The 111,615-nt window shown below is 62.7% G+C and carries 108 protein-coding genes, 1 tRNA gene and 3 pseudogenes (1 of these 112 only partly in view); 53 read left to right on the top strand and 59 right to left on the bottom strand.

Features of this window, described 5'->3' with window-relative positions; genetic code table 11:
* The 4 genes from ACX3P0_RS10965 to dut all read right to left on the bottom strand — a co-directional run.
* On the bottom strand, positions 1-740 hold the 5' portion of the coding sequence (locus tag ACX3P0_RS10965) for a proline racemase family protein (RefSeq protein ID WP_459088411.1). Its footprint begins 256 nt before the window's first position; the window shows 740 of its 996 coding nt (coding positions 1-740); the start codon lies at positions 738-740; its stop codon lies beyond the left edge, outside the window.
* On the bottom strand, positions 737-1,540 hold the full coding sequence (locus ACX3P0_RS10960) for an isocitrate lyase/PEP mutase family protein (RefSeq protein WP_459079101.1): 804 nt from the start codon (positions 1,538-1,540) through the stop codon (positions 737-739). Before ACX3P0_RS10960 ends, ACX3P0_RS10965 begins: the two co-directional genes overlap by 4 nt.
* A gap of 102 nt (positions 1,541-1,642) precedes the next feature.
* A complete protein-coding gene (locus ACX3P0_RS10955; RefSeq protein WP_459088409.1) occupies positions 1,643-2,299 on the bottom strand; it encodes an HAD family hydrolase in 657 nt (218 codons plus the stop codon).
* A complete protein-coding gene (gene dut / locus ACX3P0_RS10950; RefSeq protein WP_459088407.1) occupies positions 2,300-2,785 on the bottom strand; it encodes a dUTP diphosphatase in 486 nt (161 codons plus the stop codon).
* Positions 2,786-2,949: 164 nt separating this feature from the next.
* Between dut and ACX3P0_RS10945 the strand changes: the two genes are divergently transcribed.
* Positions 2,950-3,753: a class II glutamine amidotransferase gene (locus tag ACX3P0_RS10945; RefSeq protein WP_459088405.1), complete on the top strand. Its 804-nt coding sequence runs from the start codon at positions 2,950-2,952 to the stop codon at positions 3,751-3,753.
* Between the two features lie 79 nt (positions 3,754-3,832).
* Complete coding sequence (locus tag ACX3P0_RS10940) at positions 3,833-5,419, top strand: peptide chain release factor 3 (RefSeq protein ID WP_459079098.1); 1,587 nt, start codon at positions 3,833-3,835, stop codon at positions 5,417-5,419.
* 7 nt (positions 5,420-5,426) lie between these two features.
* On the opposite strand, the gene ACX3P0_RS10935 is transcribed toward ACX3P0_RS10940, so the two are convergent.
* From ACX3P0_RS10935 to ACX3P0_RS10895, 9 genes are all read right to left on the bottom strand, one after another.
* Positions 5,427-5,738 carry a YkgJ family cysteine cluster protein gene (locus ACX3P0_RS10935; protein WP_459088403.1) on the bottom strand — a complete coding sequence of 104 codons (312 nt, stop codon included), beginning with the start codon at positions 5,736-5,738 and terminating at the stop codon, positions 5,427-5,429.
* A 4-nt stretch (positions 5,739-5,742) separates the two neighbouring features.
* Positions 5,743-5,916, bottom strand: coding sequence for a hypothetical protein (locus ACX3P0_RS10930; protein ID WP_459079096.1), 174 nt, complete (start codon positions 5,914-5,916; stop codon positions 5,743-5,745).
* Between the two features lie 3 nt (positions 5,917-5,919).
* A complete protein-coding gene (locus tag ACX3P0_RS10925; RefSeq protein ID WP_459079095.1) occupies positions 5,920-6,324 on the bottom strand; it encodes a hypothetical protein in 405 nt (134 codons plus the stop codon).
* Complete coding sequence (locus ACX3P0_RS10920; protein WP_459079094.1) at positions 6,324-6,545, bottom strand: hypothetical protein; 222 nt, start codon at positions 6,543-6,545, stop codon at positions 6,324-6,326. The genes ACX3P0_RS10925 and ACX3P0_RS10920 overlap by 1 nt, the downstream gene beginning before the upstream one ends.
* 191 nt (positions 6,546-6,736) lie before the next feature.
* Positions 6,737-6,946 (bottom strand): cold-shock protein, encoded by a 210-nt coding sequence (locus ACX3P0_RS10915; protein WP_459079093.1) that lies wholly within the window; start codon positions 6,944-6,946, stop codon positions 6,737-6,739.
* A 215-nt stretch (positions 6,947-7,161) separates the two neighbouring features.
* The gene (locus ACX3P0_RS10910) at positions 7,162-7,530 is read right to left on the bottom strand and encodes a helix-turn-helix domain-containing protein (protein WP_459079092.1); all 369 of its coding nucleotides are present in this window, start codon (positions 7,528-7,530) and stop codon (positions 7,162-7,164) included.
* Positions 7,527-8,060: a Smr/MutS family protein gene (locus tag ACX3P0_RS10905; RefSeq protein WP_459088401.1), complete on the bottom strand. Its 534-nt coding sequence runs from the start codon at positions 8,058-8,060 to the stop codon at positions 7,527-7,529. The genes ACX3P0_RS10910 and ACX3P0_RS10905 overlap by 4 nt, the downstream gene beginning before the upstream one ends.
* Positions 8,057-9,163: a murein transglycosylase A gene (gene mltA / locus ACX3P0_RS10900; protein WP_459088399.1), complete on the bottom strand. Its 1,107-nt coding sequence runs from the start codon at positions 9,161-9,163 to the stop codon at positions 8,057-8,059. The genes ACX3P0_RS10905 and mltA overlap by 4 nt, the downstream gene beginning before the upstream one ends.
* Before the next feature lie 25 nt (positions 9,164-9,188).
* Positions 9,189-9,896 (bottom strand): Tim44/TimA family putative adaptor protein, encoded by a 708-nt coding sequence (locus ACX3P0_RS10895; RefSeq protein ID WP_459079089.1) that lies wholly within the window; start codon positions 9,894-9,896, stop codon positions 9,189-9,191.
* Positions 9,897-10,054: 158 nt separating this feature from the next.
* Between ACX3P0_RS10895 and ACX3P0_RS10890 the strand changes: the two genes are divergently transcribed.
* Together ACX3P0_RS10890 and secB are read left to right on the top strand one after the other, a co-directional pair.
* Positions 10,055-10,588, top strand: coding sequence for an FxsA family protein (locus tag ACX3P0_RS10890; protein ID WP_459088397.1), 534 nt, complete (start codon positions 10,055-10,057; stop codon positions 10,586-10,588).
* A 117-nt stretch (positions 10,589-10,705) separates the two neighbouring features.
* Positions 10,706-11,203: a protein-export chaperone SecB gene (gene secB, locus ACX3P0_RS10885; RefSeq protein ID WP_459088395.1), complete on the top strand. Its 498-nt coding sequence runs from the start codon at positions 10,706-10,708 to the stop codon at positions 11,201-11,203.
* A gap of 57 nt (positions 11,204-11,260) precedes the next feature.
* On the opposite strand, the gene dnaQ is transcribed toward secB, so the two are convergent.
* The 5 genes from dnaQ to ACX3P0_RS10860 all read right to left on the bottom strand — a co-directional run bounded on the left by dnaQ (position 11,261) and on the right by ACX3P0_RS10860 (position 14,920).
* Positions 11,261-11,962 (bottom strand): DNA polymerase III subunit epsilon, encoded by a 702-nt coding sequence (gene dnaQ, locus ACX3P0_RS10880; RefSeq protein WP_459079086.1) that lies wholly within the window; start codon positions 11,960-11,962, stop codon positions 11,261-11,263.
* 65 nt (positions 11,963-12,027) lie between these two features.
* Positions 12,028-12,633 carry a dephospho-CoA kinase gene (gene coaE, locus ACX3P0_RS10875; protein ID WP_459079085.1) on the bottom strand — a complete coding sequence of 202 codons (606 nt, stop codon included), beginning with the start codon at positions 12,631-12,633 and terminating at the stop codon, positions 12,028-12,030.
* The gene (locus ACX3P0_RS10870) at positions 12,630-13,475 is read right to left on the bottom strand and encodes a shikimate dehydrogenase (RefSeq protein WP_459088393.1); all 846 of its coding nucleotides are present in this window, start codon (positions 13,473-13,475) and stop codon (positions 12,630-12,632) included. The genes coaE and ACX3P0_RS10870 overlap by 4 nt, the downstream gene beginning before the upstream one ends.
* Positions 13,468-14,067, bottom strand: coding sequence for a Maf-like protein (locus ACX3P0_RS10865; protein WP_459088391.1), 600 nt, complete (start codon positions 14,065-14,067; stop codon positions 13,468-13,470). Before ACX3P0_RS10865 ends, ACX3P0_RS10870 begins: the two co-directional genes overlap by 8 nt.
* A 34-nt stretch (positions 14,068-14,101) precedes the next feature.
* Complete coding sequence (locus ACX3P0_RS10860; RefSeq protein WP_459088389.1) at positions 14,102-14,920, bottom strand: pyruvate, water dikinase regulatory protein; 819 nt, start codon at positions 14,918-14,920, stop codon at positions 14,102-14,104.
* Between the two features lie 400 nt (positions 14,921-15,320).
* Between ACX3P0_RS10860 and hemE the strand changes: the two genes are divergently transcribed.
* The 3 genes from hemE (at position 15,321) to rho (ending at position 18,310) form a co-directional block, all read left to right on the top strand.
* On the top strand, positions 15,321-16,352 hold the full coding sequence (gene hemE, locus ACX3P0_RS10855; RefSeq protein WP_459088387.1) for a uroporphyrinogen decarboxylase: 1,032 nt from the start codon (positions 15,321-15,323) through the stop codon (positions 16,350-16,352).
* Positions 16,349-16,885, top strand: coding sequence for a protoporphyrinogen oxidase HemJ (gene hemJ / locus ACX3P0_RS10850; RefSeq protein WP_459088385.1), 537 nt, complete (start codon positions 16,349-16,351; stop codon positions 16,883-16,885). Before hemE ends, hemJ begins: the two co-directional genes overlap by 4 nt.
* Positions 16,886-17,044: 159 nt before the next feature.
* Positions 17,045-18,310 (top strand): transcription termination factor Rho, encoded by a 1,266-nt coding sequence (rho, locus tag ACX3P0_RS10845; RefSeq protein WP_459079079.1) that lies wholly within the window; start codon positions 17,045-17,047, stop codon positions 18,308-18,310.
* A gap of 231 nt (positions 18,311-18,541) precedes the next feature.
* On the opposite strand, the gene ACX3P0_RS10840 is transcribed toward rho, so the two are convergent.
* Positions 18,542-20,554, bottom strand: a complete 2,013-nt coding sequence (locus tag ACX3P0_RS10840) for a thioredoxin domain-containing protein (RefSeq protein ID WP_459088383.1) — start codon at positions 20,552-20,554, stop codon at positions 18,542-18,544.
* Between the two features lie 69 nt (positions 20,555-20,623).
* Between ACX3P0_RS10840 and mnmE the strand changes: the two genes are divergently transcribed.
* The 5 genes from mnmE (at position 20,624) to ACX3P0_RS10815 (ending at position 26,350) form a co-directional block, all read left to right on the top strand.
* A complete protein-coding gene (mnmE, locus tag ACX3P0_RS10835) occupies positions 20,624-21,943 on the top strand; it encodes a tRNA uridine-5-carboxymethylaminomethyl(34) synthesis GTPase MnmE (protein ID WP_459088381.1) in 1,320 nt (439 codons plus the stop codon).
* Positions 21,944-22,095: 152 nt separating this feature from the next.
* Positions 22,096-23,970 (top strand): tRNA uridine-5-carboxymethylaminomethyl(34) synthesis enzyme MnmG, encoded by a 1,875-nt coding sequence (gene mnmG / locus ACX3P0_RS10830; protein WP_459088379.1) that lies wholly within the window; start codon positions 22,096-22,098, stop codon positions 23,968-23,970.
* A complete protein-coding gene (gene rsmG, locus ACX3P0_RS10825) occupies positions 23,967-24,596 on the top strand; it encodes a 16S rRNA (guanine(527)-N(7))-methyltransferase RsmG (protein WP_459088377.1) in 630 nt (209 codons plus the stop codon). The genes mnmG and rsmG overlap by 4 nt, the downstream gene beginning before the upstream one ends.
* A gap of 43 nt (positions 24,597-24,639) precedes the next feature.
* Entirely contained in the window at positions 24,640-25,434 is a 795-nt protein-coding gene (locus ACX3P0_RS10820) for a ParA family protein (RefSeq protein ID WP_459079074.1), read from the top strand.
* Between the two features lie 34 nt (positions 25,435-25,468).
* A complete protein-coding gene (locus ACX3P0_RS10815) occupies positions 25,469-26,350 on the top strand; it encodes a ParB/RepB/Spo0J family partition protein (RefSeq protein WP_459088375.1) in 882 nt (293 codons plus the stop codon).
* 131 nt (positions 26,351-26,481) lie between these two features.
* On the opposite strand, the gene holA is transcribed toward ACX3P0_RS10815, so the two are convergent.
* Positions 26,482-27,528, bottom strand: coding sequence for a DNA polymerase III subunit delta (holA, locus tag ACX3P0_RS10810; protein ID WP_459079072.1), 1,047 nt, complete (start codon positions 27,526-27,528; stop codon positions 26,482-26,484).
* 268 nt (positions 27,529-27,796) lie between these two features.
* On the opposite strand from holA, the gene ACX3P0_RS10805 reads away from it, so the two are divergent.
* From ACX3P0_RS10805 to lpdA, 4 genes are all read left to right on the top strand, one after another.
* Positions 27,797-29,029, top strand: a complete 1,233-nt coding sequence (locus ACX3P0_RS10805) for a thiamine pyrophosphate-dependent enzyme (protein ID WP_459079071.1) — start codon at positions 27,797-27,799, stop codon at positions 29,027-29,029.
* Between the two features lie 2 nt (positions 29,030-29,031).
* Positions 29,032-30,045 carry an alpha-ketoacid dehydrogenase subunit beta gene (locus ACX3P0_RS10800; RefSeq protein ID WP_459079070.1) on the top strand — a complete coding sequence of 338 codons (1,014 nt, stop codon included), beginning with the start codon at positions 29,032-29,034 and terminating at the stop codon, positions 30,043-30,045.
* A complete protein-coding gene (locus ACX3P0_RS10795; protein ID WP_459088373.1) occupies positions 30,046-31,461 on the top strand; it encodes a dihydrolipoamide acetyltransferase family protein in 1,416 nt (471 codons plus the stop codon). It begins immediately after the preceding gene.
* A 226-nt stretch (positions 31,462-31,687) separates the two neighbouring features.
* Positions 31,688-33,085: a dihydrolipoyl dehydrogenase gene (gene lpdA, locus ACX3P0_RS10790; protein WP_459088371.1), complete on the top strand. Its 1,398-nt coding sequence runs from the start codon at positions 31,688-31,690 to the stop codon at positions 33,083-33,085.
* A gap of 282 nt (positions 33,086-33,367) precedes the next feature.
* Here lpdA and ACX3P0_RS10785 read toward each other — a convergent pair whose 3' ends face one another.
* Entirely contained in the window at positions 33,368-34,471 is a 1,104-nt protein-coding gene (locus ACX3P0_RS10785; protein WP_459079235.1) for a saccharopine dehydrogenase family protein, read from the bottom strand.
* Between the two features lie 116 nt (positions 34,472-34,587).
* Here ACX3P0_RS10785 and ACX3P0_RS10780 point away from each other — a divergent pair, with 116 nt between their 5' ends.
* Both ACX3P0_RS10780 and ACX3P0_RS10775 read left to right on the top strand, forming a co-directional pair.
* On the top strand, positions 34,588-35,016 hold the full coding sequence (locus ACX3P0_RS10780; protein WP_459088369.1) for an Lrp/AsnC family transcriptional regulator: 429 nt from the start codon (positions 34,588-34,590) through the stop codon (positions 35,014-35,016).
* 77 nt (positions 35,017-35,093) lie between these two features.
* Positions 35,094-35,882, top strand: a complete 789-nt coding sequence (locus ACX3P0_RS10775; protein WP_459079234.1) for a pyrroline-5-carboxylate reductase family protein — start codon at positions 35,094-35,096, stop codon at positions 35,880-35,882.
* Positions 35,883-35,976: 94 nt separating this feature from the next.
* On the opposite strand, the gene ACX3P0_RS10770 is transcribed toward ACX3P0_RS10775, so the two are convergent.
* Positions 35,977-37,014: a class I SAM-dependent methyltransferase gene (locus ACX3P0_RS10770; protein WP_459088367.1), complete on the bottom strand. Its 1,038-nt coding sequence runs from the start codon at positions 37,012-37,014 to the stop codon at positions 35,977-35,979.
* Between the two features lie 282 nt (positions 37,015-37,296).
* Between ACX3P0_RS10770 and ACX3P0_RS10765 the strand changes: the two genes are divergently transcribed.
* Together ACX3P0_RS10765 and ACX3P0_RS10760 are read left to right on the top strand one after the other, a co-directional pair.
* The gene (locus ACX3P0_RS10765) at positions 37,297-39,288 is read left to right on the top strand and encodes a putative bifunctional diguanylate cyclase/phosphodiesterase (protein ID WP_459088365.1); all 1,992 of its coding nucleotides are present in this window, start codon (positions 37,297-37,299) and stop codon (positions 39,286-39,288) included.
* A gap of 201 nt (positions 39,289-39,489) precedes the next feature.
* Positions 39,490-39,747, top strand: a pseudogene (locus ACX3P0_RS10760) (glycine zipper domain-containing protein); the annotation flags it as partial.
* Positions 39,748-39,934: 187 nt separating this feature from the next.
* On the opposite strand, the gene rpsP reads toward ACX3P0_RS10760, so the two are convergent.
* From rpsP to ffh, 3 genes are read right to left on the bottom strand one after another with little or no spacing between them, the layout of a single operon-like run.
* Complete coding sequence (gene rpsP / locus ACX3P0_RS10755) at positions 39,935-40,339, bottom strand: 30S ribosomal protein S16 (RefSeq protein WP_459079064.1); 405 nt, start codon at positions 40,337-40,339, stop codon at positions 39,935-39,937.
* Between the two features lie 43 nt (positions 40,340-40,382).
* A complete protein-coding gene (locus tag ACX3P0_RS10750) occupies positions 40,383-40,739 on the bottom strand; it encodes a chorismate mutase (RefSeq protein ID WP_459079063.1) in 357 nt (118 codons plus the stop codon).
* Between the two features lie 7 nt (positions 40,740-40,746).
* A complete protein-coding gene (gene ffh, locus ACX3P0_RS10745) occupies positions 40,747-42,330 on the bottom strand; it encodes a signal recognition particle protein (protein WP_459088363.1) in 1,584 nt (527 codons plus the stop codon).
* 423 nt (positions 42,331-42,753) lie between these two features.
* Here ffh and ACX3P0_RS10740 point away from each other — a divergent pair, with 423 nt between their 5' ends.
* The 4 genes from ACX3P0_RS10740 (at position 42,754) to xylA (ending at position 47,076) form a co-directional block, all read left to right on the top strand.
* Entirely contained in the window at positions 42,754-43,452 is a 699-nt protein-coding gene (locus tag ACX3P0_RS10740) for a DUF2270 domain-containing protein (protein ID WP_459088361.1), read from the top strand.
* A 226-nt stretch (positions 43,453-43,678) separates the two neighbouring features.
* Positions 43,679-44,494 (top strand): lytic murein transglycosylase, encoded by an 816-nt coding sequence (locus ACX3P0_RS10735; RefSeq protein ID WP_459088359.1) that lies wholly within the window; start codon positions 43,679-43,681, stop codon positions 44,492-44,494.
* 130 nt (positions 44,495-44,624) lie between these two features.
* The gene (locus ACX3P0_RS10730; RefSeq protein ID WP_459088357.1) at positions 44,625-45,650 is read left to right on the top strand and encodes a LacI family DNA-binding transcriptional regulator; all 1,026 of its coding nucleotides are present in this window, start codon (positions 44,625-44,627) and stop codon (positions 45,648-45,650) included.
* A 100-nt stretch (positions 45,651-45,750) separates the two neighbouring features.
* The gene (gene xylA, locus ACX3P0_RS10725; RefSeq protein ID WP_459088355.1) at positions 45,751-47,076 is read left to right on the top strand and encodes a xylose isomerase; all 1,326 of its coding nucleotides are present in this window, start codon (positions 45,751-45,753) and stop codon (positions 47,074-47,076) included.
* Positions 47,077-47,111: 35 nt separating this feature from the next.
* Here xylA and ACX3P0_RS10720 read toward each other — a convergent pair whose 3' ends face one another.
* On the bottom strand, positions 47,112-48,161 hold the full coding sequence (locus ACX3P0_RS10720; protein ID WP_459088353.1) for a LacI family DNA-binding transcriptional regulator: 1,050 nt from the start codon (positions 48,159-48,161) through the stop codon (positions 47,112-47,114).
* Positions 48,162-48,410: 249 nt separating this feature from the next.
* Here ACX3P0_RS10720 and ACX3P0_RS10715 point away from each other — a divergent pair, with 249 nt between their 5' ends.
* The 5 genes from ACX3P0_RS10715 to ACX3P0_RS10695 all read left to right on the top strand — a co-directional run bounded on the left by ACX3P0_RS10715 (position 48,411) and on the right by ACX3P0_RS10695 (position 54,225).
* Positions 48,411-49,466, top strand: a complete 1,056-nt coding sequence (locus ACX3P0_RS10715) for a sugar phosphate isomerase/epimerase family protein (RefSeq protein ID WP_459088351.1) — start codon at positions 48,411-48,413, stop codon at positions 49,464-49,466.
* A 10-nt stretch (positions 49,467-49,476) separates the two neighbouring features.
* Positions 49,477-50,652, top strand: a complete 1,176-nt coding sequence (locus ACX3P0_RS10710; protein ID WP_459088349.1) for a Gfo/Idh/MocA family protein — start codon at positions 49,477-49,479, stop codon at positions 50,650-50,652.
* Positions 50,649-52,199 (top strand): sugar ABC transporter ATP-binding protein, encoded by a 1,551-nt coding sequence (locus ACX3P0_RS10705; RefSeq protein ID WP_459088347.1) that lies wholly within the window; start codon positions 50,649-50,651, stop codon positions 52,197-52,199. The genes ACX3P0_RS10710 and ACX3P0_RS10705 overlap by 4 nt, the downstream gene beginning before the upstream one ends.
* 10 nt (positions 52,200-52,209) lie before the next feature.
* Entirely contained in the window at positions 52,210-53,214 is a 1,005-nt protein-coding gene (locus ACX3P0_RS10700; RefSeq protein ID WP_459079053.1) for an ABC transporter permease, read from the top strand.
* A gap of 63 nt (positions 53,215-53,277) precedes the next feature.
* Entirely contained in the window at positions 53,278-54,225 is a 948-nt protein-coding gene (locus ACX3P0_RS10695) for a substrate-binding domain-containing protein (RefSeq protein WP_459088345.1), read from the top strand.
* Between the two features lie 91 nt (positions 54,226-54,316).
* Here the strand turns inward: ACX3P0_RS10695 and ACX3P0_RS10690 are convergent, their stop codons facing one another.
* On the bottom strand, positions 54,317-55,540 hold the full coding sequence (locus ACX3P0_RS10690) for an argininosuccinate synthase (protein WP_459088343.1): 1,224 nt from the start codon (positions 55,538-55,540) through the stop codon (positions 54,317-54,319).
* A gap of 198 nt (positions 55,541-55,738) precedes the next feature.
* A complete protein-coding gene (locus ACX3P0_RS10685) occupies positions 55,739-56,617 on the bottom strand; it encodes an aldo/keto reductase family oxidoreductase (protein ID WP_459079050.1) in 879 nt (292 codons plus the stop codon).
* A gap of 94 nt (positions 56,618-56,711) precedes the next feature.
* On the opposite strand from ACX3P0_RS10685, the gene ACX3P0_RS10680 reads away from it, so the two are divergent.
* Positions 56,712-57,620, top strand: coding sequence for a LysR family transcriptional regulator (locus tag ACX3P0_RS10680; RefSeq protein ID WP_459088341.1), 909 nt, complete (start codon positions 56,712-56,714; stop codon positions 57,618-57,620).
* A gap of 115 nt (positions 57,621-57,735) precedes the next feature.
* Here ACX3P0_RS10680 and ACX3P0_RS10675 read toward each other — a convergent pair.
* Positions 57,736-57,867, bottom strand: a pseudogene (locus ACX3P0_RS10675) (sugar-binding protein); the annotation flags it as partial.
* On the opposite strand from ACX3P0_RS10675, the gene ACX3P0_RS10670 reads away from it, so the two are divergent.
* The 4 genes and pseudogenes from ACX3P0_RS10670 to ACX3P0_RS10655 all read left to right on the top strand — a co-directional run bounded on the left by ACX3P0_RS10670 (position 57,866) and on the right by ACX3P0_RS10655 (position 61,293).
* Positions 57,866-58,459 (top strand): sugar phosphate isomerase/epimerase family protein, encoded by a 594-nt coding sequence (locus ACX3P0_RS10670; RefSeq protein ID WP_459088339.1) that lies wholly within the window; start codon positions 57,866-57,868, stop codon positions 58,457-58,459. The pseudogene ACX3P0_RS10675 and the gene ACX3P0_RS10670 overlap by 2 nt on opposite strands.
* Positions 58,456-59,255: pseudogene (locus ACX3P0_RS10665) on the top strand (alpha/beta fold hydrolase). Before ACX3P0_RS10670 ends, ACX3P0_RS10665 begins: the two are co-directional and overlap by 4 nt.
* Positions 59,252-60,169, top strand: a complete 918-nt coding sequence (locus tag ACX3P0_RS10660) for an ROK family protein (RefSeq protein ID WP_459088337.1) — start codon at positions 59,252-59,254, stop codon at positions 60,167-60,169. Before ACX3P0_RS10665 ends, ACX3P0_RS10660 begins: the two are co-directional and overlap by 4 nt.
* 71 nt (positions 60,170-60,240) lie before the next feature.
* The gene (locus tag ACX3P0_RS10655) at positions 60,241-61,293 is read left to right on the top strand and encodes a sensor histidine kinase (RefSeq protein ID WP_459088335.1); all 1,053 of its coding nucleotides are present in this window, start codon (positions 60,241-60,243) and stop codon (positions 61,291-61,293) included.
* Positions 61,294-61,311: 18 nt separating this feature from the next.
* Here the strand turns inward: ACX3P0_RS10655 and ACX3P0_RS10650 are convergent, their stop codons facing one another.
* The 4 genes from ACX3P0_RS10650 to ACX3P0_RS10635 all read right to left on the bottom strand — a co-directional run bounded on the left by ACX3P0_RS10650 (position 61,312) and on the right by ACX3P0_RS10635 (position 63,467).
* Entirely contained in the window at positions 61,312-61,734 is a 423-nt protein-coding gene (locus ACX3P0_RS10650) for a YidB family protein (protein ID WP_459079040.1), read from the bottom strand.
* Positions 61,735-61,966: 232 nt separating this feature from the next.
* The gene (locus ACX3P0_RS10645) at positions 61,967-62,206 is read right to left on the bottom strand and encodes a DUF6074 family protein (RefSeq protein WP_459079039.1); all 240 of its coding nucleotides are present in this window, start codon (positions 62,204-62,206) and stop codon (positions 61,967-61,969) included.
* A 59-nt stretch (positions 62,207-62,265) separates the two neighbouring features.
* Positions 62,266-63,231 carry a hypothetical protein gene (locus ACX3P0_RS10640; RefSeq protein ID WP_459088333.1) on the bottom strand — a complete coding sequence of 322 codons (966 nt, stop codon included), beginning with the start codon at positions 63,229-63,231 and terminating at the stop codon, positions 62,266-62,268.
* Positions 63,228-63,467: a hypothetical protein gene (locus ACX3P0_RS10635; protein ID WP_459088331.1), complete on the bottom strand. Its 240-nt coding sequence runs from the start codon at positions 63,465-63,467 to the stop codon at positions 63,228-63,230. The genes ACX3P0_RS10640 and ACX3P0_RS10635 overlap by 4 nt, the downstream gene beginning before the upstream one ends.
* 743 nt (positions 63,468-64,210) lie before the next feature.
* Between ACX3P0_RS10635 and ACX3P0_RS10630 the strand changes: the two genes are divergently transcribed.
* A complete protein-coding gene (locus tag ACX3P0_RS10630) occupies positions 64,211-65,020 on the top strand; it encodes a hypothetical protein (protein ID WP_459088329.1) in 810 nt (269 codons plus the stop codon).
* Between the two features lie 141 nt (positions 65,021-65,161).
* On the opposite strand, the gene ACX3P0_RS10625 is transcribed toward ACX3P0_RS10630, so the two are convergent.
* The 5 genes from ACX3P0_RS10625 to ACX3P0_RS10605 form a co-directional block, all read right to left on the bottom strand.
* Entirely contained in the window at positions 65,162-65,779 is a 618-nt protein-coding gene (locus tag ACX3P0_RS10625) for a hypothetical protein (RefSeq protein ID WP_459088327.1), read from the bottom strand.
* A 184-nt stretch (positions 65,780-65,963) separates the two neighbouring features.
* Complete coding sequence (locus tag ACX3P0_RS10620; RefSeq protein ID WP_459088325.1) at positions 65,964-67,208, bottom strand: M20 family metallo-hydrolase; 1,245 nt, start codon at positions 67,206-67,208, stop codon at positions 65,964-65,966.
* A gap of 5 nt (positions 67,209-67,213) precedes the next feature.
* Positions 67,214-68,095, bottom strand: coding sequence for an alpha/beta fold hydrolase (locus ACX3P0_RS10615; protein ID WP_459088323.1), 882 nt, complete (start codon positions 68,093-68,095; stop codon positions 67,214-67,216).
* 10 nt (positions 68,096-68,105) lie between these two features.
* A complete protein-coding gene (locus tag ACX3P0_RS10610) occupies positions 68,106-68,888 on the bottom strand; it encodes an SDR family oxidoreductase (protein WP_459088321.1) in 783 nt (260 codons plus the stop codon).
* A 52-nt stretch (positions 68,889-68,940) separates the two neighbouring features.
* Positions 68,941-70,074, bottom strand: a complete 1,134-nt coding sequence (locus tag ACX3P0_RS10605) for a pyridoxal phosphate-dependent aminotransferase (RefSeq protein ID WP_459088319.1) — start codon at positions 70,072-70,074, stop codon at positions 68,941-68,943.
* Positions 70,075-70,322: 248 nt separating this feature from the next.
* Between ACX3P0_RS10605 and ACX3P0_RS10600 the strand changes: the two genes are divergently transcribed.
* Complete coding sequence (locus tag ACX3P0_RS10600) at positions 70,323-71,135, top strand: alpha/beta fold hydrolase (RefSeq protein ID WP_459088317.1); 813 nt, start codon at positions 70,323-70,325, stop codon at positions 71,133-71,135.
* A gap of 10 nt (positions 71,136-71,145) precedes the next feature.
* Here the strand turns inward: ACX3P0_RS10600 and ACX3P0_RS10595 are convergent, their stop codons facing one another.
* The 5 genes from ACX3P0_RS10595 to ACX3P0_RS10575 form a co-directional block, all read right to left on the bottom strand.
* Complete coding sequence (locus ACX3P0_RS10595; protein WP_459088315.1) at positions 71,146-71,868, bottom strand: GntR family transcriptional regulator; 723 nt, start codon at positions 71,866-71,868, stop codon at positions 71,146-71,148.
* Positions 71,869-71,938: 70 nt separating this feature from the next.
* Complete coding sequence (locus tag ACX3P0_RS10590) at positions 71,939-72,691, bottom strand: ABC transporter permease (RefSeq protein ID WP_459088313.1); 753 nt, start codon at positions 72,689-72,691, stop codon at positions 71,939-71,941.
* Positions 72,676-73,425 (bottom strand): ABC transporter permease, encoded by a 750-nt coding sequence (locus ACX3P0_RS10585; RefSeq protein ID WP_459088311.1) that lies wholly within the window; start codon positions 73,423-73,425, stop codon positions 72,676-72,678. Before ACX3P0_RS10585 ends, ACX3P0_RS10590 begins: the two co-directional genes overlap by 16 nt.
* Positions 73,422-74,267 carry an ABC transporter ATP-binding protein gene (locus tag ACX3P0_RS10580; RefSeq protein ID WP_459088309.1) on the bottom strand — a complete coding sequence of 282 codons (846 nt, stop codon included), beginning with the start codon at positions 74,265-74,267 and terminating at the stop codon, positions 73,422-73,424. Before ACX3P0_RS10580 ends, ACX3P0_RS10585 begins: the two co-directional genes overlap by 4 nt.
* A 28-nt stretch (positions 74,268-74,295) precedes the next feature.
* Positions 74,296-75,309 carry an ABC transporter substrate-binding protein gene (locus ACX3P0_RS10575; RefSeq protein WP_459088307.1) on the bottom strand — a complete coding sequence of 338 codons (1,014 nt, stop codon included), beginning with the start codon at positions 75,307-75,309 and terminating at the stop codon, positions 74,296-74,298.
* A 293-nt stretch (positions 75,310-75,602) separates the two neighbouring features.
* On the opposite strand from ACX3P0_RS10575, the gene ACX3P0_RS10570 reads away from it, so the two are divergent.
* Entirely contained in the window at positions 75,603-77,006 is a 1,404-nt protein-coding gene (locus tag ACX3P0_RS10570) for an amidase (protein ID WP_459088305.1), read from the top strand.
* Positions 77,007-77,013: 7 nt separating this feature from the next.
* On the opposite strand, the gene ACX3P0_RS10565 is transcribed toward ACX3P0_RS10570, so the two are convergent.
* The gene (locus tag ACX3P0_RS10565) at positions 77,014-78,153 is read right to left on the bottom strand and encodes an alpha-hydroxy acid oxidase (RefSeq protein ID WP_459088303.1); all 1,140 of its coding nucleotides are present in this window, start codon (positions 78,151-78,153) and stop codon (positions 77,014-77,016) included.
* Between the two features lie 223 nt (positions 78,154-78,376).
* On the opposite strand from ACX3P0_RS10565, the gene ACX3P0_RS10560 reads away from it, so the two are divergent.
* A complete protein-coding gene (locus ACX3P0_RS10560; RefSeq protein WP_459088301.1) occupies positions 78,377-79,876 on the top strand; it encodes an aldehyde dehydrogenase in 1,500 nt (499 codons plus the stop codon).
* A 20-nt stretch (positions 79,877-79,896) separates the two neighbouring features.
* On the top strand, positions 79,897-81,609 hold the full coding sequence (locus tag ACX3P0_RS10555; RefSeq protein WP_459088299.1) for a thiamine pyrophosphate-requiring protein: 1,713 nt from the start codon (positions 79,897-79,899) through the stop codon (positions 81,607-81,609).
* A gap of 397 nt (positions 81,610-82,006) precedes the next feature.
* Here the strand turns inward: ACX3P0_RS10555 and ACX3P0_RS10550 are convergent.
* Positions 82,007-82,081 (bottom strand) — tRNA-Gly (locus ACX3P0_RS10550).
* Between the two features lie 223 nt (positions 82,082-82,304).
* Here ACX3P0_RS10550 and ACX3P0_RS10545 point away from each other — a divergent pair.
* From ACX3P0_RS10545 to ACX3P0_RS10530, 4 genes are all read left to right on the top strand, one after another.
* Complete coding sequence (locus tag ACX3P0_RS10545) at positions 82,305-82,802, top strand: prolyl-tRNA synthetase associated domain-containing protein (RefSeq protein ID WP_459088297.1); 498 nt, start codon at positions 82,305-82,307, stop codon at positions 82,800-82,802.
* Between the two features lie 76 nt (positions 82,803-82,878).
* Complete coding sequence (trxA, locus tag ACX3P0_RS10540) at positions 82,879-83,871, top strand: thioredoxin (protein ID WP_459088295.1); 993 nt, start codon at positions 82,879-82,881, stop codon at positions 83,869-83,871.
* Between the two features lie 129 nt (positions 83,872-84,000).
* Positions 84,001-84,672 carry an LON peptidase substrate-binding domain-containing protein gene (locus ACX3P0_RS10535; RefSeq protein WP_459088293.1) on the top strand — a complete coding sequence of 224 codons (672 nt, stop codon included), beginning with the start codon at positions 84,001-84,003 and terminating at the stop codon, positions 84,670-84,672.
* A gap of 73 nt (positions 84,673-84,745) precedes the next feature.
* Positions 84,746-84,988: a Trm112 family protein gene (locus tag ACX3P0_RS10530; protein ID WP_459088291.1), complete on the top strand. Its 243-nt coding sequence runs from the start codon at positions 84,746-84,748 to the stop codon at positions 84,986-84,988.
* Positions 84,989-85,020: 32 nt separating this feature from the next.
* Here ACX3P0_RS10530 and ACX3P0_RS10525 read toward each other — a convergent pair whose 3' ends face one another.
* The 3 genes from ACX3P0_RS10525 to ACX3P0_RS10515 are packed head-to-tail and all read right to left on the bottom strand — an operon-like array spanning position 85,021 to position 90,858.
* Positions 85,021-88,362: an error-prone DNA polymerase gene (locus tag ACX3P0_RS10525; protein ID WP_459088739.1), complete on the bottom strand. Its 3,342-nt coding sequence runs from the start codon at positions 88,360-88,362 to the stop codon at positions 85,021-85,023.
* Positions 88,363-88,382: 20 nt separating this feature from the next.
* Entirely contained in the window at positions 88,383-89,897 is a 1,515-nt protein-coding gene (locus ACX3P0_RS10520) for a Y-family DNA polymerase (protein ID WP_459082215.1), read from the bottom strand.
* The gene (locus ACX3P0_RS10515) at positions 89,839-90,858 is read right to left on the bottom strand and encodes an ImuA family protein (protein WP_459088289.1); all 1,020 of its coding nucleotides are present in this window, start codon (positions 90,856-90,858) and stop codon (positions 89,839-89,841) included. Before ACX3P0_RS10515 ends, ACX3P0_RS10520 begins: the two co-directional genes overlap by 59 nt.
* A gap of 181 nt (positions 90,859-91,039) precedes the next feature.
* Here ACX3P0_RS10515 and ACX3P0_RS10510 point away from each other — a divergent pair, with 181 nt between their 5' ends.
* Positions 91,040-91,462: a metallopeptidase family protein gene (locus tag ACX3P0_RS10510; protein ID WP_459088287.1), complete on the top strand. Its 423-nt coding sequence runs from the start codon at positions 91,040-91,042 to the stop codon at positions 91,460-91,462.
* A 55-nt stretch (positions 91,463-91,517) separates the two neighbouring features.
* Here the strand turns inward: ACX3P0_RS10510 and ACX3P0_RS10505 are convergent, their stop codons facing one another.
* On the bottom strand, positions 91,518-91,727 hold the full coding sequence (locus ACX3P0_RS10505) for a DUF1737 domain-containing protein (protein ID WP_459082218.1): 210 nt from the start codon (positions 91,725-91,727) through the stop codon (positions 91,518-91,520).
* 31 nt (positions 91,728-91,758) lie between these two features.
* A complete protein-coding gene (locus ACX3P0_RS10500) occupies positions 91,759-92,634 on the bottom strand; it encodes an HpcH/HpaI aldolase/citrate lyase family protein (protein WP_459088285.1) in 876 nt (291 codons plus the stop codon).
* A gap of 114 nt (positions 92,635-92,748) precedes the next feature.
* Between ACX3P0_RS10500 and ACX3P0_RS10495 the strand changes: the two genes are divergently transcribed.
* From ACX3P0_RS10495 to ACX3P0_RS10460, 8 genes are all read left to right on the top strand, one after another.
* On the top strand, positions 92,749-93,918 hold the full coding sequence (locus tag ACX3P0_RS10495) for an NAD(P)/FAD-dependent oxidoreductase (RefSeq protein ID WP_459088283.1): 1,170 nt from the start codon (positions 92,749-92,751) through the stop codon (positions 93,916-93,918).
* Positions 93,919-94,591: 673 nt separating this feature from the next.
* On the top strand, positions 94,592-95,077 hold the full coding sequence (locus ACX3P0_RS10490; protein WP_459082221.1) for a glyoxalase superfamily protein: 486 nt from the start codon (positions 94,592-94,594) through the stop codon (positions 95,075-95,077).
* A 119-nt stretch (positions 95,078-95,196) separates the two neighbouring features.
* Positions 95,197-95,802, top strand: coding sequence for a 3-isopropylmalate dehydratase small subunit (gene leuD, locus ACX3P0_RS10485; protein WP_459082222.1), 606 nt, complete (start codon positions 95,197-95,199; stop codon positions 95,800-95,802).
* A 34-nt stretch (positions 95,803-95,836) separates the two neighbouring features.
* Positions 95,837-96,676 (top strand): hypothetical protein, encoded by an 840-nt coding sequence (locus tag ACX3P0_RS10480; RefSeq protein ID WP_459088281.1) that lies wholly within the window; start codon positions 95,837-95,839, stop codon positions 96,674-96,676.
* A gap of 20 nt (positions 96,677-96,696) precedes the next feature.
* Positions 96,697-97,092, top strand: a complete 396-nt coding sequence (locus ACX3P0_RS10475; RefSeq protein ID WP_459088279.1) for a RidA family protein — start codon at positions 96,697-96,699, stop codon at positions 97,090-97,092.
* On the top strand, positions 97,089-97,439 hold the full coding sequence (locus ACX3P0_RS10470) for a VOC family protein (RefSeq protein WP_459088277.1): 351 nt from the start codon (positions 97,089-97,091) through the stop codon (positions 97,437-97,439). The genes ACX3P0_RS10475 and ACX3P0_RS10470 overlap by 4 nt, the downstream gene beginning before the upstream one ends.
* A gap of 77 nt (positions 97,440-97,516) precedes the next feature.
* On the top strand, positions 97,517-98,620 hold the full coding sequence (gene leuB / locus ACX3P0_RS10465; protein ID WP_459088275.1) for a 3-isopropylmalate dehydrogenase: 1,104 nt from the start codon (positions 97,517-97,519) through the stop codon (positions 98,618-98,620).
* A 107-nt stretch (positions 98,621-98,727) separates the two neighbouring features.
* Positions 98,728-99,615, top strand: a complete 888-nt coding sequence (locus tag ACX3P0_RS10460) for a DMT family transporter (protein ID WP_459088273.1) — start codon at positions 98,728-98,730, stop codon at positions 99,613-99,615.
* Positions 99,616-99,802: 187 nt separating this feature from the next.
* On the opposite strand, the gene ACX3P0_RS10455 is transcribed toward ACX3P0_RS10460, so the two are convergent.
* On the bottom strand, positions 99,803-101,656 hold the full coding sequence (locus tag ACX3P0_RS10455) for a DEAD/DEAH box helicase (RefSeq protein ID WP_459082228.1): 1,854 nt from the start codon (positions 101,654-101,656) through the stop codon (positions 99,803-99,805).
* 436 nt (positions 101,657-102,092) lie between these two features.
* Between ACX3P0_RS10455 and ACX3P0_RS10450 the strand changes: the two genes are divergently transcribed.
* The gene (locus ACX3P0_RS10450) at positions 102,093-103,127 is read left to right on the top strand and encodes an aspartate-semialdehyde dehydrogenase (protein ID WP_459088271.1); all 1,035 of its coding nucleotides are present in this window, start codon (positions 102,093-102,095) and stop codon (positions 103,125-103,127) included.
* Positions 103,128-103,183: 56 nt separating this feature from the next.
* On the opposite strand, the gene ACX3P0_RS10445 is transcribed toward ACX3P0_RS10450, so the two are convergent.
* The 8 genes from ACX3P0_RS10445 to ACX3P0_RS10410 form a co-directional block, all read right to left on the bottom strand.
* The gene (locus ACX3P0_RS10445; protein WP_459088269.1) at positions 103,184-104,425 is read right to left on the bottom strand and encodes an MFS transporter; all 1,242 of its coding nucleotides are present in this window, start codon (positions 104,423-104,425) and stop codon (positions 103,184-103,186) included.
* A 180-nt stretch (positions 104,426-104,605) separates the two neighbouring features.
* Positions 104,606-105,403, bottom strand: coding sequence for an ABC transporter permease subunit (locus ACX3P0_RS10440; protein WP_459088267.1), 798 nt, complete (start codon positions 105,401-105,403; stop codon positions 104,606-104,608).
* Positions 105,387-106,262 (bottom strand): 2-aminoethylphosphonate ABC transporter permease subunit, encoded by an 876-nt coding sequence (locus ACX3P0_RS10435; protein ID WP_459082233.1) that lies wholly within the window; start codon positions 106,260-106,262, stop codon positions 105,387-105,389. Before ACX3P0_RS10435 ends, ACX3P0_RS10440 begins: the two co-directional genes overlap by 17 nt.
* Positions 106,255-107,415 carry an ABC transporter ATP-binding protein gene (locus ACX3P0_RS10430; protein ID WP_459088265.1) on the bottom strand — a complete coding sequence of 387 codons (1,161 nt, stop codon included), beginning with the start codon at positions 107,413-107,415 and terminating at the stop codon, positions 106,255-106,257. The genes ACX3P0_RS10435 and ACX3P0_RS10430 overlap by 8 nt, the downstream gene beginning before the upstream one ends.
* Positions 107,415-108,449, bottom strand: a complete 1,035-nt coding sequence (locus tag ACX3P0_RS10425) for a 2-aminoethylphosphonate ABC transporter substrate-binding protein (RefSeq protein WP_459088263.1) — start codon at positions 108,447-108,449, stop codon at positions 107,415-107,417. The genes ACX3P0_RS10430 and ACX3P0_RS10425 overlap by 1 nt, the downstream gene beginning before the upstream one ends.
* 348 nt (positions 108,450-108,797) lie before the next feature.
* Positions 108,798-109,814, bottom strand: coding sequence for a 2-hydroxyacid dehydrogenase (locus ACX3P0_RS10420; RefSeq protein WP_459088261.1), 1,017 nt, complete (start codon positions 109,812-109,814; stop codon positions 108,798-108,800).
* A 4-nt stretch (positions 109,815-109,818) separates the two neighbouring features.
* Positions 109,819-111,180 carry a (R)-1-hydroxy-2-aminoethylphosphonate ammonia-lyase gene (gene pbfA, locus ACX3P0_RS10415; RefSeq protein ID WP_459088259.1) on the bottom strand — a complete coding sequence of 454 codons (1,362 nt, stop codon included), beginning with the start codon at positions 111,178-111,180 and terminating at the stop codon, positions 109,819-109,821.
* Positions 111,181-111,277: 97 nt separating this feature from the next.
* The coding region (locus ACX3P0_RS10410; protein ID WP_459088257.1) for an aldehyde dehydrogenase family protein at positions 111,278-111,615 on the bottom strand (338 nt) is incomplete at its 5' end.

The raw sequence follows: 111,615 nt of genomic DNA, 5'->3' as shown, positions 1-111,615 counted from the left end.
TCGACCTCGGCATCTGCGAAGACGCAGACATTCTTGGTCGGCTCGTCGGAGAACGCGTCGTTTCCGTCGGTCAGGATGGTGCCGTAGAGAAAGCCGAGGTCGGGATGCGCGAGCGGAAAGCCGGCCTGCAGCGCCTGCGTCAGCGCGGTCGCGGCATCGACGAAATCGCGGGCGCGGCTTTTGCCGAATTCCAGCCCGAACTGCCCGCAATCGGCCAGCGCGTAGAAAGCGCCGCCATAGGCGATGTCGAAGCGGACCGTGCCGATGCCGGGCAGGCCGATTTCCCGGTCGCGGGTAAACAGAAAGGCCGGCACGCTTTCGAACGACACCGCGCCGGCCTTGCCGTCGACGATCTCGACCGAGGCGACGACCAGCCCGCACGGCGCCTCGATGTTGACGACCGTCACCGGCTCTTTTTTCGGGACGATGCCCTGATCGACCGCGTAGCGCCCGAGCGCGATGACGGCATGGCCGCACATGGTGGAATAGCCTTCATTGTGCATGAACAGCACGGCAAGGTCGGAACCCGGCAGATCGGGCTCGACCGGCAGCACGCCATACATATCGTAATGGCCGCGGGGCTCGAACATCAGCATTTTGCGCAGATGGTCGAGACTGTCACGCACATAGGCGCGCTTTTCGAGGATGGTGCCGGCGGGGATCGCCGGATATCCGCTGGTGACGATGCGCACCGGCTCGCCGCCGGTGTGCATGTCGGTCACGGTCAGGACAGACGTCATGCGCCGTCCGTCGAAAACATCTTCTGCAGCCGCGCGAACGCCATGGCGTCGTTGCTGAAGGCGAAGGTGCCTTTCTCCAGCATTTCCTTGGAAGCGCGCTCCAGCATGCCGAAGGTGAAATTGGTCAGCTTCGAACCGAGCGAAATTCGCTTTGCCCCGGCTTGCTCCAGTTCGGCCATCGTGAAACCCGGCACCGCCAGCACATTGACCGGTTTCGAGACCGCCGAACAGATGGCGCGCACGGTCTCAACGTCGGTGATGCCCGGCGCATACAAAACGTCGGCGCCGGCTTTTTCGAAAGCCTGCAGGCGCTTGATCGTATCGTCGAGATCGGGGCGGCCATGAAGGAAATTCTCCGCCCGCGCGGTAAAGACGAAATCGCGTTTCAGCGCCCGCGCGGCCTCGACGGCGGCGGCGACACGCTCGACCGCATGCGAAAAATCGTAGATCGGCTTGCCGTCGTCGCCGGAGAAATCCTCCAGCGAGCAGCCGGCTAGCCCGGCGGCCTCGGCGGCGAAGATGGTTTCGGCGGCGCGTTCGGCGCTGTCGCCCTTGCCGCGTTCGAGATCGGCGGAAACCGGCAGATGAGTGGCGCTGACCAGTTCCTTGCAATGCGCGATCATCGCCTCGAAGCTTATGCCGCCGTCGGGCAGGCCGCGCGAAAAGGCAAAACCCGCGCTGGTGGTGGCGAGCGCCTTGAAGCCGAAGGAAGCCAGAAGCTTTGCCGTGCCGATGTCCCACGGGTTGGGAATAATGAAGGTCGAAGCATGAAGATCGCGAAAAATCGTGCCCTTGTCCATGGAAGCATCACCCTTGTCCGAGCGGAAACAGGAACTGAGCCTACCCCCTCGCTGCGTGGTGGGCAAACAGATGTGATTGGCTCAGAAAGCGCTGCCGGCAGCTTATGCGAGGGGCACGAGCGCCGCCAGTTCGCGCATGTCGTCGAACAGGATGCCGCCGGCGCCGGCCAGTCCTTCACGGTCGGAATGCGGGTCGCCATGGTAGGAGAAAACACGCATGCCCGCCGCGATGCCGGCTTGCGTTCCGGCCACGCTGTCCTCGATGACGATGCAGTCGGCCGGTGCGAACCCCATCGTCTTCGCGGCATGAAGGAACAGATCAGGTGCTGGCTTGCCGTGCGCGACCATGGTGGCGCTGAACAGCACGTCGGAAAAATGCGGCAGCAACCCGGTCTGGCCGAGCGTCAGCAGCATCTTGTCGACACGGGCCGAGGAGGCGACGCAATGGGCGATGCCGGCGGACTGCACCGCTGCAATGAAGGTTTCCACATGGGGGATCGCCTCAACGCCCGCGCCGAACAGTTCGGGCAGCCCACGATACCAGCGCTCGACGAAATCATCGCCGAGATCGGTGCCGGCAGCCTTCAACTCGGCATGGACCGAAGACAGGCTGCGGCCGCAAAACTCTTTTCGCGATTGCTCATAGGTGACGGGATAGCCGGCCTCGGTGATCCATTGCGCGAGCCGCCGGTTGGCAAGCGTTTCGGTGTCGACCAGCACGCCGTCGCAATCGAAGATGACCAGTTTCGGCGCGGCCATTCAGGCGGTTCCCGTTGAGCCGAAACCGCCCGCACCGCGCACCGTCTGGCCGGCAGCATCGCGTTCCTCGACGGTCGCTTGCGTGACCTGCGCGAAGACGATCTGCGCGATGCGCATGCCGCGCGTCACCACGAAATCCTCGTCGCCGAGATTGATCAGCAGCACCTTGACCTCGCCGCGGTAATCGCTGTCGATGGTGCCGGGCGTGTTCAGGCAGGTGATGCCGTGCTTGAAGGCAAGGCCCGAACGCGGCCGGATCTGGCCTTCCATGCCCAGCGGGATCTCCATGGTAAAACCGGTCGGCACCAATGCGCGTTTTCCCGGCAGGATCAGAAGCGGCCTGTCGTCGTCGACGGCGGCGCGCAAATCCATGCCGGCAGCACCAGCACTTTCATAGTCGGGCAATGGCAGGCCCGCGCCATGCGGCAGGCGAACGAAACCGACGGCGGGGCCGACGACGAATGATCTCGGAGATGATGCGGACATGGCGAACCTATCGTGCGGTGGATCGGCACCGTCAATTGCCGGACACCTCTATCAACGGATTTCTTACCCGTTTCGAGGGGGGGGGCCGGGCCGTGGCATTTACTGTTTGTTACCCATGATGAGCGATTGTGGCGGCATCGCAGCCTGCCAGAAAGATCACGACAATGTGCCGATGGGCGGCCTATCTCGGCGAACCGGTGTTTCTGGAAGATATCGTGTCGGCGCCATGCCATTCGCTGGTGGCGCAGAGCCATTGCGCCGAGCAGGCCAAGACATCGACCAATGCCGACGGCTTCGGCCTCGCCTGGTACGGGGAGCGGCCGCAGCCGGGTCTCTACCGCGACATCCTGCCGGCCTGGGCCGACGCCAATCTGAAAAGCCTGTGCGGGCAGATCAAATCGGGCCTGTTCCTCGCCCATGTCCGCGCCTCTACCGGCGGCGCCACCAACCGCGCCAATTGCCATCCTTTCGTCAGCGGGCGCTGGTCGTTCATGCACAACGGCCAGATCCTCGGCTTCGACAGGATAAGGCGGGCGCTGGAGGCGAGCCTGCCGGAAGCGCTCTACGACCAGCTCGAAGGCGGCACCGATTCCGAACTCTTTTTTCTCCTGATGATCGACGAGGGGCTGGCCGTCGATGCGCAGAACGCGGCGGCGCGCGCCACGGCGCGCGTCTTCCAGGCTGCACGCAACGCCGGCATCGAACCGGCGCTGAAGCTGACCGCCGCCTTTTCCGACGGCGAAGCGCTGCATGCCGTGCGCTATGCCAGCTACGGCGAGGCGCCGACGCTTTATACCGGCCCGTTCCGCGACGGCATCGGGCGGGCGCTGGTCTCCGAACCCCTGGACCGCGAGGGCGAACAGTGGCAGGCGATCCCGCCGTCGAGCTTCGTCACCATGACCCGCTCCGGCATCACGGTGCGGCCCTTCGCGCCGGCCGAAGCCGCCCAATTGTCGCTTGCCGGCTGAGCCAGTTCGGGCGCTTTCGTTTCCGTTCGACATGGCGGCGGCAGGCTGGTAAAAGCCGGCGCATCAACGGATTCCCGAAATGACCGAGACGATTAAAGACGCCGTGCCGCGCCGCCGGACCTTCGCGATCATCGCCCACCCCGACGCCGGCAAGACGACGCTGACCGAAAAGCTTTTGCTGTTCGGCGGCGCGATCCAGCTTGCCGGTGAGGTCAAGGCCAAGAAGGACCGCATCCAGACGCGTTCCGACTGGATGAAGATCGAACGCGAGCGCGGCATCTCGGTCGTCACCTCGGTGATGACCTTCGAATATGGCGACAACGTCTTCAACCTGCTCGATACGCCGGGCCACGAGGATTTTGCCGACGATACCTACCGCACCCTATCGGCGGTCGACAGCGCGGTGATGGTCATCGACGCCGCGCGAGGCATCGAGCCACGCACGCTAAAGCTGTTCGAGGTGTGCCGGCTGCGCAATATTCCAATCATCACCTTCGTCAACAAGATGGACCGCGAGGCTCGCGACACATTCGAAATCCTCGACGAGATCGAACAGAAGCTGGCGCTGGATACCGCGCCGATCACATGGCCGATCGGGCAGGGCAAGACTTTTTCCGGCACCTACCATCTGGCCGATAATGCCGTGCGCCGGGGCGATGCCGAAAAAGAGCGCACGCCGGTCAGCGGCCCGGATTCCAACCGCGTCGCCGGCCTTTTGCCGGAAAACCAGCGCGAGGCCTTCATCGAGGAACTGGAGCTGGCGCGCGTTGCATGCCGCCCCTTCGACCTCGAAGCGTTCCGCGAGGGGCACCTGACGCCGGTCTATTTCGGCTCGGCGCTGCGCAATTTCGGCGTGCGCGACCTGATCGAGGCGCTGGGCGCCTACGGGCCGCCGCCGCGCGCGCAGGAAGCCGACATCCGCACGGTCGAGGCGACGGAGGAGAAGATGACCTCCTTCGTGTTCAAGATCCAGGCCAATATGGACCCGAACCACCGCGACCGCATCGCCTTCGTGCGCGTCTGCTCGGGCCGGCTGGAGCGCGGCATGAAGGCCAAGCTGGTGCGCACCGGCAAGCCGATGAGCCTGTCGGCGCCGCAGTTCTTTTTCGCCCGCACCCGCGTCACTGCCGACGAAGCCTATGCCGGCGACGTGGTCGGCATTCCCAACCACGGCACGTTGCGCATCGGCGATACGCTGACCGAGGGCGAGGAACTGCTGTTCCGAGGCGTGCCCAACTTCGCGCCGGAAATCCTGCGCCGCGTGCGCCTTGGCGACGCCATGAAGGCCAAGAAACTGAAGGAAGCGTTGCACCAGATGGCCGAGGAAGGCGTGGTGCAGTTATTTTCGCCGGAGGACGGCTCGCCGGCCATCGTCGGCGTCGTCGGCGCGCTGCAGCTCGACGTGCTGAAGGAGCGGCTCAGCGTCGAATACATGCTGCCGGTGGATTTCGAGATTGCGCGCTTTTCCGTCTGCCGCTGGATTTCGGCCGACGACAAGGCTGAAGTCGACCGCTTCATCGAGGCGCATCGCGGCGATATCGCCCGCGATCTCGACGAGGACCCGGTGTTTCTGGCGCAGCACGCCTTTTCGCTCAACTACGAAGCCGAGCGCTGGAAGGCCATCCGCTTTGCGGACGTAAAAGACTATCAGGTGCGCGACGCTTAGAGCCCGATCACACCGGCAGACCAAAAGCCTTTCGGGCGATCAGGCAGTCGCCGTCACCCGGCATGCAGGCGCGGCAGACGTCGGGACGGATTTCGTAAATCGTGCAGGAAGTGGCCTGGCCGACCTTGCCGGCCAGCGCGGAACAGCGTGTACCTGCGCATCGCATGCCGGTTTCGTTGACAGCCACGAGCTTGGCTGGAATCCGCTCAAGCTGCGCGTCATCTTCCATAGAGAAACGGGGCCACTCGGATGAGTAAGAGCAGCACGCGCCGCAGCTTTGGCAGTCGAATTCCGGGATAAGCGGCAAAGCAGTCGCCAAGGCGTTACTTTTTCTTTCGGCCCCTGGCGGCCGGCTTTACGGTTTCCGCCTCGAACAGATCGGCGTCGCTGCCCGCTGCATCCGCTGTCGATGTCTTTTCATCGATGGCCGGAGCGGGCTTGCCGGCCTTTGCCGGCGGCGTCTTTGACTGATCCTTGGTCGAAAACTTTATCGCCATGGATCAATCCTCATCCGAAAAGCGGGACGACACCGCGCGTGGGTTGCGCAGCCGGCCGATCAGCGCCGCGACGGCGGTGATGTTCATTTCCTCGGGCGACCAGTTTTTCGCGTCCTCGATATGACGTGGGGCAAGCTCGCGATGCGTGCTGCCGCTATAGGCGGCCTCCGCATGCACGGTCACCTGGTGGGTCTTCTTGTCCTCGAGCGCATATTCGATCAGGTAGTTCGGGCATTCCGAGCGGCTGAGCACGCCCAGCCGCACCTGTGCGTCGCCATGAACGCGCCGGCAATGCTCCAGCTTTTCAAGGACGCGTCGAACATATTCGACCGGCTTGGTCAGCCGTTCGACGACATCTGCAATGGTCGAATCGGCGGCGATGCCGTCCTGTACCGCACGTTTAGCCATTAGCGTCGTCCCGTCCGTTTCGGCGCAGCCTTGGTGGCCGCCGCCAGTTCTTCCGCTTCCTTTTCCAGCCGCAACTCCCGCAACCGAGCGGTCTTCACTTCCCGCGCATGGCTGGCCGCTTCCTGCTCCGAAACGATCCGATTAAGCGACATGGCCTGGGTTTGCGTCTTGCTGAACATGGATTCGGCCTGGTCGCGGGATCGCTTGGACGGTTCGCTCACATTCTTGCTCCTGACCTAGAGTGCCCCTGATAGAGCAAAAACCATTGCAGTACCAGAAATCGACCCGGTCGCTTCGGGGCGCCCCTCACGCGGGGCGAAAACTGAAAGAGGCCAGGCCTTCGCCTGACCTCCCGTAAATTCCACGCCGCCGGCGCCAGTACATCCGTGGTCGCCGGCGCGTTGAATTCGTGTCAGCCCGCCTTCAACTGGTCGGCGGACATCTTGCCGGACTTGTTGTCGCGGACCATCTCGTAGCCAAGCTTCTGGCCTTCGGCGAGATCGCGCATTCCGGCGCGCTCGACAGCGGAGATGTGGACGAAGACGTCGGCCGAACCGTCGTCAGGCTGGATGAAACCGAAACCCTTGGTGGCGTTGAACCATTTAACTGTGCCTGTGGCCATAACGAACCCTTTCCATGGCAATACTCGTTCACCGCCGCGCGGATGCGTTGCGGTTTTTCGTCCCGATTTTTGATGGGAAGTTCGTCAGGAGCGCGCTGTACGCGCGCATAACAAAAGTCGTTCAAGCAAATATCGACAAGGCATAGGTAGGCCTGTTCCGGCCTAAAGTCAAATTCCGGTTCGAAGGGCAGCAAACAGGACGGCCGCTGCGCCGGTTATTTTTGCCGCGCAAGCGCTTCGCGAACCGATACGGCAAGCGCGCGCAAATCGGCTTCATCCAGCCGCCCGATCCCTTCGGCCAGCAGATTGGCAAGCTCGGTGGCCGCCGGCGTCAACCCCGACGTGTCGAGGATTACGCGCGGTTGCGACAGCTCGGCCAGCCGCGCCAGTTCTTCCGCGTCATCCCAGATGACGTTGAAATAGCCGATGATCTTCTGGATCAGCGTCCAGCTCGGCGCGCTGCGGCGACCATGCTCCAGCGCCGAAAGATAGGCCGGGCTGACGCCGATGGCGGCCGCCATCGCCTTCTGGCTGACGCCGCGCTCGTGCCGCAAGGCGCGCATCTTCTCGCCGAGCGGGGTCATGGTCTGGTCCGCCGCAGCCGCACGTAAAGCGCGCCCGCGCCGCCGTGCTGGCGCGCCGCGTGGTCGTGGCTGGAAACCAGCATGCGGAAAGCCGGCGTGGAAAGCCATGCCGGCACCGAACGACGCAGCACCCCGTCGCCGCCGGAAGAAGAACCCTTGCCGGTGATGACGAGTACATAGCGGATACCGCCGGCATGCGCGCGCTGCAGAAAGGAAAACAACAGCATATAGGCTTCGTCCTGCGTCAGGCCGTGCAGATCGACCCGGCCCTCGATCGGCAGCCTTCCCTTGGACAGCTTGTCCAGCGTCGGTTCGTCGAGGACATGCGAAACCCGCATGGTCTTGGCCTTGGGCGCGGCGGCAGGGGGAGGAATGATCTTGGCCGGCTCCACCGATGTCACCTTCCCTTCGAGGCTCGGGACGGGAACGGCGACCGCAATCGTCCCCTTCAGGGGCTTGGCCGTTCGCGCCACCAGGCTCCACAAGACCCGGTCTTCCTCTTTCAGCCCGCTTTCGGGAAGCCGCTTCATCGATTCGGTCCCGAAACGAGGCTGCGGGGAATCAGCGCGTAGAAATCCGCCGGATTGCGCACGACACCGGCGATCTCGCCCGCCGCATCGCCTGACCCGGCAAACAGGTCGCCGCGCGTCGGGCCGGTAATGGCCGAGCCGGTGTCCTGCGCGATCATCAGGCGGCGGAACTTTTCGCCGCCGAACGCCGTCAGCGTCGGCGCGTCAATGTAGAACGGCGTGCCGAAGGTGTGCAGCAGGCGGTCGACGGCAACCGAACGGCCCGGCGTCAGCCGCACCTTTGCTGCAGCAATGGGACCAAGCGCTGGATCGTCCACCGCCGCCTCGCGGAAGAAAATATAGGAATGATTTTGCCAGAGAATCTCGTCGATTCGGCCGGGATTGGCCTTGAACCAGGCGCGAATCGACTGCATCGTCACTTTTACGAGCGGAATTTCGCCCATTTCCGCGAGGATTTTGCCCGGACCCGAGAAACGCTGGCCGGATTTTGCGGCATAGGTGACGCAGGTTATGCGGCCATCAGGCATGACAAGCCGGGCGGCGCCTTGCACATGGATGAAGAAGGCGTCGACCTTGTCGGCCAGCCAGGCGATTTCCAGCCCCTTGCCGGCCAGCGCGCCGCGTTCGATCGATTCGCGTCCGAAATATTCTACCGACCCAGCGGGCGTTTCGCGGGCAAAAGCGAGATAGGGGTCCATTCCGTCGGGGCGGTTGGCATCGTCGACATCGACCAGATCGACGGGTCGTGCCAGCAACGGGACGGAGAAAGCGTCGGTGCGGACCGGGGATGCGGCGACTTCTGGCTCGTAAAAGCCGGTGACGAGACCCGCCTCGCCCGCTTCCGGCACGATCAGGGCCGGTGCGAAAAACCGTTCGAAAAAGGCCCTGGCCTCATCTCGATTCGCCAGCGAAACGTTTCGTGCCGCTTCATAGCTGTCAGCGAAAGCGCCAAAATCCACGCCAAGCGAGCCCGAGCGGTAGGGCTTGGTCAGGACATGGATGGCAGAGCGGCGGAATGCCTCGAAGGCGGGCAAATGATCGTCCCGCACCCAGCCGGGCAATGCCTCGAACGGCGTGGGACGGAAAAGCGCAGAGAGCGACATGGAGGCCTCGCTGCCGCCCGAAAAATCAATCTTCTTCTTCGGTCGCGACCAGCTTCCAGTTCGGATCGCGCGAGCGGCTATCGCGGGCGAATGTCCAGACATCCTTGACCTCGGCGACGGTTTCCGGATCGCCGTCGACAACCGTGCCCGCCTGGTCGAGGGTGGCGGAAATAAGCTCGCTGACGATGCGCAGCGTGATGTGCGCCTCGCCGCCCTTCATCTCGGCCGAGACGATGTCGGCCTTGTCGATGCCGACGAAGGACGACTGGATTTTTTCCGACTTCGCTTCGCGTTCGCCGATCGCGGCGACGAAGCCGTCATAGACTTCGCGCGACAAAAGGTTCTTCAGCGTCTTCCGGTCGCCATCGGCATAGGCCATGACGATCATCTCGTAGGCCATCTTGGCGCCGTCGACGAAGGTCTTGGGTTCAAACGTCGGGTCGTTGTCCTTGATGGTGCGCAAGCCCTTGTTGAGATCGGTATCGGGCTTGGCGAATGCGTCGATGGACGCATAGGCATCCACGGGCGGCTCGCCGGGCGCGCGCTTGCGCGGCAGCGAAATGACGTTCTCCGCCGCGCTGGTTGCATCCTTGGCCGTCGTCCGGCTCGCGGTATAGGGATCGAAGGGCGGCCGCTCGCTACCGGTGCGCCGGCCGAGCACGTTGCGCAGCTGGAAGAAGATCACCACTGCCGCGACCAGAAAGAAAATCGTGCCGAAGTCGAAGAATCCCATGTCTTGCGCCATCAATCCCTGTTGCGGCCGGTAACGGCCATCCATGCCAGCGCATGGCGTTCGATCATCAAAGCATATAGAACGTGCCTTGCCATCATTCAAATCAAAGGCAGGCATACCTATCTAGGGTCGGGAGTGCCAGCGGCGATTGCGTGCGCATGGCCCAACACGAACCGATCGGGCAAGAATTGCGTATCTCGACCCTTCCTTTGCTATTTTTAGCGCTTCCTTTCCTGGAAATAGCCGGATTTGTCGTCGTCGGCCGTCAAATCGGCGCGCTGGCGACGGTCGGGCTGGTTCTCGCCTCCACCGTGGCGGGATCGATGCTGCTGCGCCAACAGGGTTTTGGCGTCATGCGCCGCGTGCGCGCCGAAGTGGAGGCCAAGCGCGACCCCAGCCGCCAGCTTGTTCACGGCGCCATCATGGTGCTGGCGTCCGTGCTGCTGATCGTTCCCGGCTTCATCACCGATCTGTTTGCGCTGCTGCTGCTTTTGCCGCCGGTGCGCGATTTTGCCTGGCGCGCGCTGAAAAGCCGTGTCGTCGTTGCCGGCAATTTCGGCATGCCCGGATTCGGGGGCGGTTTTCGCCGCCGTGACGAAAACAAGACCATCGATCTCGACAATGACGACTTTTCCCGCGATGGCGCAAAGCCCGACCCCAACTCGCCATGGCGCCGGCTCAAGGACGAGTGAGCCCCCGGTCGCGGCAAGCCCGGAACAGTGGAAAACCTTGTCTTGTCATGCCGCCCATGGTAGCCAACGCCCGATTTTAATTCGGGCCCAGACGGCCCAGGCAAGAGGATAGGGCATATGGCCGAGAACAACGACGCGCCGGCCGGCGCTGCAACCAACGGAACCGGCGCGCAGCCTTCGCTCAACGTGCTTGCCCAGTATGTGAAGGATCTGTCGTTCGAAAGCCCCGGCGCGCCGAATTCGCTGCGCGGCCGCGACAAGGCTCCCGGCATCGCCATCAACGTCAACGTCAACGCCAACCCGCTGTCGGACAACCAGTTCGACGTCAATCTGACGCTGAACGCCAAGGCCTCCTTCGACAAGGAAGTGCTGTTCAACGTGGAACTGGTCTATGGCGGCGTCTTCTCAGTCAGCGGCTTTCCGCAGGAACACATGCTGCCGATCCTGTTCATCGAATGCCCGCGCCTGTTGTTCCCGTTTGCCCGGCAGATCGTCGCTGAAGCAACGCGCAATGGCGGCTTCCCGCCGCTGATGCTCGACCCGATCGACTTCGCGCAGATGTTCCAGCAGAAGATGGCCGAGGATCAGGCCGCTTCCAAGGTCCAGGTCAGCTAAGACCAACCAGACCCCTGCCCTTCATGCGAAAAACCCGGCCTGGCGCCGGGTTTTCTTTTAACGACTGGCGACTTTGAGCCAGAGCGCCTTTTCGCCCAGCGTCTCGACCATGCCGGCATGGGCCGCACGGTCTTCCTCCGTCAGCCGTGGTGGCAACGGCACTGGCCGCGCGCGAATGGCGACGGTAATTTGGCCTATCTCCCGGCGGTCGGCGGCCGGGGCCATGCTGTCGAGGCCAAGGGCTGCCTGCTTGCCGCCGATCAGCTCGATATAGACCTCGGCCAGCAGTTCCGAATCGAGCAGCGCGCCATGCTTGGTGCGATGCGTGTTGTCGATGCCGTAGCGGCGGCACAGCGCGTCGAGCGAATTCGGTCCCATCGGATGCTTCCGGCGCGCCAGCGCCAGCGTATCGATGACCCGAAGCGGATCGATCACCGGGTGGCCAAGCCGCCCGAACTCGACATTGAGAAAGCCGATATCGAAGCCGGCATTGTGCGCGACCAGCTTGGCCCCGTCGATGAAGCTGAGAAACTCTTCCGCGATTTTGTGAAAGCCAGGCTCGTTGGCCAGGTCGGCGGCGCTGATGCCATGCACGGCCTGCGCGTCCGGGTGAATGGCGCGGCCCTGCGGATTGATGAATTTATGGAAGACGCGGCCGGTCGGGAACCGGTTGACCAGTTCGATCCCGCCCAGTTCGATGACGCGGTCTTCCCGCGAATCGAGGCCGGTGGTTTCCGTGTCGAAAATGATTTCACGCAAATCAGCAAACTCCGCCAAGCGAGGGTTTTGCCCCAAAATGGCGATTCGCGCCATGCGGGGCAAGATCACGAGGCGGGCGGCGCGGCCTTATCCCCCGCGAGTTCGACGACAATCCTTTGCACCGCCGCGCGGGTGGTATCGAAACTTCCGCCCGTATCGATGATGAAATCCGCCTGCCGGCGCTTTTCGGCATCGGGCACCTGCCGCGCCAGGATCGACGCCAGCTTTTCCTCGCTCATGCCCGGCCGTGCCAGCACGCGCTCGCGCTGGGTGTCTGCCGCAGCGCTGACGACCACGACCTTGTCGACACGGTCGCGCCCGCCCGTCTCGAACAGCAGCGGAATGTCGAGAACGACCAGCGGGACATTGGCGGCGCGGTGGCGCGCGACAAAGGCATCGGCATCGGCGCGCACCAGCGGGTGGACGATGGCTTCCAGCCTTTTCAGCGCCGCCTTGTCGCCGAGGACGCGCCCGGCCAGCCTTGAGCGGTCAACCACACCGTCGACAACTGTTCCCGGAAAAGCCGCCTCGACCAGCGGCGCGGCGCGGCCGGCGTAGAGACGATGCACCGCCTCGTCGGAATCGTGCACCGGCACGCCGGCTTCAGCGAACATTTTCGCGGCGGTCGACTTGCCCATGCCGATCGAGCCGGTGAGGCCCAGCACGATCATATCTTCTCGCCTCCAAGATCGGCGACGATCAGCCCGCGCAGTTCCGAAGTCACCTCAGGGCGGACGCCGAACCAGTGCTCGAAACCGGGCACGGCCTGATGCAGCAGCATGCCCAGCCCATCGACCGTTTTCAATCCGCGCTGCCGCGCAGCGGCGAGCATGGGCGTTTCCAGCGGCACATAGACGATGTCGGTAACGATGGCGTGGCCGGGCAGCCGCGCCGGATCGGCCGCAAGCCCCTCATTGCCATGCATGCCCAGCGCCGTCGTGTTGATGAGCAGACCGGCATCCGCCAGCAGCTCGTCGGTCGCTGCCATCTCATGCGCAGAAACGCCGACGCCAAAGCGATGCGCCAGTTCCTGCGCCCGCGAAAGCGTGCGATTGACGATGCGGATGTCTTTCACGCCGCGCTTTTTCAGCGCATGGATCACGGCGCGAGCAGCCCCGCCGGCACCCAGCACCACTGCAGGGCCGTTCTGCGCCCAGCCGGGAGCATATTCATCGAGGTTGGCGGCAAAGCCATGCGCGTCGGTATTGCCGCCGCACAAGATACCGTCTTCAAACCACAGCGTGTTGACCGCGCCGATTTCTTCCGCCGCCTCGTCTCGACGCTCAACCGAGGCGAAAGCCGCTTGCTTGTGCGGGATGGTGACGTTGCCGCCGCGAAAGCCCTGCTCCTGAAGGCCGGACAGGAATCCGGTGAAACTTTCGGGAGCCACGTCGATGGCCTCGTAGCTGCCGTCGATGCCGTATTGCTTGAGCCAGAACCCGTGGATTTTCGGTGAGCGGGAATGGGCGATGGGGTGGCCCGTCACAAATGCCTTCTTCAGGCGTTCAGCCATCGATGGCTCCCAGCTTGCGCAATTCAGCCAATACGGCGAGCAAGGGCAGGCCAACAATGGTGAAATAATCGCCCTCGATCTTCTCGAACAGTTGAATGCCTTCGCCCTCGATCTGGTAGGCGCCGACGCTGCCCAGCGCCTTTTCGCCGACGCGCGCCAGATGGCGGCCGATGAAGGCCGGGTCGAGCTTGCGCATGGTGAGACTGGCAATGCCGACATACCGCCACAGCACTGCGCCGTCGCGCACCAGAACGGCCGCGCTGTTCAACTGATGCGTCTTCCCCGACAGCGCCAGAAGATGTCGGCGCGCGCCTTCCATGTCGGCCGGCTTGTGGAACATTTCGTCGCCCAGCGACAGCGTCTGGTCGCAGCCGAGCACCAGGCCGCCGGTTTTCTTTTCGCTGACATCGACGGCCTTGGCTTCGGCCAGGACCAGCGCGACATCCTCGGGCGAAACCCCGCTATCGTGCAACGGCGCTTCGAGCGCGCGCTCGTCGACGCTGGCGGCAATCGCTTCCACCGCGATGCCGGCATTGACCAGCAGCGCCCTGCGAAACGGGCTTGAAGAAGCGAGGATGATTGTTTCGGTCATGTTCTTTCCCGGTTATCGTCTCGGCTCGATGCGGCTATCGCTTGCCGCGCAAGCCCATGATCGCGGCCGCGGTTTCCTCGATGGAACGGCGGCTGACATCGATCATCGGCCAGCCGTGGCGGGTGCAAATTTTGCGGGCGTAAGCGAGTTCCTCGGTGATTGTCGCCCGGTCGACATATTCGTTCGGCTCATAGCCCGCGGTCGTGCCAAGCGTGCGGCTCTGGCGGACATGAGAGATGCGCTCCGCCGTCGCGATCAGCCCGACGACCAGCGGCGTTTTCGCCTCGATCAGGCTTTCGGGCACCGGCACGCCCAGCACGATCGGAATATTGGCGGTCTTGATGCCACGGTTGGCGAGATAGATGCTGGTTGGCGTTTTCGAGGTGCGCGAAATGCCGATCAGCACGATGTCGGCATCTTCCATGTTGAGCGGCAATTGGCCGTCATCATGTTCCAGGGTGAAGTTGAGTGCATCGATGCGCCGGAAATATTCCGCGTCGAGCACATGCTGCGCGCCGACGCGCCGACCCGCCGGTGCACCGAGATAGGACTGGAACACGCTCAGCACCGGCTCCAGCACCGAGACGCATGGAAGACCCATGGCCGCACAGCGTTCGTCAATGACGCGCGCCAGATTCTGGTCGACCAGCGTATAGAGAATGATGCCGGGTTCTTCCTCGATATCGTCGAACACCTTCATCACCTGCTTTTCCGTGCGGATGAGCGGATAGATGTGCTCGATGGCGCGCGCGTCCTTGTATTGCGCCGAGGCGGCACGGCCTGCCGCCAGCAGCGTTTCGCCGGTGGCGTCGGAAATCAGGTGCAGGTGAAAGAAGCTGTGCGGTTTGTTCACAGGGTCTCTGGATGGGTTGTGGGTTGATGTGGACAAGGTCGGTACCCGGGACGGTTAGGAAAGACCGGACTGTATCAGATGCCCACTTGTCCACAATTCGATGCGGCGAGAGATTCTTCGGCGGCTGGGGACAGTTGTGGGGATCGACAGGACTGGCTCTGCCTTATCCCCATCGGTCTGGCCGGACTGATCTTTTACAACCCTGATTAAAAAGGATAATTCCATGTTTTCCCCGTTGTTCTCAAGCCCCCGAAAAACAACACGCGACAATATGCTGTCTGGCCTTTTTGCCGCCTTTTCTGGACAAGAGCCAACCACCACAACCAACAGACTCTTAGAATCAGAAGACTCTTTTCGATAGAATCTTTAATTATAGATAGATTAGGGAATAGGAGGCTCGATGCCTGCAAACCGGATCGTTCTGGACGTGCTGAAGGGCGAGACGGTGTTTCCGCCGCCGCTCTGGATGATGCGCCAGGCCGGGCGCTATCTGCCGGAATACAGGGAAGCGCGCAAACGCGCGGGTTCCTTTCTCGACCTCTGCTACAATCCCGATTTCGCCGTCGAGGTGACCCTGCAGCCGATCGAGCGCTTCGACTTCGACGCATCGATCCTGTTTTCCGATATTCTGGTCGTGCCGCATGCACTGGGCCGTGATCTGCGTTTCGAGGAAGGACGCGGGCCGATGATGACGCCGATCACGGCCGCTGAAATCGCGGTGCTGGATGGCGAAAAGTTTCACGTGAATCTCGAACCGGTTTACGAAACGGTGCGCCGCTTGCGCCGGAAACTGCCGGACAAGACCACGCTGATCGGCTTTTGCGGCGCACCATGGACCGTCGCGACCTATATGGTCGCCGGGCATGGAACGCCCGACCAGGCGCCGACGCGGTTGTTCGCTTACCGCGAACCGGCGGCGTTTGCCCGCCTGATTTCCATTCTTGCCGACTACTCGGCAGCCTATCTCATTCGCCAGATAGAGGCGGGTGCTGACGCCATCCAAATCTTCGATTCGTGGTCCGGCATACTGGACGAGCCCTCCTTCGAAGCCTTTTGCGTGGGGCCCGTTGCCGAGATCGTGCGGCAGGTGCGCGCCGTCTATCCGGACGTGCCGATCATTGGCTTTCCGAAGGGGGCTGGCGCGCATTATGCGACCTATCGCCAGAAGACGGGCGTTACGGGGCTTGGCATCGACTGGACGATGCCCCTGTCGGCAGCGCGTGAGCTTCAGAAGCAGGGCGCGGTACAAGGCAATCTCGACCCGCTGCGCCTGACGGCTGGAGGTGCGGCGCTGACCGACGGCGTCAGCGCCATCTTGAAGGCGCTGGGCGGTGGACCGTTGATCTTCAATCTGGGGCACGGCATTACGCCGCAAACGCCCGTCGCTCATGTCGAGCAGATGGTGAAAATGGTACGGGGCGCTGCGCGATGACGGTTAACCCTTCCGAAACCAACGGTGCGCACGCGATGAAGCGGGTTATCGTCTCAGGCGTCGTTTTCGTCGTGCTGATCGGCCTGCTTTTCTGGCTGCTGCCGCTGTCGTTCTACCCTTGGGCGAAAGCCATTCATGTCGTCGCCGTCATCGCGTGGATGGCCGGCATGCTCTATCTGCCCCGGCTTTTCGTCTATCACGTCGATGCCGAAACGGGCTCCGTGCAGTCCGAGACGTTCAAGGTCATGGAGCGGCGCCTGTTGCGCGGCATCATCAATCCGGCGATGCTGGCCACCTGGGCGTTCGGCCTCTGGCTGGCCTGGACGGGCTTCGGCTTCCAGGGCGGTTGGCTGCATACGAAGATCGCGCTGGTGGTGGCGATGTCGGCGGTGCATGGCTATCTGTCCGGGGCGGTGCGGAAATTCGCGCAGGATCGGAACACGAAATCGGCCAGGCACTGGCGCATCGTCAACGAAGTCCCTACATTGCTGATGGTCCTCATCGTGATCCTGGTGATCGTGAAGCCTTTCTGAGGTTCTTCGACGCGCAAAAGCCCGCTTGCTCTTTCGCCGATCCGGCGATAAAAGGCGGGTCTTCCTTCCCGCCATGCGCCGCCCTTGTCTGTTTGCGGCCGCGCCGGCACTCATCGCATTCCGCCGATCAATTTCCCCTCGCTCATTCAGAGTCCGTCTATGCAGGAAATGAAACTCACCGAGTTCAAGAACAAGAAGCCGCCGGAGCTGATCGCTTACGCCGAATCGCTCGAGGTCGAGAACGCCAGCGTCATGCGCAAGCAGGAACTGATGTTCGCGATCCTGAAGAAGCTGGCCGCCCAGGATGTCGAGATCATCGGCGACGGCGTCGTCGAGGTGCTGCAGGACGGTTTCGGCTTCCTGCGCTCGGCCAATGCCAACTATCTGCCGGGTCCGGACGATATCTATATCTCGCCGTCGCAGATAAGGCGCTTTTCGCTGAAAACGGGCGATACGGTCGAGGGTCCGATCCGCAGCCCGAAGGAAGGCGAACGCTATTTCGCGCTGCTCAAGGTCAATACGATCAATTTCGACGACCCGGAGAAGATCCGGCACAAGATTCACTTCGACAATCTGACGCCGCTTTATCCGACGCAGCGGCTGAAAATGGAACTGGAGGTTCCGACCTCCAAGGATATTTCACCGCGCGTCATCGACCTGGTCGCGCCGCTCGGCAAGGGCCAGCGCGCGCTGATCGTGGCGCAGCCGCGTACCGGCAAGACGGTTCTGTTGCAGAACATCGCGCATTCGATCACCACCAACCACCCGGAATGCTATCTGATCGTGCTTCTGATCGACGAGCGGCCGGAAGAAGTCACCGACATGCAGCGCTCGGTGAAGGGCGAGGTCGTTTCCTCGACCTTCGACGAACCGGCGGTGCGCCACGTTCAGGTCGCAGAGATGGTCATCGAAAAGGCCAAGCGCCTGGTCGAGCATGGCCGCGACGTCGTCATCCTGCTCGATTCGATCACGCGTCTTGGGCGCGCCTACAACACCGTCGTGCCGTCATCCGGCAAGGTACTGACCGGCGGCGTCGACGCCAACGCCCTGCAGCGCCCCAAGCGCTTCTTTGGCGCGGCGCGCAACATCGAGGAAGGCGGCTCACTGACCATCATCGCCACCGCATTGATCGACACCGGCAGCCGCATGGACGAAGTCATCTTCGAAGAGTTCAAGGGTACCGGCAACTCGGAAATCGTGCTCGACCGCAAGGTCGCGGACAAGCGCATTTATCCGGCCATGGACATCCTCAAGTCGGGTACCCGCAAGGAGGACCTGCTGGTCCAGAAATCCGATCTGCAGAAGATCTTCGTGCTGCGCCGTATCCTCGCCCCGATGGGCACTACCGACGCCATCGAGTTCCTGATCGACAAGCTGAAGCAGACGAAATCCAACGCCGATTTCTTCGATTCGATGAATACCTGATCGGGACGCCTGACTGGAGCGGGGACGCCCGGAGTAATCCGGGCTCAGCCTGCTGACAAACCGTTGGCGAATCCACGCCGTCATCCTCGATCTTGTGCCGCTGTTGACGGCGTGTGAACAGATGCCTTTGTCAATGAACTGCACCCGGATTTATCCGGGCTGGTGCTCTATTATGTGGGCATCGGATTTTGCCAAAAACCGGTGACGTTTTTCGGTTCGATGCTGTGGTCGTCAGTTGCGGCGCAATTTGGCTTCCAGTTCGACCGGGTCCGCTATTGCAGGCAGGCACATCTGACCGGAGCACAAATACGCACCGGCGCGGTCCGTGGGTGGCAAAGCGCCGCCCGGCAGTACGGGTAGATTCGGAGCCGTCCCGATTGGGATGAACACATCGACCCGGCGGGGGTCGGGATTCCGATTCGCAACCGTAACGAGCTGGGGCTCTGTGGGGTTTTCCACCACCACGAGCTTCAACGGTTCGATCACCAGCGCACATGCATTAACGATGCCGGCCTGCCCGTAAGCCTGCTTCGCGGCCCGTCCGGCTGCGTGTTCAGCCACCAGACCGGCGTGCCTCTCCAGTTGCTCATCGCCCGTCAGAGACGATAGAAGCGATAGCGCCTCGATGATCTGGCTTGTTGCCGACGCAATGGCTTCGTCCACATCGCCTCTTATACGCATCGGAACATCGGCGCTATCGGACGCGGTCAGATAGTAGCCTGTCTGTTCGGCGTCGGCATGCCAGCGGTCGAGTTGGCTCAGGAATTGCTGAGCATGGGCAATGTACTGCCGGTTGGTCGTTGCCTCGAAGAGTGCCACGGCAGCACGGATCATGGCGGCGTAGTCGCTCGAAAGGGCGGGAAACAGCTTCTGGCCGCTAAGCATGGAGTGCGGCAGTCTGCCGGCCTCGCTCGCACCCGCGATGGAGGCGAAGGCTGTCTCGGCGGCTGCGATCCAGTCGGTCCAGCCAAGGGCGCGACCAGTCTCGGCAAGGGCCGCTATCATCAACCCGTTCCAGTCCGTCAGCACCTTGTCGTCTCGCGCCGGCCTTACCCGGCCCTCGCGTACGGCCAGCAGCCTTGCCTTGAGGGGCGCCAGTTCGGCCTGGGCGTGTGTGCTCTCGCTGCGTTGCGGGTCGGTCTGGTGGAGGATAGGTTCGCCTTCCCATCCGGCCGGCGCGGAAAGCGTCAGATATTTGAACAGCGCGCTGGAATCGTCTCCCAGCGCGGTGTCGATTCCGCTCCGCGTCCAGGTATAGAAGAGCCCCTCCTCGCCGTCGCTGTCCGCGTCCAGGCTGGAAGCAAAAGCCCCGCCTTCGGCGCGCATTTCTCGAAACAGCCAATCGACGGTCTCTTCGATTCGGATACGGAACAAATCATTGCCGGTCTGGGCGTAGGCCCAGCTGCAAAGCCGGAGAAGCTGGGCATTGTCGTAGAGCATCTTCTCGAAATGCGGGATAAGCCAGGCTGCATCGGTGGAATAGCGGCTGAGGCCACCGCCGATGTGGTCGTAGATGCCGCCGCCAAGCATTTTTTCGAGGCTGACGAGCACGCCATCGCGATGCGCGGGGTTCCCGTGCTTGAGCCAGGAAAGCCACAATGTCTGCATGAACGGGGCGTTGGGGAATTTCGGCGCGCCGCGAAACCCGCCGGCCTGCATGTCGATCATGCCGTAAACGCCTTCGGCAAGGGACGCCAGGGCGCTCGGATCGAGCGTGCCTTTTGGGTGCGTGCCGGCCAGCCGCGCCTCGACATGCCGGATGAGCCCGTCGGCGCTTTCTGCGAGATCAACCTTCTTTTCCTCCCATGCCTTGGCTACGGCCTCCAATATCTGCACGAAACCCGCCCGCCCGTAGCGCGGCTCCGGCGGAAAATAGGTCCCACCCCAGAAAGGCTTGCCTTGCGGCGTCAAAAACATGGTCAGCGGCCAACCGCCCTGCTCTCCCATCGCACTCAGAGCCGCCATATAGATCTGGTCGATGTCGGGCCGCTCCTCGCGATCGACCTTGATATTGATGAAATGCCGGTTCATGACAGCCGCGACCGCCTCGTTCTCGAAGCTTTCATGGGCCATCACATGGCACCAATGGCAGGCGGCATAGCCGATGGAAAGCAGGATTGGGCGATCCAGCGCCTGAGCTTCTGCGAGTGCGGCCGGCGACCACCCGCGCCAATGGACCGGATTGTGGCTATGCTGCCGAAGGTAGGGGCTGGTTTCGGCGGCGAGCAGGTTTTGCGGGGGCATGGGCACGGCGTGTTCAATCTGCGATAGGGCTTTTGTTACCAAGCGTAGAAGGGTTCGGTGAGGCCGGCAATGATATTCACGGATACGATTGTAGCGCTTTCCAGCGGACGGCTGCCGGCGGGTGTCGCGGTGGTCCGTATATCCGGCTCACAAAGCCGATTCGTAGCCGAAACGATTTCCGGCCCGATTCCTCCTCCACGCCAGGCGAGCTATCGGACCTTGAGGAACGGTGACGGTGGGGTGCTTGACCGTGGCCTTGTGCTCTTTTTCCCCGGACCGGGAAGCTTCACTGGCGAAGATAGTGCGGAATTTCACGTTCATGGAAGTCGTGCTGTCGTCGCGGCGCTGCTTGATTGCCTCGTTTCCTTTCCGGGGGTTCGCCATGCCGAACCCGGCGAGTTCACGCGGCGCGCATTTCTTAATGGCAAGCTGGACCTGACCGAGACTGAAGCGTTGGCCGACCTGCTCAACGCTGAAACGGAAGCACAGCGGCGTTTCGCCATGCTCAATGCTTCCGGCGCCCAAAGCGAACTCTATGGCGCATGGCGAAAGCGCCTGATTCATGCCCGCGCCATGGTGGAAGCCGATATCGACTTTGCCGATGAGGAAGATGTGCCGGGCTCGGTTGCGGATTCGGTGTGGAGGGACGTCGACGCGCTGCAGAGCGAGATGGAGACGCATATCGAAGGCTTCCATGCGGCGGAAATCATGCGTGACGGCTATGATGTAGTAATCGTTGGCGCACCGAACGCCGGCAAGTCCAGTCTTCTCAACGCATTGGCGCGCCGGGACGCGGCCATCGTTACGGAGGAAGCGGGCACGACGCGCGATCTGATCGAGGTAGCGCTGGATATAGGCGGGCTGCGTGTTCGGGTGACGGACACGGCAGGTATCCGCGCCGGTGCCGGTTCTGTCGAGGCCATCGGCATCGAGCGGGCACGTGAGCGGGCACATTCGGCCGATCTGGTCCTGGTCCTGCTGGACATTAACGCACCGGTACCGGTTGACCTGGATTTCGGAGGTATTGCGACGTTGAGGATCGGTACCAAATCTGATCTCGTAGCACGACCGGCAGCAGAGCAGTTTGATCTGGCTGTCTCGACAAGAGATGGGCAAGGTCTCGGTGAGCTTCTTGCGAAGATCGGTGCGCGCGCAGCAGAAGCGGTAGGAAGCGCCGGTGACGTCCTGCCGTCACGCGCGCGCCATGTCGAACTGCTTAGGGAGACGGTGTGCTATATGCAGGAAGCGGTTCATTCGACCGACCTCGCGCCGGAACTTCGTTGTGAATCGCTACGGCTTGCAGGCCATACACTGGGCCGGATCGTGGGTACGGTCGACGTTGAAGACCTGCTTGACGTCATATTTTCGCAGTTTTGCATCGGCAAATGATTCACGTGAGACATTGAGCAGGACCTGGCGTGACTCACGTGAAACAACCAGGGGTGAAATGCCGTGGTGGGTGTTTCACGTGAAACTTTTCCCGCCATCGTCTTGACACGGTGCCGTTCCCGATTACACCGCGATAAACCCCGGAGCCCGCCATGCGCGAAAACTACGATGTCATTGTTGTCGGTGGCGGCCACGCTGGATGCGAGGCCGCCAGCGCGGCTGCTCGAGCCGGCGCGCATACGGCGTTGGTTACGTTGCGCTTTGACACGATCGGCGTCATGTCCTGCAACCCGGCTATCGGTGGCCTCGGTAAGGGACATCTCGTGCGTGAGGTCGACGCGATGGACGGGTTGATGGCGCGGGTTGCCGACGCGGCCGGCATCCAGTTTCGTATGCTGAATCGGCGCAAGGGGCCGGCCGTTCGCGGCCCACGGGCGCAGGCGGACCGAAAACTGTATCGCCTGGCCATGCAGGCAGCGATACGCGAGCAATCCCGGCTTGAGGTTGTCGAGGGCGAAGTCCTCGATTTCGAGATCGTGGACGGCAGAATCGGGGCGGTCATTCTCAGTGATGGTCGCCGTCTTACGTGCGGCGCTGTTGTCTTGACCACCGGGACGTTCTTGCGGGGGCTGATTCATATTGGCGAGCGCAAGATCGTGGCTGGGCGCATGAACGAGCAGGCCTCACTCGGGCTGTCGGCGACCATGGCGCGGATAGGGTTTACGCTGGGCAGGCTCAAGACAGGGACGCCGCCTCGCCTCGACGGGCGAACGATCGATTGGGCATCTCTGGCAAGCCAGGCGGCAGACGAAGATCCAGTTCCCTTCTCACTCATGACGGATGCGATCCGGAACCCGCAGATCGATTGCGGAATTACCCGTACTACACCGGCGACCCATGACCTTGTCCGCGCAAATCTCGGGCGGTCGGCCATGTATTCCGGCTCGATCCAGGGTATCGGGCCACGGTATTGTCCTTCGATCGAAGACAAGATCGTCAAGTTCGGCGACCGGGATGGGCATCAGATATTCCTGGAACCGGAGGGGCTGGACGATCGCACCGTCTATCCGAACGGAATTTCCACGTCGCTGCCCGAAGACGTTCAGCTCGACCTGCTCAAGACCATCCCCGGTCTTGAACGGGCCGCCATGCTGCAACCGGGTTATGCCATCGAATACGATCATATCGACCCGCGCGAACTGGAACCGACGTTGGAGGCAAAGCGTGTGGGCGGACTGTTTCTCGCGGGCCAGATCAACGGGACGACGGGCTATGAAGAGGCCGCGGCCCAAGGGCTGGTCGCTGGCCTTAATGCGGCGCGGCTAGCAGCCGATGGCGCGCCTATCATGCTCAGCCGGACGGAGGCGTATATCGGGGTGATGATCGACGATCTGACCAGCCGCGGCATCGCCGAGCCTTACCGGATGTTCACGTCGCGCGCCGAGTTCAGGCTTTCGTTACGGGCCGACAATGCAGACGAGCGTCTCACACCTATGGCTGAAGACCTGGGCATTGTTTCCAACGAGCGAAGCCAACGCTTCAAGCAAGGCCGGGAACGGTTGGATATGGCTCGTAAATTGGCGGTTTCCGTCAGCGTAACCCCAACCGAAGCCGGCAAGCATGGGCTCGAAGTCAACAGGGATGGGGTGCGCCGATCCGCCTATGATCTGTTGAATTATCCCGGAGTCGATGTCGCCTGGCTTGCTCGCCTTGATCCGGCCTTCGCGCAGATTGACAGCAAGACGGCGGAACATTTGGAGACTGAGGCGAAATATGCGGTTTACCTGGACCGGCAGAAGGCTGGTGTCGAACAGATCCGGTTCGAGGAAGGCCGTTTGATTCCTGCCGATTTCGATTTCGGCGGCATATCCGGCCTATCGAACGAGCTGAAGCAAAAGCTGATGGAACGCCTGCCGCGGTCTGTGGCGGATGCGCAGCGTATGGAGGGCATGACTCCGGCCGCGCTCGCCCTTGTCGTTGCGCATGTGGCCAACGCGGAAGCCTCGGCGCGCCGGGGTGCGGCATGAGCGCGCTTCATCGATCCGTTTCCGACATCGCAGGGCCGGTTTCACGTGAAACATTTGAACGGCTCCAAACGTTCGAGCAAATGTTCCAGAAATGGAACAGGAGCATCAATCTGGTGGCCGGATCTACGGCGGCGGACGTGTGGGAGCGCCATATCCTCGACAGTGCCCAGCTTCTTCGGCTGGCGCCGACGGCGAATCGCTGGGTCGATTTGGGCTCCGGCGGCGGGTTTCCGGGCTTGATCCTTGGCTTTCTGCTCGCCGAGCGGCAAGGGGCTGTTGTTCACCTGATTGAGAGCAATCGCAAGAAAGCGTCCTTCCTGCAGACGGTGACGGGCCAGTTCAATCTGCCGGCGCGTGTCCACGCACGGCGTATCGAGCACAGCTATCCTCTTGTTATCGAACCGCAAATCGTCACCGCTCGAGCGCTCGCGCCGCTGCCGTTACTGCTCGGCCTGGCTGCGCCATGGCTGACCGGTGGGGCAATTGCGCTCTTTCACAAAGGCCGGGATTACCGGAGCGAGGTGGAAGAAAGCACTCAACGCTGGTCTTTCGATCTGATAGAACATGCAAGCATGATCGACCCGCAAGGCGCCATTCTCGAAATTCGGAACCTGCGGTCGCTATGATGGGCAGTAGCCTCGCAATGGACGCAAATTCTTCGGCAAAAACATGATCGCACCCCGTATCATCACAGTTGCGAACCAGAAGGGCGGCGTCGGCAAGACCACGACTGCCATCAATCTGGCAACCGCGCTGGCCGCCATCGGCGAGCAGGTGTTGATTATCGACCTCGATCCGCAGGGAAACGCCAGCACCGGTCTCGGCATCGAACGCCGCGATCGCTCCGTATCGTCTTATGATGTGCTGACGGGTGCGCTGGGCATCGAGGAAGCGGCGATGCCGACGGCGGTACCCGGCCTGTCGATCGTGCCCTCGACGCTCGATTTGCTCGGGGTCGAGATGGAATTGTCGACGGCGCCGGATCGCGTCTTGCGCCTGCGCAACGCCATTCGCGCATCCTTCGAGCGCGCCGCTAATTTCACTTATGTGCTGATCGACTGCCCGCCGTCTCTCAATCTGCTGACGCTCAATTCGATGGCCGCCGCCGATTCCGTGCTGGTGCCGCTGCAGTGCGAATTCTTCGCGCTGGAGGGGCTGAGCCAGTTGCTGGAAACGGTCGAGCAGGTTCGGCGCACCATCAACCCCGATTTGACGATCCAGGGCATCGTGCTGACCATGTATGACGGCCGCAACAATCTTGCCAATCAGGTAGTGCAGGATGTGCGCACCCATATGGGTGACAAGGTCTATGAAACGGTGATCCCGCGCAATGTGCGGGTTTCCGAGGCCCCTTCCTATGGCAAGCCGGCAATCCTCTATGACCTCAAATGCACCGGCAGCCAGGCCTATCTGCAACTCGCTTCCGAAGTGATCCGGCGCGAGCGCAGGCTGCGCGCGGCATGAAATCCATTCGGCTACGAAACGATTCGAGCGGGACATGAACGAAGACCCTTCCAGAAAGCGACTCGGCCGCGGCTTGGCGGCATTGATCGGAGAAATCGACCGCCCGGCGGAGCCGGACAGGCAGTCGGCGCCGGCAGACGGGCGCGTGCCGATCGAGTTCCTGTCGCCAAACCCCAAAAACCCACGCCGCCAGTTCGGCGATGCCGATCTGACCGATCTGGCGCAATCCATCCGAGAGCATGGCGTTGTGCAGCCCGTGATAGCCCGGCCCTCGCCGACGCAGGCGGGCCGCTATGAGATCATTGCCGGCGAGCGCCGCTGGCGGGCGGCGCAGCGGGCCGGCCTGACTGACATTCCGGTAATTATCCGCGACGTCAACGATCGCACGGCGCTGGAACTGGCGATTATCGAGAACGTCCAGCGCACGGATCTCAACGCGGTGGAGGAGGCGCTGGGCTACCAGAACCTCATCGACGACCACGGTTACACGCAGGCCGACCTCGGGCAGGTTATCGGCAAGAGCCGCAGCCATGTCGCCAACACGCTACGGCTCCTGAAGCTGCCGGATGTCATCCGTGACATGGTGGTCGATGGTGCTCTGTCGGCCGGGCATGCGCGCACGCTGGTTACGGCCGAAGACCCGGCAGGCCTCGCCAGGCGGATCGTCGAGGGCGGGCTATCTGTGCGGCAGGCCGAGGCATTGGCGCAGCAACCAGCAGGTGCGCCATCGCAGAAGCGGCCAAGTGAACCGACGCATAAGGATGCCGATACGCTGGCGCTGGAGAAGCTTTTATCGGACGCCATCGGCATGAAAGTCGCGATAGCGCACAAGGATGGCGGTGGCGAGGTCCGCGTCACCTACCGTACGCTCGAACAACTGGACGATCTCTGCCGCCGGCTGAAGCAGGAACGATAGGGGCTGCCGTCGCATTTCGGGATGGGTGCGGTTGGGAGCACGTTTTGCCTGCCAATTTTTCATATATTTAGCCGACTAGTTATTTTGCCGCAAGCAGAAGACGGGCTTCGGTCCGTCCGATCAAAGCTGCGTCAGCGGCGTTGTAGCCGGGCACTTTCAACCGCAATGCCGAGCAGCGCCTGCCGAGCCAGCGCCGTGGCCAGGTTCTGGCGCTGGCGGGTCTGGAGCACGGCGTTCTGAAGTCGCGCCAGCGCGCGGGCCAGCGCATCCGCACTCCACCGCTCCACCGCTTTTTCCATCAGCTTGCGCCGGGCAAAGAAAATCGGTGGCTTCTGGGCCGCGACGGCGCCGGCGGCATTCTGCCGGCCGGTATCGACAGCGCCGCGCATAATCTGGATGGCCTGCATCTGGCGCATGGCCGCCGAAAGCACCAGAAAGGCCTGCCCGTTGCCGCTTTGGCAATGCTGGGTGAAGGCCGAGTCGAAATCGCTTATCCTGCCCTCGAGCAGCGCGTCGACGGCATCGTCAAAGGACTGGCCGGAAATGTCCCCGGTCATCGCCCTGACATCGCCCAGCGTAATTTCACGCGCCCCGTGGGCATAGAGCAGAAGCTTTTCAATCTCTCCGCGCGAGGCGAGGCGGTCGCCGCCGAGATTGCGGCGCAGCGCCTGGCGCGCCTCCATGGTTATCGTCATGCCGGCCTTGCCCAGCTCGTCGTCGATAACCGCATCGATGTCCCTGTCCTCGTCGGCGTAGCACGGTAGCGCCATGGCACTTGCCGCTCCTTCGACCACGGCCCGCAACCCGACGCCCTTCTTCAGCTCGCCCGCCTCGATCAGAATGACGGCGTCACGCGGCGGCTCGGCCACCAGCAGCTTGATATCGTCGGCGAGGCGCTTGTGGGCACCCGCATTGCGCAACCAGAGCAGTCGGCGATCCGAAAACATCGACACGGTGCGCGCCTCGTCCAGCAAGCGGCCTTCGTCGCGGTCGATTTCGCCGGCGTCGAGCCGCACGACGGAAAACGGATCGTCGAGCGGCAGGCCGGTCTTGCCGGCAAAGATGCGGGCACGCTCCGCCACCAGCCCGCGATCTGGACCGTAGAGCAACACGATGGAGATGCGCGGGTCCGGGCGCGCCAGCCAGGAATCGACTTCGTACGCTTTCTTCTGTGCCATTTTTTCTCCCTATCACGCTCTGCAGAAAGCGTGAACGGGTTTGCCATGCCGGCGAGCGCGCGCTTGCGCAGCAATCGATCCGCAACGGAGCGTCCGGCATGCCGTTTGTTGCGGGCGGACTGCTACGAAAAACCGGAAATTGCGTGCCGTTACTGCCACAATGGCCCGCGACGGGAGGCAGTACACATAACAGGCACTGACTCCGCTTTGTGCTGGCCTTGCAGCCCGAATATGCAACAATCTGTCTGGTGATAACGGAGTGACAGCCATGGCCGACGCTGGAATTCTGCATTTCCATGTTCCCGAGCCGGAGGTCAGGCCGGGCGGTACGCCGGATTTTTCCAACGTGCCGATCCCCAAAGCCGGATCGGTGCCGCGTCCGGAGATCGATGTCGATCCGCGCGATATCCGCGACCTCGCCTTTTCCATCATCCGCGTGCTCAATCGTTCCGGCGAAGCGGTCGGGCCGTGGGCTGGGCTGCTCACCGACGATGAATTGCTCGAAGGCCTGCGCAACATGATGACGTTGCGGACCTTCGATACGCGCATGCAAATGGCGCAGCGCCAGGGCAAGACCTCGTTTTACATGCAGCATCTGGGCGAGGAGGCGGTCAGCACGGCGTTTCGCAAGGCGCTCTCGCCCGGCGACATGAATTTCCCGACCTACCGGCAGGCCGGCCTGCTCCTCGCCGACGGCTATCCGATGGTCACGATGATGAACCAGATCTACTCCAACGAGAAGGATCCGTTGAAGGGCCGCCAGCTTCCGATCATGTATTCGTCGAAGGAGCACGGTTTCTTTTCGATTTCCGGCAATCTGGCGACCCAATATATACAGGCGGTCGGTTGGGCGATGGCCTCGGCAATCAGCGGCGACACGAAGATAGCGGCAGGCTGGATCGGCGACGGCTCCACCGCGGAGTCTGACTTCCATTCGGCACTCGTGTTCGCGTCCACCTACAAGGCGCCGGTGATCTTGAACGTCGTCAATAACCAGTGGGCGATCTCCACCTTCCAGGGCATCGCGCGTGGCGGGGCCGGCACGTTTGCGGCGCGGGGGCTCGGCTTCGGCATTCCCGCCTTGCGCGTCGACGGCAATGACTATCTCGCGGTTCACGCAGTCGCCAAATGGGCCGCTGAGCGGGCGCGCCGCAATTTCGGCCCGACGCTGATCGAATATGTCACCTACCGTGCCGGCGCGCATTCCAGTTCCGACGACCCGTCCGCCTATCGGCCGAAGACTGAATCCGACGCCTGGCCGCTTGGCGATCCGATCATGCGCCTGAAAAACCATCTGCTTCTGCGCGGTGTCTGGTCCGATGAGCGTCATGCCCAAGCCGAGGCGGAAATTCTCGATACGGTGATCGCCGCGCAAAAGGAAGCCGAGAACCACGGCACGCTGCACTCGGGCGGCAAGCCGTCGACGCGCGACATGTTCGAGGGGCTTTATGCCGAGATGCCGCCGCATCTGCGACGCCAGCGCCAGCAGGCGGGGGTCTGACCATGCCGCGCAAGACCATGATCGAGGCCATCCGCGACGCCATGGACGTGACCATGGAGCGCGACGAGAAAGTCGTTGTGTTCGGCGAAGATGTCGGCTTTTTCGGCGGCGTCTTCCGCTGTACGCAGGGGCTGCAGGCGAAATACGGCAAGAGCCGCTGTTTCGATGCGCCGATCAACGAATCCGGTATCGTCGGCGCTGCCATCGGCATGGCGGCCTACGGGCTGCGCCCTTGCGTGGAAATCCAGTTTGCCGACTACATGTTTCCTGCCTACGACCAGCTTAGCCAGGAAGCGGCTCGGCTGCGCTATCGCTCGAACGGCGATTTCACCTGCCCGATCGTGGTGCGGATGCCGACCGGCGGCGGCATTTTCGGCGGCCAGACCCACAGCCAGAGCCCGGAAGCTTTGTTTACGCACGTCTCCGGTCTGAAAACGGTGGTGCCGTCCAATCCGCATGACGCCAAGGGCATGCTGATCGCGGCGATCGAAGACCCGGATCCGGTCATCTTCCTGGAACCTAAACGGCTCTATAATGGGCCCTTTGACGGACATCATGAGCGCCCGGTAACGGCTTGGTCCAAGCATGAGTTGGGCGAGGTGCCGGACGGGCATTACACCGTACCGCTCGGCAAGGCCGCGATCCGCCGGGCCGGCTCCGCCGTTACCGTGCTGGCCTATGGAACCATGGTCTACGTGGCGCAGGCGGCGGCCGAGGAAACCGGCATCGACGCCGAGATCATCGACCTGCGCACGCTGCTGCCGCTCGATCTCGATGCAATCGTGACGTCGGTGAAAAAGACCGGGCGCTGCGTGGTCGTGCATGAAGCGACATTGACCTCCGGCTTTGGCGCGGAACTGTGCGCGCTGGTGCAGGAGCATTGTTTCTACCATCTGGAAGCGCCTGTCGTGCGGGTTGCCGGCTGGGATACGCCCTATCCGCATGCGCAGGAGTGGGACTATTTTCCGGGGCCGGCCCGCGTTGGCCGAGCGCTTGTCGAGACGATGGAGGCTTAGATGGGCGAACATGTCATCAAGCTGCCGGACGTGGGTGAAGGCGTCGCCGAGGCCGAACTGGTCGAATGGCATGTCAAGATAGGCGACCTGGTGCGCGAGGATGCGTTGCTGGCCGCCGTGATGACCGATAAGGCGACCGTCGAGATTCCTTCCCCGGTCGAAGGCGAGATTCTCTGGCTTGGCGCCGAGATCGGCGACACGGTCGCGGTCGGCTCGCCCATCGTTCGGCTGAAGGTGGCAGGCGAGGGGAATGTCGCGGCGGGTGCGGCAAGTGCAATTCCGGTCGCGCAGGACACCCCCATCCCTGCTGGGGCGAGCCACGGGTCTCGCCCATCCTTCGGACCCCCACAAGGGGGAGGGGAATACGTCACCCCCTCAGACAATCCGGCTGCGACTCCATTTGACATTGCTTCGACAACAAAGCGACCGGCCGCAACAGAATCCCCCTCCTCCTTGTGGGGAGGGGTTAGGGGTGGGGGTAATGGCGATCCCGCCGCGAAATCCGTGGGAAGCTCTCTCCCCTCAGGCGCACCTCGCCCCGAAGGCGAAAAACCGCTTGCGTCGCCCGCCGTGCGGCTGCGTGCCAAGGAAGCCGGCATCGATCTTCGTCAAGTTCCGGGCGGCGGCCCGGCCGGCCGCATAAGCCACGAGGACATCGAGGCTTTTCTGGCGCGCGGACCTCAAGCCTCCAAACCCTCGGGGCTCATGCGCAACGATGCCGTCGAAGAGATAAAGATCGTCGGCCTGCGAAGAAAAATTGCGGAAAAAATGGCGCTGTCGGCGTCGCGCATTCCGCACATCACTTATGTCGAGGAGGTCGATGTCACGGCGCTCGAGGAATTGCGCGCAGTGCTCAACAAGGAGAAGCGCGCGGACCGGGTGAAGCTGACGCTGCTGCCCTTCCTGATGCGGGCGATGGTCAGGGCGATTGCCGAGCAGCCGCAGGTCAATGCGCTGTTCGACGACGAGGCCGGCATCGTGCGCCAATATGGCGGCGTGCATATCGGCATTGCCGCGCAAACGCCGTCCGGCCTGATGGTGCCGGTGGTGCGCCATGCCGAAGTGCGCGACATTTTCGATTGCGGGGCCGAAGTTTCCCGGCTTGCCGAGGCCGCGAAATCGGGCACGGCGACGCGCGAGGAACTTTCCGGCTCGACTATCACCATTACTTCGCTTGGCGCGATGGGCGGCGTGGTGACGACGCCGGTCATCAACCACCCGGAAGTGGCGATCATCGGCGTCAACAAGATGATGGTTCGCCCGGTGTGGGACGGCACGCAGTTCATCCCGCGCAAGATGATGAACCTGTCGTCCAGCTTCGATCACCGGATCATCGACGGCTGGGACGCGGCGGTGTTCATCCAGCGCATCAAGGCGCTGATGGAAACGCCGGCGCTGATTTTCGTGGAGGGGTGAGGATGTTGTTTAACCCTATCTACGGTCGCACTCCGTCGCGCCCCTCTCTGCCCTGCCGGGCATCTCCCCCGCATGGGGGGAGATCACGCGCTTCGGTGTACCTGCTCGACATTGCAGAATTGGCGACAAGATTGCGGCCATCTGATCTCCCCCCTCGAGTGGGAGATGGCCGGCAGGCCAGAGGGGGGCAACGTAGAGCGCCTCGTGCTCCAGGGAGTGACGCACGATGAAAGACATCTCCTGCAAACTGCTCGTCATCGGCGCCGGCCCCGGAGGCTATGTCTGTGCCATTCGTGCCGGCCAGCTTGGTATCAATACGGTGATCGTCGAGGCGGGCAAGCCGGGCGGCACCTGCCTCAATGTCGGCTGCATCCCTTCAAAGGCCTTGATCCATGCGGCGGAAGAGTTCGACAAGGTTTCGCATCTGGCGTCGGGAAACAGCCCGCTTGGGATTTCGACAAGCGCGCCGACACTCGATCTGGCCAAAACCATCGCCTGGAAAGATTCTATCGTTAGTCGGCTTAACGGCGGCGTTGCAAGCCTGCTCAAAAAGGCTGGAGTCAAGACGGTTCCGGGCCGCGCAAGGTTTCGCGACGGCAAGACGGTCGAGGTCGAGACCGAGACCGGCATGCAGATAATTCGCGCGGAGACGGTGGTGATCGCCACCGGGTCGGCCCCGGTCGAATTGCCGTTTTTGCCATTCGGCGGGCCGGTTATCTCATCCACGGACGCTTTGGCCTTGACGGAAGTACCCAAAAGGCTGGCCGTGGTTGGCGGCGGTTATATCGGGCTTGAACTCGGCACCGCCTTGGCCAAACTCGGCTCCAAGGTGACGGTGGTCGAAGCTTTGCCGCGCATTCTCGCGCAATACGACGCCGAACTGACGCGGCCGGTGACAAAGCGGCTTGCAGAACTCGGCATCAAGGTTTTGACCGGCACCAAGGCGAAAGGACTTTCGGCCAAGGGCGATACGCTGCTGGTCGAGGGGGCGGACGGCACGGACCAAAAGATCGGGGCGGACAAGGTGCTCGTCACGGTCGGGCGCAGGCCGGTAACGGACAGTTTCGGCCTCGAGGAAATCGACCTAGCGATGAACGGAAAATTCATCCGCATCGACGACCAGTGCCGCAGCTCGATGCGCGGCGTCTTTGCCATTGGCGATGTCACCGGGGAGCCGATGCTGGCGCACCGGGCCATGGCGCAGGGCGAAATGGTGGCGGAGATCGTCGCCGGCCACAAGCGAAGCTGGGACAAGCGGGCGATTCCCGCCGTTTGCTTCACCGACCCGGAACTCGTCACCGCCGGCCTGTCGCCGGAAGAAGCAAAAAAGCTGGGGCTGGAGGTCAAGGTTGGAAACTTTCCGTTCGCCGCCAATGGCCGCGCCATGACCAGACAGGGCGAGGACGGGTTCGTGCGCGTCGTGGCGCGGGCCGACAACCATCTGGTGCTGGGCATCCAGGCGGTCGGGCAGGGTGTTTCGGAATTGTCGGCCGCCTTCGGCTTGGCGCTGGAAATGGGCGCGCGGCTGGAAGACATCGCCGGAACGATCCACGCGCACCCGACGCAGGGCGAAGGCTTTCAGGAAGCGGCGCTAAAGGCGCTGGGGCATGCGCTGCATATTTGAGGAGCCGATCTCCCGCAGAGATAACGGTGCTGAACACTGTCTCGGCGTCATCCCCGGCGATCGGAGCATAGCTCCGTGAGACCCGGGACCCATGCCGTGACGACAGCCGGGTCAGACGCGAACGTGTCAGCAGCCAACCGCCATCGTCACGGTATGGATCCCGGATAGCCACGCCGTCGCTGACGCTCTGACGCTGGTTTCCGGAATGACGAGGTGGGATGGTTATGCCGCTAGTCGGCGACGGCGCGGTTTTTGACCGCGCCGATGCGTGTCGAGAAAAAATCAGCTGGCCAGCCGTGTCACCGCTTCGTGCTGGGCGTAGGCCTGCCCGAACCGGTTGGCGAGGAAGGCGTCGAGCGAAATGTCTTCCTGGCGCACGAAGCCGGTTGCCGGTAGGCTGCCGTCGGCCAGCATGTCGAGCACGGCGCAGATGCCGGAGGCCGTGGTGATCTGGATGGCGCTGCGGACGGTCTTGCCAGCGCGCTGGCTATAGACCTTGTTGGCGTAGGTTTCCTGCATGAGCCGGCCTTGTCTGCGGCCCGAAACGGTGACGAAGACGATGACCACGTCCTGCGTCGTTGCCGGCAAGGCATTTTCAAAGATGTCCTTGATCAGCTCGCGGCGGTGGCGCAGGCCGAGATCGTTCAAGAGCGCCTTCATGATCGCCGCGTGGCCGGGATAGCGGATGGTGCGGTAGTTCAGCGTGCGCACCTTGCCTTTCAGCGTCTCGGCCAGCGTGCCGAGGCCGCCTGAGGTGTTGAACGCCTCATAGGTGACGCCGTCGAGCGAGAATTCCTCACGCTCTTCCAGCGGCGGCACTTCGACCAGTTCGCCCTCGACGATGGCCTCGCAGGGCTCGCAATATTCGTTGATGACGCCGTCCGTGCTCCAGGTCAGATTGTAGTTCAGCGCGTTCGACGGATATTGCGGTAGCGCGCCGACGCGCATGCGCACGCTTTCCAACGTGTCGAAGCGGCTGGCGAGATCGTTGGCGACTATGGAGATGAAGCCTGGCGCCAGCCCGCACTGCGGAATGAACGCGGTCTTGGCGTCACGCGCCAGTTCCTTGACGCGGCGCGTCGAGGCGACGTCCTCGGTCAGGTCGAGATAGTGCACGCCGGCATTTGCGGCCGCTTCGGCGATGCGCGTGGTCAGGTGATAGGGGGCGGCGCTCATGACGGCGAACTTGCCAGCCAGCGCTTTTTCGAGCGCGCCTTCGGCGGCGATATCCAATTCCAGCGTCGTCACGCCCTTGGGCAGGTCGAGCGCCTCGAGCTGGGCGGCGGCGCGATCGACGATGGTGACGGCGTAGTCGCCCGTTTCCGCCAGCATTGCGGCGATGGTGGAGCCGATCTTGCCTGCTCCGACGATGACGATTTCCTTCATGGTGCCCTCCGAATGGTGCGTTTCGCCCATCGTTGCAGCTTGCCAGACGAATGGAAGCGTGCGATCCGTCGATATAACGCCCTGTTTTAGACATTACGCCGATAAGGATCGTCATAATGCTGACAAATGCCGAACAAGCCCTGCTCGCGCTGTTGCGCGAAAACGCGCGCGCCTCGACGGCCGAACTGGCGCGCCGGCTTGGCGTGTCGCGCACCACCGTGCAAAGCCGCATCGAGCGGCTGGAGGCGCGCGGCGTCATTGCCGGCTACGGCGTGCGGCTGTCGCGCGACTACGAGCAGGGCCTGGTGCGGGCGCATGTGCTTTTGACGGTGACGCCAAAGCTCGCCGACCGGGTGGTTGCGGGCTTGCGGGCGTTGCCGTCGGTCGAGACGCTGCACTCGGTGAGCGGCAATTTCGACATGATCGTCATCGTGGAGTCGCCGTCGATCGGCGATCTCGATGCGTTGATCGACCGCATCGGCGCGATGGAGGGAGTGGAACGCACGCTCTCCTCGATCATTCTCTCGACACGAATCGACCGCTAGCGGCGTGGCGATTCCGGGCGATGCAAATGTCTGTATCAAACCGGGCAAAGCGCCAGCTGTTCAAACGGGAGCAAGACATCATGATCGTTGAGCGGGTCGGAATCATCGGTGGAGCCGGGTGGCTGGGTTCAGCCATTGCTCAATCGCTCGTCGCGTCAGGGACCGTCGACCCGGCAAAACTCACTTGCTCATACCGGTCAACCAGGCCAGCCCGGCCGAGCGACTGGCGCTGGACACGGGACAATGTCGAACTTGTCGCCGGGTCCGACATCATCATCGTTTCGGTCCAGCCGGGCGACTGGCCCTCGCTTTCCTTCCGGGCCCCCGAAAAGCTGGTGATTTCAGTCATGGCCGGTATCAGGATGGCAAGCCTGCGCCAGCGCACCGGCGCAACGCGCCTGGCCCGCGCGCTGCCGAACGCTGCCGCGACGGTCCGGGCCTCCTATACGCCGATCTTCATGCACTCCGACATGGCCGACGATAGCGCAACGGTCTGTTCTCTCTTTGAAGCCTGCGGCAGCGTCGATCTCGTAACCGACGAAGGCCTGATCGACTATTTCACGGGAATGACGGGTTCCGGGCCGGCCTTTCCCGCGCTGCTCGCCGAGGCCATGATTGCCGACGCGCTCGATCGGGGGATCCCTTCCGAGGTGGCGCGCCGGGCAGCCGTCCAGACATTGATCGGGGCCGCACGTATCTTTGAGACGCAGGACGCCACGCCGGCAGAAACCGTCAAGGCCTTCGTTGACTATGGTGGCACGACGGCTGCCGCGATCTCGAAGATGCGAGAACTGGGCTTCGGCCCCGCCGTGCGGGCCGGGCTCGAAGCCGCTTACCTGAAAGCCCGGTCTCTCTCACGCGACTAAAGCACGTCGCGATCTTTCAGATTCGCTTGCCGAGCTTTAGATCTCTGTTTTCTCGCATGTCTCCCGAAACCGATTCCATTTTTCGGTGCGGTGCTCAGTCCCGCTTGGTCAGGACGCCGTAGAGGATGTTTTTGTTCTCTCCGAAAAACACCTTGGCATCGACGGCGTTGCGGTCGACGCTGGCGTTGACGATGTCCCACATCTCGGTTTCGGAGCGCAGCAGCAACTCCCAGTTCATGAAGGTTTCCATATAGCCGTCGACGCCGATATCCTGGGCGAAATTAGCGAAGAGGAAGACCCCGTTCGGCTTCAGCATCCGCATGCAGCACTGGGTAAGTTTTACCGCCACCTTGTGGGAAAGATAGTCGTAGAGGCCCGCCGCGTAGACGAAGTCGAACCGGCTTAGCCCGTAGGCGTCGGTCAGCAGGCCTCGTACCGAACCGTCGATCGCCTCGACCGCCGTTCCGCGAAAGTCCCGGATGATGGAACCGACGCTCTGCGGATCCTGGTCGAGTGCTACCCAGCGCCGGATATTTCCCTGGTGCAAGGCCTCCGACCGGTCGGCCTCCCGAAGATGCCCGGCGGCAATGGTCAGGATTTCCGTTTCCTTGCCACGTGCGGCGGCGATCTCGTCGACATGCCGGGTCAGGATATCGCGCCGTTCCCGCACGGCGACCGATGACGAGACATCCTTCGTGTAGCCGTAGAGGGCCTGGCCGAGCGCGGAGGCGTTCGCGATCTCGGCTGCGACGCTCGCATGCCCGTAGATGAAGTCGAGCAATTGCGCGTCGCCGGAATAGCCCCTGGGCTTCTCGAACGACCACCGCGTAAACGGGTCCTGGAGAAAGAAATCGGATACCGGATGGTCCTGCGCGACCGGTATCAGTTCGCGCCAGGTTTCCGGGTCAATCCTGGCGCGTATCTTGTGGAGTTCCGCAGCGGTCCGCTCGACGATGGCTGCGGGTTCTTTTCCCTGTTCGAACTGCTGCTTCGCGATACCGAGAACAAGTGCAAGCTGATCTCTTGCCCCCGTAAACAGGTTGGGGCTGGAACCGGTTCTCGCGGAAACCGCCTCGGCGGCGATCGCTTCGGGCGTGATAAGACTTTCACCGTCGAGGACGAGTTCGTTCATGTGGTCAGTCCCAAATCATTAGCATTTTAACTAATTTATCGGGAGACGAGAGACTTGACCAGCCGCTTCGTAAATCTATGACGGCTCCGGATTTGGCTTGTGCCAATGGGCCGCCGTCAGTTTATCAAAAATTGACGGAATATCGCGTAACATTCCGTAAGAGGCAGCCGTTACTATCAGCCTGCGGGATTAGGCGATTGCAATGACGGAGCAGTACAGCGATTTCCACAAAGATGCGCAAAAATTCCTCGCTCCGCCGGGCGTAACGGAACGAACCGGCCGATGACCCAAGGATTGACTGCCCTGGTGGACAGAGGTCTTCGCAAGCAGCTGGAGCTGAGCGAAGAGGAGCTTCGTGCGCTCTACCGGCAGGAAGGCGATACTGTTCGAAGAACCGACGCCAGGAAGGGACTGTGGCTCGCGGTCGCGGTCTATCTGCTGTTTGCGGGAACCGATATCCTGCTCATCCCGGACGTCGCCGTCGTCACTGTCGCGGCACGCCTTGTCGTCGCTGTGCTTGTTCTGGCCGCCATCGAAATGCAGGTTCGTGCAGCCGTCCATACGGAATGGCTCGACATAACCTGCGCTGCCGCGATCATTTCAGGCTATGTCGGCTGGCTGATTCCGGCTTTGGCCACGGCGTACACGCAAAACCTATCCTATTACATGATTTTCGGTGCCATCTTCATGATGGGCGCCAATTTGTTTTTCAGCTTTCGCTTCGCCATTTCCATCATATCGTCCAGCACCATCTTCGTCATATTCTTTGTCGCGCTTTCCTTTTTCTCTTCGAGCGTGCCGTACACGGTCACGCTTGGAACCTTTTATCTTTCCTGTTTCATGTTCACGTCCTTCGTGAACTGGAAGCTGAACAAGGAGCGCTACAAGGTGTTCCTGAACGCGCTGGAGGCCAAGGCCCAGCACAGGGAGGCGACGGAGCGCGGGAAGGCGCTGCTGCGGCTGTCGCGAACGGACCCGCTGACCAACCTTCAAAACCGCCGGGCGGTCGATGAAAAGCTGCAGGAATACTGGAGCAACTGGCAGCATGACGGCAAAAGCTTCGTCGCGGTCCTCATCGACGTCGATTTTTTCAAGCGGTTCAACGATTATTACGGGCATCAGGAAGGTGACCGCTGCCTCGTCGTCGTCGCGAATGCGCTTAGCGCCACGATAGCCAGATATGACGGCTCCATCGGCCGCTACGGCGGCGAAGAGTTCATCGTTTTGGCCCATCTGCGGAAAAAGAAAGAGGTCGTCGCACTGGTGGAGGAGATCCGACGGGCGGTAGAGGAACTGACTGTCACGCATGAGCACCGGCGCGACGGCACCGCCATCGTCACGGTAAGCGTCGGCGCGTCCCTGACCCGGCAGGGCGCGGCCGGGAAACTGGAGAAGATCATTCACGAGGCCGACCGCGCGCTCTATCTGGCCAAGGCAAGCGGCAGAAACTGTGCCCGGCTGTTCGATCCTGACGATCCTGAAAGCAGCGATGAAAGCGAAAACATCGCCGCCTTGCTCAAGATCGCGGTCGACCAGCGCCTTGTTTCCCTCGTCTACCAACCGATCCTGGACGTCGCCTCGGGGCGCGTGGAGGCGGCGGAAGCCCTAATGCGCCTGACGACCTTCGACGGGACGGTGGTTCCGCCGAGCCAATTCATTCCCGTGGCCGAGCGGACCGGCGCTATCCTGGAACTGGGCCGCTGGGCGCTTAGAACGGCGTGCCGGGAACTGCTGGCGGACAACGACATCGGCGTCGTCAGCGTCAATGTTTCGCCGATCCAGCTGGCCTCGGCGGGGTTCGCGTCTTCCGTCGCCGCAATCCTCGGCGAAACGGGCGCGTCCGGGAACAGGCTGGCCTTCGAGATCACCGAAGGCATCGAGATGGACATGCGCTCGAACGTCCTTCGCTGCATCGGCGACCTGAAGCTGCTGGGCATCCGGATATGGCTGGATGACTTCGGCACGGGTTTCGCCGGCCTGTCATGGCTTCGCCTGATCGATTTCGACGTGGTGAAGATCGACCGGTCGTTTATCAACGGCAGCAGCGACGCGAAAGGTCGCACGATGCTTCAGGATATTGTCGGCCTGGTCCGCAATCGCGGCCCTCGAATCCTGGCTGAAGGCGTCGAGCGCGAGGATCAGATGGCCCTGATCCGGGAACTGGGCATCGACCAGGCGCAAGGCTACCATATCGGCTGGCCGACCCCGGCGGAGAATTTCCGGATACAGTTGGGCAATCGCCATCCGCCGAAATCCGCCCTGCAATCGGCCTGACGACTGCTCCTGAAGCACCGAAAGATGGGCGGCGGGACACGCTGGAGCGCCCGTAATCGTGGTAAACTCCCGAGTCACCCTGTTAGACAAAGTGCGGGCGGCGAACGTCCCTGCCCTTTATCCGCCTTGTTCGGATCGAATCGTGTTTTCGTGCGTTACTGATGCCATTGAGGGCTGGGACAACATTTTCGGAGAGATACGATGAAAAAGATTCTGGTGATGGTGGCGTTGTTGCTGCCGATTGCTGCCTGTTCCCAGACGGAACGGGGAGCCGCGATTGGTGGCCTCGGCGGAGCGGCCATCGGCAGCGCCGTAGCCGGCGATCCGGTTGAGGGCGCGATCATCGGCGGCGCCATCGGTGCTGTCGGCGGCGCCCTGATCGGCAACGCCAGCGAGCGCGGCCAATGTCGCTACCGCGACCGTCGCGGCCGCGTCTATGTGGATCGCTGCCCGTCCGGTGATCGCTACGAGAGCCGGGATTATGACCGCCGCGATTACAGGCGCCGGCACTACAACAACGGCTATTGATCGCATCGGTCATGGACCATGACGATCCGAAACGCGTAGCCCGCGTTTCGGCCTGACAAAAAAAGCTGCGCGAACCGGATGGCTCGCGCAGCTTTTATTTTTTGCGATGGAAGAAGGCTTACTCGGCGCTGGCTTCCGCTGGGGCTTCCGCCGGAGCGGCCGTTGCAGCGGCAACGGCTGCAGCGGCGTCTTCCTGCGCCTTCTGCAACAGGGCGGCGCGTTCCTGCGCCTTCTTGCCCGGCTCGCCCTTGGTCGGGTTGGAGCGGACTTCGCGCTTGACGATACCGGCTTCGTCGAGGAAGCGCATCACGCGGTCGGTCGGCTGCGCGCCGTGCGAGAGCCAATGCTTGACGCGGTCGGCGTCAACCTTGACGCGGTCGCCGTCCTTGGGCAGCAGCGGGTTCCATGAGCCGATCTGCTCGATGAAACGGCCGTCGCGCGGGCTGCGCGCATCGGCGATGACGACGTGGTAGTAAGGGCGCTTCTTCGAACCCGCACGGGCCAGCCTGATTTTCAGTGACATTCTTTTTCTCCTAAAGCTCTGTTTGTTGGATGACGGCTGGTTGTCAGCCGGTTTCGGACACGCCGTTTGAGGCGGCATTTTTATCACCACCGCTGTTCGAAGCGGCGATCTGCTCGTGGTGGCGGATGACTTCGCGCACGACGAAATTGAGGAATTTTTCCGCAAAATCCGGGTCGAGATGCGCGTCGTCAGCCAGCCGGCGCAGACGGGCGATCTGATCGGCCTCGCGGCTCGGATCGGCGGGCGGCAAGCCATGCGTCGCTTTGAGAACGCCGACCGCCTGGGTGCAGCGAAAGCGCTCGGCCAGCATGTGGATGAGGGCTGCGTCGATATTGTCGATGGAAGCGCGGTAATCCGCGAGGATTTTCCGTGCTTCCGCGATGGCTTTTTCTTCGTTCACAGCACCCTCACTTCTTCTTGCCCGATCCCGGGAATCCGCCGCCCAAGCCGGGAAGCCTCATGCCGCCGGGAAGGCCCGGCAAGCCGCCGGCGCCCATGCCGGGCAGGCCCTTGGGTAGTCCGCCGCCGAGGCCTGCCGCTTCGGCCTGCTTCTGCAGCGCCTCAAGCTGCTTCGGGTCCATCTTCGACAGGTCCGGCATGCCGCCGCCGGGCATCCCGCCCATACCCCCGCCAAGGCCCATCTTGGAGGCCAGCCCGCCCATCATGGACCGCATCATGCCGCCGCCTTTGCCCTTGCCGCCCATGGCCTTCATCATGTCGGCCATGCCGCGATGCATTTTCAAAAGCTTGTTGATCTCGGCCGCATTCGTGCCGGAGCCGGCGGCGATGCGCTTCTTGCGGCTGTGCTTGAGAAGGTCGGGATTAGCGCGCTCGGCCCTGGTCATCGACGAGATGATGGCGATCTGACGGCCGAACATCTTGTCGTCCAGACCGGCAGCGGCCATCTGGTCCTTCATCTTGCCCATGCCGGGCATCATGCCCATGATGCCGCCCATGCCGCCCATCTTCGACATCTGCTGCAATTGCCCGGCAAGGTCGTTGAGGTCGAACTTGCCCGACTGCATCTTTTTCGCCATCGCGGCCGCTTGTTCGGCGTCGATGTTTTCGGCGGCTTTTTCCACGAGCGAAACGATGTCGCCCATGCCAAGGATGCGGTCAGCGATGCGCTTGGGATAAAACTCCTCCAGCGCGTCCATCTTTTCGCCGGTACCGATCAGCTTGATCGGCTTGCCGGTGACGGCGCGCATCGACAGGGCGGCACCGCCGCGGCCGTCGCCGTCCATGCGGGTCAGCACCAGGCCGGTAATGCCGACGCGTTCGTCAAAGCTTTTCGCCAGATTGACGGCGTCCTGACCAGTCAGCGAATCCGCGACCAGCAGGATTTCGTGCGGGGCCGCCATCTTCTTGATGTCGGCCATTTCGAGCATCAGTGGCTCGTCGATATGGGTGCGGCCGGCAGTGTCGAGAATGACGACGTCGTGGCCGCCGAGCCTGGCCGCCTGCACGGCACGCTTTGCGATATCGACCGGTGTCTGGCCGGCGACGATCGGCAGCGTCGCGACGTTCACCTGCTCGCCCAACTGACGCAACTGCTCCTGCGCGGCCGGACGGCGCGTATCGAGCGAGGCCATCAGAACCTTCTTGTTCTGGCGCTCGGTCAGGCGCTTGGCGATCTTGGCGCTGGTGGTGGTCTTGCCGGAGCCCTGCAGGCCGACCATCATGATGACGACCGGGGCGGGCGCGTTGAGATCGATCGGGACGCCTTCGTCGCCGAGCATGGCGATCAGCTCGTCATGGACGATCTTGACGACCATCTGGCCGGGCTTGATCGACTTGACGACGGCCGCGCCCACGGCCTTTTCGCGCACCTTGTCGGTGAACGAGCGCACCACTTCCAGCGCAACGTCGGCTTCCAGCAGCGCGCGGCGCACCTCGCGCAGGGCCGCCGTGACGTCGGCTTCCGACAGCGCGCCACGGCCGGTCAGGCCGTCCAGGATGGAACCAAGGCGTTCCTGGAGGGACTCAAACATCGACTATGCCGCAGCGCTTGAACGCCTCGGTTCCCTTTTGATCCCTGTCGGCCCGTCGGGCCTCCACGCCTCTTGAGCGCTCTTGCAGGCTCTCGAACATGCTTTTTCCTTTTCCCAGGCACCCGGATGATGCCGGAGAGGTAATGCGTCCGCGCCAGGCTTCCAAGTAAACCCTTGGGCAAAAAACCCAAAGCCAAAAGCACCCGGGGGCGCACAGCGCTGCCGGGTGTTGGCCTCCAGGATCGATTTACGGCCTAGCCTCGAAAGGTTTTGGCGTCCCGGTCGGCTTGCTCGGAGAAAAACTCGTCGCGGAATTCGCGCGGTGTAAACAGGAAAAACGCCGAAGAGTCAAGAAAGACGAGCGACGGGGTTCGACAGCGCCCTATATCGTAGCAGACGGAAAGCAGTCAGGGAGGCATGGCGATGGCGGACACCAGCAAAAAGATCCAGCCTTCGCCGCTGCCCGAAAACCATTCGGAGACCGTTACCGCCGCCGTCCATTATTACCGCGCCGAACTGGCGCGCATGGCCGGCTGGCGCGACCGCATCGACCGCACCACCAATTGGGCGATCACCGTGGTCGCGGCCCTTTTGTCGGTTTCGCTGTCGACGGCGTCGGCCCATCACGGCGTGCTGTTGTTCGCCATGCTGCTGGTCTATCTGCTTTTGATGATCGAGGCGCGGCGTTATCGTTTCTTCGACGTCTATCGGTTCCGGGTGCGGCAGATGGAGCGGCATTATTTCGCGCAGCTATTTTCACCGGCGGAAGACTTTTCGGCGAACTGGACGCAAATCCTCGGCCAGAGCCTGCGCCAGCCCAAATTCTTCATTTCCTATGGCGACGCTTTTTCGCGTCGGCTGCGCCGCAACTATATCTGGATGTTCCTGATCCTGCTGCTGGCGTGGATATTGAAGATCTCGACGCCGCGCCTTCAGGAAGAGAATGCCGGCTCCGGTTTGGCCCATTCGCTGCAGGAGGTGCTGGCGAATGCCGGCTTCGGACCCATCCCCGGCTGGTTGATGGTTGCCGGCGTTGTGGTCTTCTTCCTGTGGCTGCTGTTTGCCTCGCTGCGCACGCCCGACGATGCCGGCGAGGGTGATTTCGGCGAAGTGCATGTGTGATGCAGACTCGAGAAAAGGCACCGGTTTTCGGGTCTCTATTGCCGTAATCGTCCCGATGCGAGCCGGAAAAATCGCCTGACCTTGCCCCTTCGCCACAATTATCCCTTGATCGTGAGCGAGTGCGCCGGTCGTCATTGACCGCCGGGTTGCCGAAACGACGGTGACAAGCCGGCGTTTCGCTGGCAAGTTCGCTTCGGGACGTGATTCAGGCAACCAGGAGAAAAACATGGCATTACTTGCCAAGGGAAAGATTGTTGCGGCTGCGATTGCGGCGGTATTCGCGGCGACGGCAGGGGCTGAAGCTGCCGGCAAATGCGGCAAGGATTCGAGTGGCTTTGCCGCATGGGTCGAAGCCTACAAGGCGGACGCCCAGGCGCGCGGCATCGATACCGGTCCAATGGCCGGCGTCAAATATGACCGCGGTGTCATCAAGATCGACCGCAACCAGCATGCCGCCTTCAAGGGCACGGTAGAGCAGTTCCTGGCGCGCCGCGCACCCGCCTCCTACGTCAAGAAGGCCAAGGGCTACATGAAATCGCAAGGCCCGCTGCTGAACAAGATCGAGAAGCGCTACGGCGTTCAACCCGAAGTATTGTTGGCCATCTGGGGCATGGAAACCGGCTTCGGCGCCAATTCCGGCAACAAGGCCGTATTCGGCCCGCTGGCGACGCTGGCCTATGATTGCCGCCGCTCGGCCTTTTTCACCAATGAACTGGATTCGGCCCTCGAGATCGCCCAGAAGGGGTACATCGCCGCCTCCCAGATGAAGGGAGCCGGCTTCGGCGAACTCGGCCAGACGCAGTTCCTGCCGTCCAAATACCTGCAATTCGCGGTCGATTTCGACGGCGACGGCCGCCGCGACCTGATCCACTCGCGCGCCGACGTGCTGGCTTCGACGGCCAATTTCCTGCGCGGCCATGGCTGGAGCGCCGGCGGCGGCTACGGGCCGGGACAGGCCAATTACGGCGTCTGGAACGACTGGAACCGCGCCACGATCTACCAGAAGGCGCTGGCCGAGTTCGCGCGTCGTATCGCCAACTGATAACCGGCTGCCCATTCCGCCCCATCACGCCCGACCGGAATGACCCGGCCGGGCGTTTTTGTTCTCGAAGCAAATCTGCTTTACGTACCTCAAAATTCCCGCTAGGTTCATCCTGGTGGGAGGGTTTCAGGTGCGTCCGACGGTTCACGATGTAGCGGAAGAGGCCGGCGTCAGCCTGGCGACGGTGGACCGCGTGCTCAACAAGCGGCCCGGCGTCAAGGCGGTGACCGTGGCACGGGTCGAGACCGCCGTCGCGAGACTGGGTTTCGTGCGCGACATTTCGGCCGCCAACCTCGCCAAGCAGCGCATCTACCATCTCGCCTTCATCATCCCCGAAGGGCCAAACAGCTTTATGCGCGGGATGGAGCGGGAACTGGAGCAGATCGCGTCGCGTTCGGCGCTGGATCGCACGATCATCGACATCGTCAAGGTTCCGGCTTTCGACGGTGCCGCCCTTGCCGGCGCAATCGAAAAGTTCGACACCGCTACCGTTTCAGGCGTCGCGCTGGTGGCGACGGAATCGCCCGCCGCCGGCGAAGCATTGGCGCGGCTGCGGCAGGCGAACATTCCGGTCGTGACCATGGTTTCCGACATGCCCGCCTCGCGGCGCGACCATTATGTAGGCATCGACAACGTGGCCGCCGGTCGTTCCGCCGCAAGCCTCATCGGGCGTTTTATCGGGCCAAAAACGGGCAAGATCGCGCTCGTCGCTGGCTCGATGCTGGTCCGCGACCATGTCGAGCGCCGCATGGGCTTCGATCAGGTGATACGGGCCGAATTTCCCGGTCTCGAATGCCTGCCGGTGCTGGAGGGGCGCGACGACGCCGACATCACCCGCAAGCTGCTGGGCGATTGTCTGGAACACGAGCCGGGCGTCGTCGGCATCTACAGCATCGGCGCGGGCAATCGCGGCGTCATCGACGTGCTGCAGGGCAAGCCCACCTATCGCGATCTGGTGGTCGTGGCGCACGAACTGACGGACCATTCCCGCAAGGCGCTGCGTGACGGCCTGTTCGACGCCGTCATCAACCAGGATGCGGGCCATGAAATCCGCAGCGCGGTGCGGTTGCTGAAAGCCGCCATCGACGGAAGTAGGATCGTCGAAGGGCAGGAAAACATCCGCATCGAAATTTATCTTCGCGACAACCTGCCATGAGCGATGAAGCTGTGCTAGTTTTGAGGTACGTAAATCTAAATCAACTCGACTTGCCCGCCACGGGCGATCTTTCGACCAGCTTGCTAAGGACTGCACCAGAATGACCACCGGATTTTTCGGCGACATCAAGACCGCCAGTTACGAGGGCCCGGATTCGACCAATCCCCTCGCCTATCGCCACTACAACAAGGACGAGGTCGTCGCCGGCAAGCGCATGGAAGACCATCTGCGTTTCGCCGTCTCCTACTGGCATTCCTTCGCCTGGCCGGGCGGCGATCCGTTCGGCGGCCAGACCTTCGACCGGCCCTGGTTTCCCAAGGCGGGCGGCACCGACACGATGCAACTGGCCAAGCTGAAAGCCGATATCGCCTTCGAGATGTTTGCAGCGCTCGACGCGCCCTATTTCTGCTTCCACGATGCCGACGTGCGGCCGGAGGGCGACAGCTTCTCCGAGAGTGCGGCGCGCCTCGACGAGATCGCCGACTATATCGGCGGCAAGATGGAAACCACAGGCACCAAGCTGCTCTGGGGCACGGCGAATTTGTTTTCCAACCGCCGCTTCATGGCAGGCGCGGCCACCAACCCGGATCCGGACGTGTTCGCCTATTCGGCGGCGACGGTGAAATCCTGCATGGACGTCACCCAGCGCCTCAAGGGTGAGAACTACGTATTGTGGGGCGGTCGCGAAGGCTACGAGACGCTGCTCAACACCGATCTGAAGCGCGAGCGCGCGCAGGCCGGGCGCTTTCTGTCCATGGTGGTCGATTACAAGCACAAAATGGGTTTCAAGGGCGCGATCCTGATCGAGCCGAAGCCGCAGGAGCCGACAAAACACCAGTACGATTATGACGTCGCCACCGTTTACGGCTTCCTCAAGGAGTTCGGGCTGGAGAACGAGGTGAAAGTCAATATCGAGCAGGGTCATGCCATCCTCGCCGGCCATTCCTTCGAACACGAACTGGCGCTGGCCGATGCGCTCGGCATTTTCGGCTCCATCGACATGAACCGTAACGACTATCAGTCCGGCTGGGACACTGACCAGTTCCCCAACAACGTGCCGGAAATGGCGCTGGCCTATTATCAGGTGCTGCAGGCAGGCGGCTTCACCACCGGCGGCACCAATTTCGACGCCAAGCTGCGCCGCCAGTCGCTCGACCCGCAGGACCTGCTGATCGGCCATATCGGTGCGATGGATTGCTGTGCGCGCGGTCTCAAGGCGGCGGCAAAAATGGTCGAGGACAAGGCGCTGTCCGGGCCGCTGACTGAGCGCTATGCCGGCTGGAACTCGGCGGAGGCGAAGGCGATGCTGTCGGGAAAACGCACGCTGGAGGAAATCGCGGGGCGCGTCGTTGCCGAAAAAATCGAGCCGCAGCCGCGTTCCGGCCGGCAGGAATATCTGGAGAACATCGTCAACCGCTACGTCTGAAACGGGTCAGCAGCCGGGAGGAGAAAAAAGGAATGTCACGCAAGGGAGGGTGCGGCGGTGCTGTCGCGCACGATCAGCTCGACCGGCAGAACCTGGCTTTCGCTGTCGCGCGCTCCGGCCGCGTCCCCCTTGCGCTCGCCCTCAATCAGCCTCAGCAGGATCTTGGCCGCCGTCTCGCCGATCGCGGCGCGCGGCTGCCGGATGGTGGTCAGCGACGGGATCAAATGCTCGGACATTTCGAGATCGTCGAACCCGACGACGGACACGTCCGCGGGCGCGTGGATGCCGTGCCGGTTCAGTTCCGACATGAAGCCACAAGCCATGGCGTCGCTGGACAGGAACACCCCCGTCGGTCGCTGCTCCAGCGCCAGCCACTGGCGGGCGGCTACAATTCCGGAAGCCAGCGTGAAATCGCCGTCGAAAAACCAGCGTTCATCGCTCGCAAGCCCGGCACGGGCAAGGGCTGCACGCACGCCCACCGCGCGTTGCTGCGTCAGCACATTGTCGGGTGGCCCCATGACATGGCCGATCCGGCGATGGCCAAGCGAAATCAGATGATCGACCGCAAGCATCGCGCCGTGATGGTTGTCGATGGTGACGCTCGGCTGGTCGTCCACCCACTCGCAGGCGAAGATCACCGGCGGCTGGGCCATGCGGCCACGACCGCTAAACGTGTTTTCCGGCAGGGTGCCGTCCAGCACGATCAGGCCGTCGGCCCGGTTGTTGTGGAGATATTCGGCGATCTGGCGGTCCGCGCCCTTCGGCTCTTGCGTGTCGGCGACGAGCACGTTGAGGCCCGCCGCCGAAGCGACATGGGCGATGGCCGACAGGATCAGCGAGAAGAACGGATTGGACAGATGCGGAACCAGCACGACGATGCCGCCGGTCTGCTGGCGGCGCAGGTTCCGGGCGGCGTGGTTGATGCGGTATCCGGTCTGCGCGACGGCGGCCAGCACCGCGTCGCGCGTCTTGGCCGAAACCAAATCGGGATGCGACAACGTACGGCTGACCGTGGCCGTCGAAACGCCAGCCGCCCGCGCGACATCGCCGATGCGGGGATTGGTCCTGGTGAAGGCGTCGTCCATTTTTGCTCCGAACCGGTGCGTGACCCGCAATGCCTAGCGTTGGGCTTGCGCCTTGTGCGCGATTTTCCCGCGCGGATCAAATCACGGCCAATCGTTTCAAACCGGCCGCTCTTGACTGTGATCGGCGCTTCGGCAATGGTTGGTGTAATCGATTACATCCTATAATTTCAGGGATGACAAGCGCGGGAAGGTCGGCTTTGCCGGCGCGCTGAAACGGAAGAGCGGGTGTCACTCCCGCAGGAGGACCGAATGAAGACGATTAAAGGCCCAGCCATTTTCCTGGCGCAATTCGCGGGAGATGCCGCGCCCTTCAATTCGTTCGATTCGATCTGCGAATGGGCCGCTGGCCTCGGCTACAAGGGCGTGCAGATCCCGACCTGGGATGCGCGGCTGTTCGACCTGAAGAAGGCGTCGGATTCCAAAACCTATTGCGACGAGATCAAGGGCGTTGCCGCCAGCCACGGGCTGGAGATCACCGAACTGTCCACGCATCTTCAGGGCCAGCTGGTCGCGGTGCATCCGGCCTATGACGCCGCCTTTGACGGCTTTGCAGCGCCCGAAGTGCGCGGCAACCCGGCCGCGCGCACCGAATGGGCAAACGATCAGGTCCGGCGCGCGCTTCGCGCTTCAAAGCATTTCGGCCTCAAGGCGCATGCGACGTTTTCCGGCGCGCTGGCCTGGCCCTATATCTATCCGTGGCCGCAGCGCCCGGCGGGTCTGGTCGAAGCCGCCTTCGACGAACTGGCCAAGCGCTGGACGCCGCTGCTCGACTATGCCGACGAGAATGGCGTCGATGTCTGCTACGAGATACATCCCGGCGAAGATCTGCATGACGGGGTCAGCTACGAGATGTTCCTGCAGCGCGTGAACAACCACGCGCGGGCCAATTTGCTCTACGATCCCTCGCACTTCGTTTTGCAGCAGCTCGATTATCTCGACTACATCGACATCTATCACGAGCGCATCAAGGCGTTTCACGTCAAGGACGCCGAGTTCAATCCGACCGGCCGGCAAGGCGTCTATGGCGGCTTCCAGAACTGGGTGGATCGCGCCGGCCGTTTCCGCTCGCTCGGCGACGGGCAGGTCGATTTCGGCTCCATCTTCTCCAAGCTGACGCAATATGGCTACGATAGCTGGGCCGTGCTGGAATGGGAGTGCTGCCTGAAGCATCCGGAAGACGGCGCGGCTGAGGGCGCGCCGTTCATCCAGCATCACATCATCCGCGTCACGGAAAAGGCATTCGACGATTTTGCCGGGGCCGGCACCGACGACGCGGCCAACCGCAAGATGCTTGGCCTGGCATAGGGAGACGGACATGACGATCAAGGGCAGCAGGCAGGAACTACAGGCGGGCCGCATCCGGCTTGGCATGGTCGGCGGCGGGCAGGGCGCTTTCATCGGCGCGGTACATCGCATCGCGGCGCGCCTCGACGACCAGTTCGAGCTGGTGGCCGGCGCACTCTCTTCCGACCCGGCCCGCGCCATGGCTTCGGCTGCGGAAATCGGCATCGCGCCCGACCGTTCCTACGGCTCCTATGAAGAAATGGCCAAGGTGGAAGCTGCAAGGCCCGACGGCATCGAAGCCGTTTCCATCGTCACCCCCAACAATGTTCATGCGCCGGCCGCCCGCGCCTTTCTGGAAGCCGGCATCCACGTCATCTGCGACAAGCCGATGACGACCACCGTCGCCGAGGCGCAAGGACTGGTCGATCTGGTGAAGCAGACCGGCAAGGTCTTCGTTCTGACCCACAATTATACCGGCTACCCGATGATGCGGCAGGCGCGCGCCATGGTCGCAGCCGGCGAACTGGGCGAGCTTCGGCTGGTGCAGGCGGAATACCCGCAGGACTGGCTGACCGAGCGGGCCGAGCTTGCCGGCTCCAAGCAGGCCGAATGGCGCGCCGATCCAAAGCGCTCGGGCGCCGGCGGCTCCATCGGCGATATCGGCACCCACGCCTACAATCTGGCGGCCTTCGTCAGCGGGCTCGAGACGGACGAGCTTCTCGCGCAGCTGACGACCTTCGTGCCGGGAAGGCTGCTCGACGACGACGTGCAGATATTGCTCCGGTACAAGGGCGGCGCGCGCGGCATGCTGTGGGCCAGCCAGGTCGCGGTCGGCCATGAAAACGGGTTGAAGCTGCGCGTCTATGGCAGCAAGGGCGGGCTGGAATGGACGCAGGCCGACCCTAACTATCTGTGGTTCACCCGCTTAGGCGAGCCAAAGCAATTGCTGACCCGCGGCGGGGCCGGTGTGTGGCCGCAGGCCGCGCGCGTCAGCCGCGTGCCGGGCGGCCATCCGGAGGGTTATCTGGAAGGCTTTGCCACGATCTATGCCGAGGCCGCGCGCGCCATTCGCGCCGCAAGCAGCGGGACGGCACTGGACGCCGACGTGCTTTATCCGACCGTGCAGGACGGGCTTGACGGCATGCGCTTCATCGAGGCGGCGGTCGCCTCATCGAAAGCCGGCAATGTGTGGACGAAAGTGGGATGAGCCCTTTGGCCGACCTCGCTCCTCTCAATCCCGGCGTGCCGCTGCTGGAAGCGGTCGGCCTGTCGAAATCCTTCGGCCCGGTCGAGGTGTTGAAGGACGTCAGCCTTGGCGTCAATCCGGGCGAGGTCCATGCCATCATCGGCGAGAACGGGGCCGGCAAATCGACGCTGATGAAGCTTCTGTCCGGGCACCTCCAGCCGACGCGCGGGGAACTGCATATCGGCGGCGAGACCGTGACGCTGACGGGGCCGGTCGACGCCGAACGGCGCGGCATCGTTTTGGTGCATCAGGAAATCCTGCTCGCACCCGATCTGACGGTCGCACAGAATGTTTATCTCGGCCGCGAACTGCACAAGCGGGGCCTCGTCGGGGGCATCGTTGTCGATGACCGCGCCATGAACGCCGGTGCGCACCAGGCCGTGCGCGATCTTGGCGCCGACATCGATCCCGACGTGGTGGTCGGCCGCCTTTCCATCGCGCAGCGCCAGCTCATCCAGATCGCGCGCGTGCTTTTGGTGCCGCATCGCGTCGTGATCTTCGACGAGCCGACCGCCTCGCTGACGCCGGTCGAGACGGACGCCCTGCTCAAGGTTATTTCGGCCATCCGCGCCAAGGGCGTCGGCGTCTTTTATATTTCGCACCGGCTGCCGGAAGTGAAGGAAATCGCCGACAAGGTAACGGTGCTGCGCGACGGAAAGCTGGTCGCCAGCCATCCGGCCAGCGAACTGGAGCCGGTCGACATGGCCCGCCTGATGGTCGGGCGCGACGTGGCAAAACTCTATCCGGACCGCCACACGGAAGCCGTTCGGGAAACGGTGCTGGAAGTCGAGGATTTCTCGGTTCCGGGCTACGCCCAGCATGCGTCATTCAAGCTGCGCAAGGGCGAGATCCTGGGCTTTGCCGGCCTTGTCGGCGCGGGGCGCACCGAACTGATGGAAGGCATCGTTGGCCTCCGGCCCGGTCGTGGCGCGCTGCGCATCAACGGCAAGACGGCTCATTTCCAGAATGTCGACGCCAGCCTGAAGGCCGGTATCGCCTATCTGAGTGAGGATCGGAAGGGCAAGGGCCTGCTCCTGGCCGAGGATTTGCGCATCAACCTGACGCTTGCCTCGCTGGACAGGTTCCAGCGCGGCCTGCAGGTCGACCGCGCCAAGGAACGCGTCGCCCTCGACAAGGCCATCGGCGAGTTCGACATTCGCGCCGGCCGCAAGGACATGCTTGCCGGGCAACTGTCGGGCGGCAACCAGCAGAAGCTGCTGCTGGCCAAGATGATGATGACCGATCCCGGCATCATCATCATCGACGAGCCGACGCGCGGCATCGATATCGGCACCAAGGAACAGATCTACAAATTCATCGCCGAGCTTTCCGCGCAAGGGCGTTCGATCATCGTCGTCTCGTCCGAGATGCCGGAACTGATCGGCATCTGCGACCGCATCGTCGTCATGCGCGGCGGCCGCCTCGTCGGCGAAGTGTCGGGCGAACACATGAACGAAAACGAGATCGTCGTCATGGCGACGGGCGTCAAATCCGGGGAGGCCGCATAGCGGATCGACAATGACCGACCTCGCAGCGAGCAATCAAAAAGTCCGGAAATCGTGGAAGGACATCGACCTGAGGGCGGTCGCGCCCTTCGTCGCGCTGGCTTTGCTTCTGGTGCTTGGCACTTTCGCCAACCCGAATTTCCTGGGCGTCGACAACCTCCTCAACGTCATCACCCGCAGCGCCTTCATCGCCATCATCGCGGTCGGCGCCACCTTCGTGATCGCCGCCGGCGGCCTTGACCTGTCGGTCGGCTCCATGGTGGCGTTCGTTGCCAGCCTGATGATCCTGTTCATGAACAGCGGCGTGATCGCCGACCCGGCCCTCATGCTGGTTGCCGCCATGGGCGTGGCCATCGTTGTCGGCCTGGCTTGCGGGCTTGCCAACGGCCTCGTCACCACGGTCGGGCGCATCGAGCCGTTCATCGCGACGCTCGGCACCATGGGCATCTATCGCGGCCTTACCACCTGGCTGTCGCAGGGCGGCGCGATCACCGTGCGTTCGCCCGAAATCCAGACGCTCTACCGTCCGGCTTATTTCGGCTCGGTGCTGGGCGTTCCGGTGCCGATCATCATCATCGTGGCGGTCGCTCTCATCGGTGCTTTCGTGCTGCATCGGACCCGCTACGGACGCCATGTGCTTGCCGTCGGCTCCAACGAGGACGTGGCGCGCTATTCGGCCATTCCGGTCGACCGCGTGCGTACCGTCACCTACATCATCCAGGGCCTGTGCGTGGCCGTTGCCTGCCTGCTCTACGTGCCCCGCCTCGGCTCCACCTCGGCCACCACCGGCCTGATGTGGGAATTGCAGGCGATCACCGCCGTGGTCGTCGGCGGCACCGCGTTGCGCGGTGGCGTCGGCCGCATCTGGGGCACGGTCTGCGGCGCGTTCATCCTCGAAATCGTCGGCAACATCATGCTGTTGTCGAACTTCGTCAGCGAATATCTGATCGGGGCCATCCAGGGCGCGATCATCATCATTGCGATGCTCGTCCAGCGTTCGCTGGTGCGGAAATCGTGAATGGCCGGATTGTCGGGTCGCCCGGTCGTCGATCAACTGACCTGAAGCTCTTGGGAGGTAACTATGCGTAAGCGAATGTTGGGCTTGGCCGTCGCCATGGCGGCCCTAATGGGCGTGGCTCACGCCGAAGACAAGAAAGTGACGATCGGCGTTTCGATACCTGCGGCCGACCATGGCTGGACCGCCGGCATCGTGTACCACGCAGAGCGCGTGGCCAAGCTTCTGATGGCAGAACATCCGGGGTTGAACGTCATCGTCAAGACCTCAGCGGATGCGGCGTCGCAGGCCAACGCGGTCCAGGATCTGGCCGTGCAGGGCATCGACGCGCTGGTCATCCTGCCGTCCGATCCGGACCCGCTGGTCAACGCCATCAAGGAAGTCAAGGACAAGGGCACCTTCGTGACGCTGGTCGACCGTGCGCCGTCGAACAACGACGATTCCGTGCGTGACCTCTATGTCGCCGGCAACAACACCGCTCTTGGCGCTGTGGCCGGCAAATACATCAAGGACACCACCCCGGATGCCCAGGTCGTCGTCATTCGCGGCCTGCCGATCCCGATCGACCAGCAGCGCCAGGACGGCTTCGACAAGGCGATCGAAGGCTCGGGCGTGAAGGTGCTGGAAAAGCAGTTCGGCAACTGGAACCGCGACGACGCCTTCAAGGTGATGCAGGACTATCTGACGAAATACCCCAAGATCGACGCGGTCTGGTGCCAGGATGACGACATGGCCGTCGGCGTGCTGCAGGCCATCGAGCAGGCGAAGCGCACCGACATCCAGTATGTCATCGCCGGCGCGGGTTCGAAGGACATGATCAAGAAGGTCATGGACGGCGACAAGATGGTTCCCGTCGATGTGCTCTATCCGCCGGCAATGATCGGCACGGCGATGGAACTCACCGCCAGCAACTTCTACGATCAGGTTCCGGTTCGCGGCACCTTCATCCTCGACGCCACGCTGGTGACCAAGGACAATGCGGAAAGCTTCTACTTCCCGGATTCTCCGTTCTGATTCTTTTTCGCCTCAAAAATGAAAAACCCGGCCTCGCGCCGGGTTTTTTTATGTCGATTTGTACCCGCGAGCAGCGCCCGCTGGCCGAAGCCTACTTGCCGCGATTGCGGGCGGCCAGCGTGCGCAGGCGCAGCGCGTTGAGGCGGATGAAGCCTTCTGCGTCCTTCTGGTCGTAGGCGCCACGGTCGTCCTCGAAGGTGACGAGGTCGTTGCGGTAGAGCGATTTTGGCGACTTGCGGCCGGAAACGATGACATTGCCCTTGTAGAGCTTCAGCCGCACCGTGCCCTCGACGTCTTCCTGGCTCTTGTCGATCATCGCCTGCAGCATGACGCGCTCCGGCGAGAACCAGAAGCCGTTATAGATCAGTTCGGCATAGCGCGGCATGAACTCGTCCTTGAGATGCGCGGCACCTCGGTCGAGCGTGATGGATTCGATGCCGCGATGCGCGGCCAGCAGGATGGTGCCGCCCGGCGTCTCATAGACGCCACGGCTCTTCATGCCGACGAAACGGTTCTCGACCAGATCGAGCCGGCCAATGCCGTTGTCGCGGCCAAGGTCGTTGAGCGCCGCCAGCATCGAGGCAGGAGATTTTTTCTTCCCGTTCAACGCGACCGGATCACCTTTGAGAAATTCAACCTCGATCTCGGTGACGACATCGGGCGCGTCCATCGGCGAAACGCTGCGCTGATGCACGAATTCCGGCGGCTCGACCCACGGGTCTTCCAGCACCTTGCCCTCGGAAGAGGAGTGCAGAAGGTTGGCGTCGACCGAGAACGGGGCGTCGCCCTTCTTGTCCTTCGGCACCGGAATCTGGTGCTGTTCGGCAAAGTTCAACAGGTCGGTGCGTGACTTGAACGCCCAGTCGCGCCACGGCGCGATGACCTTGATGTCGGGGTTGAGCGCATAGGCGGCCAGTTCGAAGCGGACCTGGTCGTTGCCCTTGCCGGTCGCGCCATGGGCGACGGCGTCCGCGCCGGTTTCCCGCGCGATGTCGACCAGATGCTTGGAGATCAGCGGGCGCGCAATCGAGGTGCCGAGCAGGTAGCAGCCTTCATAGACGGCGTTGGCGCGGAACATCGGAAAGACGTAGTCCTTCACGAATTCCTCGCGCACATCCATGACGCGGATGTCCTTGATGCCCATCATCTCGGCTTTCTGGCGCGCCGGCTCCAGTTCACCGCCCTGGCCGAGGTCGGCGGTGAAGGTGACGACCTCCGCGCCGAGTTCGGTCTGCAGCCATTTCAGGATGATCGAGGTATCGAGACCGCCCGAATAGGCAAGCACGACCTTCTTGACGTCTTTAAGCTTGGACATTCTTTCCGCCGTTCCGTGATAAAGGTTGGAGGCGAGGTATCACGCCGTTTCCGGGTACGGCAAGAGGATGAGGCGATTAGCCGGTTTTCGAGCGGCTCTTAGAGCCCCCTCTCACAAATTTTCCAAACGGGTTTTATTGGGACCAATCGACATTCGGCGATCGGAGCGTGGTATGTCGATTGGTCCAGGGTCAGAGTGTTAGTCGGCGCTGCTATCGCCAACGCCGTCCAGTTCCTCGATGGCTTCGTCCGGCAGGACCAGTTCGGCCGCAGCAAGGTTCTCCCGCAGATGCCCGACGGAAGACGTTCCGGGGATCAGCAGGATATTCGGCGCGCGGCGGAGCAGCCAGGCCAGCGCAACCTGCATAGGCGTCGCGCCGAGACGCGCGGCGACGCCGGACAAGGTTGAGGACTGGAGCGGGGTGAACCCGCCGAGCGGAAAGAACGGCACATAGGCGATGCCCTCGCGCCCAAGATCATCGATCAGGCCATCGTCGTCCCGATGCGCCAGATTGTACTGGTTCTGCACCTCGACGATTTCGCAGATGCGACGGCCTTCCGCTATCTGGACCGGCGTGGCGTTGCTCAAGCCGATATGGCGCACCAGACCCTGCCGCTGTAGCTCGGCGAGAGCGGAAAGCGGCGCTTCGATCGGCCCTTCGGCGGGGCCGTGCGTGTCGAACATCAGCCGGAGATTGACCACATCCAGCACGTCGAGGCCTAGATTGCGCAGATTTTCGTGTACCGCCTGGGTCAGTTCTTCGGGCGAAAAGGCTGGCAGCCACGATCCGTCCTCGCCCCGCCGCGCGCCGATCTTGGTCACGATAAGCAGATCGTCGGAATAGGGGTGCAGCGCCTCGCGGATCAATTTGTTGGTGACGTGCGGGCCGTAGAAATCGCTGGTGTCGATGTGGTTCACCCCGGATGCCACGGCCTCGCGCAGCACGGCCAGAGCCGCGTCGTGGTCCCTGGGCGGGCCGAAAACGCCCGGCCCCGCGAGTTGCATGGCGCCGTAGCCCAGGCGGTTCACGCTGCGGCCGCCTAAGATAAAGGTGCCGGACTTGTCGATATTGGTCATGGTCGGTCTCCTATCAAGATGAACCCAAGATAGTTGCTGTGCGACCTGTCGATAATTGGGTACAATCCGAACAGCTTGTGCGGAGTACCGAACAATGAAGGGCGATCTGTCCGATCTGAATGCCTTTGTCGCGGTGGCGCACGCCGGCGGCTTTCGCGTGGGAGCGCGGGCCAGCGGCCTGAGCGCTTCGGGTCTGAGCGAGGCCGTGCGTAGGCTCGAAGCGCAGCTTGGTGTCCGGCTCCTCAACCGGACGACGCGCAGCGTCGCTCCCACCGAAGCCGGCAAGGGCCTGCTGGAGCGGCTTAGCCCGGCATTCGCCGAGGTTGAAGCTGCCCTCGACGCCGTGACCGGCTTTCGCGACAGGCCGGCGGGAATGCTCAAGCTGAACGTTCCGGTCAGCGCTGCTCGCCTGGTGCTGCCCGCTATCGTTCCGCAATTCCTCGACGCCTATCCCGACATCCGGCTGGAAGTGATCACCGAGGAAAGCTTCGTCGACGTGCTGGCCGCTGGGTGTGATGCAGGCATCCGTTACGACGAGCGGCTGGAGCAGGACATGATTGCGGTGCCGATCGGACCGCGCGTCCAGCGCTTCGCCGCCGCCGCCTCCCCTTCATACCTTGCCAGCCATGATCGGCCGGAACATCCCCGCGACCTGCTCGACCATGCCTGCCTGCGCAGTCGCTTTTCCGGGCGGGCCGTCACCCCGTGGGAATTCGAGCGCAACGGCAAGACGATAGAAGTCGATCCAACAGGGCCGCTCATCGTGCGGGCAGGTGGAGGGGTCGATCTCGCCGTCGATGCGGCAATCGCGGGAAACGGCATCATTTACTTGTTCGAAGAATGGCTGCGCCCGCATTTGCGGAGCGGCGCCCTCCAGCCCGTCCTCGAACCATGGTGGCCGCGTTTTTCCGGGCCGTTCCTTTACTATCCCGGCCGCCGCCTCGTGCCGGCGCCGCTGCGCGCCTTCATCGATTTCATCAAAGCGCCCGCCAACCGGACCTGACGTCCGCCCGGCTCGGAGACGATTCTACCTTGAGGGGAGCGAGGGCGTTGAACGGTCGCTCCATCCGATATGCTGCATCCCGGCCGAACTTCGGCCGGGATGCAGGGAGTTGCGGTTACTCGGCGATCTTGCCGCAGGTGGTCAGCGCGTCTTCCGGCGTACAGACCTCGGTGCCGGTCTTGATGAACGGCTCAACGGTTTCGCCCTTGGTCAGCTTGTCCAGCGCCATGATGGTTTCGTAGCCCATGGAGGTTCTCTGCGGCGTGAGCCACGCCATGGGAACGCGGCTGGTCACGCTGTGTACCGGAACACGCGACACTGCCGACCAATGGCGGTGGCATCCGGCAAACGCCGATGCCGACGCATGGCGCGACCTTCTCGTGGAGATGGAGAAGGCCGTCGCCATCGCAGAGCGCTTCGATCTGGAACTGGGCATCGAGCCCGAACTGGCCAATGTCGTCTCCAGCGCGCCGGCCGCCGCGCGGCTTTTCAAGGAAATGGCCAGCACGCGCCTGCGCCTCGTGCTCGATCCGGCCAATTTGTTCGAGGTGGCGACGCCGGAAGAAAGGCATAGGCTGGTGGAAGAAGCGGTCGGCCTGCTCGCGCCGCGCATCGCCATGGCCCATGCCAAGGACAGAAGCGCGGATGGCGGCTTTGTGGCGGCCGGCCAGGGCGTGATCGACTTTCCCCATTTCGTCGCTTGCCTGGAAAGTGCTGGCTTCGACGGCCCCCTGATAACCCATGGGCTCACCGAAGCGGACGCGCCTGCGGTGGCCCGCTTCCTGAAGGGCGTATTAGAGCGCCATGCGTCCTCTGCGCCGCGGGAAGGCGGCAGATGACCGCTTTCGACCGGGACGGCGTTCATCTGGCATATCGGAACATCGGCAGCGGCCGGCCGGTGCTTTTCCAGCACGGTCTCGGCGGTGACGATGCACAGGTCGCCGACATTTTCCCGGACGTACCAGTGGTTCACAGGATCACGCTGGAGTGTCGCGGGCAGGGCGGTTCGTCTTTCGGGTCGGCCGAGCAGCTTTCCATCGAGACCTTCACCGACGACCTCGATGCATTGGCGCGGCGGCTGGAATTGGGAGCGGCTGTCGTCGGCGGCATTTCCATGGGAGCGGCGATTGCCCTGCGCATGGCGGTGCGGCGGCCCGAACGGGTGCGCGCGCTGGTCCTGGCACGGCCGGCATGGGTCACGGCTTCGGCTCCTGCCAATATGAAGCCCTACGGCCTGGTCGGCGAACTCCTCCAGACCTGCCCGCCGGATGAGGCGCGCCGCCGGTTCGATGCGAGTGAAATGGCAGCCCGGCTGCGGCAAAGCGCGCCCGACAATCTCGCCAGCCTGCAAGGCTTCTTTTCCCGCGTCGACCGCTGGCCTTTGGCGGATTGCTGAGCGCCATCGCCGCTGACGGCCCCGGTGTTGCCGAAGAGGAACTGCGCGCGATCGAGGTTCCGACGCTGGTGATCGGCCATGGAAGCGACCTGGCTCATCCGCTCGGCCATGCCGAGACGCTGGCCCGCCTGATCCCTAGAGCGGTCCTCCGCGTCATAACGCCGAAGGCCGTCGACCGGAACGCCTACCGGCAGGAATTTCGGGCCTGTCTTGCCGAATTCCTGGATGCCCAGGCATGATGCAAGGTGCAGAAACGGCAACGATCGCCGTGGCGGAAATCGGCGGAACTTCGGTCAAGGTCGGCTTTGCCGATCGTGGCGCGCCGCTTGAGTTTACGCGCACCTGTTCGACTGACGAACTTCGGCACGGCGTGCCGGTTTCCAGGTTGGCGGCCATCTTGCGTACTGCCTCGCTCGAGGCCGGGCTGGCGATAGAGCGCGTGGTGGCGACCGTTCCCGGTTTCATCGGGCGCGATTTCGACACTGTCCTGCACACAGCCAACATTCCGGAGTTGAACGGAACGCATCTTGCTTCGGAACTGGCGGCGGCGCTTGGCGTGCCGGTGCGCCTTGAGCGCGACGTCGTTCTCCAATTGCTCGGCGAAAGCATCGCCGGCGCCGTTCGCGGGGAGAGCGAAGTACTGGGCGTCTATTTCGGCACCGGCATCGGTGCGGCATATCTCGGCCGGGACGGCATTTTCCGCGGCGGCGGATGGGCGCTTGAAATCGGGCATATGCCAGTGCGCCGAATGGACGACCATGGTAATCCGCCCCGGCGCGTCGAAGCCTATGCTTCGGGCGTCACGCTGGTCGATCTCGCTTCCAGGCACGGCGTCGCGGTCAACGATCTGTTTGAGGCGGGCGCCGGCTCGCCGGCGCTCGCCGACGCGCTTGACGACATCTTATGGCAGCAGGCGGTGACGGTCGCCAGCGCCGCAGTATTATTCTCGCCGCAAACCATTCTTCTGGGCGGCGGTGTCGTTGAAATGACGGGATACCCCCGCGATCTGCTCAAGCACCGCATCGTTGGCTGCCTGCCGCACTCCGGATTGATCCATTCGCCGGATATACGCTGGGCCTGCCTCGGCTGGCAGGCGGCCATCCACGGCGCGATTCATCTTGGCTCCGCAGAGCGGCAGCGCTTGGCGGAATGAGGGATTATTCTATATAGTCGGCCGCGCAAAAGCTGATCCCTCGTTGTCGACCTCATGCTGGCGGAACATTCATGGTAATTTCAGAAAACGCCCGCAGCAGCCAGGCGGTGGACGCCGCCGCCCGCCTTGCCGCGATTTTCGATTCGTCCTTCGACGCCATCGTGGGGAAGGATCTGAACAGCGTCATAACGGACTGGAACCGCGCCGCCGAAAGGCTGTTCGGCTACACCGCGCAGGAAGCGGTGGGCAAATCCGTTCTCATGCTCATCCCCGAAAACCGGCACATGGAAGAAACCGACATCATTGACCGCATCAGCCGTGGCGAGCGGGTCGAAACCTTCGAGACGCTGCGGTTGCGCAGGGACGGAACGCTTATTCCCGTTTCGCTGACCATCTCACCGATCAGGAACAGCGATGGCGAGATCGTCGGCGCGTCCAAGATCGCCAGGGATATTTCGCAGGCCAAGGAAAGCGAGCGGCGTATTAAGCTGCTGCTGCGTGAGGTCAATCATCGCGTAAAAAACCAGTTTTCGGTCATTATCTCCATGGTCAGGGAAACGGCGAAGCGGGCGGTCAACCCGCAGGATTTCGAAAGGCAGATACGCGACCGCATCATCGCGCTGTCGCGATCCCACGACCTTCTGGTCACCTCCGACTGGCAGGGCGCCAGCCTGTTCGACCTTGTCGAAGAGCATTTGAAACCGTTCGGCTATGAAGAGCAGATCACGCTTTCCGGCCCGCTTCTCACCCTGTTGCCGAACGCCGTCCAGTATATCGGCATGGCGTTCCATGAACTGGGAACCAACTCGGCCAAGCATGGCGCTCTTTCGCGGGGTGCCGGGCGGATCGCGGTAAGTTGGCAGGTGACGTCAGACGAAGCAGGGCAACGCGAATTGTCGATCATCTGGGAAGAAACGACGCCTTCTGCAACGACGGACACCGGTCGGCACGGCTTTGGCAGCATCGTCCTCCAGCGAGTCGCGCCGGCGGCGGTCAATGGAACCGCCACCCTGGAAAAGAGAGAAGGTAATTTGCGCTGGGTCCTGAAAGCACCCGTCGCGTCAGCGCTTGTTCAGCCCGGCGTAGAGCCGGAAAGCGAGGGCGATCTCCCGCTCCCGCTTTAGATTTCCACACCCGATCAGTCACGCCGGGCGGCCGCCCGGAAAATTGTCCAGCAGCGTATTCAGGTCGCCGGAAGGCATCCGGCCCTCGGGCGTCAGGCCGTCCACCGCGTCCGGCAGATCCTTGGTCAGCCGCTCGACAAGCTCATCGATCGACAATCCTGTCTGCGCGGAAAGTTCTTTCAGCGTATCGGGATCGATCGCCTTTTCGATCTGGTCGCGCTGAACCGACTTGTTCGGCCCGGTGCCAACCCAGCTATCGACGGGATCGCCGGCGCCCGCATTGCGCAGCCGGTCGAGCATGTCGTTCAGGCCGCCAGCCAGACCGCCGCCGTTCGGGTCGGTCGAAGACGCGCCGCTGATGAGTTCGCCAAGTTTGTCGCGGTTCTTGTAGGCCAGTAGCCCGATCAGCGCGACCGCGACATTTTTCAGATTGAGGCTCATGATGCGTTTCCCCTTGTTGCGCAACGAAAAGCCGCAGCCGGCGGAAAAGTTCCGCAATTCCACTTTTTTTCAGAAAGCCGTGGAACCGGTTTCGCTTCCGTCCATTCTCTCTCGCACCCATTCTCGGGGGCGTCTCAGGCAACGGGCCCGCATGTCCATGGATGTGCGGGCCTTCTGCCGAAATGGCAGATGGCCAGCGGGCTTTCCCTGGCGGTGGCGAAGGCGGCGGGGATCAGGCTTCGCGCCGGCTCCGGAACTGCATCTCGGTCTGCACGGCGTCCTGAAGATCGAGGATTTCGGAGCGGATCACCGCGTCGGACAGGCCCGAAGCACGCATGCCAGTGACGATCTCGGCGACCCTTGTCCGCCAGAACTCGCTGGCGGCAGGGCCGTGCACCACCTCCAGATCGTCGACCATCGTCTTGACGAGATGTGTGCGGGAACTCAGCGGAAAAGGAATCAGGTCAGCCATGCCGGCACAGTTGGCCAATCATGGTTTACAGAGGGTGAACACGGAAAAATTCCGGCAGTTCAGTGATCGGCCACCGGGTCTTGCACGACCGTCTTTTCCGGGACGGCCGCTGCTTCGGCTCCGGGTGCCAGCCTGAGGATAGCTGGAATAATACCGCCGATGAACTGCACGGCGCTGAGGATGACGGACAGCAGGAAAGCAAGGGCCAGGACCAGAGGGCTCGTCAGCGCGCGATCCATCCAGGTCGGCGCGATGTTCGCCGGTTTGGCGCCGCCGAAATAGCCGATCTCCAGCGACACCGGACCGGGAGCCGAAACCAGGCCGACATTGAATCCCGGCTTGCCCGGTTCGACCTTGGCGATATGGCCGAAGACCTCGGCCGGCTGCCTTCCTTCCTTGCCTGCGGTCATGATCTCGGCGCTCTCACCGCTCCTGATCTTGCCGGCCTTCAGCACCTCGGTATCTTCCGACCAGAGGGGCTTTTCACGCACCTCGTAGGTTCCCGAAAGGAGCGTCCGCGTCTCGCCGGAAGAAACCTGGTTGCCAACCCGGGCGGTGCCGTTGAAGGAAAGCACGCCGAGTGCTGCCCATTCATCCTTGCCGATGACGATTCGCGTCCGGTCGTCCCATCCTGCCTGGCCGAAAAGCTCGAGCACCAGGACCTGCGGCTGCGGAGCGGATAACTTTACCTGCGCGCCGGGGCTCCAGTTGATGCGCTGCGCGTCGCCGCTGCCCTTCTCATAGCGTCTTTCGTCGCAAGCACCGGTCCCGCGGGGCAGGGTGCGCTCGATGCGCTTGAGCGGCTTGCATATCGTTGCCTGGCCGAGAGGCCAGTCATTGGTCTGTCCGGCAAATTGGATGTCGATGCCGGTGGCCGTCGTCTCCACGATGAAGGTGCGATCGGCGCCGACGCCGGTCAAGATCACGATCATCGCCACGATGGCGATGACGGCCAGCGCGCCTGTCGCGGCGCTGATGGCGGCGACGCCTTTGCGTGAAATCCGCCAGCGCCCGACAGGGTTCAATTGTCGCCCCCGGGCTTGCCACCGGGAAAGAGGACCATACGCTCCTCGCGTCCCATTTCGCCGTTCTTGAACGACAGGGCTACGGCTTCCACCCGCTCCAGGCCGCCGATCTCATCCGGCAGCTCGCAGGCGGTATCAAACGCGTTTCTCGCCGCCGAGGAAACCGGGCTGCAGGCGATTTCGGCAAATTCGGCGTGGGCGGGAAAGCTCAGGAAGGTCTCTTCGGCCCGCGACATGTTCAACAGCAGGCGCAGCGGGGCATACTTCGCGTCGCCCCAGAAAAACGGGGGCGGCCTCGTCCGTCGTTTTGGCGCAATCTCCGCGCAGGAGAACGGCCGAAACCAGCTCTCCCGGTATCGCGCCCACCTTTTCGACGTTCTTGCTGGGATACTGCAGGGGGCTGCTGCCGCCGGACCAGTCATCCGCGACACGATAGGTGTTGAGCGATTCATAGAGACCGTCCGCCGAGACCACCTTCAGGCAGACCGGACTGCCTCTCCACCCGGATGGAATCCGGGCGGCGACGTCGATTTCGCCGCTCTTCGGGGCCTTGGTGCCATAGGCGGTCAGGCCGACGAGCCTTGCGCCGGAAATCTCCGCCGCATCGCGGACAACCTCGTAGAAAGGGTTCGAAACGAGCGCGACTTTACTCGTCGGGTCGGCTAGGGCGATACTCGGTACGAAAAGGGCAAGAGCCATGAGTTTGCGAGACATGTGATGCGCCCAAGATGATACAGCCCAAGACATTGTTCTTCGCCATACTAGCCTACATTCTGGCTGGTTTCACCCCTGCTTCGGCACAGGCGGTGACCGTTCAGAGCGGGGATGAATTCGGCCACGGCTTCATGGTGCGGCAGGGCGGCACCTGCTACGTCCTGCTGCCCAAACACGTGGCGGCGGGGCAAAGGCGCGTTACCGTCTTTTCGGCGGCCCCGTCGTCCACTCCGGCGCGCTGGTCGAGACGCCTTTCTGGGACGGAATGGACCTTGCGATCGGCGTGGTGCGCGGCCCGATCGAGAAGCGCTGCACCGTCGAACTGTCCAGCCTCGACATTTCGGTGCAACCGGAGACTGGCGCACGAACGCAATTGCTGCGCCTGCGCCAGTCCGGCGAGCCGGAACGTATCGAGATGCTGGTGACCGACAGCCAGTATCTCACGCTCGAGGCCGAGATTGCTGACGGCAAAAGCGAATTGTTCAAGGGCACCAGCGGCGCGTTCCTGTTTGCGGACAACAAGCCGCTGGGCATGGTGATCGAGGCTCTGTCGCCGACGAAGGGGCGGTTCATCCGGATCGAGGAGATATACCAGAACGTTGCGCGCCGCGTCAGCCGCCGTGCCGGTTTCTCCATTGCCGATGCCGACATGCCGGCTGCGACGCCGGGCGACGACGATGCCGGCCTTGCCTTTCAGTTCGTCAGCGCGACCCTCCCACCGACCACCCCCGATCTCTCGGAGAGCAACCTGGACGGGCTAGGCAGCTACGTCTTTCAGTTGACCCGCCCCAACCGAATGGCCTTCCAGGTGGCGGGGGACAAGACGGTCTCGCTCTCGCAGGTGAGGTTGCGCGCGGACACGGCAAGCGGCTATGCCGTTCCGCGCGACATCCGCATCGACGTCTCGTCCTCCCCGGACGGCCAACGGACGCGCCCCTTCTACAGCGGCGAGATGCCTTCCGATGGTGTCCTCGTTGCCAAGGCCCAACCCACCCGGGCACGCTGGGTCTTCGTCACCGTCGCATCAGGCTGGGACAGCGGCCGCATCGGGCTCGACGCCATCAGCTTCCACTGAGGCAGACGCCAAACTGTTCCGCCGGCTGCGAAATACCCTAAAGCACGTCGCGATCTTTCAGATTCGCTTGCCGAGCTTCTGGTCTTTGTTTTCTCGCATGTCTTTACCCCGAAACCGGTTCCCACTTTCGGGAGACATGCTCTAATTCGTCACGGGAACCGTGATCGGCGCCGGGGGAACGAAGCCGACGACGCCGGTCAACTCGCCCTGGTCGTTCAAGGTCAGCTGCACCCAATTGTTGCGCCACGGATTGATCGCGACCTCGGTTTCGGAAATCCGGACGAAGCAGCTGTTGTAGTTGGTATGCCTGTAGCAGGATTCCTTGGGGTCGAATTCACCGACTTTCAGGGTGATGAAGCCGCGCTTGTTCTGGTCGACCGTCCCCGAAAGTTCCCCGATGCTGCGGGTGAAATAATCCTGATCCTTGACGCCGGCGCCGTCGATATAAAGGCGCAGGACCGGACGGCTCTGGAAGAAGGCCTTCAAGGCTGCATACTGCACCAGCTTGTTGGGACTGAAGAGGCCGTAGTCGAGCGCCATGCGCTGCAGCTTCGGATCGCCCGATTCCAGCATGACTTCCATTGCCGCCATGGAGCGGCTCGGATCCGGATCATTGAGAAGCGCCTGGTATTCGTTGGCGCTTGCGGTCTTTTCGTTGACCTTCGCCATGATCTCCGCCGGGGTCAATGTCTGCGCGGCTGCGGAAAAGGAAAGCGCCGCGCCCATCAGAAGCGCCGAGAAGACGGTCTTTGCACGCATGCCGATAGCCTCCCATGCATAAAATCGGAATCCCGGGAGAAAGTTGCTCGCTTAGTTGCGGCGGAGCAAGCCGATTTTGATGCGAATGGGCCTTCTCCAGGCGATTGCGAGGAATGGGGTGCCATTCGCCAATTGCTTCATTGCCGGCCCCAATCGGCTTTTCCCCTGGAGGCCATCATGGAGATCACTCGCTGGACAGGGCAACGAGGACTTCTGTCAGCACCTTGGCGCCCTGTTCGACGTGTTCCGGCTCGCTCCATTCGGCCGGATTATGGCTGATGCCTCCGCGGCAGGGAATGAAGATCATGCCTGTCGGGCAGACAGCGTGCAACTGCCTCGCATCATGTCCGGCTGCGGAATAGATTGTCATATGCGGCACATTGGCTGCGGTAGCCGCGGCTTCAATCCTTGCACGGATGGAGCCGGCGAAGGTGATGGAATCGGCCTGGGCAATCTGTTGCAAGTCGATCGTGCACGGTGAACCGCTTTCCGCGACCAGTTTGCGGATCGACCGATCCATCGTTTCGACAACTTCGTTGTCCGGGTGCCTGATGTCGATGGAAAAATAAGCCTCGCTCGGCACCACCGAAGGCGCATTCGGTTCCACCTTCATATGCCCGACGGTGAATTTGAAATTGTCGATGGCCGAAGCAGCTTGATGCATGCGCGCGATCAGGTCGACTGCGCCCAGCAACGCATCCTGCCGCTCTTCCATCGGTTCGGTGCCGGCATGTGCCGCTTTTCCGGTTACCCTGACGCGGTAGCGTCTCGTGCCCTGGATTCCGGACACGACGCCGAGCGGCATTTCCGCTTTCTCAAGCACAGGCCCCTGCTCGATATGCGCTTCAATGAAACAGGCGGGCCTACGCCCCAGCGGCCTGAGCGGGACGTTGACGTCCTGCTTCAGAATTGCTGCGACAGCCTGGGACACACTTGTTCCGCCCGCGTCGCGAAGATCAAGGATCGTCGGCAATTCGGAGGGGAAGCAAAAGGCGGTCGAACCGTTCATGCCGGGGGCGAAGCGGGATCCTTCTTCATTTGTCCAGGCAACCACCTCGATCGAGCGCAGCGGTTTATGCCCGGCCTCGACCATCGTCTCCAGCGCTTCCAGCGCCGCCAATACCCCAAAAGCACCGTCGAATTTTCCGCCCGTCGGCTGGGAATCGATGTGCGAACCCGACATCACCGGATCAAGATCCGGATTCACCCCTTCCAGCCTCAGAAACAGATTGCCGATATCGTCGGTGAAGGGCCGCAGGCCGATCTGGCGTCCCCAGGCTACAAGCTGCGCCCGGGCTCCGACTTCCTGCTCGGATAGCGCCTGGCGGTCGACGCCGCCGTCCTCGCGTGCACCGAAAGCCGCCAACGCTTCAATGCGCTGCCACAGGCGCTTGCCCGATACATGCTCGAAGATCGGCCTTTGGCTCATGACTTTCAGTCCGTACGCATGATCTGGGAGGGGTTTGCGCGTGGATCGCGCGCCTCCCAGCGGTTCGACTGCACGTCATGGAGAAAATCCTCCAGGATACGGTTGAACAGCGCCGGCTCCTCGAGATTGAGGGTGTGGCCGGCCTTGGGCAACACGGCAAGGCCACAACGGGGAATGACCCTTTTCAGGAAAATGCCCGGCTGCAGGCAATGGTCGTCCTCATCTCCCGCCATTACCAGCACGGGCGTGTCGAGACGGCGCAGGCCATCTTCGAGATCGTAAAGCGACGGCCTGTTCATCTGTACACCGCGCATCGTGTTGGCTGCGCCGACCGAGGCGTGCTTGCCGAGCCTTTCTGCAAACAACTGCCAGCCGCGCGGATCCTTGGCCTGAAACTGTACCCGCGATGCACCCTCGGCATAGACCGGCGCAAAGTCGGCGGCGCCCCGCTTTTCGAAATTGCGGGCAACTTCGCTGGACACGTTGCGGAAATAATCTTCATGCGCCTTTTCGGCGCCGTAGCCTGCGCCGGCGGCGGTAACGGAGAGGAGCCGATCAGGATGCCGAAGCGCGGCATGGAGGCAGGCGAACCCTCCCATCGACAAGCCGACGATATGCGCCTTGTCAATTCCCAAGCCGTCCATGACATCGATAATGTCGTCGGCAGCCCGGACCTGCGAATACTTCTCGACGTCCGACGGGATTTCCGAGGGTGGATAGCCTCTTGCCGCAAACGTGACGCAGGTGAAGCGGCGCGCGAAATGGTTCAGTTGCGGCTCCCAACTCCAGTGGCTGCCTCCGAACTCATGGACGAAGACGATCGCCTCGCCCTTGCCTGCCGCCTCGCAATAAAGATTGATACCGTCGGTTGTTCGGATATGGGTCATGGCGCTACCGTCAGATGACCGAGCGGCGGGACGCAATGCCGCCATCGATCGTGATGATCGTCCCCGACGTGTAGGCTGACCGTTCCGATGCCAGGAACAGGAACATGTCGACGATTTCGCGAAGATGGGCCGGACGCTTGAGCGGATAACGCTCCAGCAGTTCGGTATAACGCGTTTCGTCGTTGTACAGCGTCTTGGCACGCAGTTTGAGCATCTTGTAGATACGGCTGGTGTCGACCGGTCCCGGATTGATGCCCACCACCCGAATGTTGTCGTCCAGGCTGCTGCCGCCAAGCGCACGGGTGAAGGCCATCAGGCTGGCGTTGCCGGTTGCGCCGGCAATATAGTCCGGATCGCAGATTTCACCGCCATTGCCGATATTGTTGAGAATGACGCCGCCGCTGCGAGCCTTCATCTTGGGATAGATGATCCGGGTCAGGTCGACATACCCAAAACCTTTGAGGCCCCAGCCTTCGCGCCACGCCTTTGCATCCACCTGCCAGAGGTTGCCGCTGGGAATGGTCCCGGCATTGTTCACCAATATGTCGACATCGCCGGCTTCATCGGCCACTTGCTCGATGGAAGAAGGTGCCGAGAGATCGATCGCCGTGATCGTCACTGGGGCATCCGACGTCGACTGGATTTCCGCCTTCAACGCTTCAAGACGATCCAGCGAACGGGCGACCAGATGCAGGGAGCATCCCTCTTCGGCAAAGCCGCGCGCCAGTTCCTCGCCGATGCCCTGGGATGCGCCGGTTATCAGCACATGCTTGCCTTGTAAGTTCAAATCCATCGTTGTTTCCTATTGCTTGCAGCGTGATTCCCGGCCCGATAGTGCAGGGCGGCTAGAACAAAGCGGTCTGGTCGTTCAGCCCGCGAGCCTTCTCGACCATTTCCGGCAAAAGCTGCGCAAATGATTCCACCCATTCGGCAGGAACGCTGACGCTCACCTTGATGAAACGGTCGCCAAAGGTTGGTGTGTGGTAGGCGCCTTGCCGGATCATGATGTCCTGTGCCTGGTAGGCAGCGACAAGGGCTTCGGGCCTGACGCCGGCCGCCTGGCATTCGATGATGACGAAATTTCCATTTGACGGGTAAACCGGCATGCTGAGGCCGGGTACAAGGTCGACCGCCGCCTTGACCCGAGCCTGGTTGTCGCGTTGCGCCTGCAAGACGGCAGGAAACCATTCCGCGCGCGAGGCAAGGCCGGCCATCGCGGCGCGCTGGGCGAGAATGCTGGAACCCAGATTGTTCGGCGGTGCGCTGGCAAGGCTTTCGATGACGTCCGCGGTCGATACGGCAGCGCCGATGCGCATGCCGGCCATGCCCAGCCATTTGGAGAAGCTGTAGATCGTAAGGGTCTTTTCCGGATAGAACTGGGCAGCCAGATGATGCTCATAGGCAAAGTGGCGATAGGTTGAATCGTGCACGAGATAGGCGCCGGCGGCTTTCGCGATTGCCGCGATCTGCTCGATTTCCTGCCGGGTTGCGACCGTGCCCAGCGGATTGTTGGGATCGACCAGATAGATCATCTTGGTCTTGGGCGTGATCGCTTCCGCCAGCCTTTGGGGCGCTAACCGGTAGCCGTACTCCTCGCCGTAGACAGGTATCTGCTTGACGGTCGCACCCTTTGAGCGTGCGAATGCCATCGGCCAGTTCCAGGTGGGATCGGTGGTGATGAACTCGTCGCCCTCTTCGAGGAAGGTGTGGCAGATGTGGTAAAGCGACGCCACGGCCCCATCCGAAACCAGCGCCGATTGCCCCGTGAGACCAAGATCGTCGACGATACCGGCCCGCAGTTCCTCGAAGCCGGCGGGTGGCGCATAGATGTGAAATTCTTCATCCCGAATCGATTTGTGCATCGCTTCCAGAACCGATGGATGCGGCGACGCGTGGTTGGTGTTCTGACCAAGCCATTTCAGGCCCGGCGTATTCACCAACTTGTCGAAATGACGGTTGCGGATCTCAAATCGCTTCATTCGTGAACCTCCTGACCGCCATTCTGGCAGCCCCCAAGCCATCGACCTTGATGACGCTTTCGATTATACGACTTGTGTTATAAAAAATACAATAATGACTTTACTGCATAACGTAAGTTCCGCAACCCCTTGCATGCCCCAGCGAAGGCGCAAAGAATGAAAAACTGGCCGGAACAGCCGCGTCGCGCGGTTTGGAGGTGTGGGTAAAGATGGTGGATAGGTCTCGCCCTGCGGGGCATGAGGAAGCCGTGCTTTCCATTGACGGACGACAGATTGCATACACCGTTCACGGCAGGCGTTCGGCGGCGCTTGTGTTTATCCATGGATGGTGCGGGAACCAGTCGTTCTGGCGCTATCAGACCGAGGCGCTTGAAGCAGGCAGGATGCTTGTGACGATCGACCTCGCAGGATCGGGAATGTCGTCGGCATCGTCTGGGCCGACCCGTGAGTCGACCTCGATAGACGGGCTGGGCTCGGACGTGGTCAAGGTGGCGGATCATCTCGGGCTCGAGGACATCGTCCTCGTCGGCCACTCCATGGGCGGGCCTGTCGCGCTGGAGGCCGCCCGGATACTTGGTCCGCGTTGCCGCCTGGTTGTCGGTGTGGAGACGTTCACGGATCCCTATTTCTATGCAAGGCGACCTGCCGACGAGGTTGATCGCCGGTGCGCAGAAATCGCCATGAATTACGAGGCTTTCATAGGCTCGATGATCGACCGGATCACGGACGCCGATCTATCCCCGGAAACACGGCTGTGGATTTTCCGCGAAATGACCAGGGGCGGCCTCCGGCCGGCGCTCGTCTCCCTGCGGGCGCTGCTTGAGTGGGATATCGAACGATGCTGGCCGATGGTGGAATGTCCATGCGAGGCGATCAACTCCGGCTCGCTGGCTGGCGGCGCGACTGTTCGCGGTCTCACCGGGCTACGGATCGCGCTTATCGAAAATTGCGGCCATTTTCCCATGATCGAGCGCCCTGCAGAGTTCAACCGCTGCCTGCTCGATATCCTGACCCGACACGGGTTGAGGCCGGGTCAGGTCGAAAACCGCGAGACGGACTAAAAACGTGCCGTCAGTTCCGTGTGGCGACTTGCGGCAAGGAAGCGATGAAATCCGTCATATCGTCGCCAAGCAGAAGGACATGTTTGCTTGCCGCGATCTGCGCGCCGTCGGAATCAGCGGCCTCGATCGCGCATAGAATGGCCTCGTGTTCACTGATCGTCGCATGCATGCGGCCCGGCTGCGACGTCACATGCCTGCGATAGGGGGCCACTCGCCGACGAAGCGCCTGCGTTTGCGACGCAAGGAAATTGGTCTGCGAAGCCTCGTAGAGAAGGTCGTGGAAGGCACTGTTTATGTCGTAGAAGATCGCCGGGTCCTGCTGTTGGAGCGACTCGATCAATTGATTATGGATAGCGCGCAATTGGCTTTTCTGCGCAAGGGTCGCCCGGCGCGCCGCGTGTTTTGCACAAAGGCCTTCAAGCGCCGACATGATCTCGAACATTTCTATAAGCGTCGAAATGGAAAGGATCGCTACCGTTACGCCTTGCCGTCCCCGCACCTCGACCAGGCCGGTTGCGCTGAGCGACTTCAGGGCTTCCCGCACAGGCGTACGCGACATGCCGAACTTGGCGCCGAGTTCCACTTCGTCCAGCCGGTCGCCGGGAGCGAGCGTTCCATCGACGATCATGCCTTCGAGCGTGGCGCGAAGTTCCTCGGCAAGCGTACGCGAATGCCCCTTGTTGTCGTTCTCATCCGAACCGGCAGCATATCTGACGCTTCTTTGAGCTTTCATCTGGTTCATAGATCCGCCTTCGGTCTTAACGGCACAAGGATATCGAAAGGAATGTCCGCCGCTTCAGACATTACCGCCACCAGACCAGTTTACCGTCGACGGCAACCAACACAGAATAAAGGATCATGCTTCCAATGGCGGCGACAAAGACTGCGGACCAAACATCCACATACTCCATCAAAGCCGTAGATCGATAGATGATTTGTCCAAGCCCCGAATAAGCGCCGACCATTTCCGTCACGATGACGGCGATTGTGCTCCTTGTCATGCCGATACGCAAACCCGTCACCAGGGAGGGAAGGGCCGAAGGCAGGCGAAGCTTCCACAAAATGCTTATCGGACCGGCGCCGAAACTACGCATCAGGTTAACCGCTTCCTGGTCGCCGCGTTTGAGGCCAGACAGGCAATTATAGATAACCGGAAAGCTCACCGACAGGGCCGCCATGGCAATCTTCGAGTTGGGTCCCAACCCGAACCAGATAAGGGCGAGCGGTATGAAGGCAACCGGAGGCACGCAATTGATGAGCACGATCACAGGCATCGACAGGCGCTCTATCCTGGGGGCAAGCGCCATCGCCAGTGCAATCAGGATACCGATCGCCGAACCGAGCAGGAAGCCGATGCCGACCTCCGAAAAGGTGAGCAGCGACGACTGATAGAACATGTCGAAACGGGTCACCGCGTTGACGACGATGTCGAAGGGCCTTGGGAGAATATAGGCGGGAAGTTCGAAAATCGCGATCAGCGCTTCCCAAACTCCGGCAACTACCAGGAATGAGACCAGCGGCATCAAAAGCCGCTCGAGGATCAGTTTGTACGCCACCACACCACCCTCTGTTCAATGTAATAGATGGCCCCATAGAGAGATGCGCCGAGGAAACCCGAAACCAGGATGAGCATCCATATCCGCACCACCTGCTCGAAAAACAAAGCTTGCAGCAACATGACCCCAAGGCCGACGGTGTCGCCGAACCACTCGCCGACGATGGCTCCAGCCAGGCTTAGCGATACACCGACCCGCAACCCGACCATAATGCTCGGCAATGCCGTCGGCAGGGCCAACTTCAGGAACATCTCGAATTTCGATGCGCCGAAGCTGCGCAAGAGATCGACCTTGGCCACGTCGCAGGCTTGAAGCCCGCGCAACGTGCTGAGGGTTACCGGAAAGAAGGTCAGATAGAAGGAGATGACGACCTTGGCCATGATCGAGTTGCCAAACCACATGACCACGATCGCGCCAAAAGCGATGACGGGGATCGTCTGCGAAACGACAAAGATCGGCAGCACGATACGTTCGATCACGCGGATGTAATTGAAGGCTATGCCGCACAGGATACCCACGAGCGCGCCGGAGGAGAAACCGGCGATCGTTTCAATGAACGTGCGCCATACACCCGCCCCCAGGTCGCCGGAAACCGACCAGCCGTCCTGGGCTACTGCGGCCAGTGAAGGCAGATATCGTGGCGATATGTGAAACAGTCGTACGCTGACCTCCCAAAGGATGGCCGCCCCAACGATGCCGAGCAGAAAATTGTATCGTCCCAGTGCGCCGTTCATTTTGACCCCGCAGCACCGAAGGTCTTCATGCTCTCTTCCTCGACGCTGGCGAGCAGCCGACGCTTGATGGCCATGAATTCAGGCGTCGTGACGATGTTGCTGTCACGCGGCCGGGAAAGAGGGATCTCCTCGTTCGACTTGATCGTTCCCGGACGCGTGCTCATGACGATGACGCGATCGCCAAGGAAGATGGCCTCATCGATATCGTGCGTGATGAACAACACGGTCCGCTTGTGCCGCATCCAGATGTCGAGAAGCCATTTCTGCATCATCATCCGGGTAAGCGCATCGAGCGCACCGAATGGCTCGTCCAGGAGAATGAGGTCGCGCTCGAACAGGAATGTCCGCATCAACGCCACGCGCTGACGCATGCCGCCCGACAATTCATGGGGGAATTTCTGCTGGAAACCCTCCAGGCCGAATTCCGCGAACATCGGCTCGGCGCGCTTGCGGGCCTCGCGTCGCGACATGCCTTCGATTTCGAGAGCGAGTGTCGCGTTGTCGAGCACGGTCCGCCAGGGAAACAGCAGATCGCGCTGGGGCATGAACGAAATCTTACCGAGAAGATTTCCGTCTTTCTGCTGTTCTCCATTCAGAACGATGGAACTGCCGGCATCTGGCACCACCAGCCCGGCTATGATGTTGAAGAGTGTCGATTTCCCGCAACCCGAAGGCCCGATAAGGGTAACGAACTCTCCCTTCTGGATCGTCAGGTTGAAGTCCTGGACCGCGATGGTCCCGGCACCCTTGCCCGGAAAGCGTTTGTTGACATCGGAGAGGCGCAACAAACCGTGCTCGGCACCCGTTGTCGGCATATTGACATGCTTGTTCGCGGAGACCATGCGCCCCTCCAATGTTGGTCAGAACCTGTTATTGCTTTACGAGCTTGTCTTCTGCCGGAACCTTGTCCCAGAAGCTTGTATCGAAGGCAGCCTTGAGGTCGACGGGCCCCTTGAGGGCTCCGAATTTGACAAGGTTGTCCTGCACGGTCGCGATGTTTTCCATGTCCATCGCGCCGATACCGATCTCGCCGCCCTTGCGCGCGACCATCAGTTTTTCAAGCTCGTCGAGCATGAGTTCCTGATGATGACGATCAAGCGCCGAGCCGTTCTTCATGACGATATCGATGGTCTCAGGCTTGTTTTCGACCGCGTATTTCCAGCCTTTGAGCGTAGCGTTGAGAAATGCCTGCACGATTTCGGGCTTTTCCTTGATCACCTTCTCGGACGTTGCAATCGCGTCCTGCTGAGAGATGACGCCTGAATCAAGCGGATAGAACAGCTTGATGTTATTGACGCCCTGCGCACGAAGGATGTTGAGTTCGTTGAAGGTGGTAACGGTGGTCACGTCATACTGCTTGTCGATGAAAGGCTGCATCGAAAAGGGCTGAGAGATGATGTCCACGTCGGACTTGTCGATGCCTTCGGCGGCCAGGACCGCGAACAGCGTATATTGCGGGCCGGAGAACCAGGTGGCTACCTTTTTGCCCTTGAAGTCCTTGACCGAATTGATGCCGCTGTCGTCATAGGCGACATAGGCATGCGGCGATGTCTGGTGCATCATCGAAATCGCGACTAGCGGCAGGCCCTTTTCGCGGGCAAACAACACGACTTCCGTCCCGCCAACCAGGCCGAACATGTCCGAACCCGTGGCGACAAGCGTGTCGCTGCTGATGTTCGGTCCGCCATGGTTGATGGTTACGTCGAGGCCGGCTTCCTTGTAGAAGCCCTTGTCCAGGGCGACGTAAACACCGGCGAACTGCGCCTGCGCGGTCCATTTGAGCCGAACCGAAACCGGCTCGTTCGCCGCGGCTGCCTGCGGCAGGCTGAAGCCTAGAGCCATGGTCATTCCCGCCAGAAGAGCGGCACCTGTTCTGCTGATCATAGAAACTTCTCCCCTATTTGTGTGAAATGTATCCGTTTATTTGATTTTCGTATTCTTCGAGGCGGACTACCTCCTATGTCGTCCTCCGGCGACACGTCTCGATCGACTATGCGCAGTATGGAGCGCCGTGGGAAGCTTTTAATTGGCATCCAGATGCGAATATATACAAGAATTGGAATCTTGTATATATTCATATTCAGTTGGCATGATAATGTCGCGGTCGACCTTGGCGCGCTGCCGCGACGCCTCGTCCAACCGATCTGGAATTCGTAGTCAAACCGAGGATTTCGCCCATGACCGATCTGGCAGACTTCAGCCTCGTTGAGATATCCCATGCCATCCGGTCTGGGGATGTCACGCCTGTCAAGGTCGTGGAAAGCCTGCTGGAGCGGATCGAGGCCGTCGATGATCAACTTCATAGTTTTGTGGAATTGGCAGCCGAACCGGCTCTCACACAGGCTCATGCAGCCACAGCCGATATCAAGGCCGGGAATTGGCGGGGGGTGCTGCATGGTGTCCCGCTCGGGCTAAAGGACGCAATTTTCACCACCCGGATAAAGACGGGGCTTGGCAGCCCGGTCTTCGCTTCGTGGCAGGCGCCTCATGATGCCACCGTCGTCTCGCGCATCGAGGCGGCAGGCGGCATAATCCTTGGAAAATTGACGCTGACCGAGGGCGTCTATGCCGATCACCATCCGACCACCGTGCCGCCCGTCAATCCGTGGGGCGGCGCTCACTGGACGGGTACATCGTCAAGCGGCGCCGGCGTCGCGGTCGCATCCGGCCTTTGCTATGGGGCGCTCGGAACGGATACGGGCGGGTCGATCCGGCTTCCATCGGCGTGCTGTGGCGTCGTCGGCATAAAGCCCACATGGGGACGCGTAAGCCGCCATGGCGTCTTCCCGTTGGCCGAATCGCTGGATCATGTAGGGCCGATGTGCCGTACCGTTGCCGATAGCGCTGCCATGCTTGGCGTCATTGCCGGATCAGACAGCGCCGATCCAACGGCCAGCCTCGTGGCGGTTCCCGACTATATGGCGGTGCTCGACCGCGGCGTTGCCGGCATGCGGATCGGTATCGACTGGAGCTTTATCCGCTCAAAGTGCACCGATGAGGTCGTTGCCGGAATGGAAGCGGTGGTGGCCGTTCTTGAAAAGCTCGGAGCGGAATTGGTCGCCATCACGTTTCCGGAAACGGAGACGATCTTGCGTGGATGGGCGGTCGAATGCGCCGTTGAGGCAGCGATGGCACATCAGGATACCTATCCCGGCAAGGCCGGTGACTACGGCCCGAGACTTTCCGCGCTGATCGAGCGGGGGCGTAACCACAGCGGGCTCGCTCTGGCCCAGGTTCAAAAAGCGCGGCGCGAATTCGAAGGAAACGTCAGCCGGATTTTCGCCGACGTTGACGTACTCATCGTCCCGGGGCTTCCGGTGGCCGGTCCGACGCTTGAGTACATGTCGGGCCTTGGCGAGGATCCCGCAGCCATCCTGGCGATCGGTCCGTTCACCGCGCCGTTCGATGTGTCGCGTCATCCGACCATCACCGTGCCGTGCGGCTTCAGCAGCATGGGCGTACCCATGGGCTTCCAGTTTGTCGGCCCGCATTTCTCCGAGGCGACGCTTTGCGCCGCAGGGCATGCCTATCAGAAGGCGACGGATTGGCATCGCCACAGGCCGCCATCCCGATCCGCGTGATTGGAACCTAGCGGAAAATATGGTCCCGGTTCAGGTCCTTGATCGAGGGTGCGCCAAGCTGTGCCATAGTCACCGTCAGTTCATGCTGCAGGATGTCGATCACGTCCTTGCCGCCATCAGCCAAACCGCCAGCCGCAACCGCATACATGAACGCCCGCCCTGCCAGGACGAAATCGGCGCCGGCGCAAAGGGCCTTGGCGACATGCTCGCCGGACCTTACGCCGCCATCGAAAATCAGCGGAAAGTCCGGTCCCACGGCGGCGCGGATCGCCGGCAGCGCCTCGATCGTCGAGATCGCTCCATCGAGCTGGCGCCCACCGTGATTGGAAATGCCAACGGCGTCGAGGCCTATGCTCTTGGCCATGACAGCGTCTTCCGGCGACAGGATACCCTTGGCTACCAGATTTCGCGGCCAGCGATCGCGGATGCGCTTGAGCAACTCCCAGTTGAGCCGCCCGGTCGATTGCGACGACATATGCGCAGCCAGGGATTGGGCGCCACTTCCTTTCGGCGCGTAGCGGGCTATCGTCTCCAGCCGCGGCATGCCGTTCCGTAAAGTGGCCAAGGCCCAGCGCGGCCGTGACGCTACATCGAGCGCCAGCGCCAGGGAGGGCCGCATGGGAAGGCCGAAACGGTTCGTCATGTCGCGCAGCCGGCGGGCCGGAACCGGCACGTCCACGGTCACCATCATGACGTCGTATCCCGCGCTATCGGCGCGGGCGACAAGATCGTCCGCGACTTCCGGCGAACGCGCCACATAAAGCTGGAACCACATATTGTCAGGGGAGATTTCCGCCATCTTCTCGATCGACGTCGTGCCGGCGGTCGAGAGCGTGTAGGGAATATTTGCCGCTCCCGCCGCCCGCGCCAGGGCGGCTTCCGCGCCGGGCCACACAAGACCCGCCATGCCTATGGGCGCGACACCGAAGGGAAGCGACCATTTGCGGCCAAAAAGCGTGCGCGACGGATCGATCGTATCGACATCGACAAGCGCGCGAGGAAGCAGCGAAAGCCTGTCCAGCGCTTCCTTGTTGCGGCGTAGCCCCGTTTCGTGGCCGGCACCTCCATCGAGGAAATCGAACACGACATGCGGGATGCGTCTTGCGGCCTGCTCGCGAAGTTCCTGGATTGAAACTGCTTTCCTCATTCCGTTCCCGTCTCCAAATGACCTGGCAGGTTCGCCGACCCAGGCGCGCAGATTATCGGCCGCACCGGCTGTATAATTCAATGCCTATTATACAGAAATATCTTGCTTGCATACCGTAACGCAATTACCGTACTTCTGTGTGATGTTGGGCAATGGCCCCATGCCTTATGCCATGGGTTCGTTCGTCAGGACGAATGACAGCACGATAAGGGAGGCAAACGAGATGTCGGCACCGCTTGAGCTTGGTCTTTTTATCGACGGGGCGTTTCGCAATGCCCAGGATGGCCATCGCATAGAGGTTAGAAGCCCAGCCAGCCGCGAGCTGGTCGGAACCGCGGCCAGCGCATCCGTCGAAGACATGCAGTCGGCCGTCGCCTCGGCGGCGCGTGCCTTTGACGACGGACGCTGGTCCGAGTTGGACCCCATGGACAGGGGGCACGTGCTGCGCGCCATCGGTGACGCGCTGGCCAAGCGGATTCCCGAGTTTGCCGAGCTTGAATCGCGTGTAACCGGGCGTCCCATCCGCGAGATGCGCGCGCAACTGGCGCGCCTGCCGGAATGGTTTTACCATTTTGGCGGCATTGCGCGCGGCCTTGAAGGCAGCGTGACCCCCTTTCGCGGCGAGTATCTCAATTACACGCAGCTGAGCCCGATCGGGGCTGTCGCCATGATCACCTCCTGGAACCACCCGCTGCTGATCTTCCTCAAGAAACTCGCACCGGCCCTTGCCGCGGGCAATACGATCGTTGCCAAGCCTGCCGAATTGGCGCCGTTGACGCCGCTTTTGTTCGCCGAGCTTGCCAGCAAGGCCGGCCTGCCTGCCGGCGTGCTCAATGTCGTGTCGGGCAAGGGAAGCGTTGTCGGCACGGCGCTGTGCCAGGCGCCGCGCATTGCCAAGATCGATCTCACCGGGGGAACCGATACGGGACGCATCGTTGCCGGGATCGCTGCAACGCGGCTGGTGCCGACCGTCATGGAACTGGGCGGCAAAGCCCCTGTCGTGATCTTCGAGGATACGCCGCTGGAAGAAGCGGTGTCGGCCGCTGCATTTGCAGGTTTTATCGCGTCTGGCCAGACCTGCGTCTCCGGCACCCGCTTCCTGGTCCAGCGCTCTCTGTATGGCCGCTTCGTCGAGGCCTTCGCGGCCAAGGCGGCCAGCTTGCGGGTCGGCGATCCCATGGATACGGCGACCGACATGGGGCCTCTGATTTCGCAGTCGCAGCTCGACCGGGTACTTGAATATGTCGAATCCGCCCGGTCGCAAGGCGCCCGGCTCATTGCCGGAGGCGGCCGACCGCGTCTTGCGGCGCCCTTCGATCAGGGGTTCTTTCTCGAACCGACCGTCTTTGCCGATACGCGCGCCGACATGCGCATCGTGCGGGAGGAGATATTCGGTCCGGTTCTGTCGGTTGCTCCCTTCGACGACGAAGCGGATGCTCTTGCCCTTGCCAATGACAGCGAGTTTGGACTTGGCGCTTCGGTGTGGACGCGGGACATCGGCCGGGCACATCGTTTCGTGCGCAAGCTGCGCTCGGGCATCGTCTGGATCAACGATCATCACAAGAACGATCCGGCCTCGATCTGGGGCGGATTCGGTTCCAGCGGCTATGGAAAAGAGAATGGCTGGCATGCCCTTCGGTCCTACTGCAAGGAACAGAATGTGGTGGTCCGGCTCGGTGCCGATTTCCCAGACTGGTATGGCGGCGGAAACCGCTACGGCTGAACTGTTTTTTGGAGGTATTCATGTCGACTTCAGTCACACGCACCGCTAGCGATGCGTTTCTCGAGGCGTTGCGTGCCGGTGGCGTCGATGTCGCATTTTCTGTTTTCGGCACCGATCATGCCGGACTGATCGAAAGCTGGTCGAAACACGCCGCCACGCCGGACCTTCCCGAAATCCCGCGTCTGGTGCTTTGCCAGCATGAGTCCGTCGCCCTCAACGGGGCACTCGGCTATGCGCATTTTTCGGGGCGCGGGCAGGCTGTCATTGCCCATGTCGATGTCGGCACGCTCAACCTTGGTGCCGGCTTGCACAATTCGGCCCGCAACCGCCTGCCCGTCTTCATATTTGCCGGCCTTTCACCGTGGTCGGAAATGGGTGAGCGCTTTGGCGGGCGCGACCACTATGTCCATTGGATGCAGGATGTCTACGACCAGCGCGGCAGCGTCCGGCAATATGTGAAGTGGGAATACGAGGTGCGCAGCGGCCAGGTGTTTCCGGCCGCCGTCGCGCGTGGCTTGCAATTGGCAAATTCGCGGCCGCGCGGCGCAGTCTACATGACGGCGAGCCGAGAGCCCCTCGAGGAACCCGTCAGCGACGAGGTAAAGCTGCCGCCGATGCCGGCGCTTTCAGCAACCATACCCGCGCCCGAAACCGTGGAGGCCCTTGTCGGCGCGTTGCGCTCGGCCAAGGCGCCTCTATTGCTGACGACATCGCTTGGCGCCGAAGAGGGTGCCGTGGCGGCGCTGGTTGAATTCGCCGAGACCTTTGGCGTCCCTGTCGTCGAGATACGGCCCTTTTATACCAATATGCCCGCCGACCACAGCCTGCACCAAGGCTACTATACCGATGCCAAGATCGATCTTTTGCAGAATGCAGACCTGATCATAGCGGCCGATTGCCCGGTTCCGTGGATACCGACACTTGAGAAGCCGCGCGAGGATGCCCGCGTCATCTGGCTCGGCGAGGACCCCGCTGAAACGCGGATGCCGATGCGTACGCTGCATGGCCATGAATTCATCCAGTGCAACACGCGTGCCACGCTTCAGGCGTTGACCCGACATGGCAAGGATGTGCCGATCGCAAACGAGGCGGCCTTCCAGGACAGAATGGCCGCACTGGTGGCGCGCCACGACTCAAACCGCGCGGCTTGGAAAAAGGAAGCTCAGGGCGACAAACTGACGGTTGCGCGGCTGGCGCGCATCGTAGCGGACGTCTGCGGTGACGAGGCGCTTGTCATCAACGAGACGGTGACCAACGACACCCGCATCCTGCGCCAATTGACCAAGAACGTACCCGATCGCCTGATGGGCGAAGCAGGAAGCGGGCTGGGCATGGGGCTTTCTGCGGCGCTGGGTGCGAAGCTCGCCCGGCCTGAGGCGGATGTCGTGTGCCTGCAGGGCGACGGGTGTTATATTTTCGGCTCTCCATCCGCCGTTCACTGGGGCGCCAGCGCCAACAAGGCGCCTTTCCTTACCGTGATCTTCAACAATGGTGGCTGGCGCGCGGTGGCCCGCTCGACCGCGATGATGCACCCCGACGGCCACGCAGCCCGCGCGGGTTATCCGGAAGGCCGCTTCGAAGCGCCTTTGGACCTTGAGAAAATCGTCGAGGCGGCTGGGGGCACGGGCATCGTCGCATCGACGATCGAAGAGGCCGAGAGCGCTATTCGACGCGGCCTGGAACTGGTTCGCGCCGGATCGCAGGTCGTCATCAACGCCAAAGTCACCGACTGAGCGCAATGAGCCCGGATCCTGGATCCGGGCTCAGAAGAATGTCAGGCTCTCGGTAGAAGCGCCCCGCTATTTGACACTCGTGACCACGGGACCGATCTGAATGACCGGTGGCTTCGGATACGCCGAGGTTGCGCCATCTTTTGTAGAGTGATTTCGTTCTAAGAACCTGACCCAAGGGGCCGATACGAAACGAAGGCGTATTCCCATATATGCCGCCACCCTGCCGCCCACTCCATTGACGTCGCGATTTCACACTGCGTCGAATTGGCGAACTGGTAACCCGCGTGTAACCGCGCCCATTTGAGGGGCTTTGGGCGGCAGCAACGTCAACCACCCCAAAAAGCGAAAAAGCCGCGGAGAACCGCGGCTTTTCGATGCTTGATCTCCCGAAGGAAATTGGAGCGGGTGAAGCGATTCGAACGCTCGACCCCAACCTTGGCAAGGTTGTGCTCTACCCCTGAGCTACACCCGCTCGTACGGCACCGGGCCGCAAGCCGCGCCTATATGGCTGAAGCGCATCGCGATTGCAACAGGGAAATCGCGATGGAAACGTACATCGCGGATTGTGCGGATTGCGACGATCCGGCCAAGCGCCGGAATCGGTTGGCTGGAATCGGCCAGCCAATGGCTGCGCCCTTGTCTTGCCCCCGGTTCGGTCATAAACGGCAGGTCTGCAGCATGAACGCCGGTGCCCTATGCCCAAAACCGAAACGGAACTTTTCAGCTTTCTTGCCGACCGGGGCTTGAATGTCACGACAAGGCGGCATCTGCCTCTGTTCACCGTGGCGGATTCGCAAGCGCTGCGCGGCGAAATCCCCGGCGGCCATACCAAGAACCTGTTCCTGAAGGACAAGAAAGACCAGTTCTTTCTCGTCACCGTCGAAGAGGACGCGGTAGTCGACCTCAAGCAGATCCATCTTCTGATCGGCGCATCCAGCCGTGTCTCCTTCGGCAAGCCGGAAAAGCTGATGGAATTCTTGGGTGTCGTGCCCGGTTCGGTCACGGTTTTCGGTCTGATCAACGACGCCGCCCATCAAGTCACGCTCGTTCTCGACGCCGACCTGATGGCGCACGATACCATCAACGCCCATCCCCTTACCAACGAGGCCACGACCTCGATTTCCGCCGCGGATCTGCTTGCCTTCGTCGAGGCAACCGGGCATGAGCCGCTGATCTTGAAAGTCTCGGCCTGATCGCCACATGGTGGACAAATAGCGGGCGGCATGAACAGGTCACCGCCAGACTACGCGCGACCGGAAGGAAAACGACATGAGCGACCAGAACCCGTTCGGCGGCATGAGCGGCCAATATTCGACCAGCATCCAGTATGGAAACGCGGCTGGTGAGCCTACGCCGCCTGCAGCGCTGCCGCAGGGCGACCAGGCTCCCGCCGACCTCATCAAGGACACGACGACGGCAGGCTTTGCCGCCGACGTCGTCCAGGAATCGCGCAAGCAGCCGGTGCTGGTCGATTTCTGGGCGCCCTGGTGCGGCCCCTGCAAGCAACTGACACCGGTGCTTGAAAAAGCCGTCCGGGATGCGGGCGGGCGAGTCAAGCTGGTCAAGATGAACATAGACGACCATCCCTCCATTGCCGGGCAACTTGGCATCCAGTCGATTCCGGCCGTCATCGCCTTCAAGGACGGCCAGCCGCTCGACGGTTTCATGGGCGCCGTACCGGAAAGCCAGATTAGCGCCTTCATCGACAAGGTCGCCGGCAAGGGCGACGGCCAGGCGCAAATCGCGGAAGCGCTGGCGGCAGCGGGCGAGGCGCGCGAGGCCGGCGATGCCCAGACGGCCGCCGACATCTATCACGCCGTGCTGGAACAGGCTCCGGAAACGGTCGATGCGATTGTCGGGCTGGCCGGCCTGCTGTTCGATGCGGGCGATGTCGAGGGAGCCGAAGACTTGCTGAAGCAGGTTCCCGAAGGGGCGAAGGAAACGCCGTTGCTCGTTGCGTTGCGCGCGAAAATGGCGCTGGCGGCCGAGGCCGCAAGCCTCGGCGACCCGCGGGAATTCGAACAAAGACTTGCGGCGAACCCGAAGGATCATCAGGCGCGCTTCGATCTCGCCATGATCCAGAGCGCGGGCGGCCAGCGCATGGAAGCTGCCGACAATCTGCTGGCGATCGTCAAGGCCGACCGTACCTGGAAGGACGATGGTGCGCGGTCCCAACTGCTGCAGTTCTTCGAGGCATGGGGCATGACCGACGAGGCGACGCTGGCGGCGCGCCGCAAGCTGTCGGCGCTGCTGTTTTCCTGAGCTTTTTTGCCGATTAAGCCTTGTTCCTTTCCGTTGACGCGCCAGATGGTGCATACTGGCTTCTTCCACGCGGCCGGCCTTTGGCAGGACGGCGGTAGGTGAAGCGACACGCAGCGCCGGAGTAGATCGATGCAGGCGGGAAACGCGCATTATCGCCGGAATGTGGACCTGCCGTCCGTATTGCCGGTATTTCCGCTTACCGCGGCGCTGCTGCTGCCCGGCGGCCGCATGCCGCTCAACATTTTCGAACCGCGCTATCTGCAGATGCTGGACGAGGCGATTGCCGGCGCGCGTGTCATCGGCATCATCCAGCCCAGCCTGGACGGATCGCTGCGCGCCGACGGCGAGCCGCAGCTTTGCGCGGTCGGCTGCATGGGCCGGGTCATTTCCTTTGCCGAAAGCGGCGACGGCCGCTACCTGATTTCGCTGCAGGGCATATGCCGGTTTCGGATCGGGCAGGAGCTGGAGGTCAAGACGCCGTACCGGCAATGCCGGATCGTGCCGTTCCTGGGCGATCTCGACGAGGAACAGGCCGGCGCCGACGTCGACCGGCCGGCTTTGCTCAAGGCCTTTCGCGCGTACCTCAAGGCGAATGAACTGGAAGCGGACTGGGAAGGCGTGAGCCGCGCCGAAAACGGTGTCCTGGTCAACGCGCTTTCCATGATGGCGCCATATGGGCCGGCGGAAAAACAGGCGCTGCTCGAGGCGCCCGACCTGAAGATGCGGGCGGAAACGCTGATAGCCATCACCGAAATGTCGATGGTGCGCGACAACGAGGATTTCGGATCGAGCCTGCAATGATGCAGGTCAACGCATCGGGCTGATGCGCGGTCGGCCGCGCGGCGCTCCGGGACTTGCAAGAGGATGTAAGGCGATGGCGGCGCATGGACGAGGCGGCAACAAGGCGACGGTCGATCCCAAACTGCTGGAATTGCTGGCCTGCCCGCTGACCAAGGGGCCGCTTGCGTGGGATGCGGAGCGCGGCGAACTGGTGTCGCGGCTGGCCAGGCTTGCCTACCCGGTACGCGACGGCATCCCGATCATGTTGCCGTCGGAGGCCCGGACGCTGACGGTCGAGGACATGCCGCCGCCACGCAAGGGCACGGCTACCCGATAGCGCTCGAAACCTGTGCGTGCCGGCAGCAATCCTCATTGAAAATTGCGGCCCCTGGGCATGACTTTTTGCGTCTCCTTCGCCAGTATAGCGGGTTGCGGCGCGCTTGCGGTTTTGCGGGTTGACGCATCGGGACCGCTTGGGGCGCGCCTTGCAGCGGGCGGACAGGCCTCCTCCTGAAGCACGGCAAGCCAGGGCGTAAAATCCTCTATTCTGTCGGCAACGATATGCACGACGCCCGATTCCGATTGCAGCTTGCCACTCACGCAGATGAATTTCGCGCCCATGACCACCGCCCGGAACCGATCGAACACGCGCGGCCACATGATGATATTGGCGACCGCCTTGTCGTCCTCCAGCGTGAGAAAAATGGCGTTGCCCTTGCCGGGTCGCTGCCGCACCAGCACGAGGCCGGCAACGCGCACGCGCCTTCCGTCCTTCACCGTGGGCAGCAGGGTATTCGGCGTGATGCCGCAACGGTCGAGTTTTTCGCGCAAAAACCCGACCGGGTGCGCCTTGAGCGACAGGCCGAGCGAGCGGTAATCGTGAATGACATGCTCGCCCAGCGGCATTTTGGGTAGCGCCGCCTCCGGCTCCATCTCGCGCAACAAAATGCCGGGCCGGTCGAACAGCGGCAGTTTTTCGGCGGCGCTCTTGCCGTCAAGCGCTCGCACCGCCCACAAGGCTTCGCGACGGTCGATGCCGCGCGAGCGGAAAGCGTCGGCCTCTGCCAGCTTCTCGATCTCGCCGACATCGAGGCCGGAGCGCAGCCAGACGTCGCGCACCGATGCGTAGCCGCCTCCACGCCGCTCCACGAATGTCGCCATGTGCTCCTTCGACAGTCCCTTGATCTGGCGAAAGCCGAGCCGGACGGCGTTGCTGCTTCTGATCACACCGCGCATTTGGGCATGGTGCGCAATCACCCGGTTCGGGTCGAAGGGCGATTTTTCCAGCGCGCAGTCCCAATCGGAAAGATTCACGTCGACATCGCGTATCTCGATGCCGTGGTCGAGCGCGTCGCGCACCAGTTGGGCCGGCGCATAAAAGCCCATCGGCTGGGAGTTCAGGATCGCGGCGCAAAAGACGTCGGGATAAAACGTCTTGAACCAGCAGGAAGCATAGACCAGCAGCGCGAAGGATGCCGCATGGCTTTCGGGAAAGCCGTAATCGCCAAAACCCTCGATCTGCCGGAAGCAGCGTTCGGCGAAGTCACGCGGATAGTCGTTCTTGACCATGCCCTCGATGAAATCCTGCCGGTGACCGTCAATCGTGCCATTGCGCCGGAAGGTCGCCATCGAACGGCGTAACTGATCAGCTTTGCCGGGCGGGAAACCGGCGGCCTCGATGGCGATCTTCATGGCCTGTTCCTGAAACAGGGGGATGCCGAGTGTCTTATGAAGTATCTTGTGGAGCATCGGGTTCGGATAGTGGACTTCCTCCAGTTTCATTCGACGCCGCAGATAGGGATGCACCATGTCGCCCTGGATCGGGCCGGGCCGCACGATCGCCACCTCGATAACGAGGTCATAGAATTCTCGCGGTTTGAGGCGCGGCAGCATCGACATTTGCGCGCGCGATTCGATCTGGAAGACGCCAAGCGTGTCGGCCCGGCAGATCATATCGTAGACGCGGGCGTCTTCCGGCGGGAGAGTGGCGAGTTCAAGCGGGCGGCCGTGTTCGTCATGCTCCTCGTAATGTTCTTCCAGCAGATCGAAGGCGCGGCGGATGCAGGACAGCATGCCAAGCGCCAGCACGTCGACCTTGAGCAGGCCAACGGCGTCGAGATCGTCCTTGTCCCACTCCACCATCTTGCGCTCGTCCATCGCTGTCTTGACGATAGGCACGATCTTATCGAGGCGATCCTTGGTGATGACGAAGCCGCCGACATGCTGGGTCAGGTGGCGCGGGAATCCCATGATCTCGTTGGAAAGGTCTATCACCTGTCTCGTCAGGGGATCGGCCTTGTCCAGGCCTCCGGCTTGCGCCTCCTTTTCACCCAGCTTCGACGACCACCAGCCCCATATGGAACCGGATAGCCCGTTCCTTACGTCGTCCGACAGGCCAAGCGCCTTGGCGACTTCGCGGAGTGCGGAACGGCCGCGATAGCTTGTGACCGCGGCGGCGAGCGCCGTGCGCTTGGTGCTGTATTTCGTGTAGATATACTGCATGACCTCTTCACGCCGCTCATGCTCGAAGTCCACATCGATGTCCGGCGGCTCGTTGCGTTCCTCCGAGATGAAGCGCTCGAACAGCGTATCGATCATGTCCGGTCCGACAGGCGTGACACCGATGCAGAAACAGACAACGGAATTGGCGGCAGAGCCTCTACCCTGGCAAAGAATGCCCCGGCTGCGCGCAAACCGGACGATGTCGTGGACAGTCAGGAAATAGCGCGCATAGCCCATCCGCTCGATGAGCGAGAGTTCTTCCCGGATATGTTGCGATACCGATGCCGGCACCCCGTCGGGGTATCGCTCCGCGGCACCCTCCAGCGCCAGTCGTGCCAGTTCCTGTTGCGGGGTCGCGCCATCGCGGGTCGGCTCGTCTGGGTAGTTGTACTGAAGATCACCCAGCGAAAAACCAAGCTCCGCTGCAAAGCGCTGCGTTTCAGTCAGCGCCTGTGGGTGGCGGCGGAAAAGCCGCGCCATCTCGGCCGGCGGCTTCAGGTGGCGCTCGGCATTGGCGGCGAGTTCCAGTCCGGCCTCGGCGACGGGCACGTTGAGGCGGATCGCCGTCAGCACGTCCTGGAGCCGCCGGCGCTCGGCCGCGTGATAGAGAACGTCGTTGGTCGCCATCAAGGGCAGGCCGAGCGCCTCGGCCATCGCCGCCGCCTGCTCGATTCGAAAACGGTCGTCGCCGCGATAGGCGGGCGCCACGGCAAGCCGCAGGGCCTTGCCGAACCGATCCTTGAGCGAACGCAGGATTTCCATCTGGCTTTTTGCGCGGGGCGACAAGTCCGGCAGCATCGCCAGCGATAGAAGGTCTCCCCATTCGAACAAATCGGCGCGGTCAAGCAGGGTCGCACCTTTCTCCGTCTCGTCGCGCAGATTGGCCTGCGTCAGCATCCGGCACAGGTTCCCCCAGCCCTTGCGGTCCTGCGGGTAGGCGAGGATGTCCGGCGTGCCGTCGCGGAAAACCAGGCGACAGCCCGGATGATAGGGGAGCGTCATCGGCTCGGCGTCCGGCGTCAGTTTGGCCTGCTTCGACTGGCTCCAGGCGCGCACCACGCCGGCCACGCTGTTGCGGTCGGCAAGCCCCATGCCGGCATGGCCGAGCCGGCAGGCTGCAACGACCAACTCCTCCGGCCGGGATGCGCCGCGCAGAAAGGAAAAATTCGACTGCACACCGAACTCGATGTAACGCGGCTCGGCCGGCATGGTGCGTGGCGGCCTCGCGGTCATGCGAAGATGCCGTGCATGAACCAGCGCGGCGGCGTTTTTGCAGCCCCGTAAAGGCCCTGGCGAAAAAGCCAGTAGCGGCGGCCCTCGGCGTCTTCGATACGGAAATAGTCGCGCGTCTGACGTGCGGTTTCCATTATGATGGCTTGTTTTTTGACCTCCTCGGGATCCTCGCCTTCCTTCACTTCAAATGTAGTGATGCGCTCTCGCCACCATTCCGGCGCGATGCGTTCCGGTCCTTCGGCCCGCGTGACCCGGTACGAGGCGCGCCGCCAGCGGAAATGCAAAGGCGGCCCTTCCGGCAGTTCGGTCGCCGGCACATCGACCGGCTCGGGCGAGCGGAAGAGACGGATGGGCCGTTCGTATTGGACGTCCGGCGGTGCGAGGTTTTTCGGCTTCTTTCCCAGCGCCTGCGCAAATGGCACCAAGGCAATGGCGCGTTCCGGCAGGTGGCTTTCCACGCATATAGGCTTCAACACCGCACTGTCGCCCAGCCGCGCGCGGACACGGTCGACGAAAAGTTCCAGGCTGGCGCTCTCGTCGGTTGCCTGCCCGGCCAGATCGGCCTGCTGCATGGAAAAGGCAGCGGTGGAAAGGACCGAGAGGCGGACCAGATCGAAGCCGTAGCCGGCGTCGAAATCCTGGCCGGCGGCGGCAAGCCGTTCATGGAACAGTTTCTGGATCAGCACCGGGTCGCGCAAGGGCCGCGAGGTGCCGACAGCAATGCGGCTGACCGCACCGTCGACGCGAAACAGCATGAGCCCGAGCGAGCGGGCACCTTCGCCGCGGCGTTCGAGGTCCGATTTCAGCGCCTGCGCCAGGCTTTTGGTCAGGTGCTCGATGTCTTCGACCTGCGTCACCGGCTCAGCCAGATGCCGCTCGACCGAAAGCGGCGCTGCCGGCAGGCGCGGCGACACCGCCTCGTCCAACCGGCCAAGCGCCTGATCGAGGCGACAAAGCAATGCCGCACCGAACCGGCGGGCAAGCGGCCCACGCGGCGTTTCCATGACGCTTCCTACCCGGCGCAGGCCGACGCTTTCCAGGCTTTCGCGCACGCCGGGCTCGATGCGCAGCGCGACAAGCGGCAGCGGGGCAAGCAGATTTTCCTCTTCGCCGGCGGCAACGATGCGGCGGCTGGAAAAGCGCGAAGCCGCCCACGCCGCGCCGACTGTCGAGGCGATGCCAGCGCGGGCATCAAAGCCCTGTTGAAGAAACCGCGCCAGCATGCCCTCCAGCATCGCCTTCTCGCCGCCGAAAAGATGCGCGCAGCCGGTAATGTCGAGGAACAGCCCGTCCGCCCCGTCCATCGCCACCAGCGGCGTGTAGCGGTCGCACCAGTCGGCCAGCCCCTCGAGCAGGCGACGGTCGGCCGGCGGATCGGCCTCGACGATGTCGATTGCCGGATGCATGGCGCGCGCATCGGCAACGCCCATGCCGCGCTTCAGGCCGAGCGCTTCAGCCTGCCTGTCGAGCGCGGCGATGCGCTGGGCGTTGCGGTCGAGATGGCGGACCACCAGCGGCCGGCTGGCCGGCCTCCCATTCGTCGGCTGGCCCTCCGGTGTCTTGTCTGAACGCCAGCACCGTCCCAGGCGCTGCCGCAGGATCCGTTCCGTGGCGAGATAGGGAAACCACAGGCTGAGAATCCGCTGACCGCTTTTCCTCGTCTCTTCGTTCCTCGAAAATGCGTTCATCGGGGTTCCACTCCAGTATGAATTGTCCGGGCAAGGCGGTGCGGCTCTTGCCGATGGCGACGGTGAAGGCGGGCCGGCCGATAGAGCCCGCGAGCGGAGCGCCGATCGTTTCGCGCAGCGCCGACGCGGCCGGCGCCACCAGGAGGCGCATGGGGGCCGCCGTCGGCTCGGCCTCGGCCGCATGCCGCAGCAGGAACAGCGGCCGGCCGGTCTGTTGCGCCCTTGCATGCAGCCGCCGCGTCGCGGTCAGGTCGAGCCGTTGCGGATTGCCGTGAACCTCCAGCACCACGGCGGCAGGGGCTGCCAGCCGCGCCGCCTCCTCGGCGATCCACAAGGCGTCAGTGAGTTTTTTCGCCTCGCAAAAGAGCAGGGTTTCGGGCTCGATGCCGAACATGGCCTGAAGCCCCCTGGCATGGGGAAAGCCGGTTTCGCCAAACATTCCGGTCGTGCCGATCCACAGGACCGGCGCTCCAAGATCTGCCTGCCGCTTGAGGATAAGGCTGACCAGGGCCAGCATGAAGCCGGCGACAGCGCCCGCGTCGCGCGTTTCCGTGCCGTGAATCTCGATCAGCGCCGCTCTCGGCAGGCCACCGCCTAGGGCGGCGTCGAGCCGCTCGACGCCGGTAGGCAAGGCCGCATTGCCGGCTCCAACGCCGTAGCGCCGGACCGCCGCGTCATCCGCATCGGCGGGCGCCCGCAAGGGCTCCGGCAACGATCCTTCGATCTTCGCGATCTGGCGACGCAGGGCAAAAACAGTTTCCCGCGCCGCGGCATCCTTCGCCATGACGGTTCAGCTTCCAGCAAAATTGTTCCTGTTATGTTCTTATAGATTCCAGAGGCTACTCTGAGAGTCAATCGGAGTCGCAAAAGAATTTATTCCTCTTGCCTGAGGGCGGGTTCATCAAGCCGCCGTCATTTGCCGATTCCGGCGCAAAAGCCTATATGCGGGCGACAAAGGAAACCGCATGGCCCGCATCTACAAGACCCGCACCTGGCACGACGAGCTTTCGCCCTCGCTGGAGGAGATGGAGTTCCTGGCCATGGAGGTCTATGCGCATCTGCCTGAGGAGTTCCGCAAGCTGACCGGCGAGATCATCATCCAAGTCGCCGAATTCCCGACCGACGAGATCATGGACGATCTGTCGCTGGAAACACCCTTCGACCTGCTTGGCCTGTTCGAGGGGCGCGGCATCGCCGAACGCTGGAACCCGCAGACCGGCGAAGGCCCGAACCGTGTCACGCTCTACCGCCGGGCGATGCTGGACTACTGGTCCGAAAACGAGGAGACGTTGGGCGACATCGTCACCCATGTGCTCATCCACGAGATCGGCCACCATTTCGGCCTGTCGGACGACGACATGGAAAAGCTCGAGGAAGAGGCCGAGTAATTTTTTCCCCGGCATGCCGCCCAACGCCGCCGTTTAAACGACCCGTCGCCCAACCCTACCAATCGCTGAGCTTGGTCTTGCCGGCCTCGTATTCCTGGCCGTCGACGTCCTTCACCACGGCCTGGCCGCAGCGCATGATCTTTTCCTTTTTGTCATAGGCGTAGGTCGGCGAACCGTAGAGGTGCCAGCCCTTGTTCAGCGCCGCCGTCACCTTGTGGCAGAAGGAGGCGTCGTCGATGGCGGTGAGAAAACGATAGAGGCGCATTGGTCTATCCCTGCGATGAGAGGTGTGGCGATCATGCCCCGATGGCGGTCGCCTTTGCCAGCAGTTTTTCAGCCTGCGCCAGATGCAGGCGCTCGACCATTTTCCCGTTCAATCCGATCACGCCTTTTTGCGTGTTCCCGGCCAGCGCGAAAGCGTCGTGGATGGCCCGTGCTTCGGCAATGGCTTGCTGCGAAGGTGAAAACGCCGCGTTGGCCGGCTCGACCTGCGACGGATGGATCAGCGTCTTGCCATCGAAGCCCATGCTTGCCGCCTCCCCACATTCGCGGGCAAAGCCGTCCACATCGCGGAAATCGTTGAAGACGCCGTCCAGAAGGTCGATCCCGCCGGCCCGCGCCGCCAGCACCATCTGCATCAGCCATGGCACCAGATAGCGCCGGTCGGGTGTCGCCAAAACGCCGGTTTCCTTGGCCAGGTCGTTCGTTCCGGCCACGAAACAATCAAGCCGCGAGGCCGGGTCGCGGCCAAGTTCGGCGATCGCGCCGATATTGAGCATCGCCTTCGGCGTTTCGATCATCGCCCACAGTTTCACCTCGTCCGGCGCAAAGGCATCGTCCAGCGCATCGCCGGCTTCCAGCACATCGCGGGCCGTGTCGACCTTCGGCAGCAAAATGCCGTCCGGCTCGCAGCTTGCCGCCACCAGGAGATCGTCCATGCCCCATTCGCTGGACAGCGCATTGATGCGCACCACCATCTCGCAACGCCGCTTCCCGGCGAGAATGCCTTTCAGCTTTTCGCGCGCCGCGCCTTTTTCGCCGGGCGCGACGGAATCCTCCAGGTCGATGACGACGACGTCGCAGGCGAGCGAGCCAATCTTGGCCAGCGCCTTGTCATTGGCGGCGGGCACATAGAGCACCGAGCGGCGCGGGCGGTAGGACGGTTCTTTCATCTGGTCTTCTTGCCCGGCAAAGCTGGCCCTTGCAAGGACTTGCGACAACGTGGCGAAAGCTGTTTCCTGCGCGCGTGCTATTGGAAAGCACGCAACGGTTCCGGGAATTTCTGCATGGCGCACTACGATATCGTGATCATCGGCGGGGCGATCGTCGGCTCGTCGCTCGCCTACTACCTGCGCAAGGAAGGCTTTGCCGGCACCATCGCGCTGGTCGAGCGCGATCCGCAATTCACCCATTCGGCGACGACGCTCTCCATGGCCTCGATCCGCCAGCAATTCTCGATCCCGGAAAACATCCGCCTGTCGCAGTTCACGCTCGGCCTGTTCCGCGGGCTGAAGGACGAATTCGGCCCCGAAGCCGACATCGGCTTTCGCGAGGGCGGCTACCTGATCCTGGCCAGCGATGATGGCCTGCCGATCCTCAAGGCCAACCACGCCGTGCAGTTGGCCGAGGGAACCGACATCGTGCTGGAGGACGCCGCGATGCTGGCCAGCCGGTTCCCATGGCTTTCCACCGAAGACATTTCCGCAGGGGCCTATGGCCGCTCGGGCGAGGGCTGGTTCGACGCGCATGCCATGCTGGGAGTATTCCGAAAGGCGCTGCGCCAGAAAAATGTCGACTTCGTCGCCGCCTCCGTCACCGGCATTTCCCGCGACGGTGACCGCGTTACCGGGGTAACGCTCGACAATGGCGAAAGGCTCGATGCCGGCATCGTCGTCAACGCCGCCGGTCCCAACGCCGGCAAAGTAGCTGGAATGGCCGGGCTGGCGCTGCCGGTCGAGCCGCGCAAGCGCACCGTATTCGTATTTGAAGCGCGCGAGAAATATGCCGACATGCCGCTGCTGGTCGATCCGAGCGGCGTCTATGTCCGCCCGGAAGGATCGGTTTATCTGACCGGCGGCGCCGAGCACGGGGAAAACGAAGCCGCCGCCGATCCAGTCGATTTCGAGCCCGAATGGGGCCTGTTCGAAGAGACGATCTGGCCGGTGCTGGCCACCCGCATTCCCGCCTTCGAGGCGATCAAGATGACGCGCGCCTGGGCCGGCCATTATGACTATAATGCGCTCGACCAGAACGCGGTGATCGGCCCGCACCCGGAGGTGGAAAACTTCATCTTCGCCAACGGCTTTTCCGGCCACGGCCTGCAACAGGCGCCGGCGGTGGGCAAGGCGCTGGCCGAATTCATCGTCCATGGCGGCTACCGAACCGTCGACTGCTCCGCCTTCGGCTATGCGCGCATCGCTGCGGGCCGCGCTTTTCGCGAATTGAACGTGATTTGATTTCATCCCGGCGAGCCCCTCCCTTGCCACGCCCGCTTTTCGCGTCTGGCCATTGAGCAATCGGTGGGAAGGGCGACGCGAGGCCGTGCCTTCGATAATTTGATACATGGCGCGAACCTCGCGTCACGCCGGCGTTTTCCGTTTCCGTCCGATCCGCTACACCGTCCGGCATTTGCGCCTTTCGGTTTGTGTGCTCGCTCCAGCACGCACGGGCCATAGTACCCGCGGGTGACCCTCTGGACGAAACCTCCCCGGGTGGCAGGCACGTTTCCTGCCGCCGGAGGCGCCGGTTTCTCCCCACACGTTCACCGTCGCGACCGGTGTTCCCATGGGAGAAACTGCGAGGGATTATGCGGGAAGGCGGGGAGGGTGTGGATATGTTTATTTTCGAGGGGTGTTGGACGGAGCGCTCCCCCAGTTCCGTCATCCCGGAAGCCTGTGCCGGAGCACAAGCGATGGGGTGAGGATTTCGCGGGAAGCTTGCCTATTGACCTTGCCTGTGCCCACCCCTATCTGAGCCCTCGTCAAGGGCGGGAAGCCCCTGCCACCCGCGGTCGCAAGATCTGGTGAAGCTTCCCTTGAAAAGTTCGTTTCCTGTCGATGCGACGGCCGAAACGGCAATGCGGGCACCCGTTCGATAAAAGCCGTTCGTCAAATCGCAAGGAGCGAAGCCATGACCATCGGTCACACGACTTTCAAGGATAAAACCCCCGGCCCCAACGCCTACAAGGCCAGTGCCAAAAGGTTGCGGACGGCGCTTGCCGAAGACGGCATCGCCATCAGCCACGCCAAGGCGCTGGAACTGGTGGCCCGCCAGAACGGCGTCCGCGACTGGAACACGCTTGCCGCGCAACCGGTCGAGGACACCAAGCCTGTGTCCCTGGCGCCAACCGCCAACGGCGCGCCGTTTGGCGTCGGCGAGGCGGTTGCCGGCACCTTCAACGGCCGCGATGCGCAGGGCCGCGTCATCGGCCTGGAAGAGACGATCAAGCCGGATTTGTGGCGCGTCACCATCGCCTTCGATCCGCCGGTCAACGCGGCGACCTCGCAGCTGTTTTCCGCCGAGCGGCGGCGCGTGCAGATGGTGGTCGGCACTGATGGCCGCTCGCGCCGGCTGACCGGCACGGAAACCGGCGTGATGGCGCTGGCGAGGGCGTGAACTGATCGGCGGAAAAGGCGGCAGGCTCGTTCAGGCGATCTTGCCGCCTTTTATTTGGCCGCGACCTTGTGTAAACCGGGCACCAGCAATCCGCCATAACCGAAAAGACGGGCAAAGCCATGGATAAATTCACCAAGCTCACCGGCGTCGCCGCTCCGTTGCCGATCATCAACATCGACACGGACATGATCATCCCCAAGGATTACCTCAAGACGATCAAGCGCACCGGGCTCGGCACCGGCCTGTTCGCCGAGATGCGCTACAACGAGGACGGTTCGGAAAACCCGGATTTCGTGCTCAACAAGCCGGCCTACCGCAAGGCGCAAATCCTGGTCGCCGGCGATAATTTCGGCTGCGGTTCAAGCCGCGAGCACGCGCCATGGGCGCTGCTCGATTTCGGCATAAGCTGCGTGATTTCCACGTCCTTCGCCGATATTTTCTACAACAACTGCTTCAAGAACGGCATCCTGCCGATCACGGTCAGCCACGAGGATCTGGACAAGCTGATGGACGACGCCTCGCGCGGCTCCAACGCGACCCTGTCCGTCGACCTCGAGGCCAAGGAAATCCGCGGGCCGGACGGCGGCGTCGTGAAATTCGATCTCGACGACTTCAAGCGGCACTGCCTGCTCAACGGCCTCGACGATATCGGCCTGACCATGGAGAAGGCTCCGGCCATCGCCAGCTTCGAAGCCAAGAACGTGGTAAGCCGCCCCTGGGCCTGAATTTTGCCCGGTTGACCAGCAGGGGAGGTCGAGGATGCGGTTTTCTTCACTGGCTTCGGCAACAGCCCTGATCTGCGCCGCACTTTACGGCGCGGCCGCCCATGCGCAGGACAAGCAGGCGCCGGTCCCCTTTGCCGGCGGCCAGCTTACCGTCACCCAGACCGAGGACTATGGCGAGAAAACCCTTGCCTTCGACGGCAAGGAACTCGCCCATAACTACGTCGTCTATTTCGACAGGATAGCCAAGGTCGATGGCACGGACGTGGCGCTGTTCGACGTCGGCGACGGCGGCAATGCCTGCGGACCGGCCAAGCTCATGGTCTGGAAGCCGCAGAATGGCGGCATCGAAACCGACAGCATCGGCGAGGACGATTGCGGCGCGCCGGTCATGGCCGTGAACGAGAACCAGATCTATTTCGTACCCTGGCTGATGCCGGGCGGCAGCGCGCCGGTAAAAACATGGTCGCCATCCGCCGGTTTCGCGCTCGCCGGCACTCTGACCTACACGCCCGATCCGGGCACGGGCTGGGAAGACATCGACGCGTCGAAATACGACAACATCATCGACGCCTTCCATAACGAGGCGGTCTACACGGCGGCGACAAAGCTGCTCGGCGACCGTTTGACGGACGTGACCACGGCCCTGCTGGTCGGCGGCGGCACCGAAAAGACCGCCTCCGGCATCATTTATGCCAGCGGCTGCGTACCGCATGCCTGCGGCGGCAGCGACGGCTTCATGGCCATCGATGCCGGGGCTCAAAAGCTGTACTTTGCGCAAGAGAATGAAAAGGGCGCGGACGCCTGGCCGACGCTGAAGACATGGCCAGCCGATCTGCGCGCCGCCATGAAAAAGGCCTTCGCGCCACCGCAGTGAATTCCAGAAGCGAGGCCCCCATGCGCAAACTGATCTCGACCGGATCGCCCTTTGAGAAGACCGGCGGCTATTCCCGCGCCGTGGTGCAGGGCGACTGGTGCTTCGTCGCCGGCACCACCGGCTACGACTATGCGGCGATGACCATGCCGGAAACGGTCGAGGCGCAGACCCGCAATTGCCTCTCAACCGTCGCAAAAGCCTTGTCGGATGCTGGTTTCGAACTGGCCGACGTGGTGCGGGCGCATTACTACCTCGCCGATGCGGCCTATGCGGACGTAGTCTTTCCGCTGCTGGGCGAAGCGTTCGGCGACATCCGCCCGGCCGCGACCATGGTCGTGTGCGAGCTGATCAAGCCGGAAATGAAGATCGAAATCGAGGTGACGGCGTTGCGGCGCACGGCAGAAAGTCGCGCATGACGGTCCGGCGCATCGTCGCCAATATCGCGACCCGAGACATCGCGGCCGCAAAACGCTTCTACGGCGACGTGCTCGGGCTTGAGCTTTTGATGGACCATGGCTGGATCGCCACCTACGGCTCACAGCAGACGATGACCGTGCAGGTGAGCTTTGCCGCAGAGGGCGGGTCCGGCACGCCGGTGCCCGACCTTTCCATCGAGGTCGATGACGTCGATGCGGTGCTTGCAGCCATGGCAGAGGCCGGTTTCCCCGCCGAATACGGCCCCGCCGACGAACCGTGGGCCGTGCGCCGCTTCTATGTGCGCGATCCGTTCGGCCGGCTGGTCAACATCCTGTCGCATCGCTGACCCGGTTTCGGCTTGCGCACCGCCCACTTGGCGTTTAGCAAGGCCGCAAATCGAAAACTCTTTTGGGGACGGCTCTCATGGCTTCGAAAAACCTCTTCCTCCTGCCCGGCGATGGCATCGGCCCCGAAGCAATGGGCGAGGTGAAGAAACTCATCATCGCCATGAACGACAAGCTGGGCAGCGATTTTTCGACCGACGAGGGCCTGGTCGGCGGCTCGGCCTATGATGCGCATGGCCAGGCGATCTCCGATGCCGACATGGAAAAGGCGCTCGCCGCCGACGCCGTGCTGTTCGGCGCGGTCGGCGGGCCGAAATGGGACGGCGTGCCCTATGAGGTCCGCCCCGAAGCCGGCCTGTTGCGGCTGCGCAAGGACCTCGAACTGTTTGCCAATCTGCGCCCCGCCATCTGCTATCCGGCGCTCGCCGCCTCGTCCTCGCTCAAGCAGGAGGTGGTCGAGGGGCTGGACATCCTCATCGTGCGCGAACTGACCGGCGGCGTCTATTTCGGCGAGCCGAAAGAGATCATCGATCTCGGCAACGGTCAGAAGCGCGGCATCGACACGCAGGTCTACGATACGTTCGAGATCGAGCGCATTTCGGGCGTTGCCTTCGAGCTGGCCCGCACGCGGGGCAACAAGGTCTGCTCGATGGAAAAGAACAACGTCATGAAGTCGGGCGTGCTGTGGAAAGAAGTGGTGACACAGACCCACAAGGCCAAATATGCCGACGTCGCCCTGACCCACATGCTGGCCGATTCCGGCGGGATGCAGCTCGTTCGCTGGCCCAAGCAGTTCGACGTGATCGTCACCGACAATCTGTTCGGCGACATGCTGTCGGATATCGCCGCCATGCTGACCGGCTCGCTCGGCATGCTGCCTTCGGCGTCGCTCGGTGCACCCGATGCACTGACAGGCAAGCGCAAGGCGCTCTACGAGCCGGTGCACGGCTCGGCACCCGACATCGCCGGCCAGGGCATCGCCAACCCGATCGCCATGATCGCGTCGTTCGCCATGTGCCTGCGCTATTCGTTCAACATGGTGGCGGAAGCCGACCGGCTGGAAGCGGCGATCGCCGCCGTGCTGAACGAAGGCCTGCGCACGGGCGATATCATGTCGCCCGGCATGACCGAGGTCGGCACCACTCAGATGGGCGACGCCATCATCGAAAAATTCTTCGCCTGAAACGTTTCCCTGGCGCGGCCGATGTCATCGGCCGCGCCTCTGCTGGAATCCCATGCGGCAAGGGCTTGGTCGCCGTTGCCATGCCTCTCGCCCGAAACGAGCCAATCGTGAGCGTGCAACACTCTCCCCTGCTCGGTATCGGCCTGATGGCGGCAGCGATGGTGCTGGTCCCCAGCGTGGACGGCATCGCCAAGGTGCTGAGCGCGACCCATTCGCCGCTCTACATCAGTTGCGCGCGCTATGCCTTTGCCTCGTTCTTCGTGCTGCCGTGGGCGTTGGCGCAACGCGGCACCCGGTTTCTACCCCGCGAGAACCTCCCCGCGCACGCCTTGCGCACCTTCTTCGCGGCGGCGTCGATGTGCTGCTTTTTCGCCGCCCTGTCCGTCGCACCCATGGCCGATGTGACCAGCGCCTATTTCGTCGGGCCGATCATCGCCGCGATCCTGTCGGTGCTGTTGCTCGGTGAGGCCCTGACCCGGCGCAAGATCGCAGCGCTCGTTCTCGGCTTCGTCGGTGCCATCGTCATCGTCAGCCCGGCCGGCGGCGTCCATGCCGGCCTCCTGCTGGGCGTCGCCGCAGGCGCGTTCTTCGCTCTCTACATGATCGCGACGCGCCAGACCCGCGCCAGCGATCCGGTCGGTACCCTCGCCTTCCAGTGCTTGTTCGGCGCCGCCATCCTGGCGCCGCTGGCGATCTGGAATTGGTCGGTCCCGACAGCGGCCGAAGTCGGGCTGCTTTTTCTCATGGGAGCCGTCTCGGCGGTCTGCCATTTCATGACCATCAGCGCTTTCCGCCACGCGGAAGCCTCGCTGCTGGCACCGCTGTCCTATCTGGAACTGCTCGGTGCCGTGGTCATCGGGTTCCTGATCTTCAATGACCTGCCGGGCATCCGGGTCGTGACGGGAGCAGCCCTGATCGTCGTCGGTGGGCTTGTCCTGGTACAACGCCGCAAGGGAGGCCGGGATAAGAAGCTGAAGGGGGAGGAGAGACCGTAACCGTATTCGGGTTCAGGTCATTGACAAAGGCATCTGTTCCCCAGACGTCCTCGGGCTTGTCCCGAGGATCTACTGACGCTTCCGTAAGATGCTGAAAAGGCTATGCAATTCAACGATAGCAGATCCTCGGCACAAGGCCGAGGATGACGGGCGTGGGTTCGCCTACGGTTTGTCGGCAGCCTGAGCCCTATTCGGGCTTCTTCTTTGGTTTCTTGGTCTTCGGCGGTCCGGATTTGTCGAATTTCGGCTTGCCCGATTTTGCGGCCCACGGCTTTGAGTCTCCGGCGAATGCCGGCTTTTCGCGTTTTTCAAAGGGCCGCTTCGGCGCGGCATTATCGAAACTGCCCTTGCCGCGATGTGGCTTGCGGTCCGACGGGGGCGGGGCGTAGCCGGCCCTGGTCAGATCGGGAAGGCCATCCAGCCGCTTCACCGATATGCTTCCCTGCACCTTGTGGTCCGGCCCGGTCGCGGCAAAGAACTGGTCGGCGCTGCCGGCGGCGATCTGCACGAAGCTTTCCTCCGGCTGCATCTTGATCGCGCCGATTTCGCGCTTGGTGATGCCGGCCGTGCGGCACAGCATCGGAATCAGCCAGCGCGGCTCGGCGTTCTGCCGGCGGCCGACCGACAGCGAAAACCAGACGCTGTCGCCAAAATCGTCGCGCCGGCTGGGCTTGTCGTCGTAGGACGCAACGGCTCGCTCGCCCCGCTCCGTCGAGGGCCGGAACGCCATCGGTGGGGACAGATCTTCCGGTGCCGAGCGGCCGGCGCGGCTAAGCCGCAGGAACGCCACCGCGACCTGCTCGGCATTATGGGTTGCCAGCAAGGTGTCGACGAACGCACGCTCCTCGTCCCCTACCGGCTGGGTAAAGGCGCTGTCGGCCAGCATGCGCTCATTGTCGCGCTGCATGACCTCGTCGGCCGAGGGCGGGTTGGCCCATTCGGGCGTGATGGCGGCGTTTTGCAGCAGGCGCTCGGTGCGCCGGCGCGCATGATGGGGAATGATCAGCGCGCTGACGCCCTTGCGCCCGGCGCGCCCGGTTCGGCCGCTGCGGTGCAGCAGCGTTTCGGGGTTGGTCGGCAGGTCGGCGTGGATCACCAGCTCGAGATTGGGCAGGTCGATGCCGCGCGCCGCCACGTCCGTGGCGATGCAGACGCGCGCGCGCCCGTCGCGCATTGCCTGCAGCGCGTGGCTGCGTTCGTTCTGGCTGAGTTCGCCCGACAGCGCCACCACGGAAAAATTGCGGTTGTTGAAGCGGGCAGTGAGGTGGTTGACGGCGGCGCGCGTGTTGCAGAACACCAGCGCGTTCTTGGCTTCATAGAATCGCAGCACGTTGATGATGGCGTTTTCGCGGTCGGCCGGCGCGACGGAAAGCGCCCGATATTCGATGTCGTGATGCTGCCTTTCCTCGCCGGCGGCGGTGATGCGCACCGCGTCGCGCTGATAGCCCTTGGCGAGCGTGGCGATGGCGCGGGGCACGGTGGCCGAAAACATCAAGGTGCGGCGGTCCGCCGGGGCGGCGTCGAGGATGAATTCCAGATCCTCGCGAAAGCCGAGGTCGAGCATCTCGTCGGCCTCGTCCAGCACAACCGCCCTCAGGCCTGTCATGTCGAGCGCATGGCGGGTGATGTGATCGCGCAGGCGGCCCGGCGTGCCGACGACGATATGCGCGCCGCGTTCCAGCGCGCGCCGCTCGGTGCGCATGTCCATGCCGCCGACACAGGTGGCGATGGTCGCGCCGGTAAATTCGTAGAGCCATTCCAGCTCTCTCGCGACTTGCAGGGCAAGTTCGCGCGTCGGCGCGATGGCCAGCGCCAGCGGCGCGCCCGCATGCGAAAAGCGCTCGGCTTCGCCAAGCAGCGTCGGCGCAAGCGCCAGGCCGAAGGCCACCGTCTTGCCGGAACCAGTCTGCGCCGAGACCAGCGCGTCCGCCTGGCCTATTTCGGAGCTGAGCACGGCCTTCTGGACAGAGGTCAACTCCACGTAACCGTGCTTTTCCAGCGCTTGGGCAAGCGCAGGAACGATACCTTCGTATTTTGTCATCTTCGTCTTTCGGAATTCGGTTTTCGCTAAGCTGGCCACGGAACATCCGTCGCCAAGCAATGCCGCAGCCGACAGGCAGCAGGCCAAACGATTTCCGGTGTCGTACTTCGGGCGGCGTCCAATGTACAGGGTGCGCCCGATTGACTCTTTCGCCAAAGCGCGTAAAAGCCGGCTCCGAACAGGATATTCTTTCATGCGCGGCCTTTTGATGGCGCTTTTTGCATTCGATTTCCCCGGCCACGGAGCTTCGGCTTCCGGCGCAGGGCGTCGCGCGCGCCTGTCCTCGACTAAAACCACGGCCAAAAAAACGACCGCCACCACGGTCTGATCTCCCTTGGCCTGCTCGCCCTCTCCCCGGGTTCGCCACGGGGGAGGCGACCCGCACTGGCCAGCGGGTTCTCCAAGCAGCAAAGCGGAGAGCGACAGGAGATTTTCAATGGGTTTCAAGGTTGCGGTAGTCGGCGCCACGGGCAATGTGGGTCGCGAAATGCTCAACATCCTGGAAGAGCGCGGCTTTCCGATCAGCGAGATCGTGCCGCTCGCCTCGCGCCGCTCGCTCAATTCCGAAGTGTCGTTCGGCGACAGGACGCTGAAGACCAAGGTGCTCGACAATTACGATTTCTCCGACGTCGATATCTGCATCATGTCGGCCGGCGGCAATGTTTCCAAGGAATGGTCGCCGAAGATCGGCAAGCAGGGCTGCGTCGTCATCGATAATTCGTCGGCCTTCCGCACCGATCCGGACGTGCCGCTGATCGTGCCGGAAGTGAACCCGGACGCCATCGAAGGTTTCAGGAAGAAAAACATCATCGCCAACCCGAACTGTTCGACCGCCCAGATGGTGGTAGCGCTGAAGCCGCTGCATGACGTAGCCACCATCAAGCGCGTCGTCGTCTCGACCTATCAGTCGGTTTCGGGCGCGGGCAAGGAAGGCATGGACGAACTGTTCACGCAGACGCGCGCCGTGTTCGTGGCCGACACCGTCGCCGTGAAGAAGTTCACCAAGCGCATCGCCTTCAACGTCATTCCGCACATCGATTCCTTCATGGAAGACGGTTCCACCAAGGAAGAGTGGAAGATGGTGGCCGAAACCAAGAAGATGCTCGACTCGAAGATCAAGGTCACCGCCACCTGCGTGCGCGTGCCGGTGTTCATCGGCCATTCGGAAGCCATCAACATCGAGTTCGAGAAGCCGATCACCGCCGACGAGGCGCGCGAAATCCTGCGCGAAGCGCCGGGCTGCCTGGTCATCGACAAGCATGAGGACGGCGGCTACGCCACGCCGATCGAGTGCGCCGGCGAGGACGCCACCTACATCTCGCGCATCCGCGAGGATTCGACGCTCGACAACGGCCTCAACATCTGGGTCGTTTCCGACAATCTGCGCAAGGGCGCTGCCCTCAATTCCGTGCAGATCGCCGAACTGCTGGTCGCACGCGGCCTGATCACGCCAAAGCAGAAGGCCGCCTGAGTTTCCTTTCGGTCCGATGCTTAGAGCGCCGTGTGTCCAGTTAGACGCACAGCGCTCTAATGCCGGGCATCGAGATGGCGCACCTTGCGGAGCGCCGGGAACAGATAGGCCCACATGCCGGCGACCGCGACCGCGCCGACCCCACCGATCACAACGGCCGGGACGGTGCCGATGAGTGCGGCCATGGTGCCCGCCCGGAATTCGCCCAGTTCGTTCGAGGCGCCGACGAAGACCTGGTTGACGGCGTTGACGCGGCCGCGCACCCGGTCCGGCGTCCATAGCTGGATCAGCGTCTCGCGCACATAGACGCTGAACATATCGGTCGCGCCCAGCAGGACGAGGGCGGCGATGGACAGCCAGGTGATCGTCGACAGGCCGAAGACGATGGTAACGGTCCCGAACAGGGCGACGAAGCAGAGCATGATGACGCCGGCATGGTTGCGGATGGGGTGGCCGGCCAGCCAGACGGCAACGGCGACCGCGCCGATGCCCGGCGCCGAACGCAGCAGCCCGAGGCCCCACGGTCCAAGCTCCAGGATGTCACGCGCATAGACCGGCAGCAGCGCCGTCGCGCCGGACAACAGCACCGCGAACAGGTCGAGGGAGATCGCGCCGAGCACCACCTTCTCGCTCCAGATATAGCCGAAGCCGGCGAACAGCGTCTGCATGGAATTTTTGCTGGTTTCGCTCTGCTGGGCGGGTTTTGGGATGGTGAAGATCAGGCCGGCCGCGACCAGCATCAGGATGGCGGCGGTAGCGTAGGCAATTTCCGGCGAAAGGCCGTAAAGCAGGCCCCCGGCCACGGGCCCGGTGATGGTCGCCATCTGCCAGGCGGAAGAATTCCAGGCGATGGCGTTGGCGAAATCCTCGGGCGGGACGAGATTGGCGAACAGCGAGGAAGCAGCCGGCCCGAAGAAGGCGCGGGCCGTACCGAACAAAGCAAGCACACCGAAGATCGGCAGCACGCCCATGCCGCCATGCAGGGTAATCGCCAGCAGGGCCGCGGCGCAGCCGCCTTCGACCACGATGGCGGTCGCCATGATCAGGCGGCGGCCGAAACGGTCGGCGATCACGCCGGTGACCAGCACCAAAAGCAGCGCTGGCAGGAACTGCACGATGCCGACGAGGCCGAGGTCGAACGGATCGCGGGTCAGGTCGTACATCTGCCAGCCAACGGCGACGGACACGATCTGCGTGGCGAAATTGGCGAGAAAGCGCGCCGCCCAATAGCTCAGGAAAGGCTTGTGCCGAAAGGCGGCGTAGCGCTCGGCGGCGGGTGTATCGGGAGCGGATGGCATGGTCGCAGGCCCCATGGAACGGTGCTGGCCGGCGGGGCACTTCGTGGCGGATCCGGCGAGGCGCTCAATAGCGCAATTTTGCGTGGCGCGCGCGCTTTTTCTGCCGGGCCGGCATACGATCAAAAAAATGCCGGCGAGGTTGTCGCCGGCATCAGTCGGTGGGAGATTCCTCCGGCTCGGTCAGCGCACCGAAGCCTTGGTCGATATGCGCGACAGGGCGATCAACATGATGAGCGTCGCCGTCCCCAGGATCATGGCAAGCGTCGCCGCATCGAAGATCGCGCCACGGTCCGACAGGGTGAAGATGCGGACCGGCAGCGTGATCCAGCCGGGCGGATAGATCATCACGGTGGCGCCGAGTTCGCCCATCGACAGCGCGAAGCTCAGGCTGAAGGCGGCGATCAGATAGGGCAGCAGCAGCGGCAGGGTGACGCGGCGCAATCGGTAGAAGGGGCGCGCGCCAAGACTTTCGGCGACCTGCTCGCAATCGGCGGGAATGCGGCTCAGGCCCGCGGTGACGTTGCCGTAGGTGAAGGCGGAGATCAGCACGAAATGCGCGATCATCACGATCATGGTGGTGCCGTTGAGCAGGAACGGCGGCTGGCTGAAGGCGATGAGCATGGCGAGGCCGATCGATACCGAAGGTACCGCGCTCGGTATGAAGAAGCAGACGTCCAGGATGCGCTTCGGCAGGCGTTTCATGTTGCGCAACGCAAGCGCCGCCCATGTGCCGCTGACCAGTGCCGCCAGGCTGGCGAACACGCCGGTCAGGAAGCTTGCCTTGAGGCTGTCGAAGGAAGCGTTGCGGAAGGCTTCGGTATAGTTCGACAGCGTGAACTGGCTGGGCAGGAAATCGTTCCACTGGGCGCTGAAGCTTGCCAGAGCGATGACGCTGATCGGCAGGCCGTAGATGACCAGGAACAGGGGAACGATGAAGGCCCAGGTCAAAAGACGCCCGGATTTAGACCACACCAGCACGGTCGCCTCCAAAATATCCGATGGCCATGCGGTACAGGCCGTAAAGCCCCAGCGAAAGCGCGATGTTGACCACGGCGATGACGCAGGCCGTCGTGTAGTCGAATTCCTGGATGGCCTTGCTGTAGACGAGCAGCGGCAGCGTGATCACATCCTTGGCCCCGATGAACAGGACGATGCCGAATTCGTTGACGGTAAGCAGCAGGCACAGGCTTCCGCCTGCCACCAGCGCGGGCAGCGACGCCGGCAGGATGACCTGGCGCACGATGCGCAGCGGCCGCGCGCCCAGGCTGCTCGCCACCTCGATCTGGGCCTGGTCGATTTGCGAGAACGTCGCCAGCAGCGGGCGCATGACGAAGGGCGTGAACACGGTGATTTCCGCCAGGATCACGCCCCACCGCGAATAGAGGAAATCCACCGGCGGTAGTTCGAAGCCGAATAGATGGATGAGCGAGCCGTTGAGTATGCCGGCCGACCCGTAGATGAAGGTGAAGGCGAGCGTGACCAGAAAGGTCGGGAAGGCGATGATCGTGTCGATCAGGCGCGCCGCCGTCTTGGCGCCGGGAAAGGGAACGAAGGCAATGACCAGCGACAGGACAAAGCCGAGCACGAGGCAGCCGGCGGTGGCCGTTACCGCGATGATGATGGTGTAGTACAGTCCGTTGAGGAACTGTCGCGACGAAAGCACCTCCTGGAAGTGCTGGAGGGAGAGCACGTCGCCGTCGCCCAGCGACTGCCGCACGATCAGCGTCAGCGGGTAGAAGAAGATCACCGCGAGGATGAGCAGCGGCGGCGCGACCCACAGGCCGGTCGGCTTGGCCATGGGCGCGGCAGGCGTCAGCGCGGCGGCAGCGTCAGCCATGGATGTCGTCCTCCGGCACCAGCGTGACGTCGGCCGGGTCGAAATGCACGGTGAGCGGAGCGCCGGGTTGCGGGGGATTGCTCATCGGCGTCGAGGTCATGCGCACGGTATGGCCGGCGACATCGAGCGTGATGTTGTGAACGTCGCCCTGCCACTGGACGCTTTGCACGATGCCGGTCAGCGTATTGGTGTCGTTGTCGCCTTTGCGCAGCTTGAAGTCATGCGGGCGCACGCACAGCAGGCAGTCGCTGCCTTTTGGCAGGTGATGATGGTTTTGCGCGGCGAGTGCCGTCGTACCGAATTTGACACGCGCATGCGCGTCGTTGACGCCATCCAGCCCAGTCACCGGGATAAGATTGGCGCGGCCGAGGAATTCGGCTGCGAAACGGTTCGGCGGATGCCGAAACAGCGCCTGCGCGCCACCGAACGCCTTCAGCTTGCCGTCGCGCATGATGCCGATGTGGTTGGCCAGGGTCAGCGCTTCGGTCTGGTCGTGCGTGACGTAAAGGACGGTCAGGTTGGGCAGGTCACGATGCAGTTTCGCCAGCTCGTCGAGCATGGAACGCCGTATCTGCGCGTCGAGCGCCGACAGCGGCTCGTCGAGAAGCAGCACCTGCGGGCGGATCGCCAGCGCGCGGGCAATGGCGACGCGCTGCTGCTGGCCGCCGGAAAGCTCGCGCGGGTAGCGCTTGGTGTAGGCGGCCATGCCGACCATGGCTAGCGATTCCGGCACGCGGGTGCGGATGATGTCTTGCGAAACACCCTTGGCGCGCAGGCCGAAGGCGACGTTCTCCTCGACCCGCATATGCGGGAACAGGGCATAATTCTGCACCACCATGCCGATGTTGCGGTCATAGGGGGGCAGATGGGTAACGTCGCGGTCGCCGATGGTGATGCGCCCGCTGGACGGGCGCACGAAACCGGCGACGGCGCGCAGAGCGGTCGTCTTGCCGGACCCAGAAGGGCCGATAAGAGCGACGATTTCGCCGGGGTTGACGGTGAGCGTCAGGGATTCAAGGACGACGAGATTGCCATAGGAAACGGAAACGTTCTCGAAACCGATCCGGCTGGCCGCGCCTGCCGCAGTCGAACCTTGAATGGTCGTGGCTGCCGCGCCTTGCATCATTTCGCTCACCATCGTTACCCCGGACATCAGTTGCTCGAGATCGCGTCGTTGTAGGCTGCCACGTCATCCTTCAAGGTTTCAAGCACCTTGTTCCAGTCGGGCGTCCAGATTTCCACGCCTTCGAGGACCGAATGCAACTTCTTGTAGTTCTCGTCGTCGGGATGAATATCCCCGCGCGACGGTAGTCCCTTGGCAACCAGGCTGACCTGTTTCTGGGCTTCCGCGGAAAGCAGGAAGTCGATGAGCTTCTTGCCGTTTTCGGCCTGCGGCGCGCCGTTCACCAGCCCGATATAGTAGGGAAGCGAGAAGACGCTCTTCTTGCCGTCCGGCCCTTCCGGGATGAAGATCTTGATGTTCGGATTGGCCTCGGATTGCGCCAGGTTCATCTGCATATCGCCATTGGCCACATAGATTTCGCCCTTGTTGACCAGCGCCGTCAGTTTGCCGGTCGAGGCGGACGGGCCGAGATTGTTCACCTGCAACTTCTTCAGATAAGCGAGGCCGGCTTCCTTGCTGCCGAAGGCATGAAACGTCTGCAGCATCAGCGCGGTGCCGTCGCCAGCCTGGCCGGGGGTCGAATACTGGATCTTCTGCTTGAACTTCGGGTCCAGCAGATCGTCGTAGTTTTTCGGCGCTTCCTTCAGCACCTCGGCGTTGTAGATGAAATTCGGGTAGTTGTTGACCAGCGCATAAAACATGCCGCCGGCGTCCTTGCTGCCGGCGTCGATCTGATCCGCGCCGGCCGGTGTGTAGGCCTGCAGCGAACCGTCGGCTGCCGCCTTCTGCATGAAGGGCGGCAAGGTCACCAGCACGTCGGCCTGCGTGTTCGACTTTTCCTTGGCGATGCGGTCGGCGACGCCGCTGGAACCGGCTTCGACGAACTGCACCTTGATGCCGGTCGCGGCCGTGAAGGCGTCGAACTGGCTGCCAAGCCAGCTTGGATCGCCGTCGTGAAGGCCGTCGGCGCTGTAGATGGTTACGACGCCATCGGCAAAAGCCGGCATGGCGGTCGCTGCGAGCAGCAGGCTTGCGGCCGCTGCCAGCGTAAATCTCGTTTTCATGGTATCTCCCTTTGCTTGGTGCACTCAAGTGTCCTGATGACGTTGCTTCCTTGGCGGTCCGTTCTGATGCGGACAGGTCATCTGCCCGAGGATAGTGTTGTGGTCGCTAGGATAAGTAAAATCTATTTAATTTATGAATGGCAAAGTCAGGCTTATGCATCTTCGGGCACCGAAGTGGGGCAGGCTCCGCCTGTGGTTCTAGGCAAAACAAGGCCGCACGCTCGGTCGCGCCGCTCATCGCATCGCTGGATGACATGCCGGTGACAGTCTGTTTCGATGCATGTCGTTGTCCCGAAACCGGTTCCCACTTTCGGGCGACATGCATTAGCGGATTTGTGACAGGACCTGTCAGCCGAACGCGACGCCCGCCGTCTGCGCCCGCAGGCGTGGATCGCGCGAACGCACCGTCACCGGGCGGCCGTCGAGGATTTCGAAGCAGCGCGCCAGCGCATCTTCTTCCAGCCGCTGCATCGCCTCGGCCGTGAAGAAGGTGAGATGCGGAAACAGGATCACGTCGTCCCGACCGAACAGGGGACTAAGCGGATGGCCGGAGGTGGCCAGCGGTTCCTGCGAATAGACGTCGAGACAGACGCCGCCGATGCGCCCGGCAAGCACCGTCTCGACCAGCGCCGCCTCGTCGATCAGCGCGCCGCGTGAGACGTTGATGAGGATGGCGTCCCGCTTCAGGCAGGCAAGCTCGGCGCGCCCGATCAGTCCGCGCGTCGTGTCGTTCAGCACGCAGTGGACGGACACGAAATCGCAGGCGGAAAGCATCGATCTGAGGTCGTCGACTTTCTCGATGCCGAGCGCCGCGAGCGCGGCCGGGTCGGCATTGGGATCGTAGCCGAGCACTTTTGCGCGAAAGCCAAGGCCTGCCATGCGCGCCATCGAGCGGCCGATCTTGCCGCAGCCGACGAGACCGACCGTAGCACCGGAAATGTCGCGGCCGAGCCAGCGTTGTTCCGGCCAGACCCAGCCGTCACGCTGCACCGCGCCACTGATGGCGGGCAGGCGCTTGGCCAGGGCGATCATCAACGCGAACGCCCCTTCCGCCACGGTTTCCTCGGCATACTCCGGCACGTTGACGACCGGGATGCCGCGCCGGATCGCCGCCGGAATGTCGATGGCGTCGACACCGACACCGTATTTGACAATGCCTTTCAGCTTGGGCGCGGCTTCGATCACCCGCGCGGTGATCGGCGTGTAGCACATCAGCAAAAGGTCGGCGTCGGCGACCTCGCGCATCAGTTCTGCCTCGGGGATGCCATCCGGCAACGTCACCAGTTCGATGCCCCGCGCGCGCAGCCCGGCGTCGATGCCGAGGCATTCCAGTTCCCGGTCGGTGCGTACGGCTTTCATTGCCATGTCGTCAGCCCGCCAGAACGGCGGCTTCGACAATGTCGAGCGCGCGGTCGAGATCTTCGCGCGCTATCACCAGCGGCGGCGACAGCGTCAGCACGTTGCCGCCACTGATCTTGAAGCTTAGCCCTTCGTCCAGGCAGCGGTAATAGACCTTTTCGGCAAGCGCATTGTTTGGCTTGAGCGTCTCTTTGTCCTCGACCAGTTCGACGCCGAACATCAGGCCGCGACCGCGCACGTCGCCGACGAAGGGCGAGCGCGCCATCAGGTCGCGCATCCGGCCCATGGCATAATCGCCGAGTTCAGCCGAACGCTCGACCAGCCCTTCGTCGCGAATGATGGCGATGGTGGTGAGCGCCGCTCGCGTCGTCACCGGGTTTTTTTCATGGGTGTAGTGGCCGATGGCGTAGTCGCCGGCAACGTCGAGATCGTGGCGGGCGATGACGGCGGCGATCGGCAAGATGCCACCGCCGAGCGCCTTGCCCAGCACGATAATGTCCGGCGTCACACCGTCATGTTCCGACGAGAAAAATTTGCCGGTCTTGCCAAGGCCGGTCGGGATTTCGTCGAAGATCAGCAGCGTGCCGTGGCGGTCGCAGGCCTCGCGCACCGCCTTCCAGAAGCCGGGCGCGGGCACCAGCGGCGTCGCCCGCATCGGCTCGGCGACGAAGGCGGCGAAATCGCCCTCGCGGGCCAGCACATAGGAAATCATGTTGGCGCAGGCGCGGGCCGAATCCTCCAGCGAATTGGTCCCATAGGGACAGTTGTGGCTGGCCCAGGGCGCGACATGCTCGGTGCCGGTCATCAGTGGGCCGGCGATGCCGGAGCGGAACGTCGCCTCGCCGCCGACGCTTGCGGCGCCAAAGCCAGCGCCGTGAAAAGCGTCCCAGAAGGACAGGGTCTTGAACCGGCCGGTCGCAGCGCGCGCCACCTTCAGCGCCACCTCGATGGCGTCGGAGCCGCCGGTGGTGAACAGCACCTTGTCGAGTGTACCGGGCGCAAGCTTTCCGAGCGTCTCGGCCAGTTCCACCGCCGGCTCGCAGGTGAAGCGGCGCGGTGCGAAGGGCAGATCGTCAAGCTGCTTCTTGATCGCCTCCTTCAGGCGCGGATGGCCGTAGCCGATGTGATGGACGCTGTTGCCATGGAAATCCATGTAGCGGCGGCCCATCGTGTCCTCGATCCAGATGCCTTCGGCCTTGGCGATAGCCGAGACGCAAGGCGACGACAGGCTCTGGTGCAGGAAGGCGTCAGAGTCGCGGGCCAGCAGGCGGCGCGTCGCCGGATCGTCCTGCTTTGCTGACCAGACGCCGCGCGCTGCCGATTTGTTGGATTCGCCCTCGGTGTGGACCAGAACCGGTTGGCTTCGCGACATGATTGTTCTCCCAAGGCAATTGTCCGCATGGCTGCGGCAGAACATAGAGAAGGGAGTGCGGAAGTTCCCTTCGGTCAGGACCACGCCTGGAGAAGGCCTAGTTGGTCCACGGCAACGAAAAGGTCTTGACGTTGGTGAAGCTTTTCATGGCTTCGATGACGCCTTCCTTGTAGCCGTTGCCTGAGTCCTTGATGCCGCCGAAGGGGGACATCTCGATGCGGTAGCCTGGGACCTCCCAGATGTTGACTGTGCCGACTTTCAGGCCGGCGATGTATTTCTGCATGCGGCGGTAGTCGTTGGTGCAAACGCCCGACGACAGGCCGAAGGCGGTCGAGTTCGACAGCTTGATCAACTCGTCGTCATTGTCCGGCGCACGCACGATCGGGATGATCGGCCCGAACGTTTCCTCCATGACAAGCTCGGACGAATGCGGCA

Source organism: Mesorhizobium sp. A556 (genome assembly GCF_054489545.1).
This window is presented reverse-complemented; position numbering and strand designations above follow the sequence as displayed.

What these genes read in the sequence shown, in the direction of transcription:
- ACX3P0_RS10470 (WP_459088277.1), top strand. Translation starts at nt 97,089, where the DNA reads ATGACGGTCCGGCGCATCGTCGCCAATATCGCGACCCGAGACATCGCG.
- ACX3P0_RS10840 (WP_459088383.1), bottom strand. Translation starts at nt 20,554, where the DNA reads ATGCCCCCGCAAAACCTGCTCGCCGCCGAAACCAGCCCCTACCTTCGG.
- ACX3P0_RS10945 (WP_459088405.1), top strand. Translation starts at nt 2,950, where the DNA reads ATGTGCCGATGGGCGGCCTATCTCGGCGAACCGGTGTTTCTGGAAGAT.
- lpdA (WP_459088371.1), top strand. Translation starts at nt 31,688, where the DNA reads ATGAAAGACATCTCCTGCAAACTGCTCGTCATCGGCGCCGGCCCCGGA.
- leuD (WP_459082222.1), top strand. Translation starts at nt 95,197, where the DNA reads ATGGATAAATTCACCAAGCTCACCGGCGTCGCCGCTCCGTTGCCGATC.
- ACX3P0_RS10570 (WP_459088305.1), top strand. Translation starts at nt 75,603, where the DNA reads ATGACCGATCTGGCAGACTTCAGCCTCGTTGAGATATCCCATGCCATC.
- ACX3P0_RS10445 (WP_459088269.1), bottom strand. Translation starts at nt 104,425, where the DNA reads ATGCCATCCGCTCCCGATACACCCGCCGCCGAGCGCTACGCCGCCTTT.
- ACX3P0_RS10610 (WP_459088321.1), bottom strand. Translation starts at nt 68,888, where the DNA reads ATGGATTTGAACTTACAAGGCAAGCATGTGCTGATAACCGGCGCATCC.
- ACX3P0_RS10740 (WP_459088361.1), top strand. Translation starts at nt 42,754, where the DNA reads ATGGCGGACACCAGCAAAAAGATCCAGCCTTCGCCGCTGCCCGAAAAC.
- ACX3P0_RS10795 (WP_459088373.1), top strand. Translation starts at nt 30,046, where the DNA reads ATGGGCGAACATGTCATCAAGCTGCCGGACGTGGGTGAAGGCGTCGCC.
- ACX3P0_RS10780 (WP_459088369.1), top strand. Translation starts at nt 34,588, where the DNA reads ATGCTGACAAATGCCGAACAAGCCCTGCTCGCGCTGTTGCGCGAAAAC.
- ACX3P0_RS10695 (WP_459088345.1), top strand. Translation starts at nt 53,278, where the DNA reads ATGCGTAAGCGAATGTTGGGCTTGGCCGTCGCCATGGCGGCCCTAATG.
- ACX3P0_RS10765 (WP_459088365.1), top strand. Translation starts at nt 37,297, where the DNA reads ATGACCCAAGGATTGACTGCCCTGGTGGACAGAGGTCTTCGCAAGCAG.
- ACX3P0_RS10645 (WP_459079039.1), bottom strand. Translation starts at nt 62,206, where the DNA reads ATGGCTGACCTGATTCCTTTTCCGCTGAGTTCCCGCACACATCTCGTC.
- hemE (WP_459088387.1), top strand. Translation starts at nt 15,321, where the DNA reads ATGCCTGCAAACCGGATCGTTCTGGACGTGCTGAAGGGCGAGACGGTG.
- ACX3P0_RS10555 (WP_459088299.1), top strand. Translation starts at nt 79,897, where the DNA reads ATGTCGACTTCAGTCACACGCACCGCTAGCGATGCGTTTCTCGAGGCG.
- ACX3P0_RS10805 (WP_459079071.1), top strand. Translation starts at nt 27,797, where the DNA reads ATGGCCGACGCTGGAATTCTGCATTTCCATGTTCCCGAGCCGGAGGTC.
- ACX3P0_RS10525 (WP_459088739.1), bottom strand. Translation starts at nt 88,362, where the DNA reads ATGCCGGCCGAGCCGCGTTACATCGAGTTCGGTGTGCAGTCGAATTTT.
- ACX3P0_RS10635 (WP_459088331.1), bottom strand. Translation starts at nt 63,467, where the DNA reads ATGTCGCGGGCCGAAGAGACCTTCCTGAGCTTTCCCGCCCACGCCGAA.
- ACX3P0_RS10820 (WP_459079074.1), top strand. Translation starts at nt 24,640, where the DNA reads ATGATCGCACCCCGTATCATCACAGTTGCGAACCAGAAGGGCGGCGTC.
- pbfA (WP_459088259.1), bottom strand. Translation starts at nt 111,180, where the DNA reads ATGTCGCGAAGCCAACCGGTTCTGGTCCACACCGAGGGCGAATCCAAC.
- ACX3P0_RS10670 (WP_459088339.1), top strand. Translation starts at nt 57,866, where the DNA reads ATGGAGGTTCTCTGCGGCGTGAGCCACGCCATGGGAACGCGGCTGGTC.
- ACX3P0_RS10560 (WP_459088301.1), top strand. Translation starts at nt 78,377, where the DNA reads ATGTCGGCACCGCTTGAGCTTGGTCTTTTTATCGACGGGGCGTTTCGC.
- ACX3P0_RS10490 (WP_459082221.1), top strand. Translation starts at nt 94,592, where the DNA reads ATGACCATCGGTCACACGACTTTCAAGGATAAAACCCCCGGCCCCAAC.
- hemJ (WP_459088385.1), top strand. Translation starts at nt 16,349, where the DNA reads ATGACGGTTAACCCTTCCGAAACCAACGGTGCGCACGCGATGAAGCGG.
- ACX3P0_RS10930 (WP_459079096.1), bottom strand. Translation starts at nt 5,916, where the DNA reads ATGGCGATAAAGTTTTCGACCAAGGATCAGTCAAAGACGCCGCCGGCA.
- ACX3P0_RS10615 (WP_459088323.1), bottom strand. Translation starts at nt 68,095, where the DNA reads ATGACCCATATCCGAACAACCGACGGTATCAATCTTTATTGCGAGGCG.
- ACX3P0_RS10630 (WP_459088329.1), top strand. Translation starts at nt 64,211, where the DNA reads ATGGACCTTGCGATCGGCGTGGTGCGCGGCCCGATCGAGAAGCGCTGC.
- ACX3P0_RS10580 (WP_459088309.1), bottom strand. Translation starts at nt 74,267, where the DNA reads ATGGTCTCCGCGAACAAGCATGTCAATATGCCGACAACGGGTGCCGAG.
- mnmG (WP_459088379.1), top strand. Translation starts at nt 22,096, where the DNA reads ATGCGCGAAAACTACGATGTCATTGTTGTCGGTGGCGGCCACGCTGGA.
- ACX3P0_RS10595 (WP_459088315.1), bottom strand. Translation starts at nt 71,868, where the DNA reads ATGAAAGCTCAAAGAAGCGTCAGATATGCTGCCGGTTCGGATGAGAAC.
- ACX3P0_RS10515 (WP_459088289.1), bottom strand. Translation starts at nt 90,858, where the DNA reads ATGGCGAAGGATGCCGCGGCGCGGGAAACTGTTTTTGCCCTGCGTCGC.
- ACX3P0_RS10890 (WP_459088397.1), top strand. Translation starts at nt 10,055, where the DNA reads ATGGCCCAACACGAACCGATCGGGCAAGAATTGCGTATCTCGACCCTT.
- ACX3P0_RS10960 (WP_459079101.1), bottom strand. Translation starts at nt 1,540, where the DNA reads ATGGACAAGGGCACGATTTTTCGCGATCTTCATGCTTCGACCTTCATT.
- ACX3P0_RS10685 (WP_459079050.1), bottom strand. Translation starts at nt 56,617, where the DNA reads ATGACCAATATCGACAAGTCCGGCACCTTTATCTTAGGCGGCCGCAGC.
- ACX3P0_RS10655 (WP_459088335.1), top strand. Translation starts at nt 60,241, where the DNA reads ATGGTAATTTCAGAAAACGCCCGCAGCAGCCAGGCGGTGGACGCCGCC.
- ACX3P0_RS10680 (WP_459088341.1), top strand. Translation starts at nt 56,712, where the DNA reads ATGAAGGGCGATCTGTCCGATCTGAATGCCTTTGTCGCGGTGGCGCAC.
- ACX3P0_RS10480 (WP_459088281.1), top strand. Translation starts at nt 95,837, where the DNA reads ATGCGGTTTTCTTCACTGGCTTCGGCAACAGCCCTGATCTGCGCCGCA.
- ACX3P0_RS10940 (WP_459079098.1), top strand. Translation starts at nt 3,833, where the DNA reads ATGACCGAGACGATTAAAGACGCCGTGCCGCGCCGCCGGACCTTCGCG.
- ACX3P0_RS10735 (WP_459088359.1), top strand. Translation starts at nt 43,679, where the DNA reads ATGGCATTACTTGCCAAGGGAAAGATTGTTGCGGCTGCGATTGCGGCG.
- ACX3P0_RS10690 (WP_459088343.1), bottom strand. Translation starts at nt 55,540, where the DNA reads ATGTCCAAGCTTAAAGACGTCAAGAAGGTCGTGCTTGCCTATTCGGGC.
- ACX3P0_RS10710 (WP_459088349.1), top strand. Translation starts at nt 49,477, where the DNA reads ATGACGATCAAGGGCAGCAGGCAGGAACTACAGGCGGGCCGCATCCGG.
- ACX3P0_RS10620 (WP_459088325.1), bottom strand. Translation starts at nt 67,208, where the DNA reads ATGAGCCAAAGGCCGATCTTCGAGCATGTATCGGGCAAGCGCCTGTGG.
- mltA (WP_459088399.1), bottom strand. Translation starts at nt 9,163, where the DNA reads ATGTCGCTCTCTGCGCTTTTCCGTCCCACGCCGTTCGAGGCATTGCCC.
- ACX3P0_RS10815 (WP_459088375.1), top strand. Translation starts at nt 25,469, where the DNA reads ATGAACGAAGACCCTTCCAGAAAGCGACTCGGCCGCGGCTTGGCGGCA.
- ACX3P0_RS10435 (WP_459082233.1), bottom strand. Translation starts at nt 106,262, where the DNA reads ATGGCTGACGCTGCCGCCGCGCTGACGCCTGCCGCGCCCATGGCCAAG.
- dut (WP_459088407.1), bottom strand. Translation starts at nt 2,785, where the DNA reads ATGTCCGCATCATCTCCGAGATCATTCGTCGTCGGCCCCGCCGTCGGT.
- ACX3P0_RS10475 (WP_459088279.1), top strand. Translation starts at nt 96,697, where the DNA reads ATGCGCAAACTGATCTCGACCGGATCGCCCTTTGAGAAGACCGGCGGC.
- rsmG (WP_459088377.1), top strand. Translation starts at nt 23,967, where the DNA reads ATGAGCGCGCTTCATCGATCCGTTTCCGACATCGCAGGGCCGGTTTCA.
- ACX3P0_RS10530 (WP_459088291.1), top strand. Translation starts at nt 84,746, where the DNA reads ATGGCGGCGCATGGACGAGGCGGCAACAAGGCGACGGTCGATCCCAAA.
- ACX3P0_RS10895 (WP_459079089.1), bottom strand. Translation starts at nt 9,896, where the DNA reads ATGGGATTCTTCGACTTCGGCACGATTTTCTTTCTGGTCGCGGCAGTG.
- ACX3P0_RS10870 (WP_459088393.1), bottom strand. Translation starts at nt 13,475, where the DNA reads ATGGCTGAACGCCTGAAGAAGGCATTTGTGACGGGCCACCCCATCGCC.
- rpsP (WP_459079064.1), bottom strand. Translation starts at nt 40,339, where the DNA reads ATGTCACTGAAAATCAGGCTGGCCCGTGCGGGTTCGAAGAAGCGCCCT.
- ACX3P0_RS10800 (WP_459079070.1), top strand. Translation starts at nt 29,032, where the DNA reads ATGCCGCGCAAGACCATGATCGAGGCCATCCGCGACGCCATGGACGTG.
- ACX3P0_RS10425 (WP_459088263.1), bottom strand. Translation starts at nt 108,449, where the DNA reads ATGAAAACGAGATTTACGCTGGCAGCGGCCGCAAGCCTGCTGCTCGCA.
- holA (WP_459079072.1), bottom strand. Translation starts at nt 27,528, where the DNA reads ATGGCACAGAAGAAAGCGTACGAAGTCGATTCCTGGCTGGCGCGCCCG.
- ACX3P0_RS10500 (WP_459088285.1), bottom strand. Translation starts at nt 92,634, where the DNA reads ATGAAAGAACCGTCCTACCGCCCGCGCCGCTCGGTGCTCTATGTGCCC.
- ACX3P0_RS10955 (WP_459088409.1), bottom strand. Translation starts at nt 2,299, where the DNA reads ATGGCCGCGCCGAAACTGGTCATCTTCGATTGCGACGGCGTGCTGGTC.
- ACX3P0_RS10715 (WP_459088351.1), top strand. Translation starts at nt 48,411, where the DNA reads ATGAAGACGATTAAAGGCCCAGCCATTTTCCTGGCGCAATTCGCGGGA.
- ACX3P0_RS10450 (WP_459088271.1), top strand. Translation starts at nt 102,093, where the DNA reads ATGGGTTTCAAGGTTGCGGTAGTCGGCGCCACGGGCAATGTGGGTCGC.
- ACX3P0_RS10535 (WP_459088293.1), top strand. Translation starts at nt 84,001, where the DNA reads ATGCAGGCGGGAAACGCGCATTATCGCCGGAATGTGGACCTGCCGTCC.
- ACX3P0_RS10770 (WP_459088367.1), bottom strand. Translation starts at nt 37,014, where the DNA reads ATGAACGAACTCGTCCTCGACGGTGAAAGTCTTATCACGCCCGAAGCG.
- mnmE (WP_459088381.1), top strand. Translation starts at nt 20,624, where the DNA reads ATGATATTCACGGATACGATTGTAGCGCTTTCCAGCGGACGGCTGCCG.
- ACX3P0_RS10650 (WP_459079040.1), bottom strand. Translation starts at nt 61,734, where the DNA reads ATGAGCCTCAATCTGAAAAATGTCGCGGTCGCGCTGATCGGGCTACTG.
- ACX3P0_RS10565 (WP_459088303.1), bottom strand. Translation starts at nt 78,153, where the DNA reads ATGAGGAAAGCAGTTTCAATCCAGGAACTTCGCGAGCAGGCCGCAAGA.
- ACX3P0_RS10420 (WP_459088261.1), bottom strand. Translation starts at nt 109,814, where the DNA reads ATGGCAATGAAAGCCGTACGCACCGACCGGGAACTGGAATGCCTCGGC.
- ACX3P0_RS10905 (WP_459088401.1), bottom strand. Translation starts at nt 8,060, where the DNA reads ATGAAGCGGCTTCCCGAAAGCGGGCTGAAAGAGGAAGACCGGGTCTTG.
- ACX3P0_RS10720 (WP_459088353.1), bottom strand. Translation starts at nt 48,161, where the DNA reads ATGGACGACGCCTTCACCAGGACCAATCCCCGCATCGGCGATGTCGCG.
- ACX3P0_RS10505 (WP_459082218.1), bottom strand. Translation starts at nt 91,727, where the DNA reads ATGCGCCTCTATCGTTTTCTCACCGCCATCGACGACGCCTCCTTCTGC.
- ACX3P0_RS10625 (WP_459088327.1), bottom strand. Translation starts at nt 65,779, where the DNA reads ATGCGTGCAAAGACCGTCTTCTCGGCGCTTCTGATGGGCGCGGCGCTT.
- ACX3P0_RS10605 (WP_459088319.1), bottom strand. Translation starts at nt 70,074, where the DNA reads ATGAAGCGATTTGAGATCCGCAACCGTCATTTCGACAAGTTGGTGAAT.
- ACX3P0_RS10575 (WP_459088307.1), bottom strand. Translation starts at nt 75,309, where the DNA reads ATGATCAGCAGAACAGGTGCCGCTCTTCTGGCGGGAATGACCATGGCT.
- rho (WP_459079079.1), top strand. Translation starts at nt 17,045, where the DNA reads ATGCAGGAAATGAAACTCACCGAGTTCAAGAACAAGAAGCCGCCGGAG.
- ACX3P0_RS10915 (WP_459079093.1), bottom strand. Translation starts at nt 6,946, where the DNA reads ATGGCCACAGGCACAGTTAAATGGTTCAACGCCACCAAGGGTTTCGGT.
- ACX3P0_RS10495 (WP_459088283.1), top strand. Translation starts at nt 92,749, where the DNA reads ATGGCGCACTACGATATCGTGATCATCGGCGGGGCGATCGTCGGCTCG.
- ACX3P0_RS10585 (WP_459088311.1), bottom strand. Translation starts at nt 73,425, where the DNA reads ATGAACGGCGCACTGGGACGATACAATTTTCTGCTCGGCATCGTTGGG.
- ACX3P0_RS10660 (WP_459088337.1), top strand. Translation starts at nt 59,252, where the DNA reads ATGATGCAAGGTGCAGAAACGGCAACGATCGCCGTGGCGGAAATCGGC.
- trxA (WP_459088295.1), top strand. Translation starts at nt 82,879, where the DNA reads ATGAGCGACCAGAACCCGTTCGGCGGCATGAGCGGCCAATATTCGACC.
- ACX3P0_RS10865 (WP_459088391.1), bottom strand. Translation starts at nt 14,067, where the DNA reads ATGACCGAAACAATCATCCTCGCTTCTTCAAGCCCGTTTCGCAGGGCG.
- ACX3P0_RS10455 (WP_459082228.1), bottom strand. Translation starts at nt 101,656, where the DNA reads ATGACAAAATACGAAGGTATCGTTCCTGCGCTTGCCCAAGCGCTGGAA.
- ACX3P0_RS10925 (WP_459079095.1), bottom strand. Translation starts at nt 6,324, where the DNA reads ATGGCTAAACGTGCGGTACAGGACGGCATCGCCGCCGATTCGACCATT.
- ACX3P0_RS10430 (WP_459088265.1), bottom strand. Translation starts at nt 107,415, where the DNA reads ATGTCCGGGGTAACGATGGTGAGCGAAATGATGCAAGGCGCGGCAGCC.
- ACX3P0_RS10510 (WP_459088287.1), top strand. Translation starts at nt 91,040, where the DNA reads ATGGCCCGCATCTACAAGACCCGCACCTGGCACGACGAGCTTTCGCCC.
- ACX3P0_RS10705 (WP_459088347.1), top strand. Translation starts at nt 50,649, where the DNA reads ATGAGCCCTTTGGCCGACCTCGCTCCTCTCAATCCCGGCGTGCCGCTG.
- ffh (WP_459088363.1), bottom strand. Translation starts at nt 42,330, where the DNA reads ATGTTTGAGTCCCTCCAGGAACGCCTTGGTTCCATCCTGGACGGCCTG.
- ACX3P0_RS10910 (WP_459079092.1), bottom strand. Translation starts at nt 7,530, where the DNA reads ATGACCCCGCTCGGCGAGAAGATGCGCGCCTTGCGGCACGAGCGCGGC.
- xylA (WP_459088355.1), top strand. Translation starts at nt 45,751, where the DNA reads ATGACCACCGGATTTTTCGGCGACATCAAGACCGCCAGTTACGAGGGC.
- leuB (WP_459088275.1), top strand. Translation starts at nt 97,517, where the DNA reads ATGGCTTCGAAAAACCTCTTCCTCCTGCCCGGCGATGGCATCGGCCCC.
- secB (WP_459088395.1), top strand. Translation starts at nt 10,706, where the DNA reads ATGGCCGAGAACAACGACGCGCCGGCCGGCGCTGCAACCAACGGAACC.
- ACX3P0_RS10785 (WP_459079235.1), bottom strand. Translation starts at nt 34,471, where the DNA reads ATGAAGGAAATCGTCATCGTCGGAGCAGGCAAGATCGGCTCCACCATC.
- coaE (WP_459079085.1), bottom strand. Translation starts at nt 12,633, where the DNA reads ATGATCGTGCTGGGCCTCACCGGCTCGATCGGCATGGGCAAGTCGACC.
- ACX3P0_RS10545 (WP_459088297.1), top strand. Translation starts at nt 82,305, where the DNA reads ATGCCCAAAACCGAAACGGAACTTTTCAGCTTTCTTGCCGACCGGGGC.
- ACX3P0_RS10700 (WP_459079053.1), top strand. Translation starts at nt 52,210, where the DNA reads ATGACCGACCTCGCAGCGAGCAATCAAAAAGTCCGGAAATCGTGGAAG.